This window comes from Pseudomonas sp. FG6 (assembly GCF_057809015.1).
In genome coordinates, this window is the sequence record NZ_JBMDJD010000014.1 from 1 (window position 1) to 115,089 (window position 115,089).

The following is a 115,089-nucleotide window of genomic DNA, read 5'->3' on the forward strand; positions in this document are numbered from 1 at the left end:
CGATCTGGCGAGCATTCTCGCCTAAATGGGTGTCCGGTTTCATTAGACCACTACAGTTTGATACTTTGCTTTTCCCGCCAAACCCTCCGATCCAGCGATCTTTGATCGCGCCGATCGGAGGGTTCACCCGCTTTTTTCGAGGCATCTCGTACCGTCATCCCATTCCCAATTTAATTCGCACCACGCCGTCGTCTACCCGTCAGTAATTGCACGTGATCGTGATCGTGATCGAGTGCAGTGCAGTGCAGTTCTAGTGTCAGAACGAATCTTGTCGTGGGGCTATGGTTAGAGAGGTGGCGACACCGGCGACACCGGCGACAACCCACGTCGGACGAGCTCTTAAGCGTGGCGACAAAAGTGGCGACAGTCGCCACTTTTTGCGCGCTTTGGCCGGGATGCTTGACCGCCTTTTCGAGTGGGTATAAAAATTGGCGCACGGATCGCTGTCGTTGACAGCACCAGCCCAGGTAGCCAGAACCTTTAAGGCTACGCCACTTGCGTGGTGGTTCTCCCAAAGTGCGATTAGCGTCCGGCGGCTCGCACGGTCACTACCCGAGAGTGATGGATGCCTACTCGACTTATCTGTCCATTGCGGCAGACGATGAACGTACCTCGCTGCGCTGCAGCAACCTCACCTTTCGGCACACTTCGCTGCGCCAGACTGCGCCCGTCTCTTTCTCATGGAAAGAGACGGGCGCTCATGCCACTGCTGCAAGCCACGTCGTACAAGGCATTGCCGCAATTCTCCTCGTGACAATCGGCCTGACAAATCCGATTCGTCGCCACCGGCAACGACACAGGCACCGGTGCCGCAGCCTATGGAAAGGCTGAACCTGACTGACAGTCAGGCATGCCCCAGGTGTCCACGTCTTTGCCTTCTCCCTCTCAGGATCTCTAGGTACCGAACTCGTCCGTCGGCACAGCCTCCGCCCGCCCGCATCTTCGGATGCGTCAAGGAGGCCAGATTCATGGGTTCATGCCCTCGCTCCCGGTCGTAAGGAGCCGTTCGTTCCGCGTCAGTGAACACCTCACAGGCCGCAGGGGCCTTGATCCCTGATAACACTCAACAACCGTGGCGGGACTACGTGAGGACAACCAGCAATGACCGAGGAGAGGGCCCATGCAGCAGTTAGATCCGAAGCTTGAACTACCACGACCGCCTCGACCGCTGATTGAGTCGAATCCCGTGGCCCAGCCTTATCCAGTCCAGGCACTGGGTGGGATTCTTGGGCCTGCGGTGGAGCGCATGGCCGAGGTCATCGGCGTGCCCCAGGCGCTGGCCGCGCAATCGGTGTTGGCTGCCTCGGCTCTGGCAACCCAAGGGCATGCGGGCTTACAGCTCGACGGGAGAAACTATCCTCTGTCGCTGTACCTGATCACAGTGGCCGCATCCGGTGATCGTAAGACGGCGGCAGACCGATGCGCATTGCTGCCAGCACGGCAATGGGAGCGTGAACAGTGGCAGCGCTACCGCGAAAAACTTGCCCGGTACCGTGCCGCACAGCGACAGGTGCAGCGTATCAATCCTGCCGATCCCGACCCCACAAACAGCGTACCGCTCGAAACGGATCCTTCGGCCCCTCGGCTGATTACCACGGACCCGACTATTGAGGCCTTGATCAAAGGGCTCTGTCATGACTTGCCGAGCATGGGTCTGTTCTGTGATGAGGGTGGGCAATTCCTCGGCAGCAGCACCATGAGTCGGGATAACCGTTTGAAAGCGGTCACGACCTTGTCGTCACTCTGGGACGGCAGTCCGATTGATCGCGCGCGCTCCATGGCCGGTGAAAGCCTGCGAGCCTATGATCGGCGCTTGAGCCTGCACCTGATGCTACAACCGTACTTGGCCATGCAGTTACTCACTGACCCGCTGCTGCAGGGGCAAGGCATTCTCGGTCGCTGCCTGATGACCTGGCCCACCAGCCTGGCTGGACAACGTAGCTATCAGGCTGTCGACTTGTCCAAAGATGCCGCCCTAAAGTGCTATCACCGCCGTCTTTCGGCGCTGTTTTATCAGCCTTGGTCACTGTCTCCTGATGGTGCTTTGCAGTTATCACCGCTAACCCTCAGTCCGTTATCCCGCCGTCGCTGGATTGATCTGCATGATGCCATCGAAGCCCAATTGGGTGAGTTTGGCGAGCTGGCCAGCGTACGGCCTAGCGGATCAAAGGCCGCCGATAACCTGCTCCGAATCGCCGGCATCCTGGCAGTAGTGGAGGAAAGCGGCATGGTGGAGGTCGATCATATCCAACGGGCCTCCGCTTTAGTCGGCTACTACCTCACCGAGATCCAGCGCCTGACCGAACAGGAACCGGTATGCCGGATAAAGGAGGAGGCGGACCGCCTGCTGCGCTGGCTACAGGTCAAGGATTGGAAGCGCTTCAGTATTCGAGAGCTGAATCGCAACGGTCCCCGCTTTGCCCGTAAAAGCAGCCGTCATGCCGCCAAGTTGCTGGTCGAGTTGATTGATCATCAGTGGCTGATCACCGACGGTCATACCTTCGAGGTACGCCATGTTCAATCTTGATGAAGCGCTGCGCAACCATCTGGCTCAGCGTCAAAAGGAGCCCAGCGCGCGATTTGTCGCCGCTACTGTCGCCATTTTGTCGCCACGCTCAAAGCCAGACAGGGCAAGGGTTGTCGCCGGTGTCGCCGCTGTCGTCACCACCTACAAAACTATTGCCTCGACGACAGCCATTATCCAATGGTTGGAAGAGGAGGGCGCGCATCTCTACGTCGCTGACAACACGCTGTGTTTTCGCCCGACTGATTGGGCTCAGCTCGCTATTGTGAGTGCGAACTGGCGAGCCCTTTTGCATGGCCTCACTGCAGTCGATCAGGAACAGAAAAGTGGCTCGGGTCGGTAAGCGAGGGGGGCGTAATTTTGGCTTCGGTCGCCAGCTTAGTTATGCCGGACCGCAAGCACTGAAGGATCTGTTTGGGGGCGGCCATTTCGCTACCGTCAAAGCCCATAGCGATCGCTGGCAAGCCTTCGTGAATTGGTGTCGATCCGAGGAAGGTCCGAGGCTCAACGACGCGCGGCAGATCGACCGTGACATCCTCATGCGGTACGCCACTTATGTGAGGGAGCAGGTTGATCAGGGCAGCGTCGGCATTGCCACCGCGCAGAACCGCCTGGCCAGCGTGAACCGAACGATGGCCGCGCTGCGCGGTGATCAGCACGTCAAAATCCCCAGTCCGAGCAAGGCGCTAGGCCTACAGCGTTCAAGCGTGCGTAGTGATGCACCGCAAGGCCAAGGCCGTGTGCAAGTCACGCTGATTGCGCAAGCGCTGTCGGAGCGTGAGCAATCGAGGGTGAGTGCCATTGTGGTCCTCGCCCGGGAGACTGGTATGCGCTTGCGTGAAGCGATCTTGGCAGACCTGCCACGGCTGCAACGAGAGGCTCATCGACAGGGCAAGATCAACATCCAAGATGGCACCAAAGGCGGTCGATCAGGCGCATCTGCGCCGCGTTGGATTACGGTCACGGATCAAGTCCGAGAGGCGCTGGACAAAGCCAGTGAGGTCTCACCCAGTGGCAGTCAGAATTTGTTGGAGCCCGATGAAAGCTACAAAGACTTTATACAAAAAGTCGTGCGGCCGGCACGGGTCCTCCTGCATGAGCAAGGTTTGAAAGGCTTTCATGAGCTGCGAGCGGCATACGCCTGTGAGCGCTATGAGCAACTGACCGGTTTTCCCGCACCCGTTAATGGTGGTCGTGTTCATCAAGAGGATCGAGAACTCGATCAGCGTGCACGACAGCAGATCAGTCACGAGTTGGGACATAACCGCATCGATGTGGTGAGTGCCTACATCGGAGGTCGTCGATGAAAAATCAGTTCGATATGGCATTGTTTCTGAGCCCGGTGCTCAACGGTGCGCATGCCACGCGGCAACGGCACATCAGGCAAGCGGAAAGGATGCACGAGGCGATTCGTGAGCGCTGGGGGTGCGCGACGCCCTGGTCCTGGAAGGAAAAGCACACCAAGTGGTTTCTGGAGCACTATCTGCGTTACTCAGCACCAGCGACCGTCTATTACTATGCGTTAACAACAGGGTTGATCCGCCGCAGAAAGGCGCAACTCGTGGTTGTCTGATAGACCCTTTTAAGCGTGAGCCCCTGAGTATGGGAATGCGGAGCCTTCCCATACTCAGGGGCTTGGCTGAAGAGGCGCAGGAATACCAGTGATTTAGCGACAGTCGTCGCTCCTTTCGCCCTGCTGCACGACACAGATTGTAGCTGGCGTTGCGTACTTTTGGATGCTCAGCGAATCGGTACGACGTTGCGGTCCCTGGTTTGATTGATGGCCGATGCCGACAGGCTGCCGGTGGCCGCCTTCTGGATATGTTCACTCCACCAAGCCATCATCGGACGCCGGCGTTCGATGTAATCCGTCCGGTTGTAGGCGCTACGAACTTCGTCCTTGTCGACATGCGCCAGTGCGACCTCAATCAGCTCCGGATCCCAGCCATGCTCATTCAGGATGGTGCTCGCCATCGAGCGCAAGCCGTGGCTGACTAGACGGTCCTGAAAGCCCATGCGCTTCAACGCCATGTTGGCGGTCTGGCTATTGGCATGGGTGCGGGGATTTCTATCTGAGGGGAACACATACTCTCTGTTACCGCTGAGTTGCTTTAGCGTCTCCAGTAACGAAAGTGCCTGATCGGTGAGAGGGATTGTATGCTGCCGACGCTTTTTCATGCGCTCTGGCGGAATGGTCCAAATGCGCTTGTCGAAGTCGATATCTGCCCATCGTGTGGTAGCTGCTTCGGCAGGGCGGGTCATCGTGTGCAGTTGCCATTCGATCAGGCAGCGGGTCGTGCGCTTGATGCTGGCGTTCGCGATTTCCATCATGAGCTCGGGAAGCTCCTCAGGTGGTAGCGCAGCCATGTTCTCTTTCTTGGGTTTCTTGAACACCGCCCGAATTCCATTGAGGGGGTTCGCAAATATCAGCCCGGAGTTGACCCCGTAGGTCATGATCTCGTTGAGTCGTTGACTCAATCGTTTCACGGTTTCGAGGCTTCCTTTGGCCTCGATTGGGCGAAGGATCTTGATAACCATCGGAGCAGTGATTTGAGAGAGCGGCGTTTTTTTCATACTTGGGAAAACATGAAGCGTCAGCGATCTCCAAATATCTTCGGCGTAGGCTTTGGTAACGGAGTCTTTCTTCAGCTCGAACCAGGCCGTGGCCACCTTCTCGAAAGTGTGTTCAGTCTCAGCAAGTTTGGCTTGTCTTACCTCATCACGCTGTATTTTGGGATCAATGCCCAAAGCGAGCAGCTCACGTGCCTCTGTCGCTTTCTTCCGGGCATTGGCCAGTGAGAGGTCGGGGTAGGGGCCGAGCGCCATATTGAGGCGGTTTCGGGTCAGCGGCTCGCGGTAATTGAAGTTCCAGATCATCGAGCCGCTAGCGCGTATCCGAAGCTGCAGACCATCGCCGTCGGTGAGGACGAAGTCTTTACCAGTGGCCTTTACCGCCTTGAGCTGGCGATCGGAGAGGCGGGTTGCATTAGTAGGCATGGGGCTACCTCCAGCACCGTTTTGGTATCCTGAAAATAGCACCGGGTAGCCTGGGATACCACCCGGGATACCAAAAGCGCTGGAACTCAAAAAGCCGCTGAAGACCGCAAAGGCGCTGGATGCCCCGTATTTTCTGGCTTTCAGGCACAAAAAAAGACGTCCGTGGACGTCTTTAGATGATGAAGTGGTGGAGCCGGGGGGATTTGAACCCCCGTCCGCCAGTACTCCGCTGTCGGTACTACATGCGTAGCCGTGTCTATTAAGTTAACCCTCAGCGACCCGACGGGCAGGGTGCTTTGGGCGAGTTGTGTAAGTTTTAGCCGCTTCGTCCACAACGTACTGCACGGCGATTCTGTTCTATATGACAATCACTTTGGGTTTACAGACATCCCCTGATGATTGCTGGACCCGAAGGTACCAGAAGGGAAGAGCTAAGGCTGCTTACGCAGCGAGAGCGTATTCCCCGTAGGTTTCGTCATTGGCAACTATAGGAAGTTGCAACAGTGGATTTACGAGTTCTGTTACCAACTCGGCATGCACCTAAAGTTTCGCAACCGGCGTCGAATCCTAAACGGCCCCGAACCTGACGCTTCGTGGATCTGTTGAAGCGGCAGGCATTTGCAGTGTACGCCAATCCGCGCCAGAGGCCAACCCGGAGGTTGGCCTGCTGCCGGTCAGGAGTTTTTACCGTCCTTGTTTAGCTTTTGGATTTCCTGAAGGGTTTGAGTGGTTTCGCTGATGCATTTTTCGGTGCCTTCCTTGGTGTTCAGGGCCTGATGGGACTTGGCCTGCTGGACGCTGGCTTGGACACGGGCTTGGAGATCAGGCGCCATTGTCTCGGTTTTGGAGTTGGCGATGGATTGCAGGTTGGCTTCGCATAGATCCTCCTGTCCGGCGGCAAACGATGGCGACGCCAGCATGGAGGCGGTAACGAACAGACCTAACAGTACAGAGCGCTTCATATGTCTCTCCTTGGACTGAGGCCCAGGCTGCGCCGGCCATCAGTACGGCTACCCACTGGGGAAGGTCCCGCGTTTGCGGGACTTGATCAGTGGACTGCGACCGTGCGCCAGGGTTCTATTTTTCTTCAGCTCGCCCTGGGTCGGGTCACCCGGTCGATCAGGTAGACCAGTCCGTGGTAGTCGATGGCGCCATGTTGTGTCAGGCCGATCTCACAGGTGCGGCTGGTGGAGATCCCTTCGCTGCAATGCTGTACCGCGTCCTTGAGGCTGCGTAGCGAGTGCGCGTTCAGTTCCGGGGTGGTGAAGCCTTTGTCACCGGCGAAACCGCAGCAATGGATGCCTTCGGGGATGACCACGTTTTTACTGCACTTGCGCGCAAGATCAATCAGCGCCTGGCTTTCGCCCAGGTGCTGGGTGCTGCAGGTGACGTGGACCGCGATGGGCGCTTCTTGAGGCGTGAAGTCGAGGCGGTCCATCAGGTGCGTGCGGATGAAACGCACCGGATCGTACAGGTCGAGCCGCACATCGCCCAAGTCCTGGACCAGCCGCAAGGTGCACGGGCTGGTGTCGCAGTAGATCGGGTCGAGCCCACCGCGACTGGCGTGCAGCAAAGCGCCGATCAGTTCCTGGCGCTTGTGTTCGGCTTGTTCGGCATAGCCTTTGGAGGCGAAGGGTTGGCCGCAGCAGAGGCTGTCCAGGTTGTCTGGAAAGACGACCTGGTAGCCGGCTTTTTCCAACAGGCTGCGGGTTTTTTCGTGCAGCGACGTCTGTTCCTTGTCTCCCGCTGCCGGGCCCATGACCCGCGACACACACGCCGCCAGGTACACCACCCGTGGACGCTCGTCCGCTACGGTGGGACTGAAGCGGATGGCTTTTTCCGGCTGGGGCATGGCGTTGGTCCACTGCGGAACCTGGCCTTTGGACAGTCGCGTCAGCGACGCCGAGAGTTTTGCCAGGCGCGGTGCGCCGAGCAACATGCGTGCGCCGTTGGCAACGTGCAGGGCGAAGCGGGCGCCTTGCAGTGTGGTGGCGAAATTTCCTTCAACCCAGTTGGCGGTTTTCGTCTTCGTGGCTTCGCGACCGCGCAGCTTTCTCACCAGGTCGCCGGTGTTGATGCCGACGGGGCAACGTTGTGCGCACAAGCCCGTGGCCGCGCAGGTATCGATGCCGTGGTATTGGTAGGCTTGCTCCAGTTCGGTGGTGTCGGTGCCGGCGCGCTTCTTCGCTTGGATATCGCGCCAGATCACGATGCGCTGGCGCGGGCTCAAGGTCAGGTCCTTGGAGGGACACACCGGCTCGCAGAAACCGCACTCGATGCACTTGTCCACGATCTCGTCGGCGGCCGGCAGCGGCTTGAGGTGCTTGAGGTGGATCTGCGGATCCTCGCTGAGCACCACGTCCGGGTTGAGGATGCCGTTGGGGTCGAGCAGGCGCTTGAGCTGCCACATCAACTGGTAGGCATCGCTGCCCCATTCCAGTTCGACGAAGGGTGCCATGTTGCGGCCGGTGCCGTGTTCGGCTTTGAGCGAGCCGCCGAACTCCACGGCCACCAACTGTGCCACGTCATCCATGAACGCCTGGTAGCGTGCGACTTCTTCGGTGCTGTTGAAGCCTTGGGTGAAGACAAAGTGCAGATTGCCTTCCAGTGCGTGTCCGAAAAGGATCGCTTCGTCGTAGGCGTGTTTGTCGAACAGCTCGATCAGGCGATTCACGCCGATGGCCAGTTGCTCCACCGGAAAGGTCACGTCTTCGATGATCACCGTGGTCCCGGTTTTGCGCACGGCGCCCACTGCCGGGAAGGTGTCTTTGCGGATGGCCCAGAGGCGGGCGTTTTCCCGCGGGTCTTCGGTGAAGTCGACCTGTTTTTCCACCGGGAAAGCGGCCAGCGAGGCCATGATCCGCGCCAGTTGTTCTTGCAGTAAAGAAGAAGAGGCCGCGCGGGATTCGATCAGCAGGGCACAGGCATTGATCGACAGATGCTGTACGAAATCCGGCATGCCCGGTTTGTCCTGCACCGAGCGCAGGCTGCGGCGGTCCAGCAGTTCCACGGCCGAGACGGGTTGGCTTTTCAGCACGGTGACGGCGTTGCAGCAGGTTTCCACGTCCGGGAAGACGATCAGGGCCGAAGCCTTGTTTGGGTGGTCGATGACGGTGTTGTAGGTCACCGCGCTGATGAAGCCCAGGGTGCCTTCGGAGCCCACCAGCAGGTGGCTCAAGATATCCACAGGCTCGTCGTAGTCCACCAGGGCGTTGAGTGACAAGCCGGTGGTATTTTTCAGACGGTACTTGTGGCGGATTCTGGCAGCTAGTTCGGTATTGGCGCGGGTCTCGCGACCCAGGGTGGCGAGGCGCTCCAGCAGTTCGCCGTGGCTGCTGCGAAAAGCGGCCACGCTGCGCTCGTCTTCGGTGTCCAGGCGAGTGCCGTCGGCCAGTACCAGGCGGATGCCGGCCAGGGTGTGGTAGGTGTTCTGCGCCGTGCCGCAGCACATGCCGCTGGCGTTGTTGGCGACGATACCGCCAATTTTGCAGGCATTGATCGATGCTGGATCCGGGCCGATCTTGCGCCCGAACGGTGCCAGCCAAGCGTTGGCCTGGGCGCCGATGACGCCGGGCTGCAAGCGAATCTGCGTGCCTTGCCCACGAATCTCGCGACCGTTCCAGTTATCCCCAAGCACAATCAGCACCGAATCGCTGATGGCTTGTCCGGACAGGCTGGTGCCAGCGGCGCGGAACGTGACCGGAACCTGGTCGCGTTGGGCCAGTTTCAGCAGGGCGATCACTTCGTCCTCGGACTCGACCCGTACCACCAGTTTCGGAATCAGCCGGTAGAAACTGGCGTCGGTGCCGAAGGCCAGGGTCGACACCGGGTCGTCGAAACGTCGCTTTTGCGGGATCAGGCGGTGTACGTCGTGCAGGAAAGAGGCTGGAAGGGTCATTGGTCCTCCAGAATCAACACCACCAAGTCTTTGGGGCCGTGGGCGCCATAGGCCAGGACTTGCTCGATGTCGGCGGTCTTCGACGGGCCGGACACCAGCAAGGCGTTGGTAGGCATGCCCTGGGCCCATTCGAATTCTTGCTGCACTTCATAGAAGTTGTCGCGGATCTGGCTGGCCTTGAGCAGGGCAAAATGCACCGGCGGCACCAGGCTCATCAGCCGGGGTTCTTCCCGGGTGGGCCAGAGGATCAGGCTGCCGGTGGCGGCAATGGCGCCCAGCGTCCCGGTCAGGCTGGCGGGCGTGTCATTGAACAGCTCGGCTTTCCATTCTTCTACCGGCCGGTCGTAGGCCTTAAGCGTTGGCAGATCAGGATTGTTCGCCCAGAACTGTGTGATTTTTTCCCCGTGCGCGGTGGTCGGGGCGATGAGCAGGCTGGGCAGCTGCCGGTCGCGCAGCAATTGCGCCAGCAGGGCTGGCCAACTTTCCTCGGTTGTCAGGTGGATTTCGGTGTGCACCGCTTCCATCAATTTGCGCAATTGCGCAATGCGTTGCTCGGGCGCGTAGCGGTAGGTTTTGGTCACCAGGTCGACATCGAAGTTGTCGGCAACAGGCGTGGTGCCGGTCAGGCTTTTACGCAGCTTGGCGAGGATATTGTGCTTGGCGCTCATCGGCGGTCTCCCTGCTGGTTCAGGTGTTCGCGAGCCAGGTCATGCAACGAGCGGGCGGCGGGTTTGGGGGCGCTGTGGTTCTGGGTCCAGGGGCCGACGTTGCTCGGTGTCAGGGCGCGCAGGCGCGTGGCGAAAAAACCGAACAGCCGGTACAGCCGTGGCGAGCTGTTGAGCCAGGCCCAGGCGTTCCAGATGAAACGTTCCTTGGGCGAGTACTTGCTGCCCTGACCGCGCATGACCTGATGGGGGCTGTCCGGCGCCTTGACGTTTTCTTCGCGCAAACGGCGCAGCAAGGTCGGGATCGGAATCTTCACCGGGCACACTTCGCCGCAGGCGCCGCACAGCGACGATGCGCTCGGGTGGTCCGGCACCTTGGCCAGGCCAACCAGGTGGGGGGTGATGATTTTTCCGATAGGCCCCGGGTATACCTCGCCGTAGGCATGACCGCCGATTCGGGTGTAGACCGGGCAATGATTCATGCAGGCGCCGCAGCGAATGCAGTTCAGCGTCTGGCGCAGTTCGCTGTCGGCAAAGGCCTGGCTGCGACCGTTGTCCAGCAGTACCAGGTGGACTTCCTGGGGGCCGTCCAGTTCTTCGGCCTTGCGCGGGCCGGAAATCATGTTGACGTAGGTGGTGATCGGCTGGCCGAGGGCCGAGCGGGTCAACAGCGAGAGCAGCGGCACGACGTCGCGCAGGTTCTCGACCACTTTTTCGATGCCGGTCACGGCGATGTGCACCGGTGGCACGGTGGTGGACATGCGCCCGTTGCCTTCGTTTTCCACCAGCAACAGCGTGCCGGTTTCGGCAACGGCGAAGTTGACGCCCGAAACGCCGACATCGGCCTCGAAGAATTTCTGCCGCAGCACCCGGCGACCGATCTGAATGAGTTGGTCGACGTCCTTGGTGTACTCCACGCCGAGTTTGTCGTGGAACAAGGACGCGACCTGACCGGCGTTCTTGTGGATCGCCGGCATAATGATGTGTGAAGGCTTCTCGTGGTCGAGCTGGACGATGTACTCCCCCATGTCGGACTCAAGACATTCAATGTCCCGACCCTCGAGGAAATGGTTCATCTCCATCTCTTCGCTGACCATCGATTTGCCCTTGATCACTTGCCGCGCCTCGTGAGCACGGATGATCGAAAGGACGATGCCATTGGCTTCGTCCACCGTTTCCGCCCAGTGCACTTTCACACCGTTGCGGGTCAGGTTGGTTTCAAGTTGCTCGAGCAGGTCGGGCAGCTTGGATAACGCACGGGCGCGGACAGCATTGCCCAGCATCCGTAGATGTTCTCTTTCGTGGGCATCGCTGAAGGACGCTGCCCGTTTGGTCATCAGCGAATCCATCGCTGTGCGAAAGTTGTTTCGCAGTTGTGTGTCGCCCAGTGCCTTGCGAGCCCTGGCGCGAAAATCTTCCTGCACCTCAACGGTGGGAATCAGCGTCGGCGTGCTCATGCCGCACCTCCGGTACGCTGCCAGAGGAAGCTCGCCAGGTGCTGGCCGCGCAGCGCCGCCTGCTGTTTTTCCAAGGCGCCGTTGATGTTCATCAGGCAGCCGCAATCGGCACTGACCACCTGGTGCGCGCCGGATTCCTTCAGCGCCCGGGTCTTGTCGGCCACCATCGCGCCGGAAATGTCCGGCATGCGAACGCTGAATGTCCCACCGAAACCACAGCATTCACTTTCGTGGCTGTGTTCGACGCGTTCCACATTGCTCAGCTGGGCCAACAGGGCACGGCCATGCAGGTGGGTATTCATTTCACGGCGTGCCGAACACGAAGTGTGCAGCGCGACTTTCACCGGCGTGCCGCTGTCGTTCAACTGCACCTTGCAGACAAACAACAGGAATTCGGCCAGCTCATAGGTCCGGGCCGCCAGGGCCTGGACCTGCTTGAGCGTGTCGGGCTCGTCCTTGAACAGGTCGGCATAATGCTCGCGCACCATGCCGGCGCAGGAGCCCGAAGGCACCACCACCGGATAATCGCCGGCAAACAAGGCCAGTTGCGCGCGCGCCACCGTCCGGGCCTGCTCGGTGTAGCCCGAGGTGTAGGCCGGTTGTCCGCAGCAACTTTGCCCTTGCGGATACTCCACCCGGATCCCTTCGCGTTCCAGCAGATGGATCGCGTCCATCCCGGCTTCGGGGTAGAACAAATCCACCACGCAGGTGCCGAACAGGTAGACCCGTTGCGGTTTCTCGCTGGGGTACTGCCGAGGCTCGGGCAATGGCGGGGCGACACGGGTCGCGTTCGGCACAGCGTTGTAAAAAAGCTCGCTCATCAGGCGTGTCTCCGGGTGGTCCCGGTTGTCCGTCCGCTGAGGCTGCTGAATATAGAGCTCAAATCTTTCAGCAGCCTTGCAGACCCGGTGATCAATAGCAGACGCCGAATCGGTATTCGGCGTCGGTTCTTTCGGTAGGGCGTGTAGTACTCAGTGCACCAGCATGCCGGTGAACCAATAGGCCTGGGCCAACGTGATCAGGCCGACAATCGTTGCAAAGAATAGGCTGTGTTTCAGGGTGAAACGGAACAGATCCGACTCCTTGCCCACCAGGCCGGTCGCGGCGCAGGCCACGGCGATAGACTGTGGCGAGATCATCTTGCCGGTCACGCCACCGCTGGTATTCGCCGCGACGAGCAGGGTGTCGTTGACACCGATCTGATGCGCAGTGGTGGATTGCAGGGAACTGAACAGTGCGTTGGACGACGTGTCGGAACCGGTCAGGAACACACCCAGCCAACCCAGGAACGGCGAGAAGAACGGGAAGGCGGCGCCCGTGCCGGCCAACACCAGGGCCATGGTCGAGGACATGCCCGAGTAGTTGGTGACGAAGGCGAACGCCAGCACCATGCCGATGGAGAGGATCGGCCAGCGCAGCTCAAAAAGCGTTTCCTTGAAAGTGGTCAGACCAGTTTTCAGGTTGATCTTCAGCACCAGCATGGAGATCAGTGCGGAGAAGAAAATCGCCGTGCCGGTGGCGGAAATCGGATCGAGCTTGAACACGGCCGGAATGGCAGTGGGGTTGATCACGATAGGGGCGACCTTGATCACCATCTGGTCCAGGTGCGGGATGGCGAAGTTGAACACCCAGCCGTACATCGAGCCGCCTGCGGCGAACATGGCCTTGAACGGTTTCAGGGTCCAGATTGTCACCAGTACGGTGAGGATCAGGAACGGCGACCAGGCCTTGAAAATTTCCCCCAGGCTGTAGGGCGAAGGCACGGTGGTGCGCGGTTGGCCGAAACCACCGGCGCTGGCGGTGACCGTTGTGTTGGCGGCGGCGCCGGCAATCTGCGCGCCTGCGGTGCGCTTGGGTTGCCAGATCTTCAGGAACAGCGTCAGCGAAATCAGGCTGGCGAGGGCCGAGGTGATGTCCGGCAGTTCCGGGCCGATGAAGTTGGAGGTGAAGTACTGGGTGATGGCGAAGCTCAAGCCTGCCACCAGTGCGGCCGGCCAGGTTTCGCGCACGCCGCGCAGGCCGTCCATCATGAACACCAGCCAGAATGGCACGAACAGCGACAGCAAGGGCAGTTGGCGGCCGGTCATGGCGCCGATCTTGACGGCGTCGATGCCGGTGACCTGGCCGGCGACGATGATCGGAATGCCCAGGGCGCCGAACGCCACCGGAGCGGTGTTGGCGATCAGGCACAGGCCGGCGGCGTACAGCGGGTTGAAGCCCAGGCCCACCAACAAGGCGGCGGTGATCGCCACGGGCGCACCGAAACCGGCGGCGCCTTCCAGGAACGCGCCAAAGCAGAAGCCAATCAACAGCACTTGGAGGCGTTGGTCATCGGTAATCGACAGCACCGAGCTGCGGATCACCTCGAACTGCCCGCTCTTGACCGTCAGTTTGTACAGGAACACCGCGGCAACGATGATCCAGGCGATGGGCCACAGGCCATATGCAAAGCCGTAACCGGCGGCGGCGAAGGCCATGTCTGCGGGCATGTGGAACGCGAAGATCGCCACGATGATCGCCAGGGCCAGCGTGATGCTGCCGGCCACATGCCCCTTGAGGCGAAACACCGCCAGGGCCAGGAAGAAAAATACGATGGGGATGACGGCCGCGAGTGCCGACAAGCCGAGGCTGCCGAGTGGGCTGTAGAGCTGTTGCCAGGTTTGCATAATGGGTGGGCCCCTAATTGTTGTTGGTCAGGCACTGTCAGCGAATTGGATAATTGGTAAGACCAATTTACAAGCGCTGTCGGCTAGGGTAAAAGCCTTGGTTGTCATGTGTCAATTTGCCGCCCTGAAACTTTCGTCGAATAAGCGGTGCAGATGGCATCTGATCTGTAGACCAAAACGGCTTTTGATGGGTGTGGACGAGGCTCGAATGGGCCAGAATAGACAGCCCGGCGAGCCGTCGGGATCGTGGAGAAAGGTGTTATGGGGTTTGATCAGATTCGTCAGCGCCGTTTGTCTGACGATATTGTCGAGCGGCTTGAAGGCATGATCCTGGAGGGCACGCTCAAGGCGGGCGAGCGATTGCCGGCCGAACGGACCCTGGCCGAGCAGTTCGGCGTGTCGCGCCCGTCGTTGCGCGAGGCCATCCAGAAGCTGACGGCCAAGGGGTTGCTGGCCAGTCGTCAGGGCGGCGGCAACTATGTGGTGGAATCGCTGGGCTCGACGTTCAGCGATCCTTTGTTGCAGCTGTTGGAAAGCAATCCCGAGGCGCAGCGTGACTTGCTGGAATTTCGCCATACCCTGGAAGCATCCTGTGCCTACTACGCGGCACTGCGGGCTACCGAGGTGGACCGCGAGCGGCTGACGTCAGCGTTCGAGGCGCTGCTCGATTGCTATTCGCGTCATGAAGAAGTGAGTCGGGCGGAAGAGGGCGCTGCGGACGCCAGCTTCCACCTGGCGATCGCCGAGGCCAGCCACAATGCGGTCTTGCTGCACACCATTCGCGGACTGTTCGATCTGCTCAAGCGCAACGTGGTGACCAACATCGGTGGCATGTACAAACAGCGCGGTGAAACCCGCGACATGCTGATCAGCCAGCATCGGGAGTTGTACCAGGCCATCATGGATGGGCAGGCGGAGCTGGCGCGGGAAGTGTCCAGCCGGCACATCCTGTATGTGCAGGAAGTGTTGGAGGAGGTGCGTCAGGAGGTGCAGCGGATGGCGCGGGCGGAGCGGCGCAAGGGGAGGTAATCAGTGGGTTCGAAGCGCTTGCAGACCCTGTGGGAGCGAGCCTGCTCGCGATGGCGTATCGTCAGTCGACATCGATGTTGACTGAACCACCGCAATCGCGAGCAGGCTCGCTCCCACATTGGATCTCGTGCGGGCTTACTCTTCCTTGCCCTTGTTGCGCACCGCGCGCTGCAATTCTCGACCGGCATCGCGTTCGCGCTCGGTGTCGCGCTTGTCGTATTCCTTCTTGCCCTTGCCTAGCGCGATCTCGCACTTGATCAAGTGCTTGCTCCAGTAGAAGGAGGTGCAGACGCAGGTGTAACCCTTCTGTTGCACGGCGGCGAAGAGCTTTTCCAGCTCGCGCTTGTTGAGCAGCAGCTTGCGGGTGCGCACCGGGTCGGCAATCACGTGGGTGCTGGCGGTCATCAGCGGCGTGATATGACTGCCCAGCAGCCAGGCTTCGCCGTCCTTGAGCAGCACGTAGCTGTCGACCAGTTGCGCCTTGCCGGCACGCAAGCTCTTTACTTCCCAGCCGGCCAGGACCATGCCAGCCTCGAAACGCTGTTCGATGAAGTAATCGTGTCGCGCCTTTTTATTTTGCGCGATGGTCCCTGTGGGGTGTTTCTTCTGTTTAGCCATAGGGGCGGCATTATAGGCAGTTGCGTGCGTGTCGGCTACGGTGAAGCTGTGTGCTTGAGCACGTTGAGTGAATCCCGGACAATGCGGCCTCTTTTTTGAACGCTTGGGCGTGATCACGATGTCGACAGACAAGGTTTCTGTCCACGGCAGTTGGGCTAGCCGCTGGGTCTTCATACTCGCCGCGACCGGTTCTGCCGTGGGGTTGGGTAGTATCTGGAAGTTTCCGTACATGGTAGGTGTCTACGGTGGCGGGGCCTTCGTATTGATGTTCCTGGCCTGCATCGCGCTGATCGGCGTGCCGGTGATGCTGGCCGAAACCCTCATCGGTCGTCGTGCCCGGCAAAGCCCGGCCAACGCCCTGAAGGTGCTGGCGCAGGAAGCGGGTCACTCCACCAAGTGGTCGTGGGGCGCTTTCGCCGGGATGATCACGGCGTTGCTGATCCTGTCTTTCTACAGCGTGGTCGGCGGTTGGTCGCTGGACTACATCATCGACATGGGGCGTGGCGATTTCCAAGGTGCGACGCCTGACCTCGTGGGGGCTTACTTTGGCGACGTGATTGCCGATCCCCTGCGGTTGATCCTCTGGCACACGGTCTTCATGCTGCTGTCCGCCGTGGTGATCGCCAAGGGCGTGGTCGCGGGGCTTGAGCGCAGCTTGCGCATCATGATGCCGCTGCTGTTCGTGATGATCCTGGTGCTGCTGGGCTACAGCATGACCACCGGGCATTTCATGGAAGGCCTGCATTTCATGTTCGACTTCCAGCCGGAAAAAGTCCTGGACGGCTTGCTGCCTGCCATGGGGCACGCGTTCTTTTCCCTGAGCGTGGGTGTCGGCTCGATCATGATCTACGGCGCCTACATGCCCAAGAATGCCTCGCTCACCCGGACTGTCGTCGGCGTCGCGCTGCTGGACACCTTCGTGTCACTGATGGCTGGCGTGGCATTGTTTCCGATTGTCTTTGCCGCAGGCTTGAACCCCAGCGAGGGCCCAGGGCTGATGTTCGTGAGCTTGCCATTCGCTTTCGGCAGCATGGCGTTCGGCCAGGTGATGGGCGTGGTGTTCTTCGTCCTGGTGGCGATTGCCGCCTGGAGCTCGGCCATTTCCCTGCTCGAGCCCATGGTGGCGTATCTGGTCGAGCGGACGCGGATCAGTCGCGCCTGGGTCACGTTCTGGCTGGCCTTTACCTGCTGGTTCGTTGGCCTGGGTACGGTGTTTTCCTTCAATATCTGGAAGGAAGCGAAGTTTTTCGTGAACGAAGGCGGACTGTTCCATCTCTACCAATGGGGGGCCACGGCAGGTCTGGATTTCTTCGGTGTGATTGATTTCTTCACCTCACGGATCATGCTGCCACTGGGTGGTTTGTGTTTCGTGGTGTTTGCAGGCTGGGTGATGGGGCGCGAAGCGGTGCGTGATGAGTTGTCGCTGCGCAGTCCCGTGGTGTTTGCCCTGAGCCTGTTCTTGATGCGCTACGTGGCGCCCATCGGCATTCTCGTAGTGTTTGCCGCCCAGCTGTGGAAGTGACGCTGACATGACGACTCATATTCAACGCTCGGCTCTGTTGCCTTACCCGGCGCAAGCGCTGTACGACCTGGTCAACGATGTGGCGAGTTATCCCGAGTTCTTGCCCTGGTGTTCTTCGGCTGAAGTGCTCGAGAGTTCGGACACCCAGATGCGCGCCAGGCTCAACGTCGCCAAGGGCGGGTTGAGCCAGCATTTCGTCACGCGCAATACCCTAGTGCCGGGGCAGTCCATCGAGATGAACCTGGAAGAGGGGCCTTTCAATCAGCTTCACGGTGTCTGGGTGTTCAAGCCGCTGGGCGAGAAGGCCTGCAAGATCAGCCTGGACTTGTCGTTCGACTACGCCGGCCCACTGGTGCGGGCGACGCTGGGGCCGTTGTTCAATCAGGCTGCCAATACCCTGGTCGACGCGTTTTGCCAGCGCGCCAAGCAGAATGCCGAGCTCAAGCGGTGATCGAGATAGAAGTGGTGTACGCCGGCGCTGAGCGCCAGTACCTGCGCGCATTCTCGGTGGCAGAAGGCACCTGCGTTCGCGCCGCGCTGCTGGCATCCGGCATCGCCGCCGAGTTTCCAGAGCTGGATCTGGCCACTTGCCCGGTGGGGATTTTCGGCAAGGTGGTGAGCGATCCGGACCAGCGCCAGGTGCAGGCGGCTGATCGGCTTGAGATCTATCGACCATTGTTGGCCGACCCGAAGGAAATTCGTCGCCTGCGCGCCGCCAAGGCCGCCCAGGCGCGCCAAGCGGACTCGTGATCTGGTGCTGAACCGCAGGCAATAAAAAACCCGGCATGCCGGGTTTTTTCATGTGTCGACTTATTGCGGTGAAGTGTCCAGCGGTTCTGGAGTCGGGACAGGTACGGTCTCGACCTTGTCCACGTCCTTCTGGATCTGGTCCAGCAACGAACCTGGCTTGGCCGGTTTTTCCGGTTTTGGCTGCTGGCCGTTCTGGGCGGGTTCGGTGACGGTGGTGCCGCTGTCCTTGCCCATGATGGCTTCGTCGCGGCTCACGCCGGGCATGAAGTCACCCGACAGGCTGACGAGCTGGTCGTTGGGGTTGAAGATCACGCTGATGCGTTCCTGCTGGCGTTCACCGCCGCCAGCCTGCAGGCTGTACAGGTAATCCCAGCGATCGGCATGGAATGTGTCAGACAACAGGGGGTTACCCATGATAAACCGTACTTGCCGACGGGTCATTCCCGGGCGCAACTGGTCTATCATGTCCTGCGTGACGACATTGCCCTGCTGGATGTCGATTTTGTAAACCCCGGGGAATGAACAACCGGCGAGTGCGAGCAGTCCCACGAAGGTGAAACTGGTTAGCAAGAGCTTGGTGTTTTGCATCGGTGGGCGACTTCCACTATCTTGGCTGGGACAACAGTAAACGCCGATCATACCCGCATTAAGAGAAGCTGCGAAGCAGCATCGCGAGAAAGCTGACCATGGTTGAAAATAGCGAACTACGCAAAGCCGGCCTCAAGGTGACCCTGCCACGGGTCAAGATTCTACAAATGCTCGACTCTGCCGAGCAACGCCACATGAGCGCCGAAGACGTCTACAAAGCGCTTATGGAAGCAGGTGAGGACGTTGGTCTGGCCACGGTTTACCGCGTCCTGACTCAATTCGAGGCAGCAGGTCTCGTGGCTCGTCACAATTTCGATGGCGGTCATGCGGTCTTTGAATTGGCTGACGGGGAGCACCATGACCACATGGTGGACGTGGAAACCCGTGAGGTTATCGAATTCATCAGTCCTGAAATCGAAAAGCTGCAAAAGGCAATTGCAGAGGAGTATGGCTTCGAGCTGATCGATCACCATCTCGTGTTGCATGTGCGCAAGCGCAAGTAAGCGCCTGCGTATGCATTAAAGGCTCAATGAAATAAGGCGACCCTCAGGTCGCCTTATTTTTGCCTGGTTGTTTCAGCTCTTGGCCGCCACGACCATTTTCTTCGCATGGGCCAAGGACTCCTTGGTGAGGTCGATCCCGCCCAGCATGCGTGCAACCTCTTCCACCCGCTCGTTCTTGTTGAGCTTGGACACGGCGGTGCGGGTGGCGTCCTCGCCTCGCACCTTGTGGACAAATAAATGCTGGTGACCCTGGGCGGCAACCTGGGGCAAGTGGGTAACGGTCAACACCTGACCGCGTTCCCCCAGTCGACGGAGCAACTGGCCGACGATCTCCGCGGTTGGCCCGCCAATGCCCACGTCCACTTCGTCGAACACCAGGGTCGGCACCCGTGAGGTTTGCGCGGTAATGACCTGGATGGCCAGGCTGATGCGCGACAGCTCGCCGCCGGAAGCGACTTTCGCCAGTGCCTTGAGCGGCTGTCCTGGGTTGGCGCTGACCAGCAGTTCCACCTGTTCCAGGCCATGGGGTTGCAGGTCGTCGCCGGCATTGGGGCGCAGTTCGATGGTGAAGCGGCCGCCGGGCATGCCCAGGCGCTGGATTTCCTGTTCCACGGCGCTGGCCAGGCCGGTGGCCGCTTGGCGGCGCAGTTCGCTGAGTTCGTTGGCCTTTTGCTGGTAGTGGCGGGCATAGGAGGCCAGCTCGTCTCCCAGGCGCTCGATGGATTCGTCGTTGGCGTTAAGGGTTTCCAGCTCTTCCAGCAGGCGTTGCTGGAGCTCGACGATGTCGGTGGGCTGGACGCGGTGTTTGCGAGCCAGCGTATAGATAGTGTCCAGGCGCTCTTCCAGGTATTGCAGGCGTGCCGGATCGGCATCGAAATGATCGAGAAACCGGTTCAGCTCGCCGACGGCTTCCTCGACCTGGATCTGCGCGCTGGTCAGCAGGTTGGTCGCTTCGCTCAGGGCGCCCACCGAATTGTTCACGCTGGAGAGTCGATTCAGGCTCGCCGTCAGGGCATTGAGCACGTTGCCCGAATCGCTCTCGCTGCACTGTTCGACCACTTGGCGGCAGATGCCCAGCAGGGTTTCGGCGTTGGTCAGGTTCTTGTGTTCCTGTTCCAGCTCTTCGAGTTCATGTTCGCCCAGGGCGAGGTTTTCCAGTTCTTCGAGCTGATAGCTGAGCAACTGATGGCGGGCACGTTGCTCGTCGCCGGAGTTGGAGAGCCGATCGAGTTCCTGTCGAGTCTGGCGCCAGCGCTGGGCGGCCAGTTGGACCTGGCGGGCCAGGTCCGTGGCGGCGGCGTATTCGTCGAGCAGGCGGCGATGGGTGTCGGTCTTGAGCAGGGATTGGTGTTCGTGCTGGCTGTGGATATCGATCAGCAGTTCGCCCAGGGCCTTGAGGTCTCCCAAAGGGCACGGCGCGCCGTTGATGTAGCCCCGTGAGCGGCCTTCGGCGGTGATGACCCGGCGCAGGATGCACAGGCCATCGGTGTCCAGGTCCCGCTCTGCCAGCCAGGCACTGGCTTCGGGGATATCGACCAGGTCGAAGGTCGCCAGGATATCGGCCTTGTCGGCGCCCGGGCGGACCACGCCACTGTCGGCGCGATCGCCCAGGGTCAGGCCCAGGGCGTCGAGCATGATCGACTTGCCCGCGCCGGTTTCACCGGTGATTACGCTCATGCCCCGATCGAGTTCGAGGTCGAGGTGTTCGACGATGGCGTAGTTATGTACGGACAGGTGCACCAGCATAAGGCCGCTCCCAGGCTTTAGGTCTGGTTATTTATACAGTGTTTTGTTTCGGCCTGACAATGCCCGGGCTTAGCTCTATTTGCTTGGGCGGATGAATTTCTTAGCACTGGGAGGAATGGTTATGCAGCTGTTTTTTGTAAGGTTAATTCGTCAGGTAGCCCTTGAAGCCGAAAAACCCGGCCCCATATACCGGGGCAGAAGCGCGAGTCGAGCTCGCGGACGAAGTTGAGAGGAGAAATCTATGGCTGACGAACAGACGCAGGATACGCAAAATCTAGACACCAACCAGGCTCCCCAGGATTCGGGTGAAGACCTGGCGGCACGTGTACAAGTGCTCGAAGAGCAACTGGCCGGTGCGCAGGATCAGGCGTTGCGTGTAGCAGCCGACCTGCAGAACGTCCGCCGTCGCGCCGAGCAGGATGTGGAAAAGGCTCACAAATTCGCCCTGGAGCGTTTCGCCGGCGACCTGCTGCCGATCATCGACAGCCTGGAGCGTGGCCTGGAGCTCTCCAGCCCGGACGACGAAAACATCCGTCCGATGCGTGAAGGCATCGAACTGACCCTGAAGATGTTCCAGGACACCCTCAAGCGTTATCAGCTTGAAACCCTGGACCCACACGGTGAACCGTTCAACGCCGAGCATCACCAGGCCATGGCGATGCAGGAAAGCACCGACGTCGAGCCAAACAGTGTCCTGAAGGTTTTCCAGAAGGGTTACCTGCTCAATGGTCGTCTGTTGCGCCCGGCCATGGTCGTGGTCAGCAAGACGCCCGCACCGGTTTCGCCTTCTATTGATGAGCAGGCTTGAAATCGGTCGCAGCGGCCCCATTTATAAGTCAAGCGTTTAAGTGCTACCGCAGTTAGCCACCACTGCTGCGGCAACAAAATCCAAGTTCCGGGAGAGTTAACATGGGCAAGATTATCGGTATCGACCTGGGGACCACTAACTCGTGCGTCTCCGTGCTGGAAAACGGCAAGGCCAAAGTGATTGAAAACGCTGAAGGCGCGCGCACCACGCCGTCGATCATCGCGTATGCCAACGATGGCGAGATTCTGGTTGGCCAGTCGGCCAAGCGTCAGGCAGTGACCAATCCGCATAACACCCTGTACGCGGTGAAGCGTCTGATCGGTCGCAAGTTCGACGAAGAAGTCGTACAGAAAGACATCAAGATGGTGCCTTACAAGATCGCCAAGGCTGACAACGGCGACGCCTGGGTTGAAGTGAACGGCCAGAAAATGGCACCGCCACAGATCTCGGCTGAAATCCTGAAGAAAATGAAGAAAACCGCCGAAGACTACCTCGGCGAAGCAGTGACTGAAGCGGTCATCACCGTTCCTGCGTACTTCAACGACAGCCAGCGCCAGGCGACCAAGGACGCCGGCCGTATCGCGGGCCTGGACGTCAAGCGCATCATCAACGAACCGACCGCAGCCGCTCTGGCCTACGGTATGGACAAGGCCAAGGGCGACCACACCGTGATCGTCTACGACCTGGGTGGCGGTACCTTCGACGTGTCCGTGATCGAGATCGCTGAAGTCGATGGCGAGCACCAGTTCGAAGTGTTGGCCACCAACGGTGACACCTTCCTCGGTGGTGAAGACTTTGACATCCGCCTGATCGACTACCTCGTCGACGAGTTCAAGAAAGAAAGCGGCATGAACCTCAAGGGTGACCCGCTGGCCATGCAGCGCCTGAAAGAAGCCGCTGAAAAAGCCAAGATCGAACTGTCCTCGAGCCAGTCGACCGACGTGAACCTGCCGTACATCACCGCAGACGCCACCGGTCCTAAGCACCTGAACGTGAAGATCTCCCGCGCCAAGCTCGAAGCGCTGGTGGAAGACCTGGTTCAGCGCACCATCGAACCTTGCCGCATCGCCATGAAAGACGCCGGTATCGACGTGGGTTCGATCAACGACGTGATCCTGGTCGGCGGTCAGACCCGTATGCCATTGGTGCAGAAGCTGGTCACCGATTTCTTCGGCAAGGAAGCACGCAAGGACGTGAACCCGGACGAAGCCGTCGCCATGGGTGCTGCCATCCAGGGTGCCGTTCTGGCCGGTGACGTGAAGGACGTTCTGCTGCTCGACGTCAGCCCGCTGACCCTGGGTATCGAAACCATGGGTGGCGTGATGACCGCGCTGATCGAGAAAAACACCACGATTCCTACCAAGAAATCCCAAGTGTTCTCGACGGCCGATGACAACCAGGGCGCCGTGACCATCCACGTGCTGCAAGGCGAGCGCAAGCAAGCTGCCCAGAACAAATCCCTGGGCAAGTTCGACTTGGCCGAGATTCCACCAGCGCCACGTGGCGTGCCACAAATCGAAGTGACCTTCGACATCGACGCCAACGGCATCCTGCACGTCGGCGCGAAAGACAAGGCCACTGGCAAGACCCAGTCGATCGTGATCAAGGCCAACTCCGGCCTGTCCGAGGAAGAAATTCAGCAGATGGTTCGCGATGCTGAAGTGAACGCCGAGGAAGATCGCAAGTTCGAAGAACTGGCTAGCGCTCGCAACCAGGGCGATGCCTTGGTGCACTCGACTCGCAAGATGATCGCTGATGCTGGCGATAAAGTGACTGCGGAAGAGAAAACCGCCATCGAAGCGGCCGTGGTTGCCCTGGAAGCTGCCGTCAAAGGCGACGACAAGGCGGCCATCGAGGCGAAGATCGAAGAGTTGTCCAAGGTCTCCGCGCCAGTGGCTCAGAAGATGTACGCCGAACAGGCCAAGCCTGCTGAAGGCGCGGCAGAGCAAGGCGAGTCGGCCGAAAAAGCCGACGACGTCGTCGATGCCGAGTTCGAAGAAGTCAAAGACCACAAGTAATCGCTTGTTGGTCGGCCGGTTGACTGCATTTGTGCGGTGACTGGTAGGATGTCGCCGCGCGGGAGCTTGCTCCCGCGTTGGCGTGTCTGGAACCAATGAATTTTTACAGCATGCGACAGTGCTCGGATGCTGGGCGGCGTGATCGGGAATGCTCCTGCTTCCCGAATGACAGGCGCCGCGTTTTGGCCGGGTCTCTGGCTGAAAAATCGAAGACCAGGATCGTTGAATCGGGTGAGTTGGGTCCGGGCCTGTATAGGGCTCAACGAGTTTGGCGAGGCTCAGGAGAGGTTTGCCGGACGTCCTATTAGAGTGCAAAGACTAATGGCAAAGCGTGACTTTTACGAAGTATTGGGTGTTGAGCGCGGGGCCAGCGAGGCAGAGCTGAAGAAGGCCTATCGTCGCCTGGCAATGAAGCATCACCCGGACCGTAATCCCGGCGATAAAGCGTCGGAAGAAATGTTCAAGGAGGCCAACGAGGCCTACGAAGTACTGTCCGATTCCAGCAAGCGTGCCGCCTACGACCAGTACGGTCATGCCGGGGTCGACCCGAGCATGGGTGGCGGTGGCGCCGGTTTTGGGGGTCAGAACTTCTCCGATATTTTCGGTGACGTGTTCAGCGATTTCTTTGGCGGCGGTCGTGGCGGTTCCCGTGGCGGCGCGCAGCGTGGCAGTGACCTGCGCTACACGCTGGAGCTGAACCTGGAAGAAGCGGTGCGCGGCACCACGGTCAATATCCGTGTCCCGACACTGGTCAATTGCAAACCGTGTGACGGCTCGGGCGCCAAGAAGGGTTCCTCGCCCGTGACCTGCCCAACCTGCGGCGGTATTGGTCAGGTTCGCATGCAGCAAGGTTTCTTCTCGGTGCAGCAGACCTGCCCGCGTTGCCATGGCCAGGGCAAGATCATTTCCGATCCGTGCGACTCCTGCCACGGCGAAGGACGTGTCGAAGAGTACAAGACGCTGTCGGTCAAGGTGCCGGCCGGTGTCGATACCGGTGATCGCATTCGTCTGTCGGGCGAAGGCGAGGCGGGCGCCCAGGGCGGTCCGACGGGCGACCTGTACGTGGTCATCAACGTGCGCGAGCACGCGATTTTCCAGCGAGATGGCAAGCATCTGTTCTGCGAAGTGCCGATCAGCTTCGTCGATGCGGCCTTGGGTGGCGAGCTTGAGATTCCGACCCTCGACGGTCGCGTCAAGCTGAAGATCCCTGAGGGTACGCAAACCGGCAAGCAGTTCCGGATTCGTGGCAAAGGCGTTGCGCCAGTGCGTGGCGGTGGTGCGGGCGACCTGATGTGCCGTGTTGCGGTGGAGACGCCGGTCAACCTGAGCCGGCGTCAGCGTGAGTTGCTGGAAGAGTTCCGCAGCTCGCTGGAAGGTGACAACAGCCATTCCCCGAAAACCACCGGTTGGTTCGAAGGCGTGAAGCGCTTCTTCGGCGACCTGTAAGGAGTTCTCATGCGACGTATAGCTGTGATGGGCGCTGCTGGGCGCATGGGCAAGGCGCTGGTCGAGGCGGTGCAGCTGCGCTCGCCGCTCTCCGGGCTGACGGCTGCCATCGTTCGGCCTGACAGCACGCTGGTCGGTGCCGATGCCGGCGAGTTGGCTTCGCTGGGGCGCATCGGGGTGCCGATGTCCGGTGGCCTGGAAAAAGTGCTCGACGAGTTCGACGTGCTGATCGACTTCACCCTGCCGGAAGTGATGCTGAAAAACCTCGCCATTTGCCGTAAGCACGGCAAGGCCATGGTCATCGGCACCACGGGGCTGGATACGGCGCAGAAACAACTGTTGGCCGAGGCGGGCAAGGATATTGCGATCGTGTTCGCGGCGAATTTCAGCGTGGGTGTGAACCTGTCGCTGAAGTTGCTGGAGATGACGGCGCGGGTCTTGGGCGATGACGCGGATATCGAAATCATCGAGGCGCATCACCGGCACAAGATCGACGCGCCGTCGGGCACGGCCTTGCGCATGGGCGAAGTGATTGCCGATACGTTAGGTCGCGATCTGCGGCAAGTGGCCGTTTTTGGGCGCGAGGGGCACACCGGTGCTCGCGAGCGAGACACTATCGGTTTTGCCACCGTGCGCGGTGGTGACGTGGTGGGCGATCACACCGTACTGTTCGCCACTGAAGGCGAGCGCCTGGAGATCACCCACAAGGCGTCCAGCCGGATGACCTTCGCCAAGGGCGCGGTACGTGCCGCACTGTGGCTGGAGGGGCGTGAGCCTGGTTTGTACGATATGCAGGACGTTCTCGACCTGCGTTGATGTCATTGAACGCGGGGTTCAGGTTATACTGCGCCCCGTTTTACACCGCTTCGCGACGGCCTGTCGCATTCTCCTGCCTTTAAGGCTCATTAGCGGTGGACCAAAAAAGCCTTTTTCTGTAAGCTACAGCTTTAGTGTGTCCACTAAAAGCGCGCAGAATAATTCAGTGAACAAGCGGGGTGACGTGTCCATACGTCACTCCGCTTTTTTACAACCTGCGATCGCCCTTTCAGGCTTTATTTACGGGAGGTCTTCTTGACTAAGCCAGCCATACTCGCCCTTGCTGATGGCAGCATTTTTCGCGGCGAAGCCATTGGAGCCGACGGTCAGACCGTTGGTGAGGTGGTGTTTAACACCGCAATGACCGGCTATCAGGAAATTCTTACCGATCCTTCCTACGCCCAGCAAATCGTTACCCTGACTTACCCACACATCGGCAACACCGGCACCACGCCGGAAGACGCCGAGTCTGACCGTGTCTGGTCCGCCGGCCTGGTCATCCGCGACCTGCCTCTGGTGGCGAGCAACTGGCGCAACACGATGTCCTTGTCCGATTACCTGAAAGCCAACAATGTCGTGGCGATCGCCGGTATCGATACCCGCCGCCTGACCCGCATCCTTCGGGAAAAAGGCGCGCAGAACGGCTGCATCATGGCCGGTGACAACATCTCCGAAGCCGCGGCCATCGCGGCGGCCCAGGGCTTCCCGGGTCTCAAGGGTATGGACCTGGCGAAAGTCGTCAGCACCAAGAAACAGTACGAATGGCGCTCCACCGTCTGGGACCTGAAAACCGACGCGCACGCGACGATCGAGGCTTCCGAGCTGCCGTACCACGTGGTTGCCTACGACTACGGCGTCAAGCTGAACATCTTGCGCATGCTGGTCGAGCGTGGTTGCCGCGTGACCGTGGTGCCGGCCCAGACCCCGGCTGCCGATGTCCTGGCCCTCAAGCCTGACGGTGTGTTCCTGTCCAACGGCCCGGGTGACCCGGAGCCTTGCGACTATGCCATCCAGGCGATCAAGGACGTGCTGGAAACCGAGATCCCGGTCTTCGGTATCTGCCTCGGTCACCAGCTGCTGGCCCTGGCCTCGGGTGCCAAGACCCTGAAAATGGGGCACGGTCACCACGGTGCCAACCACCCGGTGCAGGACCTGGATACCGGCGTGGTGATGATCACCAGCCAGAACCACGGCTTCGCGGTGGACGAAGCCACCCTGCCGGCCAACGTGCGTGCGATCCACAAATCGCTGTTCGACGGCACGCTGCAAGGCATCGAGCGTACCGACAAGAGCGCATTCAGCTTCCAGGGCCACCCTGAAGCGAGCCCGGGCCCGAATGACGTGGCTCCGCTGTTCGATCGTTTCATCAACGAGATGGCCAAGCGACGCTGACCGCGTGCAGCCCGAGGGCGGCCCCGTACGCGGCGGCCCCCGCGGGCGCTTCAAAGATTGTTCGACGGCCTAGCCGACTGACCTGCGGATTTGAGTGACAAACCCATGCCAAAACGTACAGACATAAAAAGCATCCTGATTCTCGGCGCTGGCCCGATCGTGATCGGCCAGGCCTGCGAATTCGACTACTCCGGCGCCCAGGCCTGCAAAGCCCTGCGCGAAGAGGGCTACCGCGTCATCCTGGTGAACTCCAACCCAGCCACCATCATGACTGACCCGGCCATGGCCGACGCCACCTACATCGAGCCGATCAAGTGGCAGACCGTTGCCAAGATCATCGAGAAAGAGCGTCCGGACGCGCTGTTGCCGACCATGGGTGGCCAGACCGCGCTCAACTGCGCCCTTGACCTGGAGCGCGAAGGCGTCCTGGAAAAATTCGGCGTGGAAATGATCGGCGCCAATGCCGACACCATCGACAAGGCCGAAGATCGCTCGCGTTTCGACAAGGCGATGAAAGCCATCGGCCTGGAATGCCCGCGCTCGGGTATCGCCCATAGCATGGAAGAGGCCAACGCGGTGCTGGAGCGCCTCGGCTTCCCATGCATCATCCGTCCGTCCTTCACCATGGGCGGCACCGGTGGTGGCATCGCCTACAACCGTGAAGAGTTCGAAGAAATCTGCGCCCGTGGCCTGGACTTGTCGCCGACCAAGGAACTGCTGATCGACGAATCCCTGATCGGCTGGAAAGAGTACGAAATGGAAGTTGTCCGCGACAAAAAGGACAACTGCATCATCGTCTGCTCCATCGAGAACTTCGACCCGATGGGCGTGCACACCGGCGACTCGATCACCGTCGCGCCGGCCCAGACCCTGACCGACAAGGAATACCAGATCCTGCGTAACGCCTCCCTGGCGGTACTGCGCGAGATCGGCGTGGAAACCGGCGGCTCCAACGTCCAGTTCGGCATCTGCCCGGACACCGGTCGCATGGTGGTCATCGAGATGAACCCGCGGGTATCCCGTTCGTCGGCGCTGGCCTCCAAGGCCACCGGCTTCCCGATTGCCAAGGTCGCTGCCAAGCTGGCCGTGGGCTACACCCTGGACGAACTGTCGAACGACATCACAGGCGGCAAGACCCCGGCGTCCTTCGAACCGTCCATCGACTACGTTGTCACCAAGCTGCCACGTTTTGCCTTCGAGAAATTCGCCAAGGCTGACGCTCGCCTGACTACCCAGATGAAGTCGGTCGGTGAAGTCATGGCCATCGGCCGGACTTTCCAGGAATCGCTGCAAAAGGCCCTTCGCGGCCTGGAAGTGGGCGTGTGTGGCCTGGATCCGAAGCTGGACCTGAACGACCCGGAAAGCATGAGCGTGCTCAAGCGCGAACTGACCGTCCCAGGCGCCGAGCGCATCTGGTACGTGGCTGACGCCTTCCGTGCCGGCATGACCGTCGAGCAGATCTTCGGCATGAACATGATCGACCCTTGGTTCCTGGTGCAGATCGAAGACCTGATCAAGGAAGAAGAGAGGGTCAAGACCCTGGGCATGTCCAGCATTGACCGTGACACGATGTTCCGCCTCAAGCGCAAGGGGTTCTCCGACCAGCGCCTGGCCAAGTTGATGGGTGTGACCGAGAAGAGCCTGCGCGCTCACCGTCACAAGCTGGAAGTGTTCCCGGTCTACAAGCGTGTCGATACCTGCGCGGCCGAGTTCGCCACCGACACTGCCTACCTGTACTCCACGTACGAAGAAGAGTGCGAAGCCGCGCCATCGACCCGCGACAAGATCATGATCCTGGGCGGCGGCCCTAACCGGATCGGCCAGGGCATCGAGTTCGACTACTGCTGCGTACACGCCGCACTGGCGCTGCGCGACGACGGGTACGAGACCATCATGGTCAACTGCAACCCGGAAACCGTATCGACCGACTACGACACCTCCGATCGCCTGTACTTCGAACCAGTGACCCTGGAAGACGTGCTGGAAATCGTTCGCGTCGAGAAGCCAAAAGGCGTGATCGTCCAATACGGCGGCCAGACCCCGCTGAAACTGGCGCGCGCCCTTGAAGCCGCCGGCGTGCCGATCATCGGTACCAGCCCGGATGCGATCGACCGCGCCGAAGACCGTGAGCGCTTCCAGCAGATGGTCGAACGCCTGAACCTGCGCCAGCCGCCGAACGCCACTGTGCGTAGCGAAGACGAAGCGGTGCGCGCTGCGGCCGGGATCGGCTACCCGCTGGTGGTGCGTCCGTCCTATGTACTGGGCGGCCGTGCGATGGAAATCGTTTACAAGGAAGACGAGCTCAAGCGCTACCTGCGCGAGGCGGTCCAGGTGTCCAACGACAGCCCGGTGCTGCTGGACCACTTCCTCAACTGCGCCATCGAGATGGACGTGGACGCGGTCTGCGACGGCAAGGACGTCGTGATCGGCGCGATCATGCAGCACATCGAGCAGGCGGGCGTTCACTCCGGTGACTCCGCTTGCTCGCTGCCGCCTTACTCGCTGCCGGGCCACATCCAGGACGAGATGCGCGAGCAGGTCAAGAAAATGGCCCTGGAACTGGGCGTTGTCGGCCTGATGAACGTGCAGTTGGCGCTCCAGGGCGAAGACATCTACGTCATCGAAGTCAACCCGCGCGCTTCCCGGACCGTGCCGTTCGTCTCCAAGTGCATCGGTGTTTCCCTGGCGATGATCGCGGCCCGTGTCATGGCCGGCAAGACCCTTGCCGAGCTGGGTTTCACCAAGGAAATCATCCCGAACTTCTACAGCGTGAAAGAGGCGGTCTTCCCGTTCGCCAAGTTCCCTGGCGTTGACCCGATCCTCGGCCCGGAAATGAAATCCACCGGTGAAGTGATGGGCGTGGGCGATACCTTCGGCGAAGCGTTCGCCAAGGCCCAGATGGGCGCCAGCGAAGTCCTGCCAACGGGCGGTACGGCGTTCATCAGCGTGCGTGATGACGACAAGCCGTTGGTTGCAGGCGTGGCCCGTGATCTGATCAACTTGGGCTTCGAAGTGGTTGCCACTGCCGGTACTGCCAGGCTGATCGAGGCCGCAGGCCTGAAAGTGCGCCGCGTGAACAAGGTGACCGAAGGGCGTCCGCACGTGGTCGACATGATCAAGAACGACGAAGTCACGCTGATCATCAACACCACCGAAGGTCGCCAGTCGATCGCTGACTCCTACTCCATTCGTCGCAATGCGCTGCAGCACAAGATCTATTGCACCACGACCATTGCTGCTGGCGAAGCGATCTGCGAAGCGCTCAAGTTCGGTCCGGAGAAGACCGTGCGTCGCTTGCAGGATCTACATGCAGGATTGAAGGCATGAGCATAACCAAGTACCCGATGACTGTTCAGGGAGCTCGCGCCCTGGAAGAAGAACACGCTCACCTGACCAAGGTCGAGCGTCCGCGCTTGAGCCAGGCGATCGGTGAGGCCCGTGAGCTGGGTGACCTCAAGGAAAACGCCGAATACCATGCCGCCCGCGAGGAGCAGGGCATGGTCGAGGCGCGTATTCGCGACATCGAAGGCCGCATGCAGAATGCGGTGGTCATCGATGTCACGACGATTCCCCACACTGGCAAGGTCATTTTCGGCACCACAGTGGAAATCGCCAACGTCGAGACGGATGAAAGCGTCACTTACCAGATCGTTGGTGAGGATGAGGCGGACATCAAGCTCGGAAAGATTTCCGTCGGCTCGCCTATCGCCCGCGCCTTGATTGCCAAGGAAGAGGGTGATGTGGTCGCGGTAAAGACGCCCGGTGGTGTCATCGAGTATGAGATTGTCGAAGTCCGTCACGTCTGAACGAAGGCGTCCGCTGCGTGCGGGCGCCATGATCTGGCAGCTTGCCCAGATGTTGTGGGTGGGCGGTGTCTGGCTGTTGCACATCGGTTTGCTGCCGGTGCTGGGGCGAGTCGGCCTGGCGCCGCTGCTGATCGATGAAATCGACGGCATGCTGACGGCGCTGCTGGTCGGTTTTTCGGCGGTGTGCGTGATGTTCCAGGCTTTGGTGCTGATTCAGGCCGAGGGCCTGGTCAGTCTATGGCACGACATCCGCGGGCAATTGCTGGTCATGTCGTTGTATGCGTGCGGGATGTATCTTGTCGTGCAGCTTGGCTGGCCGGACGCAGGCCAGTGGCTGGCCTTCAGTTACCTGGTGCTGGGTTTTTCCGGCTTGGTGCTGGTGTTGCAGCCGGTGCCCGGATGGAGCGGCAGGGTGTGCGAGGCACACCCTTGACCCTTTGGCATTACTTGAAGCGGTGGACGTTCGACAGTTGCTTGTTGACGCTGAAGTTCTTGCGATAAATCAGCGCCATCTTGCCGATGACTTGCACCAGGTCCGCCTTGCCGGTCTTGCACAGTTCTGCCACGGCAGCCAGGCGAGCTTCGCGATCGAGGATGTTGAGCTTGATCTTGATCAGCTCGTGATCGCTCAGGGCGCGTTCCAGCTCGGCCAGTACACCTTCAGTCAGACCGTTGTCAGCCACTGTCAGAACCGGTTTCAGGTGGTGGCCAATGGATTTGTATTGTTTCTTCTGCTCTTGAGTGAGCGGCATAATCTGACCCCTGCGTCTGATCTTGTAAAAAGCGGCGGCCAGTTTACCCGAGCGAGTCCGGGACCGCCCACTTAATCACGATCCGTTTTTATTTTAGAGGTGGCCTGTGGCCCGTTCCAAGACTAGCCAGAACTGGCTGAGAGAGCATTTCAACGATCCGTACGTCAAAATGGCGCAAAAGGATGGCTATCGCTCGCGTGCCAGCTATAAATTGCTGGAGCTGCAAGAAAAGGATCGCCTGATCCGCCCGGGCATGACGGTCATCGACCTCGGCGCAGCGCCGGGAGGGTGGTCACAGGTGGCCAGCCGTCTGATTGGCGGGCAGGGGCGATTGATCGCGTCCGACATCCTGGAAATGGACAGCATCCCCGATGTGACCTTCATCCAGGGCGACTTCACGGAAGACGCCGTGCTGGCAAAAATCCTGGAAGCCGTCGGAAATACGCAGGTTGACCTTGTGATTTCCGATATGGCCCCCAATATGAGTGGATTACCCGCTGTCGACATGCCTCGTGCGATGTTCCTCAGCGAGCTGGCCCTGGATCTGGCCGGGCGGGTGTTGCGTCCGGGCGGGGATTTCCTGATCAAGGTCTTCCAGGGCGAAGGCTTCGACGAGTACCACAAGGGCATGCGCAAATTGTTCGATAAGGTGCAGATGCGCAAGCCGTTGTCGTCTCGTGATCGCTCTCGCGAACAGTATCTGCTGGCGAGAGGCTTTCGCGGGGCTGAAGGCGCTGCAAGTGATGAGCGTCTTTGAGGGGTTGCGATAGTTTTTTTTGTATCGCATTGCAAAAGCCGCGGGACGAAAATCATGCGGTCACAGTTTCACATTGGGTTACAGACGGCGCCTGCCAGAGCCGTACGTAATGTAGTAAGTTAGGCCGGTGAATATCATGCGAAGCGCGCGCCAGTAGCGGAGCTTGCTTCAGAGGGTAGTTAATTGAACGACATGGCAAAGAATCTGATCCTGTGGTTGATCATCGCCGCTGTCCTTGTGACCGTGATGAACAACTTCTCCAGCCCTAACGAGCCGCAGACCCTCAACTATTCCGACTTCATCCAGCAGGTCAAGGATGGCAAGGTCGAGCGCGTAGCCGTTGATGGCTATGTGATTACCGGCAAGCGCACCGATGGTGACAACTTCAAGACCATTCGTCCGGCAATCCAGGACAACGGCCTGATTGGCGACCTGGTGGACAACCATGTCGTGGTCGAAGGCAAGCAACCCGAGCAGCAAAGCATCTGGACCCAGCTCCTGGTCGCCAGTTTCCCGATCCTGGTGATCATCGCGGTGTTCATGTTCTTCATGCGCCAGATGCAGGGTGGTGGCGGTGGCAAGGGCGGGCCGATGAGTTTTGGCAAGAGCAAGGCCCGGCTGCTCTCCGAAGACCAGGTCAAGACGACGCTGGCCGATGTGGCCGGTTGCGACGAAGCCAAGGAAGAAGTGGGCGAGCTGGTCGAGTTCCTCCGCGATCCGGGCAAGTTCCAGCGCCTGGGTGGTCGTATCCCGCGTGGCGTGCTGATGGTCGGCCCACCGGGTACCGGTAAGACCTTGCTGGCCAAGGCGATTGCCGGCGAAGCCAAGGTGCCGTTCTTCACGATTTCCGGTTCCGACTTCGTCGAGATGTTCGTCGGCGTGGGTGCCAGCCGTGTTCGTGACATGTTCGAACAAGCCAAGAAGCACGCGCCGTGCATTATCTTCATCGACGAAATCGACGCTGTCGGCCGCCATCGTGGCGCTGGCATGGGCGGTGGTCACGATGAGCGTGAGCAAACCCTCAACCAGTTGCTGGTCGAGATGGACGGTTTCGAAATGAACGACGGCATCATCGTGATTGCCGCGACCAACCGCCCGGACGTGCTTGACCCTGCGCTGTTGCGTCCAGGTCGTTTCGACCGTCAGGTCGTGGTCGGCTTGCCGGACATTCGCGGTCGCGAGCAGATCCTCAAGGTCCATATGCGCAAGGTGCCGATGGGGGACGATGTCGCCGCAGCAGTCATTGCGCGTGGTACACCGGGGTTCTCCGGTGCCGACCTGGCCAACCTGGTAAACGAAGCGTCGCTGTTCGCCGCCCGTTCCGGCAAGCGTGTCGTGGAGATGAAGGAGTTCGAACTGGCCAAGGACAAGATCATGATGGGCGCCGAGCGCAAATCCATGGTCATGTCGGAAAAGGAAAAGCAGAACACTGCGTACCATGAGGCGGGTCACGCCATCGTCGGTCGCGTGGTGCCTGAGCATGATCCTGTCTACAAGGTGTCGATCATTCCGCGTGGCCGTGCCCTTGGGGTGACCATGTTCCTGCCGGAAGAGGATCGCTACAGCCTGTCCAAGCGTGCGTTGATCAGCCAGATCTGCTCGCTGTACGGTGGTCGTATCGCTGAGGAAATGACCCTCGGGTTCGATGGTGTGACCACGGGGGCATCCAATGACATCATGCGGGCGAGTCAGATCGCGCGGAACATGGTGACTAAATGGGGCTTGTCCGAAAAGTTGGGGCCTCTGATGTATGCCGAAGAAGACACCGAGGTGTTCCTGGGGCGTGGTGGCGGTGGTCAGCATGCCAGCTTCTCCGGTGATACCGCCAAGCTGATCGATTCCGAAGTGCGCAGTATCATTGACCAGTGCTATGGCACGGCCAAGCAGATCCTCACCGACAATCGTGACAAGCTTGACGCCATGGCCGACGCGCTGATGAAGTACGAGACCATCGATGCCGAGCAGATCGACGACATCATGGCGGGGCGTCCGCCTCGTGAGCCTCGTGACTGGACAGGTGGCACCGGTACTTCGGGAACGCCGCCGGCCGTACAAGGTGAGCGTCCGGAGACACCGATCGGTGGTCCGGCGGCTGACGTATAAGGCTTGAAATGACTTCTGTTCAGTCCTCGACCCGGTTGCCTTGCGGCAACCGGGTTCTTGATTTGGCCCATACGCATGTCATGGGCATCCTCAATGTCACTCCCGACTCCTTTTCCGACGGTGGGCGCTTCAGCCAGCTCGATGCGGCATTGCGGCATGCCGAGGCAATGGTGGCTGCTGGGGCGACGCTGATCGATGTCGGTGGCGAATCGACCCGGCCCGGTGCGCGGGCAGTGTCGCCCACCGAGGAGTTGGAGCGCGTGGCGCCGATTGTCGAGCGCATACATCGCGAGCTGGATGTAATTATCTCGGTCGATACCTCCACTCCGGCGGTCATGCGCGAAAGTGCACGCCTGGGGGCGGGGCTGATCAACGATGTTCGTTCCCTGCAGCGCGATGGCGCACTCGACGCCGCGGCGGCTACAGGGTTGCCGGTGTGCCTGATGCATATGCTGGGTGAGCCTGGGAACATGCAGGATGCTCCCCAGTATCACGATGTCACCCGGGAGGTTGGCGAGTTCCTGGTGGAGCGTCTGGCCCAGTGCGCCGCAGCGGGTATCGCTGGCGAGCGGATTATTCTTGACCCCGGATTCGGCTTTGCCAAGACGTTGGCTCACAACCTCAGCCTGTTCAAGCACATGGAGGCGTTGCATGCCCTCGGACGCCCCTTGCTGGTAGGGGTTTCGCGTAAGAGCATGATAGGCAATGCCTTGGGGCGACCGGTAGGGGAGCGCCTGTATGGCGGTCTCGCGCTCGCGGCCCTGGCCATTACAAAGGGTGCGCGCATCTTGCGTGTGCACGATGTGGCCGAAACGATGGATGTTGTGCGGATGATCGCTGCTGTGGAATCAGCCGAATAAGAATGACGGAGCACTTATGAGCAAAAAATACTTTGGCACCGACGGTATCCGTGGTCGGGTCGGCGAATACCCCATTACCCCTGATTTCATGCTCAAGCTCGGCTGGGCCGCCGGCATGGCGTTCCGCAAGATGGGCGCCTGCAAGGTGCTGGTCGGCAAGGACACCCGCATTTCCGGCTACATGTTCGAATCGGCCCTTGAAGCGGGCCTGACGTCGGCGGGTGCCGACGTAATGCTGTTGGGACCGATGCCGACACCGGCCATTGCGTACCTGACGCGTACCTTCCAGGGGCAGGCGGGCATCGTGATCAGTGCCTCGCACAACCCTCACGATGACAACGGCATCAAGTTCTTCTCCGGCCAGGGCACCAAGCTGCCTGATGAAATCGAGCTGATGATCGAAGAGCTGCTGGATACGCCAATGACGGTGGTGGAATCGAGCAAGATCGGCAAAGTGTCGCGGATCAACGACGCATCGGGTCGCTACATTGAGTTCTGCAAAGGCAGCGTGCCGACCGGCACCAGCTTTTCCGGCCTGAAGATCGTCGTCGACTGCGCCCATGGTGCAACCTACAAGGTCGCGCCGAGTGTGTTTCGCGAGCTGGGGGCGGAGGTCGTGGTGCTTTCCGCCCAGCCCAACGGCCTGAACATCAACCACAACTGCGGTTCCACCCATACCGAGGCGCTGCAGGCTGCCGTGCTCGCCGAGCAGGCTGACCTGGGGATTGCCTTCGATGGTGACGGTGACCGGGTCCTGATGGTCGATCACACCGGTACGGTCGTCGACGGTGACGAATTGTTGTTCATCATTGCTCGCGACCTGCACGGTCGCGGCAAGTTGCAGGGCGGTGTCGTCGGTACGCTGATGAGCAACCTCGGGCTCGAGCTGGCGTTGGCGGATCTGGATATTCCCTTTGTGCGAGCCAACGTGGGTGACCGCTACGTGATCTCGGAGTTGCTGGAGCGCAATTGGGTGATCGGCGGTGAAAACTCCGGGCACATCGTGTGCTTCGACCACACCACCACCGGTGACGCCATCATTGCTGCCTTGCAAGTGCTGATGGCGCTCAAAGCGCGCAACGAAGGGCTGGCGCAGTCGCGCCAGGCATTGCGCAAATGCCCTCAGGTACTGATCAACGTGCGTTTCGGTGGCGGGGCGAGCCCGATCGAGCATGCCAAGGTCAAGGCGGCTAGCGAGCGTGTGACCCAGGCGATGGCGGGTCGTGGTCGCGTGCTGTTGCGCAAGTCCGGAACAGAGCCTCTGGTGCGTGTAATGGTCGAAGGCGAGGACGAAACACTGGTTCGCGGCTATGCCGAAGAGCTGGCAAAACTGGTTACTGAAGTTTCTGCCTGAATTCGGCTTGCCAGCCATGGAACGGTTGGGTAAGATCTGCGCCCACTTTGACCGACGAGGTACAGCATGCGTCGCCCTATGGTAGCTGGTAACTGGAAGATGCACGGTACCCGCGCCAGCGTCGCTGAGCTGATCAATGGCCTTCGTCATTTGGCCTTGCCAAGCGGTGTTGATGTCGCGGTATTCCCGCCTTGCTTGTATATCAATCAAGTGATTGATGGCTTGAGAGGCAAGTCGATTTCGGTCGGCGCGCAGAATTCCGCGATGGAGCCGATGCAGGGTGCATTGACGGGTGAGATTGCTCCGAGTCAGTTGGTGGATGCAGGTTGTTCCCTGGTCCTGGTTGGACACTCCGAGCGTCGCCTGATCATGGGCGAGCAGGACAAGACCTTGATCCGCAAGTTCGCTGCGGCTCAGGCTTGCGGTCTGATCCCGGTGTTGTGCGTAGGGGAAACCCTCGAGCAGCGCGAAGCCGGCAAGACCCTTGAGGTTGTCGGGCGTCAGCTGGGCAGCATCATCGAAGACCTGGGTGTCGGTGCTTTTGCCAAGGCCGTCATTGCTTATGAGCCGGTCTGGGCCATTGGCACCGGGCTGACTGCTTCGCCGCAACAGGCGCAGGATGTGCATGCAGCCATCCGGGCGCAGTTGGCGGCAGAGAATTCTGAAGTGGCACGAGGTGTGCGGCTTCTATACGGCGGCAGCGTGAAGGCGGCCAATGCGGCTGAGCTGTTCGGCATGCCGGATATCGATGGGGGGCTCATTGGTGGAGCGTCCCTGAATGCAGATGAATTCGGTGCGATTTGTCGCGCCGCGGGAAACTGAGAAAATGCTGGAAACAGTCGTAGTCGTTTTTCATCTGCTGGGTGCATTGGGTGTAGTTGCTCTCGTATTGCTTCAGCAGGGTAAAGGTGCGGATGCTGGCGCGTCTTTCGGTGCAGGTGCTTCAAATACTGTGTTCGGAAGCCAAGGTTCCTCTACCTTTCTTAGTAAGTTTACTGCTATACTTGCCGCCGGTTTCTTCATGACCAGCTTGGGGTTAGGTTACTTTGCTAAAGAGAAGGCTCACGAGCTGACTCAAGTAGGTTTGCCAAACCCAGCCGTTATGGAGGCGCCAAAGCAACAACCGGCTTCTGATGATGTCCCGGTGCTTCAAGAGCAAAAGTCGGCCAACCCGGCGACTGACGTACCTCCAGCTCAAGAGCAGAAGTAAGAAGGTTTCAAACGCTGTATTTGCCGAGGTGGTGGAATTGGTAGACACGCAACCTTGAGGTGGTTGTGCCCATAGGGTGTAGGGGTTCGAGTCCCCTTCTCGGTACCAATTATCAGGAAAGCCCGCGATTGCGGGCTTTCTTGTAGGTGGAAGGGTTACATTGACCCTATAAGGGATCGGTCGTATACTTCCGCCCCAGCTTTGTCGCGGGATGGAGCAGCCTGGTAGCTCGTCGGGCTCATAACCCGAAGGTCGTCGGTTCAAATCCGGCTCCCGCAACCAGTTTCAGGGCCCCTTCCAAGGGGCTTTTTGTTAGCTGGACACTTTACAACGCCGCTGTTCAGGCGGCGTTTCAGGGATGGGCGATTCGCCCATTTTTTTTTATTTGCACAGCATGCACAAACATGCACGAGGGGGTTCAGGTGTCGAGCAAGCTAGAACAGTTGCAGGCCTTGTTGGCCCCGGTGGTCGTGGCCCTGGGCTATGAATGCTGGGGTATTGAGTTTTCGGCTCAAGGTCGCCACTCATTGTTGCGCGTTTATATCGATAAGGAAGGCGGCGTGTTGGTGGACGATTGCGCCATCGTCAGCCGTCAGATCAGCGGTGTACTGGATGTTGAAGATCCAATCAGCACCGAATACACCCTTGAAGTTTCCTCGCCTGGCATGGAACGCCCACTGTTCACGCTTGAACAGTTTGCTTCGTTTGCCGGTGAACAAGTGAAGATCAAGCTGCGTTCTCCTTTCGAAGGACGACGCAACTTTCAAGGCCTTCTGCGCGGTGTAGAAGAGCAGGACGTCGTGGTGCAGGTAGATGACCATGAGTTCCTGTTGCCGATCGATATGATCGACAAGGCCAACATTATTCCCAGTTTTGACTGATACGTGCCAGATACTGCGGATCCCGCGGATCCAATGGCTTGCGAAAGGCGAGGCGTACGATGAGCAAAGAAGTACTGCTGGTTGTTGAGTCGGTATCCAATGAAAAGGGCGTACCGGCTCACGTTATTTTTGAAGCGCTGGAGCTGGCCCTGGCCACTGCTACCAAGAAGCGATTTGAAGACGAAGTTGACTTGCGTGTGGAGATCAATCGCCACACGGGGGCTTATGAGACTTTCCGTCGTTGGACAGTGGTCGAGGAGGCTGACCTGGACGATCCGGCCATCGAGACCTGGCCAAGCAAGGTTGCCCAGACGCATCCGGGCGCCAAGGTCGGCGATGTTGTCGAAGAGAAAATCGAGTCCATCGAATTCGGTCGTATCGCTGCGCAGACTGCCAAGCAGGTCATCGTGCAGAAAGTTCGCGAAGCCGAGCGCGCGCAAGTCGTTGACGCCTATCGCGAGCGCCTGGGGGAAATCATCTCCGGCACCGTGAAAAAAGTGACCCGCGACAATGTGATCGTTGACCTGGGCAACAACGCCGAGGCGTTGCTGGCACGTGAAGACATCATTTCCCGCGAGACTTTCCGGGTGGGCGTGCGACTGCGTGCGCTGCTCAAGGAGATCCGCACTGAAAACCGCGGCCCGCAGTTGATCCTGTCGCGTACCGCGCCGGAAATGCTGATCGAGTTGTTCCGCATCGAAGTGCCGGAAATCGCCGAGGGCCTGATTGAAGTCATGGCCGCCTCCCGTGATCCGGGCTCGCGTGCCAAGATCGCGGTCCGCTCCAAGGACAAGCGCATCGACCCGCAAGGCGCCTGCATCGGCATGCGTGGTTCGCGTGTCCAGGCCGTCTCCGGCGAGTTGGGCGGCGAGCGCGTGGACATCGTCCTGTGGGACGACAACCCGGCGCAGTTCGTGATCAATGCCATGTCGCCTGCTGAAGTGGCGGCAATTATCGTTGACGAAGATGCCCACGCCATGGACATCGCCGTTGGCGCGGACAATCTGGCTCAGGCCATCGGTCGCGGAGGCCAGAACGTGCGTCTGGCCAGCCAGTTGACAGGTTGGACCCTGAACGTGATGACCGAATCGGACATCCAGGCTAAGCAGCAAGCTGAAACCGGCGACATCCTGCGCAACTTCATCGAAGAGCTTGAAGTCGATGAAGAGCTGGCACAGGTGCTGGTGGATGAAGGCTTTACCAGCCTGGAAGAGATTGCCTACGTACCGGTGGAGGAGATGCTCAACATCGACGGCTTTGACGAGGATATCGTCAACGAGCTTCGCGCTCGGGCCAAGGATCGTTTGTTGACCAAGGCCATCGCTACTGAGGAAAAGCTGGCAGACGCCCATCCGGCCGACGACCTGCTCTCGCTTGAGGGCATGGACAAGGAATTGGCGATGGAACTGGCGGTGCGCGGCGTCATTACCCGCGAAGACCTGGCCGAGCAGTCTATTGACGACCTGCTCGACATCGACGGCATTGACGATGAGCGTGCCGGCAAGTTGATCATGGCCGCCCGAGCCCACTGGTTCGAGTAATTAGGCGCGGCCTGAGGAGAGAAATGCATGACGCAAGTCACGGTGAAACAACTGGCCGATGAGGTCAAAACACCGGTAGAGCGCCTGTTGCAGCAGATGCGTGAGGCAGGTCTGCCGCACACCGCCGCCGAGGAACATGTGACTGACAGTGAGAAGCAATCCCTGCTGACCCACTTGAAGAGCAGTCACAAGGTGAAAGTGGAAGAGCCACGCAAGATCACTCTGCAGCGTAAAACCACCAGCACCCTGCGTGTTGCTGGTAGCAAGAGCATCAGCGTTGAAGTCCGCAAGAAAAAAGTCTTCGTACAGCGCAGCCCGGAAGAAATCGAAGCCGAGCGCAAGCGTGAATTGGAAGAGCGCCGCGCAGTAGAGAATGCTGCCCGTCAAAAGGCTGAAGAAGAAGCCAAGCGTCGCGCCGAAGAAGAAGCGCGTCGCCAGCCTGCTGTCGCGCAACCCGCGCCGGTCGAGGCCGTCGCCGCACCTGCACCGGTTGTCGAGCCAGAGCGCGAAAGCGCCCCGGTCGTGGCACCCGCGCCGGCCCCGGTCGACGCTCGCAAGCGTGACGAGCAGCGTCGTCCAGACAAGCCGCGTGCCGACGACAACCGTCGTGGCGGTGGCGATGGCGAGCGCAAGAACGCGCCTCATCGTGCTACGGTCAAGGAAAAGGCGCCAGCACCGCGTGTTGCGCCACGTACTACCGATGAAGAAAGCGATGGTTTCCGTCGCGGTGGTCGCGGCAAGGCCAAGCTGAAAAAACGCAACGCCCACGGTTTCCAGAGCCCGACCGGCCCTGTCGTGCGTGAAGTGAAGATCGGCGAGACCATCACTGTGGGCGATCTGGCCCAGCAGATGTCGGTCAAGGCTGCCGAGATCATCAAGTTCATGTTCAAGCTGGGCACTCCAGCCACCATCAACCAGGTACTGGACCAGGAAACTGCCCAGCTGGTTGCTGAAGAACTGGGCCACAAAGTGACCCTGGTCAGCGACACCGCCCTGGAAGATTCCCTGGCCGAGTCGCTGAAGTTCGAAGGTGAAGCGGTTCCTCGTGCGCCAGTCGTGACCGTCATGGGTCACGTTGACCACGGTAAGACCTCGCTGCTCGACTACATCCGTCGTGCCAAGGTGGCGGCTGGCGAAGCCGGCGGTATCACCCAGCACATCGGTGCGTACCACGTTGAAACCGATCGTGGCATGGTTACCTTCCTCGACACCCCAGGTCACGCCGCGTTTACCGCCATGCGTGCCCGTGGTGCCAAGGCAACCGACATCGTGATCCTGGTGGTCGCGGCGGACGACGGCGTGATGCCGCAAACCGTCGAAGCCGTCCAGCACGCCCAGGCAGCTGGCGTTCCGCTGGTGGTCGCGGTGAACAAGATCGACAAGCCGGGTGCCGACCTCGATCGCATCCGTAGCGAATTGTCGGTTCACGGTGTGACTTCCGAAGATTGGGGTGGCGACACGCCATTCGTTCCGGTCTCGGCGAAGATGGGTACCGGCGTTGACGAACTGCTCGAAGCGGTCCTGTTGCAAGCCGAGGTCCTGGAATTGACCGCTACGCCTTCGGCCCCAGGCCGTGGTGTGGTCGTTGAATCGCGCCTCGACAAGGGCCGTGGCCCGGTTGCGACGGTCCTGGTTCAGGACGGTACGCTGCGTCAAGGCGACATGGTGCTGGTCGGCTCGAACTACGGCCGCGTGCGCGCCATGCTCGACGAGAACGGCAAGCCTATCAAGGAAGCAGGTCCTGCAATTCCGGTCGAGATCCTCGGCCTGGACGGCACCCCGGACGCTGGCGACGAGATGAGCGTTGTGGCCGACGAGAAGAAAGCCCGTGAAGTGGCTCTGTTCCGTCAAGGCAAGTTCCGCGAAGTCAAACTGGCTCGCGCTCACGCCGGCAAGCTGGAAAACATCTTCGAAAGCATGGGCCAGGAAGAGAAGAAGACGCTCAACATCGTCCTCAAATCCGACGTCCGTGGTTCGCTGGAAGCCTTGCAAGGCGCTCTGAACGGCCTGGGCAACGACGAAGTTCAAGTGCGTGTGGTCGGCGGCGGGGTCGGTGGTATCACTGAAAGCGACGCGAACCTGGCACTGGCCTCCAATGCAGTACTGTTCGGCTTCAACGTCCGTGCTGACTCCGGCGCTCGCAAGATCGTCGAGCAGGAAGGCCTGGACATGCGTTACTACAACGTGATCTACGACATCATCGAAGACGTCAAGAAAGCGTTGACCGGTATGTTGGGCAGCGACGTTCGCGAGAACATCCTGGGCGTGGCCGAAGTTCGCGACGTGTTCCGTTCGCCGAAGTTCGGCGCCATCGCAGGTTGCATGGTGATCGAAGGTGTCGTTCACCGTAACCGTCCGATCCGTGTACTGCGTGAAGACATCGTGATCTTCGAAGGCGAGCTGGAATCCCTGCGTCGCTTCAAGGATGACGCTTCCGAAGTCCGTGCCGGCATGGAATGCGGTATTGGCGTCAAGAGCTACAACGACGTCAAGGTCGGCGACAAGATCGAAGTCTTCGAGAAGGTCCAGGTTGCTCGCAGCCTCTGACTCGCGCACTTCAAGAGCTGCACGGGGTAGTCGCATGAACATGCGCTGCCGCGCGAGCGGACTCTAAACGCAACGCCCGGTCTGGCTTTTGCCAGGCCGGGCGTTTGCCGCTTTCAGACCTTGCGGGTTTCACCGTGGGGCAGTAACAGGTAACAAGACATGGCAAAAGAATACAGCCGTACCCAACGAATCGGCGATCAGATGCAGCGCGAGCTGGCCCAACTGATCCGTCGCGAAGTCAAAGACCCGCGCGTCGGCCTGGTCACCATTACCGCTGTGGAAGTCAGCCGTGACGTCGGTCACGCGAAGATTTTCATCACCGTGATGGGCCAGGACAGCGGCGAAGAAATCGCCCAGAGCATCAAGGTGCTCAACTCTGCTGCCGGCTTCCTGCGGATGCAACTGGCCCGGGAGATGAAACTGCGTAGCGTCCCGCAGTTGCACTTCCACTACGACGAAAGCGTTGCCCGGGGTGCACACCTGTCGGCGCTGATCGAGCGTGCCGTGGCTGAAGACAGTCAGCACGCGGCTGAACCCGAAGACACCAAGGAGTAATTCGGTGGCTCAGGTCAAACGTATCCGTCGTAACGTCAGCGGCATCATCCTGCTCGACAAGCCGTTGGGGTTCACCTCCAACGCGGCGTTGCAGAAAGTCCGCTGGTTGCTCAATGCCGAGAAGGCCGGGCACACCGGCAGCCTCGACCCGCTGGCCACTGGCGTACTGCCACTGTGTTTCGGCGAGGCGACCAAGTTCTCCCAATACCTGCTCGATTCCGACAAGGGTTACGAAACCCTGGCGCAACTGGGCAAGACCACCACCACGGCAGACGCCGAGGGCGAGGTTTTGCTGGAGCGCCCGGTGACCGTTGGTCAGGCAGATATCGAGGCAGTACTGCCAGGATTTCGCGGGCAAATCAGTCAGATACCGCCGATGTACTCCGCGCTCAAGCGTGATGGACAGCCGTTGTACAAGTTGGCGCGTGCGGGTGAAGTAGTGGAGCGTGAGCCGCGTTCTGTTACTATTGCGCGCTTGGAATTGCTGGCCTTCGACGGTAATACTGCGCGGCTGGCCGTGGATTGCAGCAAGGGCACCTATATCCGGACCCTGGTGGAGGATATCGGCGAGCGGCTCGGTTGCGGTGCCTACGTGGCAGAACTGCGCCGGACCCAGGCCGGGCCTTTCACGCTGGCCCAGACGGTCACGCTGGAAGAGCTGGAAGCGGCCCATGCCGAAGGTGGCAACGAAGCGATCGATCGTTTCCTGATGCCATCGGACAGCGGGCTGCAAGATTGGCCGCTGCTGCAGTTCTCGGAACACAGTGCGTTCTACTGGCTCAACGGCCAGCCGGTACGTGCCCCGGATGCGCCGAAGTTCGGCATGGTACGGGTACAGGATCACAACGGTCGTTTCATCGGTATCGGTGAAGTGAGCGAAGACGGGCGCATTGCGCCGCGTCGACTGATTCGGTCGGAATGACCGGAACCAGCCTGCGTAACAACAGGCTGGCGAGTGTGGCTGTTAACAGGCACGGTCACTACTCATTTATAGATACAGGGATTTGTCCCTGGCCTGTTGAAGCTGTTTTTTTGAAACAGTTTCCTGACTAAAAGGATTGCCTCATGGCTCTCGACGTTCAAGAAAAAGCTCAAATCGTAGCTGACTACCAGCAAGCTGTTGGTGACACTGGTTCGCCAGAAGTGCAAGTTGCACTGCTGACCGCCAACATCAACAAACTGCAAGGTCACTTCAAGGCCAACGGTAAAGATCACCACTCCCGTCGTGGTCTGATCCGCATGGTAAACCAGCGTCGTAAGCTGCTGGACTACCTGAAAGGCAAGGATCTGAGCCGTTACAGCGCTCTGATCGCTCGCCTGGGTCTGCGTCGCTAATCAGCGATTGCGCTAGAGGTTGGTGGTCTGTCGTACGTCAGTGGGTTTCCCGCTGGCGCATGGCAGGCTCCCAGCCTCAAGTTTTATCTGGATACACGTTTTACCCTGGACAGGCGTCGGGCCGATTCCCGTCATTGCCCAAGAATTTCGCAAGAAGACAAGTTCCCCAAGAGCCACAAAGAAGGTAGGACACCGTGAACCCGGTAATCAAGAAATTCCAGTTCGGTCAGTCGACCGTTACCCTCGAGACTGGCCGTATCGCCCGTCAGGCCTCCGGCGCAGTACTGGTCACCGTTGACGACGACGTCAGCGTGTTGGTGACCGTAGTGGGTGCCAAGCAAGCCGATCCAGGCAAGGGCTTCTTCCCTCTGTCCGTTCACTACCAGGAAAAGACTTACGCAGCTGGTAAGATCCCTGGCGGTTTCTTCAAGCGCGAAGGCCGTCCTTCCGAGAAAGAAACCCTGACTTCCCGACTGATCGACCGTCCGATCCGTCCGCTGTTCCCAGAAGGCTTCATGAACGAAGTGCAGGTTGTCTGCACCGTCGTTTCCACCAGCAAGAAGACCGATCCGGACATCGCTGCGATGATCGGTACCTCGGCTGCCCTGGCCATCTCCGGCATTCCTTTCGATGGCCCGATCGGTGCTGCACGCGTGGCATTCCACGAAAGCACCGGCTACCTGCTGAACCCGACCTACGAGCAACTGGCTGCCTCCAGCCTGGACATGGTCGTGGCCGGTACCGAAGAAGCCGTTCTGATGGTTGAATCGGAAGCCAAAGAGCTGACCGAAGACCAGATGCTGGGTGCCGTGCTGTTCGCCCACGACGAATTCCAGTCGGTCATCAAGGCTGTCAAAGAGCTGGCCGCCGAAGCCGCCAAGCCAACCTGGACCTGGGCTCCACAGCCAGAAGCCACCGCACTGCTGGGCGCGATCCGTGCCGAGTTCGGCGAAGCGATCTCCCAGGCCTACACCATCACCGTCAAGGCCGACCGTTACGCGCGCCTGGGTGAGCTGAAAGACCAAGTGGTTGCCAAGCTGTCCGGCGAAGAAGGCCAGCCGTCTGCTGCCGAAGTCAAAGCGGCTTTCGGTGAAATCGAATACCGCACCGTTCGCGAAAACATCGTCAACGGCAAGCCGCGTATCGACGGTCGCGACACCAAGACCGTACGTCCGCTGAACATCGAAGTCGGCGTTCTGCCAAAAACCCACGGTTCGGCCCTGTTCACCCGTGGCGAAACCCAGGCTCTGGTAGTCGCGACTCTGGGCACCGCCCGTGACGCACAGCTGCTGGACACCCTGGAAGGCGAGAAAAAAGACCCGTTCATGCTGCACTACAACTTCCCTCCGTTCTCGGTAGGCGAGTGTGGTCGCATGGGTGGCGCTGGTCGTCGCGAAATCGGTCACGGCCGTCTGGCCCGTCGTTCGGTTTCGGCCATGCTGCCTGCCGCTGACGTATTCCCTTACACCATCCGTGTGGTTTCGGAAATCACCGAATCCAACGGTTCGAGCTCGATGGCTTCCGTTTGCGGTGCTTCCCTGGCCCTGATGGACGCCGGTGTGCCGATGAAGGCGCCGGTTGCCGGTATCGCCATGGGTCTGGTTAAAGAAGGCGAGAAATTCGCCGTCCTGACCGACATCCTCGGTGACGAAGACCACCTGGGCGACATGGACTTCAAAGTGGCCGGTACCGCCAAGGGCGTCACCGCACTGCAGATGGACATCAAGATCAAGGGCATCACCGAAGAGATCATGGAAATCGCCCTGGGCCAAGCCCTGGAAGCGCGCCTGAACATCCTCGGCCAGATGAACCAGATCATCGGTCAGTCCCGTACCGAACTGTCGGCCAACGCTCCGACCATGATCGCGATGAAGATCGACACCGACAAGATCCGTGACGTCATCGGTAAAGGCGGCGCGACCATCCGTGCGATCTGCGAAGAAACCAAGGCTTCGATCGACATCGAAGACGACGGTTCGATCAAGATCTTCGGCGAAACCAAGGAAGCGGCAGAAGCGGCACGCCAACGCGTCCTGGGCATCACTGCCGAAGCCGAGATCGGCAAGATCTACGTCGGCAAGGTCGAGCGCATCGTCGACTTCGGCGCCTTCGTCAACATCCTGCCGGGCAAGGACGGTCTGGTTCACATCTCCATGTTGAGCGATGCTCGCGTCGAGAAAGTGACCGACATCCTGAAAGAAGGCCAGGAAGTGGAAGTGCTGGTACTGGACGTGGACAACCGCGGCCGTATCAAGCTGTCCATCAAGGACGTGGCAGCTGCCAAGGCATCGGGCGTTTAATCAGCCCTTCGCCTGACCGCTGAACAAGCAAACGCCCCGACTGGTTCGGGGCGTTTTGCTATGTGCTGAAAATCCCTTGTGCCGCAGGTTGCCTGTCCATGGGAGACGATGCTAGGTTTAGCCACCGCCCGTGTAGCTCAGTCGGTAGAGCAGCGCACTCGTAACGCGAAGGTCGCAGGTTCGATTCCTGTCTCGGGCACCATTCCCCTCGTTATTTCACCTTCCTGTTCAACTCCTCGACCGTACGCTTGAGCTGGTCGATGTCACGATCCTGATCGCTGAGTTCGCGTTTCAGGGACGAAATCTCGCTGTTGTTCGAACTTGAGCTGGAGCCGCTGTTGCGCTTGAGTTCTTCCACTTGCTTGGCCAAGTCGTTCAGATCGCTTTGTTGTTCCTTGATCGTGCGCTTGAGATCGTCGATCTCTCTGCTGCTGGAGGTGGAGCTGGACCCGCTGTTGCGCTTGAACTCTTCGATCTGGCGAGCCTGCTCGCTGAGGGTGCGTTTCTGGCTTTCCAGCTCGGCAGTGTTGTCCTTCACCGCTTTTGGCAGGTTCTCCAGGTCGCCCACGCTGATGTTGCTCTTGATGAGTATGTCCTTATCGAAGGAATTGCGAAGTCCGGGAATGTTGTCGGAGGGCAGCGACGTACCGGAGGAAACCTCGACGGCCGCTTGAGTGCCGCCGGCTAATGTCAGGCCGCCGAGTAGCAAGAGGGTGGTAGCAAGCCGGGTCGACGATCGTTTTGAAAAACTGCGCATCACTGGGGGTCCTTGTGAAGTGCCGATATGGCACATGGCTATGACTGGTTGTTTTAACCGATGTTCCCTGGTCCCTCGTTTCTATGGGCCGGATCTTTTGTGGAATAGATGTAAAGAACCATGTAAATCGCCGGTAAAACGTCCTATATTCTTTGCCTGCATGAGCATTGCCCAGCAGTTTTCAAATGATCCCCAGAATGGTCCTGAAGGCCAGGTAAACCGGGCTTCACACGGTTTCTTGCGTCAGAGAGATCCTTGATGATCCAGATCCATCTTCCATTCCCCAGATCAACGAGAACGCCATGACTGTTAAACCATTGTCCCAAGAAGCCAGACACGAAGAAGCACTGAAGAAGTACGTTCTGGATGCGCCGCAGTTGCTGGAAGAGATCAAGGACTTGTCCGCCGACGATCAGAAAGACCAGATCCAGTGGGCGTTCGAGGATGAGGCCGAAGCCCAGGGGCTGCAGCCTTGGGAGTTGACCCTCAAGTACACCAGCACACCTGAAGAGTTCGAGGCGCAGCGCCTTGCGTTGCACAAGGAAGCGGCCGAGGTGCTGGGTGTTGAATGGGAAGAATACTGCGAGATGAATAATCTGGTGGTTTGAAAAAACGCGGCACGATTGAACGCTGTGGCGAGGGAGCTTGCTCCCGCTGGGCTGCTCAGCAGCCCCAAAGACAGGGCCGCTTCGCGCTGGAGCGCCAGCCCGGCCCGGCGGGAGCAAGCTCCCTCGCCACGGTTTTATTCTTTTGGATGCTTGTCAGAGGCTCAAGCGCATCGACAGGTCCACCGCCTTCACATCCTTGGTCATCGCCCCGATTGAGATGTAGTCCACCCCGGTCTCGGCAATCGGGCGCAACGTGTTTTCGTTGATTCCGCCGCTGGCCTCCAGCTTCGCCTTGCCGCCGTTCAGGCGCACGGCTTCACGCATGTCGTCCAGGCTCAGTTCGTCGAGCATGATGATGTCGGCGCCGGCCGCCAGGGCTTGTTTCAATTCTTCCAGGCTTTCTACTTCGACTTCCACCGGTTTGCCCGGGGCGATCTTGTGGGCGGCGCAAATGGCCTGGGCGATGCCGCCGCAGGCGGCGATGTGGTTTTCCTTGATCAGGAACGCGTCGTACAGACCGATGCGGTGGTTATGGCAGCCGCCGCAGGTCACGGCGTACTTCTGGGCAAGTCGCAGCCCAGGCAGGGTCTTGCGCGTGTCCAGCAGCTTGACCTGGGTGTCGGCGACAAAATCCGCCAGGTAGCGTGCCCGGGTGGCAACGCCCGAGAGCATCTGCAAGAAGTTCAGCGCGCTGCGTTCGCCGGTCAACAGCGAGCGGGCCGGGCCTTCAAGATGAAACAGCGCCTGATCTGGGTTCGCCCGTTCGCCGTCGCGCACTTGCCAATGCACCGCGACGCGCGGGTCCAGTTGCCGGAACACGGCATCGACCCAGGCCGTACCGCTGATGACCGCCGCTTCGCGGGTGATGATGGTGGCCTTGGCCAGGCGTTCGGCGGGGATCAGTTGCGCGGTGATGTCGCCACTGCCGATGTCTTCGAGCAGCGCGCGGCGCACGTTGGCTTCGATTTCGGCGGTCAGATCGGCGAGACGTAGATTCGGCATGACAGGCTCCACAGACAAAGTGGGCCGATTATAGGGCCAGGCCGTGAGCGAACCCAAGGCGCGGGATGTCTACCGCAGGTATTGAAACGGTATTTGGTCGCCTCCTCGCAACGTTTGCGCATTTGTCCGGTCACTTATTGCGCTGGATTTCGAGTTGGATCACAGAGTCCGCTGGTGCGACGGGGTTGTTTTGCAGATAATCCGCCTTTCGATTGACGTCATGTCTTTGACGTCCAGCGCCGAAGAATGCCGTTACAGGAGGTCGGGATGCACAACGACGGGAATGTAGTGCCTTTACACAAGGTTTCTGCCGATCAGGCGATTCGCTCGCCCCTCGCCCGTCTGCCTGTGATTCTGCTTCAGGTCCGCGACAAGGCCGCCCAGCAGTTACGCCAGGGGTTGCAGGGGCTGTTCGATAATGCCGACGACACCCTGTTCGAAATGGCCGACCGGGCGCGTCACAATGTCGACCAGAACTTGTATTTCGAGGCGATGCGGGACCTGCGGCTCAAGCGCAAGAGCATCGAGCGCGAGTTCATCGAACAGTTTTTCGAGGCGTTTGTCAGTCTTGCCCAGTACGACCTGACCCACGCCACCCTGGCGCCCATCCTGGCGCAAGGTAGCCCGGCCCAGCGCGGCCATGACGACCTGGAGCGCCACCTGGCGGTGGAGGCCATGGTCACCCGGGTGCTCAGCCGTGAAGGCGGCGCCCTCGATCAATTGACGGTCCGGCTCAGTGCACTGCTGGCCCGGCCGCTGTCGAGCCAGCAAAATCCCCTGAGCCCGACGCTGCTGTGCGAAAGCTTCCTGCAGGCGGGGCGCAACCTGGGCGTGGGGATCAAGGTCAAGCTGATCCTGCTCAAGCTGTTCGAACGCTATGTGCTCAGCGAGTGCGACCAACTCTACGCCGAGGCCAATCAATTGCTGGCCGCCACTGGCATCCTGCCGGACCTCAAGGTGTCGCCGTCGCGGCGCGCATCGGATCGCGCCGAGGACCATCCCCGGCCCAAGAACGAGGCGGCGGCGAAGTCCCGGGCCGGTGAAGTCGACGACAGCGTGCAGGAAGTGTTCGCGGCGTTGCAGAAGTTGTTGCAACGGGTCCGTGGCAGCGTGGCGCCGACCCTGGAGGTCAGCGCGCCGGCCCAGCCGATCTCCACCGGTGATCTGTTGCGCCTGTTATCCCATTTGCAGCAATACGTGCCGGCACCGGCGGTTCAGGACGAGTTCGATCTGCGCAGCCAGCTCGAGCAACTGCTGACCCGGGTCAGTGTGCGCAGCGGCAAGTCCCGGGTGGTGGAAGGCGCGGACGAGGACGTGATCAACCTGATCTCGATGATGTTCGAGTTCATCCTCGACGACCATAACCTGCCGGACTCTTTCAAGGCGCTGATCGGCCGCTTGCAGATCCCGATGCTCAAGGTCGCGGTGCAAGACAAGAGCTTCTTCAGCCGAGGCAATCACCCGGCCCGCCGGCTGCTCAATGAAATTGCCGCGGCGGCCATGGGCTGTGGTGATTGCGATGATCATCAGCGCGACAGTCTTTACCAGCGCATCGAACAGGTGGTGCAGCGTTTGTTGAACGACTTCGTCGATGACCCGGCCATTTTCTCCGAGCTGCTGGCCGACTTCCTGGCATTCACCAGCGACGAGCGCCGCCGCAGCGAACTGCTCGAGCAGCGCATTCGGGATGCCGAGGAGGGGCGGGCCAAGGCTGAATGGGCGCGTCAGCGTGTCGAAGGGGCCTTGAATCAGCTCATGCTGGGCAAAGTGTTGCCGCTGGCGGTGGTTGAGTTCGTGCAGCAGGCCTGGAGTCAGGTGTTGCTGCTGACCTGCTTCAAGCACGGCGAGCGCTCAGCCGAGTGGCAGGCGGATGTCCTGACCCTTGAACAGTTGATCTGGAGCGTCCAGCCCCATGATGAGCCTGACGCGGGCGTGCGCTTGTTGGCGATGGTGCCGGAATTGCTCAAGGCGCTGCGCGATGGCCTGAGTCGCTCGGCGTTCGACCCGTTCGCCACCAGTGAGTTTTTCGCCGAGCTGGAGGTCTTGCACGTGCAGGCGCTCGAACGCATGGGCCAGGCGTCGGAGCAGGGCGAGTCGGCTGAGTCGCCGGTGATGGTCCGGGTGCGGGAAAAAATCTCACTGCGTGCGCCGCAGAAATCTACGGCGGACGCGTTGGTCGGCTTGCCGGCCGATGATGCGAGCTTGCGCCAGGTCGATCAGTTGCGACTGGGCAGTTGGGTCGAGTTCCAGGAGGACGAAGACAACCGCCTGCGCTGCAAGCTGGCGGCGATCATCGAATCCACCGGCAAGTATGTCTTCGTCAATCGCACCGGCCTGAAGGTTCAGGAGCACAGCCGTACCAGCCTGGCCCTGGAGTTTCGCCGGGGAGCGGCGCGCGTGTTGGACGATACGTTGTTGTTCGATCGGGCGTTGGAGTCGGTCCTGGGCAATCTGCGCCAGCTCAATCGCGGCAAGTGATCGTCTAGTGTCCTGTATCACGGCATACTGACGGCATCGACCGCTGTCATCGAAGGAACCTGTATGCAGTTGGACCCCGCGAGCGGTTGGTGCGATGGCGTGCGCCATTGCCCATCGCCCAACTTCAATGCGCGCCCCGAGGGCGAGATCTCCCTGCTGGTGATCCACAACATCAGCCTGCCGCCCGCGCAGTTCGCCACGGGCAAGGTGCAGGAGTTTTTCCAGAATCGCCTGGATGTCACGGAACATCCCTACTTTGCCGGCATTGCCGATCTGCGCGTGTCTGCGCATTTTCTGATCGAACGTGACGGTGCCGTTACCCAGTTTGTCTCCTGTCTGGACCGTGCCTGGCATGCGGGTGTCTCGTGTTTCGAGGGGCGGGAAACGTGTAACGATTTTTCCCTGGGCATCGAACTTGAAGGCACCGATGATCTGCCCTTCACTGACGCTCAGTACGTCGCGTTGGTGGACCTGACCCGGCAGTTGCAAGCGGTGTTCAGAGCGATCACGGTGCCGCGCATTTGCGGGCACAGCGATATCGCGCCGGGGCGCAAGACCGATCCGGGACCGGCATTCGACTGGGTTCGCTATCGTGCGGCCCTGACAGAAGGGGAAGGACAATGAGTTTTCTGGTTTTGCTGCTGGCCGTCTGGATCGAGAAGTTCTCGGCGTTGCGCCAGCGCGTCCAGCGCGACGGTGGCTGGCGGCACGAGCTGAACAGGCTGGAAGCAAGCCCGCGCTTGCTCAACCGGCCCTGGCTGGTGCTGCTGGTGATGATCCTGCTGCCCGCGGCACTGCTGGCGTTGCTGCTGTGGATGCTGGAGCCGGTAGCCTATGGTCTGCTGGCATTGCCGGTGCATCTGCTGGTGGTGATTTACAGCTTGGGCCGCGGTGATCTGCTGGCGGCCCTGGGACCCTTTCGCGACGCCTGGCGGCGGGAGGATCTGCAGGCAGCCGTCCATGTGGCCAAGCGCGACCTGGGCCTTGAAGCCGGCAACGGTGAGCAGTTGTTGGCGCGGGTTCAGGGGTATGTGCTGTGGCAGGCCTACCAGAGCTTTTTCGCGGTGATTTTCTGGTACTTCCTGCTGGGGCCGGTCGCGGCGCTGAGCTATCGACTGCTGGCGCTGGCGGCCGAGCATAGCCAGAACCCTGGCGTGGCCGAGCGGGCCGGGCAATTGCGCCATGCCTTTGACTGGGTGCCGGCGCGTCTGCTGGCGGCGAGTTTCGCCCTGGTGGGCAATTTCGTGGCCGTCAGCCGGATCATGTTGCATGAGCTGCTGAACTGGAACATCAGCGCCGCCCAACTGATCGATAAGGTCGGCCTTGTGGCGGGCGAAATACCCGAACCTGCGCCGGGTTCGGACGGCATCAACAGCCTGGATCGGCTCTGGGAACTGCTGCTGCGCGCGGCGGTGCTCTGGTATGCCGGGTTTGCGTTGTGGACGGTGTTGGCCTGATCAACGTAGCTGCAGGGTTGTAGCAAGACGCTTTTGTAGCGAGGGAGCTTGCTCCCGCTCGGCTGCGCAGCAGTCGCAAGACCGGACAAAGCGATCCTCCGGAAGAAACCCCGGGGCCTGCTTCAGGCCAGCGGGAGCAAGCTCCCTCGCCACGGTACGCGTTTCAGGACTACAGTCGTTAACCTTAAGTTACAAATCCTCCCGCCTTTTTAGGCTATACAGGGGCAGCGCCCGAATAGTGGCTTTCTGCTGTCTCTGCGCGCACTCATAAAAATAAGAACATTCCCGGGAGGCTTCCTTGTGAAGAGTTTGCTCTGGCCCGCTGTCGCGCTGATGAATCGCCTGAGCTTCGGCATGAAGTTCAGCCTGATCAGCGTGTTGTTCCTGTTGCCGATGCTGGTGACCAACTTCTTTCTGGTGCGCGATTCCTATCGGGAATGGCTGGGTACGCAAGTGGAGCTGCAAAGCCTCGACCTGCTGGGCAGCAGCCTGGCCCTGCGCCGGGATCTGGAAACCCTCAACAACCTGGTGCAGATCAACGCCAGCCTGGGTCAATCGGGCAAGGCCGGTGATGTCGAAGCGAAGATCGGGGTCCTTGAGCAACAAGTTCTCGCACGCCTGCAAGGCCTGCGCGCCGTGGCCGTCGAGCCTGAGCAGGCCATCGCTTTCGATGCCAAGCGTGATGAGCTGATGGCGGCCTTCAAGGCGCAGCAGGGCGAACGCTCGCTGCAAAGCAAAAGCGCCCTGATTGGCAAGTTGCTCAACCATGCGCAGATGTTCAGCCAGCTCATCGCCAGCCAGGCGGGACTGGGCCGCGACCATCAGGGGGATATCCGTCAGCTCAGTGAGCTGAGCATCGGCGTGACACCCAGGGTCACCCAGACCCTGGGCGAAGGGCGTGCGCTGGGGGCTTCGTCATTGGGGTTGGGGTTTCTCAATTCGGCGTCGAGTACCCGGTTCGACGAGTTGCTGGCCCAGATCGAAAAACTCCAGGGTGAATATGACTTGAAGCTGCAAGACGCCCTCGGCGCCAGCAAGGCTGCCGACCAGGCGTTGGCCGGGCTGGCCAATGACAGCAAGGGCACGCTCAAGAAGGCTTCGGAATTGATCGAGGAACACGTGGTGATGGCCGACACCCTCGATGCGCCCTGGCTGGGGTTCTATGAGCAGATCAGCGGCCTGATGGAACAGACTTACCGGCTCGACGACGCGACCTTGGGCTTTCTCGGCGCCCAGTTGCAGCAGCGCCTGGAGCAGAATCGCAGCCACATGGTGCTGCAAGCGATGGCGCTGGCCGCGGTGTTCCTGTTGATTGTCTACCTGTACGCCGGTTTCTACGCATCGACCCGTACCACGCTCCGGTATTTGGGGCGGATGATGGACAAGGTGGCGGCCGGCGACATGACGGTCAATTTCGTGGCCCGCAGCAAAGACGAACTGGGCGAACTGGGTGAGGTGTTCAACGGTACGGTGGCGAAGATCCATGACCTGATCGAGCAGGTCGGCCGCACCGTCGTCGAGGTCGAGCGCCAGGCCGGGCAGGTGGAAACGGTGTCGGCGCGCAGCAACCAGGCCGTGGCCGGGCAACGCAGCCAGATCGAACAGGTGGCCACGGCGATGAACCAGATGTCGGCGACGGCCCAGGAAGTGGCGCGCAGCGCCGCCGCGGCGGTGAGCAGCGCCCACAGCGTGAACGACGAGACGCTCAGCGGGCGAGGGTTGGTGGAGTCGCAGCAAGGCAGCATTGTCCGGTTGGCCGGCGAGATCGACCAGTCGGTGCAGGTGATCAATCAGCTGGCGAACGACAGCCAGGCCATCAGCCGTGTACTGGAAGTGATCAAGAGCATCGCCGAGCAAACCAACCTGCTGGCCCTCAACGCCGCCATCGAAGCGGCCCGGGCCGGTGAGCAGGGGCGCGGTTTCGCGGTGGTGGCCGATGAGGTCCGCACGCTGGCGAAGCGGACCCAGCAATCGACCGAGGAAATCGAAGCGATGATCACTCGGCTGCACGGCGGCGTGGGGGCGGCGGTCAGGGCAATGGGCACCAGCCATGAGATGGCCAGCGGCACGGTCGGCCAGGCGGAGAAGGTCCAGCAGGCGCTGGAGAATATTCTCGGTGCGGTCGGCATGATCGTCGATCAGAACCAGCAGATCGCCGCCGCTGTGGAGCAACAGACCGCCGTGGCCCACGACATCGATCAGAACATCGTCGAGATCAACCGCGCGGGCGAGCGCACGGCGCAAGGTGCGCACCAGACCGAAGACGCCAGCCGCGAACTGTCTGCCCAGGTGGTGCGGCTCAAGCAGTTGATCAATGCGTTTCGGGTGTGATTCCAGGCCCACCACAAACCCGCTCCCACATGTTTTTACCAGTTGAACAGTTGGCGGGCGTTGATGCTGCTGGCCTCGGCCAATCGCTCCGGGCTCACTGCCATGATCCCGGCCAGCGCCTCGCAGATCGCCGGCAGATGCGCCGGGCTGTTGCGCTGGCCGGGGAACATCGCCGGGGCCATGTCGGGTGAGTCGGTTTCCAGCACCACGGCGTCGAGTGGCAGTTTTGCCAGGACCCGGTGCATGCGCAGGGCCTGGGGCCACGTGGCGGCACCGCCCAGGCCGAGCTTGAAGCCAAGCTTGAGGTATTCGCGGGCCTCTTCATAACTGCCGGCGAAGGCGTGGATGATCCCCCCGCGCTTGAGGCCAATGCGCTTGAGGGTCGCGATCACGTCGGCGTGGCTGCGGCGCACGTGGATCAGCGCCGGCAGCTCGAACTCCGCCGCCAGTTGCAGTTGCGCCTCGAACAGCGCCTGCTGACGCTCGCGATCCAGGGTCTGGATGTAGTAATCCAGGCCGATTTCACCCACCGCGCACAGCTGCCGGTGCCCAGCCAGACGGTTCAGCCATTCGCGCAGTTGCACCAGGTCGTCGGGACGATGCTGGTCGAGGTACACCGGGTGCAGGCCCAGGGCGGCGTGCAGGTCGGGGTCGCTTTGCACCAGGTCCCAGACCCGTTGCCAGTTGTCCCGATACACCCCCAGCACCACCATCTGCCTTACCCCCAGGGCGCGGCTCGCTGCCAGCAGTGCCGGGCGATCTGCGTCGAAGTCCGGGAAGTCCAGGTGGGTGTGGGTGTCGATCAACGCCATGCTCGGGTCCTGGTCAATGCTCAGCCTTGGTGAATGCGCTGCTTGAACGTCCGCGCAATGGCTTGCACGCCCGGTTGGTAGTCACCGTTCTCGATGGCTGCCAGGGCCAGCTCCAAGGCCTTGTCGGCAATCAGCTGATGCTGTTGGGACATGGCGTTGACCGGCAGCGGCAGGAAGTCCAGCAATTGCGTGTCACCAAAGGTGCCCAGGCGCAGCGGGCGCGACTTGAGCGGGAAATCGTGCAGCGCGTCGAACACGCCTTGCAGCAGCACGTAGGAGGTGGTCACCAGCGCATCGGGCAGATGCCCCAGGCGAGTGAGCATTTCATTCATCAGTTGCCGGCCGCACTCACGGCTGAACGACTCCCCGTGTTCGATCAGCACCTGGCCTTCGAAACCGGCCAGGGCTTCGCGAAAGCCGGCGGTCCGTTCCTGGCTGATGCTCAGTTCGGGACGGGCATTGATCAGGGCGATTTGTCGGGGTTGGGTCTGGAGCAGGCTGCGGGTCAGTTGCAAACTGGCCTGGTGGTCGTCGCTGATCACCGAGCAGAAATGCGCAGGTTCCATCACCCGGTCGATGGCGATGATCGGAATGCCCTTGGCTTGCAGTTGCTGGTAGCTGTCGTCCCCGGTCGGCAGGCAACTGGCGACGATCAGGCCGTCGCAGCGCCGGGCCCGGAACAGCTGCAACAGTTGCCGTTCACTGTCGGGGGCGTCGTCGGAGCTGGCGATCAGCAACTGATAGCCCCGCGCGCGGGCACCTTGCTCCAACAGCTTGGCAATGCGTGCGTAACTGGGGTTTTCCAGGTCGGGCAAGATGAAGCCCAGCGTGCGGGTATGCCGACTGCGCAGCCCGGCGGCCTGGGGGTTTGGCGTAAAGCCATGCTCCTGGACCACCGCGCGCACCCGTTCGACGGTGGCGCTGCTGATGCGTTGCTGTTCGGCCTTGCCGTTGATGACGTAGCTGGCGGTGGTCACTGACACACCGGCCAGTTGGGCAATATCGCTGAGTTTCAACCCGGTTTCCCTTTGTTTTTTCGAGTTAGCCCGACAAATAGGGCCATCCTACCCGATTAAGAATGACCGTCGCTGTCTGAACGCGAACGACAAGTTGCACTTCAAGGATGAGAGATTATCGAGTAACGTGCCAATCTTTCTAGATTAAACGTTTCAGCAAGCGTATTTTCAAGGCTAGCAGGATTTTTGGCCCTTCTGCCGTGATCACGCCAAAAGTCATCCTGCAACGCTAAGCTGATTCATTCAAAACAATACCTGGCGCCAATTGGCCGCCAAAAAGGAGAAAGCATGCTCGAGCTCACTCTAGAGCAGATATCCATGGCTCAGACCGCTGTGGATAAAGACGCTGCACTGCAACTGCTCGCCGACAAACTGGTGGCCGATGGCTTGGTGGCTGAGGGTTACCTCGCCGGCTTGCAGGCTCGCGAAGCCCAGGGCTCGACCTTTCTTGGCCAAGGTATTGCCATCCCCCACGGCACCCCGCAGACCCGCGACCTGGTTCATTCGACCGGTGTGCGTCTGCTGCAATTCCCTGAGGGCGTGGATTGGGGTGATGGTCAGATCGTCTACCTGGCGATTGGTATCGCGGCCAAGTCCGACGAACACCTGCGCCTGCTGCAACTGCTGACCCGCGCCCTCGGCGAGACTGACCTGGGCCAGGCCCTGCGCCGTGCCGGTTCCGCCGAAGCGTTGCTGAAGCTGCTGCAAGGTGCGCCGCAGGAACTGGCCCTGGATGCGCAGATGATCGGCCTCGGTGTGTCGGCTGACGATTTCGAAGAATTGGTCTGGCGTGGCGCCCGTTTGTTGCGCCAGGCCGACTGCGTGAGCAACGGCTTTGCCGGGGTCTTGCAGCAAGTGGACGCGTTGCCCCTGGGCGATGGCTTGTGGTGGCTGCACAGCGAACAGACCGTCAAGCGTCCGGGCCTGGCCTTCGTCACCCCGGACAAACCGATTCGTTACCTGGGCCAGCCCCTCAGTGGCCTGTTTTGCCTGGCCAGCCTCGGCGAGGCGCACCAGGCCTTGCTGGAAAGGCTCTGTGCGCTGTTGATCGAAGGCCGTGGCCACGAACTGGGCCGCGCCACCAGCAGCCGCAAGGTGCTGGAAGTCTTGGGCGGCGAGCTGCCTGCCGACTGGCCCAGCGCACGCATCGGCCTGGCCAACGCCCATGGCCTGCATGCGCGTCCGGCGAAGATCCTCGCCCAGTTGGCGAAGAGTTTCGAAGGCGAGATCCGCGTGCGCATCGTCGATGGCCAGGACAGCGCCGTGTCGGTCAAGAGCCTGAGCAAGTTGCTCAGCCTCGGCGCCCGTCGCGGCCAAGTGCTGGAACTCATCGCCGAGCCGAGCATTGCCGCCGATGCGCTGCCGGCGTTGTTGGCGGCCATTGAAGAGGGCCTGGGCGAAGACGTCGAGCCGCTGCCGCCATCGAGCGCGCCGCAGGAAGCGGTCGTGGCCGAAGTTGCCGAGGTCGTGGTGGCGCCCGCACCGGGGAGCCTGGTCCAGGCCGTTCCCGCCGCGCCGGGCATTGCCATCGGCCCGGCCCATGTCCAGGTGCTGCAAGCCATCGACTATCCGCTGCGCGGTGAGTCGCCGGCCATCGAGCGCGAGCGTCTGCAAAATGCCCTGAACCAGGTGCGCCGCGACATCGAAGGCCTGGTCGAACGCGCCAAGGCCAAGGCCATCCGCGAAATCTTTATCACCCACCAGGAAATGCTCGACGATCCGGAGCTGAGCGACGAAGTCGACACTCGCCTGAAGCTGGGCGAGAGCGCACAAGCGGCGTGGATGGGCGTGATCGAAGCCGCCGCCAAAGAACAGGAAGCCTTGCAGGACGCCTTGCTCGCCGAACGTGCCGCCGACCTGCGCGACGTCGGTCGGCGGGTGCTGGCGCAACTGTGCGGCGTCCAGACCCCGAGCGAACCCGATCAGCCGTACATCCTGGTGATGGACGAAGTCGGTCCGTCCGATGTGGCGCGCCTCGACCCAAGTCGCGTGGCGGGGATTCTCACTGCCCGAGGCGGCGCCACCGCTCACAGCGCCATCGTTGCCCGGGCCTTGGGTATTCCAGCGCTGGTGGGCGCCGGTGCGGCGGTGTTGCTGCTGGCGCCGGGCACCTCGCTGTTGCTCGATGGCCAGCGCGGTCGCCTGCACGTGGACCCCGACGCCGCCACCTTGCAACGCGCCGCTGAAGAGCGTGACACCCGCGAGCAGCGTCTCAAGGTCGCTGCCGAGCAGCGTCATCAAGCGGCGCTGACCCGTGACGGTCATGCCGTGGAAGTGTTTGCCAACATTGGCGAGAGCGCCGGCGTCACGGGCGCGGTGGAGCAGGGCGCCGAAGGCATCGGCTTGTTGCGCACCGAACTGATCTTCATGGCCCATCCTCAGGCACCGGATGAAGCGACCCAGGAAGCCGAATACCGCAAGGTGCTCGATGGCCTGGCCGGGCGACCGCTGGTGGTGCGCACGCTGGATGTCGGTGGGGACAAACCGCTGCCGTATTGGCCGATCGCCAAAGAAGAAAACCCGTTCCTTGGCGTGCGCGGCATTCGCCTGACCTTGCAGCGTCCGCAGGTCATGGAAGCGCAACTGCGGGCCTTGTTGCGTTCGGCGGACAATCGACCGTTGCGGATCATGTTCCCGATGGTCGGCAGCGTCGAGGAATGGCGCCAGGCCCGGGACATGACCGAGCGCTTGCGCCGGGAAATCCCCGTGACGGACCTGCAACTGGGGATCATGATCGAAGTGCCGTCCGCCGCGTTGCTGGCACCGGTGCTCGCCAAGGAAGTCGACTTCTTCAGCGTCGGCACCAACGACCTGACCCAGTACACCCTGGCGATCGACCGGGGTCACCCGACCCTGTCGGCCCAGGCCGATGGCTTGCACCCGGCGGTGCTGCAACTGATCGACATCACCGTGCGCGCGGCCCATGCCCATGGCAAATGGGTCGGCGTGTGTGGCGAGCTGGCGGCCGATCCACTGGCGGTGCCGGTGCTGGTGGGCCTGGGCGTGGACGAACTGAGCGTTTCGGCCCGCAGCATTGCCGAGGTCAAGGCGCGGGTCCGCGAATTGAGCCTGGCGCAGGTACAAACCTTGGCCCAAGAGGCATTGGCCGTGGGCAGCGCCGACGACGTGCGCGCATTAGTGGAGGCCTTGTAATGGCTAGGATTCTTACCCTGACCCTCAACCCGGCGCTCGACCTCACGGTAGAGTTGGCGCGGCTGGAGCCGGGCCAGGTCAACCGCAGCGATGGCATGCACTGCCACGCCGCAGGCAAGGGCGTGAACGTGGCGCAGGTGTTGGCCGACCTCGGCCATACGCTGACGGTCAGCGGCTTTCTGGGCGAGGACAACGCCCAGGTGTTCGAGACCCTGTTCACCCAGCGTGGTTTTGTCGACGCTTTTATCCGCGTCCCTGGCGAAACCCGCAGCAACATCAAGCTGGCCGAGCAGGACGGGCGCATCACCGACCTCAACGGGCCGGGCCCGGTGGTCGATGAGGCTGCCCAGCAGGCCTTGCTGGAACGACTGGACAGCATCGCCCCCGGCCACGACGTGGTCGTGGTGGCGGGGAGCCTGCCCCGGGGCATCAGCCCGCAATGGTTGCAGGCGTTGATCGCGCGGTTGAAAAAACTCGGCTTGAAGGTCGCCCTCGACACCAGCGGCGAAGCCTTGCGCGTTGCGCTGGCGGCGGGGCCCTGGCTGATCAAGCCGAACACCGAGGAACTGACCGACGCCCTGGGTTGCGAGGTGGTGAGCGAGACGGCCCAGGCGCAAGCGGCGCAGCGCCTGCACGTCCAAGGCATCGAGCACGTGGTGATTTCCCACGGTGCCGACGGCGTGAACTGGTTCAGCGTCGGTTCGGCGCTGCATGCCTCGCCGCCCAAGGTCAGTGTCGCCAGTACCGTGGGCGCCGGGGATTCGTTGCTGGCGGGCATGCTGCATGGCCTGCTCAGCGCCGACACCCCGCAGCAGACCCTGCGCACCGCCACGGCCATCGCGGCCATGGCGGTCACGCAGATCGGTTTTGGCATCCACGACACCGCGTTGCTGGCGTCGCTTGAACAGGGCGTGCGCGTGCGCCCCCTGACAGAACAATAAGAGGGTTCGCAAGATGAAATTAGCCATTGTGACGGCCTGCCCGAACGGCATGGTCACCAGTGTGTTATGCGCCCGTCTGCTGGACGCGGCGGCCCAGCGCCAGGGTTGGAGCACCAGCGTCGAAGTCCATGACGCGGCCCATCCGGAACGCCAGTTGTCGACGGCCACCCTGGAGGCCGCCGAGTGGATCTTGCTGGTCGCCAGCGGCCCGCTGGACTTGTCGCGTTTCGTTGGCAAGCGCGTGTTCCGCAGCACCCCGGCCCAGGCCCTGCAAGACGTCGATTCGCTGCTGCGCCGTGGCACCGAAGAGGCCCAGGTGCTGCAGGCCGCGGATGTCGTCGCGGACGAACCTTCGGCGCAGCCCGGCGAACGCGCCCCGCGGCTGGTGGCTATCACCGCGTGCCCGACCGGCGTCGCCCACACCTTCATGGCCGCCGAAGCCTTGCAGCAGGCGGCGACGAAATTGGGTTATGAGCTGCGAGTGGAAACCCAGGGCTCGGTCGGTGCGCGCAATCCATTGAGCGCCGACGTCATCGCCGACGCTGATGTGGTGTTGCTGGCGACCGACATCGAAGTCGCCACCGAGCGTTTTGCCGGCAAGAAAATCTACCGTTGCGGCACTGGCATCGCTTTGAAACAGGCCGAAGCCACCCTGAAAAAAGCCTTGGCCGAGGGGCGTGAGGAAAGCGTGGCGAGCGGGGCGGCAAGCCCAGCCAAAGCGGAAAAAAGCGGGGCCTACAAGCACCTGCTGACGGGGGTGTCGTTCATGCTGCCCATGGTGGTGGCCGGTGGTTTGTTGATCGCCCTGTCGTTCGTGTTCGGCATCACCGCGTTCAAGGAGCCTGGCACGCTGGCGGCGGCGCTGATGCAGATTGGCGGCGACACGGCGTTCAAATTGATGGTGCCGTTGCTGGCCGGCTACATCGCTTATTCCATCGCCGACCGTCCGGGCCTGGCGCCGGGCATGATCGGCGGGATGCTGGCGAGCACCCTCGGTGCGGGCTTCATCGGCGGGATCATCGCCGGTTTCCTCGCCGGTTATGCAGCCAAGGCGATCAACCGCTACGCGCGCCTGCCCCAGAGCCTGGAAGCGCTCAAGCCGATCCTCATCATCCCGCTGCTGGCGAGCCTGTTCACCGGCCTGGTGATGATCTACGTGGTGGGCAAGCCGGTGGCGGGCATGCTCGAAGGCTTGACCCATTTCCTCGACAGCATGGGCACCACCAATGCGATTCTGCTGGGTGTGCTGCTGGGGGGGATGATGTGCGTCGATCTCGGCGGGCCGATCAACAAAGCGGCCTATGCCTTTTCGGTGGGGCTGTTGGCTTCCCAGAGTTACGCCCCGATGGCCGCGACCATGGCTGCCGGCATGGTCCCGCCGATTGGCCTGGGCATCGCCACCTTCATCGCCCGGCGCAAATTCGCCCAGACCGAACGTGAGGCCGGCAAGGCGGCGCTGGTGCTGGGGTTGTGCTTCATCTCCGAAGGGGCGATTCCGTTCGCCGCCAAGGACCCGCTGCGAGTGATCCCGGCCAGCATCGCCGGCGGTGCGCTGACCGGTGCATTGTCGATGTACTTCGGCTGCAAACTCATGGCGCCTCACGGCGGGTTGTTCGTGATGCTGATCCCCAACGCCATCAACCATGCGCTGTTGTACCTGCTGGCGATTGTCGCGGGCAGCCTGTTGACGGCCGTGGCGTATGCGCTGCTCAAGCGCTCGGAAACGGTGGAGATGGCGTTGGAGCCGGCCAAGGCGTGATCGCTTTTCTGTGAACACCAATGGCCCCCCTGTGGGAGCGAGCCTGCTCGCGATAGCAGTGCATCAGCAACAACCCTGTTGTCTGACACTCCGCAATCGCGAGCAGGCTCGCTCCCACAGGGAATGGGGTTGGCGGTCAATAGACATCCCGCCGATACCGCCCCTGCTCGATCAGCCGCTCCACTTCTGCCGCGCCCAGCACTTCGTTGAGCACCTGGTCCACCCCCGCGGCCATGCCCTGCAAGCTGCCGCAGATGTAGATCGCCGCGCCGTCGTCCAGCCATTGCTTGAGCAGTGGGGCGGCTTCGCGCAAGCGGTCCTGGACGTAGATCTTCTGATCCTGATCGCGGGAGAAGGCCAGGTCCAGGCGCTCCAGGTCGCCAGAGGTCACCCATTCCTGCAGCTCATCGCGGCAGTGGAAATCGTGTTCGCGATGACGCTCGCCAAACAGCAGCCAATTGCGCTGCATACCTTCGGCGATGCGGGCCTTGAGCAGGCTGCGCAGGCCGGCCAGGCCAGTGCCGTTGCCCAGCAGGATCATCGGTACACCCTGGCGTGGCAGATGGAAACCACTGTTGCGCCGCACCCGCAGGCTGATGGCGCTGCCCAGCGGTGCATGCTCGGTGAGCCAGCCGGAGCCGACACCCAGGCTGCCGTCGGGGTGACATTCCTGGCGCACGATCAGTTCGAGTACGCCATCGGCCGGAATCGAGGCAATGGAGTACTCACGCATCGCCAACGGTGCCAGCGCCTCCACCAGTGCCTGGGCATGCAGGCCCACCAGGTGTGCACGGTTCTGCGGCAACTGGCGGCTGGCCAATGCCTGCTCCAGGGTGTGCGGCAAGCCGTCGACCTGCACGCGCGCGTTGCCGCTAAGGCCCAGGCCGTCGAGGAAATGTTCGATGGCCCACAGGTCGTTGCGCGGCAGGACCTCCACCAGGTCACCGGCCAGCCAACTGCTCGGGCCGGGGGCGGAGAGACCCAGCAGGTACACGCCCGAACCGCTGCTGTCGGGGTTGAGCAAGGTGCGTTGGCCCAACGTCCAATGCTCGAAGGCGGGTGCCTGCCAGGTGTCGGTCGAGGGCTGGCCGGTCAGCTCGGCCAGTTGCTGTTGCCAGTGTCGCAACGCATAAGGGTCGCCGCTGTCGACTTCCACCGGGGCGAACAGGGTCTTGCCGCCGTGCTCGGCCAGCCAGGCGTGCAGGCGCCGGGCGAAGCCGCAGAAGTGTTGGTACTGCCGGTCGCCCAGGCCCAGTACGGCATAGCGCAGGTGCGCGAGGCTCAACGCCCGGCCCAGCACGTTGCGTTCGAAGCCCCGGGCGCTGTCCGGCCCTTCGCCGTCACCAAAGGTGCTGACGACGAATAACGCCTGAGTGCAGTCGTTCAAGTCTTGCTCGCTGAGGTCGGCCAAGGGTTGGACCTTCACCGGTAATCCACCGGCCTGGAGTTGGCCGGCGGTCTGCCAGGCCAGTTGCTCGGCGAAACCGCTCTGGCTGGCGAAACCGATCAGCCACGCCGGTGCATCGGTCGGGTTGGCGGACAGCACCTGGCGCGCCTGTCGGACCTGGCGTTTCTTGCAACGTCGGTCCAGGTACAGCAGCCAGCCGGTGATGAAGAACAGCGGCATGCTCAGCGCGGCGACGGTCACCAGGATCCGTCCGGCCAGGCCGAAATAGCTGCCCACGTGCAGCGCATAGACGCTGGTCAGCAACTGCGCCTTGAGGCTCTTGTCGCCGTAGCGGCTGTGCTGCTCGACCGTGCCGGTGGCCGGGTCGATGATGAGTTGATTCAGCGCCCGGTCGTGGGGCGAGTTCTTCAGCAGGTAGAACACCGTGGCGGGCTGGCCGGCCACCGGCGGCATGCGCACGTTATAAGACGACAGGTCTGGGCCGGCGGCGCTGTAGATGCTGCTCCACATGGCCCGATAGTCGGCCACCGGCGGCGGGCCGCTCGGCACCGGAGCGCGATTGCGTACCCGCTCCGCTTTCGGCGAGTCGGAGAGCAGGCGGGTCACGCCTTTGTTGTACCAGTCATAGGACCAGGTGAGCCCGGTCAGGGCGGCGAGCAGGTAGAACGCCAGGCACCACGTGCCGGCCACCGAATGCAGGTCCCAGTTGAAGCTGCGGCCCTTTTTCGCCCAGTCAAGGGTCAGCCATGCACGCCAGTTTTTCCATTGGCGCGGCCAGCGCAGGTACAGCCCGGAGAGGCAGAAGAACACCAGGATCAACGTGCACGCACCGGTGATCTGCCGGCCCACGTCATCGAGGGTCAGGACCCGGTGCAACTTGAGCACCACGTCGAAGAACGCCTGGCCCGTCACGTCGCCCATGAGTTGCGCGGTGTAGGGATTGAAATAGCGCATGGGGCCGCGCTTTTCCCCGGGAGGTGCGGCGAAAATCACCCGTGCGGCGTGCTCGCTGTCAGTCTCGACCCAGAGCATGGCGACGGTTTTGCCGGCGGTAGCCTCGATCTGCTCCACCAGTTCGGCGAGCGGCAAGACGCCGGTTGGTTGCTTCTCGACCATCAGCACCTGTGGGTTCAGTGCCCGCAGGATCTCGTCCTGGAACGAAACCGTCGCACCGGTAATGCCCATCAACGCCAGGACCAGCCCGGCACTGATGCCGAAAAACCAGTGCAACTGGAACAGGGTTTTCTTCAACACGTCACCCGCCTTGTTCATTCATGACTGTTCAACACGGCGTGCATTATGCCATTTGTTATCGAGAAGCATTCATGATAAGTGCAAAAAGTCCTGAGCCGTGGGACTCATGCGCAAGGGGCGAACCTGCTTGCGAGAGCGGCAGGGCCGTTACCGCGCTATCGATGGCCTGCTCGCATCGCGGACCGATGGGGACCGGTTCTTGTGGCGGCGTGTCATCTATGTTCCGTAAACCATTTCAATCAATGCGGAACAAGTTCGTCCGTGACATTGCATCATTTTCTAATATTTATGTTTTTTTCGGTCTTTGACTTCGTTTGCAGCAATACCCTAGTGTGCCGTGACTGCGATTTAATGAATTTTCAAATCACTTGAAGACACCATTGCAGTCACGGAATTGAATAGCCGCAGAATTAAATAGCTACAGAATTAAATAGCCACAGAATTAAATAACCACAGAATTAAATAACCACGTAATTAAAGGATTAATTATGAGTTTCAATGCACTCTGGGATGATGCGCTCCATGCTGCCTCGCCTGACGACATCACCCGATTTGCCCAGTTGGCGCCAAAGACACTGTCCAACGCTTCGGCCCCGGAACGGGAGGGCGAGTCCCGTGGCAAAGGGTTGTTGCTGACCAAGAAACAAATCATCGACCTGCGCAAATATGAAGCGGCTGCCCTGGCGCTGCCTTTTACCCTGGGCGATGTGAAGGATTATCTGAATTTTGGTGACGCAGCGGGCGGCGGCGTCGGGCTCAAGGCCGATGACTTCCTGAAGACCTTCAGTGCTACCCGACGTCATGCCCAGCGCTGGTCGCCGTTGCGTGAAGCCATCATGTTGACCGGCAGTCAGTTGAAACTGTTTGCCTCCAGCATGCTCACTTACGGCGAGGCCATGGAAGAGGTCTACGGGGAAGTCAGGACGGCCGTTCAACTTGATCAATATCAGGTCAATACACTGGAACAACTAAAAAGACTGGAACTGCAACTGGGCGATAAGTTCCTGGGAATTGAAGTGGATCCGGACGATGTCGATGATTTTGGCGCCTATCTTGAAAAGATCTTTAATCACGTCGAGAGGAATCTGAAGAGTGTCAGCGCGATCAAGGAAACGTTGGCGACGTTTGGTTACGATCTGCGCGTGTACATCCTGCCTGAGATCAAACTGCGCCTGGGTTTGATTGGTAGTAGTTCGTTGCCGGCCGACGTCAGCATCCTCAAGCAGCAGGTCGATGAGCGCGCCTTGCAAATCGACGAGAAGAACGCCGCCTATAAAGCCGCTGTGGAAAAGTCCATCGGTGCCGCGGCCGGGTTGAATCTCGTCGGCCTGGCCCTGGCGATTTATCTGGGCGTCGAAGCGGAAAACATTCGGGCCGAGAGGAATCGCCTGTACAAGGAGCAGGAAGAGGCGCTCGAAACACTCAGGGCCAGGAACCAGACCCTGGGTTCCCTGAGTCGGGTCAAACATGACCTGCAAGGGCTTGAGCTGGTGGCTGTCGATGCGGATATCGCTACGCAGAACCTGATGCACGTCTGGAATGTCATGCACCTCTACCTGCAAAGCTCCCAGGAAGCGGTGGCCGGGATTACCGACGCGTTGCGACTCCGGCAATTCATGGCGGCGTTCCGTGAAGTGGTCAAGCCGTGGAAGCAGATCGAGAGCGATGCGGATGCGTTGATCGCGGTGTTCAAGGAAGCCGACACCGAGTACGAGCGCAATTATGGCGTGCGTCCCCGTTTTGCCGGCTACACCGCATTGCGGGCAGGTTATCCCAATGTCGATCTCAATCTCATGGCCGAGAGCGGCGCGCGGGTACAAGAGTCTGCGGTCCAGGCCCTTACGCTCTTCACCCGATGGAACTACCTGCCAGCCTTGTATGAGCGGTTCAGTGCCCTGGCGAGCGACGTGCGCACCAGCGCCGATGTCTTGAGCCATGCGGCTCTGAGCACGAAGATCAAGCTCGAAGTCGAACTGGGGCGCCTGGAAAGGCTGGAGAAAGAGTGGGCGAATGAGGAGGATGAGCAGGAAATTGCCGACATCCAGGCCGACCGCGCCAAAGCGCTGGACAGTATCGGGACGCTGCTGGGGCAATCAACCCGTCGACTCTTCGGCCAACTGTCGGCCATCAATGCCACCTTCGATCGCCGCTTGACCCTGGGATTCATTGACGATCTTGAAAAAGACCAGCGCGCTGTCGAGGCCACCCTCGTGCAATTGAAACAGGAGCACGCCGAGGGCCAGGACAAACGCCGTGTGCTCACCGAGGCGCTCAATGCACTCAAACCCAGTGGCGTCGAGCAGATTGGCAACGATCTGCTGCTGACGGTGGACGAGATCACCAAGCTCGGTATCGCGCCGCCCCAGGTGCAGTTGGTCATGTTTGCTGTCGAGCAGCTGAAAAAGACCCTCGGACAAGTCGGCGAAGGGTTGCGCTTGCTCGACCTGTTGCGCCAGCGCGACAAGCTGGTGGCGGGCATCCAGGCCCTGGCGCGGGACATCGAGCTGAACGAGGCCGGGCTCGCCTCGCTCAAGGGCAAAGTCGAATTCCTCCAGGTCCTTCATGCCCTGGACGATGAGCGTCGACGCTACGTGGCTGAATATCAACGCGCGCTCACAGGTTTCCAGTTGTTTGCCGAGCAGGCGAAGACCGGCAGTCAAGCCGAGCTGGCGGAACATCGCGCCGGTTTCATCAGCCGGATACGGCAGTTCCTCGTGTTCCTGGAGCCGCTGTCGCTGCCCCTGGCACCTCGTTGAACCTCGACCAAAGGGCGATGGCGGTGAGCTGTCGATGAGTAGATGACACGACCGTCGGGATGGGCTGCGCCCCGTGCACGGCTGACCGACGGTCGTTCTGGTTTGGATGACCGGTCATGTCGGATTATTTACTGGACGCGAAGGACTTTGCGTCCTTGAGAGAATACATGAGTTTCCTGAGTGATCTTCCTGGCGCACTGGCGGAGATCAAGCGCTTTTCAGACGATTTCCAACGCTCGGGCCACGTACTGATGACCCCGCCCGATGCCCAGGCGCTGACGCGGGCCGCCATTGCCAATGAAGGGCGTTGGCGGGCGATTGCCATGGTCGTTCCGTCACTGAGCACCATGGGCCGCCAGTTGGTGGCGCAAACGGCCACGTTTCTCGCAGAGCTTGAACAAGTGGCGCAAGGCGCGACCGGCCCGGCGCGTCGCCAGCCCCTCGGGACGGTCGATCCGTTGCGCTTCACACCGATCAACGCAGGATCGCAAGGGACCAATCGTCCGCCTGATGTCCTGTACCTGATCAACAATCTCTGTTTGCGGCTGAATCAATGCGCGAAGGTCACTGCGCATTTCAAGTCCCTGATCGTTGAAGTTTCGCAGACGATCCACCGCATTTTCGTGCGTTTTATCGAGTCATTGGCATTGCGGCTGTGTGTCTGCGATGCCCCGGTCTCGAAGATCGAGGCGTACTACAGCCTGGGGCGCATCGCCTTGCCGAACATGCAGTACGACCCGGCGCAGCAGCATTCCCAGGCGCAACGTCGAGCAAAGGCCAATGAGCATCTGAAGGTGTTGAATGGGTTATACGCACGCGCCATCTCAGCCGGTAATAACTTTGCCGACTTCTGTCATCGCATGAATTATTTCCTGGTCTGTATGAAGGACGAGCTTCAATCCAACGATCAGCACTGCAGCCTCAGACGCGCCAGAAGTTCGATGGCCCAGCTGGCTTATCCGCTGGAAGAACTGAGCCAGATGGTAGATGCCCTGATCGACATGTCTGCCCGACTCAAGGCATGAAAAAAGCCCGTGACAGACGTCACGGGCTTTCGGGGTTACGCAGCCAGTGGCTTACACGTAATACGATTTCAGCGGCGGGAAGCCGTTGAATTCCACCGCGCTGTAGCTGGTGGTGTAGGCGCCGGTCGACAGCCAGTACAGGCGGTCACCGATGGCCAGGTTCAACGGCAGGCCGTACTTGTAGTTTTCGTACATGATGTCGGCGCTGTCGCAGGTCGGGCCGGCGATGACCACTTCTTCCATCTCGCCTTTCTTCTCGGTCCAGATCGGGAACTTGATGGCTTCGTCCATGGTTTCGATCAGGCCGGAGAACTTGCCCACGTCCGTGTACACCCAACGCTCGACCGCGGTACGGGATTTACGTGCAACCAGCACCACTTCGCTGACCAGGATACCGGCGTTGGCGATCAACGAACGGCCCGGCTCCAGGATGATTTCCGGCAGGTCGTCGCCGAAGTCTTCCTTGAGGAAACGGATGATTTCCTCGGCGTAGGTTTCCAGGCTGTTGGTACGGGTGATGTAGTTGGCCGGGAAGCCGCCACCCATGTTGATCAGCTTCAATTCGATGCCGTCTTCTTCCTTCAGGCGTTCGAAGATCACTTTGACCTTGGCGATCGCCGCGTCCCAGACGCTGATGTCGCGCTGTTGCGAACCGACGTGGAACGAGATGCCGTACGGCACCAGGCCCAGGTCACGGGCCAGGATCAGCAGGTCCATGGCCATGTCGGTCTGGCAGCCGAACTTGCGCGACAACGGCCAGTCGGCGGTGGTCGAGCCTTCGGTCAGGATGCGGACATAGACTTTCGAGCCCGGTGCGGCCTTGGCGATGTTGCGCAAGTCGGCTTCGGAGTCGGTGGCATACAGGCGCACGCCCTTCTCGTAGAAGTAGCGGATATCGCGGGATTTCTTGATGGTGTTGCCGTAGCTGATCTGGCCCGGGGTCACGCCGCGGCCCAGCACCTTGTCCAGCTCATAGATCGAGGCGATGTCGAAGTTCGAGCCTTTTTCCTTGAGCAGGTCAATGATTTCCACTGCCGGGTTGGCCTTGACGGCGTAGTACACCTTGGCGAATTCGAACCCGGCGCGCAGGTCGTCATAGGCCTGGGCGATCATCGCGGTGTCGATCACCACGAACGGGGTTTCCTGCTTGTCGGCGAACGCTTTCATTTTCTGGAAAGTTTCGCGCGCGAAATAGTCTTCGACCTGGATCGACATACTTGGGACTCCTACTGGCAAACATCAGGATCAATGGGTGTAAGGGGCGGTTAGCCCTCGTGAACGTCCTCCGTATCCCCACTTTGGTTCGCCTACTTCCCAAGGCATTGCCGCCGAAAGCAAAAAGGCCATCCAGGTCGTTTGAGAGCTACTGCGCTTGGCAATACTGCGTTGGGAAGAGGCTCGGAATGCTCATTTACAATCAGTAAATTCCGCTTCCTCGCCTCTTCCCGCCTTGTCTTGCCTGCGCTCGCTACGCTCTCAAACGACCTGAAATAGGATGCCCTTGGCCTTGCTGTCTCGTCGTCAGTACTTGAGCCGGATGGATCGTTTCCAGCATGGACGTTCGGCGCGAACTTTAGGGCGTGAGGGGCCTGAGATCAACTAAAAATGTCGCGTTTTTGCACACATCCGTCGTGCGGCCCACGACGGCTCATGATGTAACCGACCTGTGTGACGGATTGATGTTCCTTCGGATCTGTTTCGCTGCCGCACGCCAAGCCTTCCCACCTCGCCCTGGCGGGGAGCGATCACCTCGGCACGGGTGGTCCATGGGCGGTGTTTCGGGCTATACTCCCGGCCCTTTTTTGAATCACCTGCCAGGCGATTTCCCATGACCAAACAGGCCGCCGAAGTCGCGAAACGCCGCACTTTCGCCATTATTTCCCACCCCGATGCCGGTAAGACCACCATCACCGAAAAGCTCTTGCTGATGGGCAAGGCGATTGCGGTGGCCGGCACGGTGAAATCCCGCAAGTCCGACCGCCATGCCACTTCCGACTGGATGGAGATGGAAAAGCAGCGGGGTATTTCCATTACCACGTCGGTCATGCAGTTCCCGTATCGCGAGCACATGATCAACCTGCTCGACACCCCGGGCCACGAAGACTTCTCCGAAGACACCTACCGCACCCTGACGGCGGTCGACTCGGCGTTGATGGTCCTCGACGGTGGTAAAGGCGTCGAGCCACGGACCATCGCGCTGATGGACGTCTGCCGCCTGCGCGATACGCCGATCGTCAGCTTCATCAACAAACTCGACCGTGACATCCGCGACCCGATCGAACTGCTCGACGAGATCGAGGCCGTCCTGAAGATCAAGGCCGCGCCGATCACCTGGCCGATTGGTTGCTACCGTGACTTCAAGGGCGTGTACCACCTGGCCGACGACTACATCATCGTCTACACCGCCGGTCACGGCCATGAGCGCACCGAAACCAAGATCATCCAGAAGCTCGACTCTGACGAAGCTCGCGCGCACCTGGGCGACGAATACGAGCGTTTCATCGAGCAGTTGGAACTGGTGCAGGGCGCCTGCCATGAGTTCAACCAGCAGGAATTCATCGACGGCCAGATGACCCCGGTGTTCTTCGGGACCGCGTTGGGCAACTTCGGTGTGGACCATGTGCTCGACGCCGTGGTCGATTGGGCCCCGCGCCCGCTGCCGCGCGTGGCCAACGAGCGCACCGTGGAGCCGGTGGAAGAGAAGTTCTCAGGCTTCGTGTTCAAGATCCAGGCGAACATGGACCCCAAGCACCGCGACCGCATCGCCTTCATGCGCATCTGCTCGGGCAAATACGAAAAAGGCATGAAGATGCGCCACGTGCGCACCGGCAAGGACGTGCGCATCGGCGACGCCCTGACCTTCTTCTCCTCGGAACGCGAGCAACTGGAAGAAGCCTTTGCCGGTGACATCATCGGTTTGCACAACCACGGCACTATCCAGATCGGCGATACCTTCACCGAAGGCGAAGCGCTGGGCTTCACCGGCATCCCGCACTTCGCCCCGGAACTGTTCCGCCGCGTACGCCTGAAGGATCCGCTCAAGTCCAAGCAACTGCGCCAGGGCCTGCAACAGCTGGCCGAAGAAGGCGCGACCCAGGTGTTCTTCCCGGAGCGCAGCAACGACATCATCCTCGGCGCCGTCGGCGTGCTGCAGTTCGATGTGGTCGCCAGCCGCTTGAAAGAGGAATACAAGGTCGAATGCTCCTACGAGCCCATCACCGTGTACTCGGCCCGCTGGATCGAATGCAGCGACAAGAAGAAGCTTGAGGAATTCTCCAACAAGGCCGTGGAAAACCTCGCGCTGGACGGCGGCGGTCACCTGACCTACCTGGCCCCGACCCGGGTCAACCTGGCGTTGATGGAAGAGCGCTGGCCCGATGTGAAATTCCGCGCGACGCGTGAGCATCACTAAGCACTGAGCGTCAAACCCGAAAACCCCGCGCCGAAAGCCGCGGGGTTTTTTATGGCCCAGGCTTAAGCCTGGAGGGTTCCCCTGTGGGAGCAAAGCTTGCTCGCGATAGTGGTGGGTCAGTTCGCATCGCTATTGAATGGATCGCCGCCATCGCGGGCAAGCCTTGCTCCCACATAGGACTTCGGGCGTTAGTCGTTTTGGAGATAACCCTTATTCGAAACCAATCTGTCCGCCCCGGGCAATTCTGTCGGTCCCACAGCGTCCTATCTGGTGAACCGGCCTGTTCAGAACTAGATTTTCCTTAGCGCCATCAGGCCCCGGCTTCATCCGGAACACAAAAGGAATCGGCTATGAACATGTTTCTACGCGTACTGTTGTTGATAAAACTGGTGGTGATGCTATCGCTCGGCTCATCCATGGCGTGGGCGCAATGCAATGGGCAGGAGGAACACGCATCGAGTGGGCAAGGGGTGCAAGGCGAGTTGATGCTGGCGGCAGCGGATACGGATTCGGACGAAGAGGATGACACCGACTCGCATCCGGACGAGCCGGACGACGGCTCACCTCCTGATGATGAAGAGGAAGGCGATAGCCAGACGTAGATTTCAAGCAAAGAAAAACCCCTCCAGCTCACACTGATATTCAGTGGTGGCTGGAGGGGTTTTTCTTTTCCTGACGCTATCCCTGTGGCGAGGGAGCTTGCTCCCGCTGGGCCGCGCAGCGGACCTTCTTTTGGGCCTGCTGCGCAGGCCAGCGGGAGCAAGCTCCCTCGCCACAAGTGCTTTATGCCATAAGTGCTTTGCTGCCTTTTGCCTTACGCCGCGCCGTCGAGGAATTGCTCGGCGTAGTGGCACGCTACCAGCCGATTATCGAGCGCACGCAAGGCCGGTTCTTCGGTCTTGCAGCGCTCGGTCGCGTACGGGCAGCGCTTGTGGAAGGCGCAGCCGGGCGGTGGGTTGAGCGGGTTGGGCAATTCGCCGACGATCTTGATCTTCGGCTTGTTCGGGTCCGGGTGAATGGTCGGGGTGGCCGACAGCAGCGCCTGGGTGTACGGGTGCAGCGGACGGCTGTAGATCGCCTCGTTGGGGCCCATTTCCACCGGGCGGCCGAGGTACATCACCATCACATCGTCAGCGACGTGTTGCACCACCGCCAGGTTGTGGGAAATGAACACGTAGGCGGTGTTGAACTCCTGCTGCAGGTCCATGAACAGGTTCAGCACCTGGGCCTGGATCGACACGTCCAGCGCCGAGGTCGGTTCGTCTGCCACCAGCACCTTGGGTTGCAGCATCATGGCGCGGGCCAGGGCGATGCGCTGGCGCTGGCCGCCGGAGAACATGTGCGGATAGCGCTGGTAATGCTCGGGGCGCAGGCCCACCTGCTTCATCATTGCCTGGACTTTCTCGCGCCGCTCGGCAGCCGACAGGCTGGTGTTGATCAACAACGGCTCGGCCAGTTGATCGCCGATTTTCTGCCGCGGGTTGAGGGACGCATACGGGCTCTGGAAGACCATCTGCACGTCTTTACGCAGTTGCTTGCGTTCGGCCTTGTTGGCGCCGGAGACTTCCTGGCCGGCGATTTTCAAGGAGCCCGAAGAGGGTTCTTCGATCAGCGTCAGGGCCCGGGCGAGGGTGGATTTGCCGCAACCGGATTCGCCCACCACGGCCAGGGTCTTGCCGGCTTCGAGTTCGAACGACACACCGTTGAGGGCGCGCACCGTGGCGTGGCCCTTGAACATGCCGCGGGACACTTCGTAATGACGGGTCAGGTCACGGGCGGTAAGTACGACGGCCATCACGCCACCTCCTGGTTCAACGGGTAGAAGCAGCGGGCGAGGCTGTTGGATTTCGGATCGAGGGCCGGCCGTTGCTGGCGGCAGTTGTCTTGCACGTAGGGGCAGCGCGGCGACAACAGGCAGCCTTGCGGACGGTCGTAGCGACCGGGCACGATGCCGGGCAAGGTCGCCAGGCGCTCGGCGCCCATGCTGTGCTCCGGAATCGCCGCCAGCAGGGCTTCGCTGTACGGGTGCGCGGGAATGTCGAACAACTGCGGCACCTGGCCCACTTCCACCGCCTGGCCGGCGTACATCACGCACACGCGCTGGGCGGTTTCAGCCACCACCGCGAGGTCGTGGGTGATCAGCACCAGGCCCATGTCCTGCTCTTTTTGCAGGGCCAGCAGCAGGTCCATGATCTGCGCCTGGATGGTCACGTCCAGTGCGGTGGTCGGTTCGTCGGCGATCAGCAGTTTCGGCTCGCCGGCAATTGCCATGGCAATCGCCACGCGTTGGCTCATGCCGCCGGACAGCTGGTGCGGGTAGGCGTTCATGCGGCTGGCGGCGCCGGGGATCTCGACTTTTTCCAGCAGTTCGATGGCGCGCTTGCGGGCGGCCTTGCCGGACATCTTCAGGTGCAGGCGCAGCACTTCCTCGATCTGGAAGCCCACGGTGTAGCTGGGGTTGAGCGCGGTCATCGGGTCCTGGAAGACCATCGCCAGGTCCTTGCCGACGATCTGTCGGCGCTGGCGGGCGCTCAGCTTGAGCATGTTCTTGCCATCGAAGTTCAGCGCGTCGGCGGTGACGATGCCGGGGTGCTCGATCAGGCCCATCAGCGCCATCATGGTCACGGATTTACCCGAGCCCGATTCGCCGACGATGGCCAGTACTTCGCCTTTTTCCACGCTCAGGTCCAGGCCGTCGACCACCGGCACGGCGGTGGCGTCGCCGAAGCGGACGTTGAGATTCTTGATTTCTAGCAGTGACATGGGAATCTCCTCAGGCGGCATTCTTGAGTTTCGGGTCCAGCGCATCGCGCAGCCCGTCGCCCATCAGGTTGATTGCCAGCACGCTGAGCAAAATAGTCAAACCAGGCAGGCTCACCACCCACCAGGCGCGTTCGATGTAGTCGCGGGCCGAGGCCAGCATGGTGCCCCACTCAGGCGTTGGCGGCTGCACGCCCAGGCCGAGGAAGCCCAGGGCGGCGGCGTCGAGGATCGCCGAGGAAAAGCTCAAGGTCGCCTGCACGATCAGCGGCGCCATGCAGTTGGGCAGCACGGTGATGAACATCAGGCGCGGCAGGCCGGCACCGGCCAGGCGGGCGGCGGTCACGTAGTCGCGGTTCAGTTCGCCCATCACGGCGGCGCGGGTCAGGCGCACGTAGGACGGCAGCGACACGATGGCGATGGCGATCACGGTGTTGATCAGGCCTGGGCCGAGGATGGCGACGATCGCCACGGCCAGCAGCAGCGAAGGCAGGGCCAGCATGATGTCCATCAGGCGCATGATGGTCGGACCCAGGATTCGCGGGAAGAACCCGGCGAACAGCCCCAGCAGGATGCCCGGGATCAGCGACATCACCACCGACGACAAGCCGATCAGCAGCGACAGGCGCGAACCCTGGATCAACCGCGAAAGCAGGTCGCGGCCCAGTTCGTCGGTACCCAGCAGGAACTGGAGCTGTCCACCTTCCAGCCAGGCCGGCGGCGTCAGCAGGAAGTCACGGTATTGCTCGCTCGGGTCGTGAGGGGCGACCCACGGTGCGAAGATCGCGCAAAACACCACCAGGACCATGAACAGCAGCCCGGCCACGGCGCCCTTGTTGCGGGAAAACGCCTGCCAGAATTCTTTGTACGGGGACGGGTACAGCAGGCTTTGATCGACTGCTACCGAAGGAGTTGGAGTACTCATGGATTTGATCTCAGCGCTGATGACGGATGCGTGGGTTGGCAAAGCCGTAGAGGATGTCCACGACGAAGTTGACCAAAATCACCAGGCAGGCGATTAACAGGATGCCGTTCTGCACCACGGGATAATCCCGGGCGCCGATAGCTTCGATCAACCACTTGCCGATGCCCGGCCAGGAGAAGATCGTTTCGGTCAGCACCGCGCCGGCCAGCAGCGTGCCGACTTGCAGGCCGACCACGGTCAGCACCGGGATCAGCGCGTTGCGCAGACCGTGCACGAACACCACCCGCGCAGGCGACAGGCCCTTGGCCTTGGCGGTGCGGATGTAGTCCTCGCGCAGCACTTCGAGCATCGAGGAACGGGTCATGCGGGCGATCACCGCCAGCGGGATGGTGCCCAGCACGATGGCCGGCAGGATCAGGTGGTGCAGCGCATCGAGGAAGGCGCCCGGCTCATCGGACAGCAGGGTATCGATCAGCATGAAGCCGGTTTTCGGCTCGATGTCGTAAAGCAGGTCGAGCCGCCCCGACACCGGGGTCCAGCCCAGGGACACCGAGAAGAACATGATCAGGATCAGGCCCCACCAGAAGATCGGCATCGAATAACCGGCGAGGGAGATGCCCATCACCCCATGGTCGAACAGGGACCCTCGCTTGAGTGCCGCGATCACCCCGGCCAACAGGCCCAGGACACCGGCGAACAACAGGGCGGCCATGGACAGTTCCAGGGTCGCGGGAAACAGGGAACTGAACTCGGTCCATACACTTTCACGGGTACGCAGCGATTCGCCGAGATCACCGTGGGCCAGTTTGCCGACGTAGTCCAGGTACTGGGCATACAGCGGTTTATTGAGGCCAAGGCGTTCCATTGCCTGAGCATGCATTTCGGGATCGACCCGACGTTCGCCCATCATCACTTCCACGGGGTCGCCGGGGATCATGCGAATCAACGCGAAGGTCAGCAAGGTGATGCCGAAGAACGTGGGGATCAACAATCCCAGTCGGCGGGCAATAAAACTAAACATCTTCAGGTGTACCTCATCAGCCGGTTAGGCGTGCCCGGCCTCTCTCAGGGTCAAGAGCGGCCGGGCGTTTTCTTATCTACTTCACCTGGGTGGTGGCGAAGTTGTTGGTGGTGAGCGGGCTGATTACATAGCCCTCTACGTTGTTGCGCATTGCCGTGAACATGCGAGTGTGGGCCATGCTGATCCACGGTTGGTCCTGGTTGAAAAGCACCTGGGCCTGTTCATAGAGCTTGATGCGCTCCTGCGGGTTCACTGTGGCGCGGGCCTGGTCGATCAGCGCCTGGAACTTCTCGTTGCACCAGCGCGCGTAGTTTTCGCCGTTCTTGGCGGCCTCGCAACTGAGCATAGGCGTCAGGAAGTTGTCCGGGTCGCCGTTATCGCCCGCCCATCCGGCGGAGACCATATCGTGCTCGCCGTTCTTCGCGCGCTTGAGCATTTCGCCCCATTCCATCACGCGGATGTCGACCTTGATCCCGACCTTCGCCAAGTCGGCCTGCATCATCTGCGCACCGAGCATCGGGTTGGGGTTGGTTGGGCCGCCGCCGTTGCGGGTGAACAGGGTGAACACGGTGCCTTCCGGCACGCCGGCTTCCTTGAGCAACTGGCGGGCCTTGTCCAGGTCGCGGGTCGGGTTCTTCAGGTCATGGTTGAAGCCCAGCAGCGTCGGCGGGTAGGGGTTGACCGCGACGGTGGCGTTGCCCTTGCCGAACAGCGCGTTGACGTAGGCTTCCTTGTCGAAGGCCAGGTCGATGGCTTTGCGCACCCGCACGTCGCTCATGTACTTATGGCTGGTGTTCAGGGCCGTGTAGGAAACGGTCATCGCGTCCAGCTCGGTGACCTTCAGGTTCGGATCTTTCTTGATGCTCGGGATATCGTCGGGTTTGGGGTACAGGGCGATCTGGCACTCGTTGGTCTTGAGCTTTTGCATGCGCACGTTGTTGTCGGTAGCGATGGCCAATACCAGCGCATCGGCCGGTGGCTTGCCGCGGAAGTAGTCCGGGTTGGCCTTGAAGCGTACCTGGGCATCCTTGTTGTAGCGCTGGAAGACGAACGGCCCGGTGCCCACCGGCTTGCTGTTGAGGTCGCCGGCCTTGCCGGCCTTGAGCAACTGGTCAGCGTATTCGGCCGGGTAGATCGAGGAGAAGGCCATGGCGATGTCGGCCAGAAACGGCGCTTCGCGGCGGGTCAGGGTGAACTTGACCGTGTGCTCGTCGACTTTCTCGACGTTCTTGAGCAGTTCCTTGAAGCCCATGCTTTCAAAGTACGGGAAACCCACGCTCGACAGTTTGTGCCATGGATGATTCGGGTCCAGCTGGCGCTGGAAGCTCCAGACCACGTCGTCGGCGTTCATGTCGCGGGTCGGCTTGAAGTAGTCGGTAGTGTGGAACTTGACACCCTTGCGCAGGTGGAAGGTGTACGTCAGGCCATCGTCACTGATGTCCCAGGATTCGGCCAGGGCCGGAATCACCTCGGTGGTGCCGGGCTTGAAGTCGGCCAGGCGATTGAAAATGGTTTCCGCCACGGCATCGGCGGTGACTGCAGTCGTGTACTGGACCATGTCGAAGCCTTCCGGGCTGGCTTCTGTGCAAACCACCAAGGGCTTGGCGCTGGCGCCAACGGCGACACTCAGCAACGCGGCGGCGATGGCAGCGCGTAGGGGAGTCATGTTCATCGTCAATCCTCTGCAATCGGTTAAATGGCAAAAGACCGGACGGGCGACCTCGTGAGTCGACCGCCCGGTGGGAGTTTAGAGAATGTTGAACGGGATGGTGGTGACCAGGCGGAATTCGTTGATGCTGCCGTCGGCCTGATTGCGGCTGGAGCGATGCTCGGTGTAGGTGGCGCGGATCGCCGTGGCCTTCAGAGGACCGCTCTGTACGGCGTAGGAAGCGCCGACGCCGGTTTCATAGTGGTTCTCGTCATCCATGCCACGGACGTCATAAGCGGTGCCGGTGTAGTGGGTGCCGTCGATGCCCCAGCCGCGAGCGCGGTAGACGTTGAACTTCAGGCCAGGCACGCCGTACTCGGCCATGTTGATGCCGTAGGCGATCTGGAAGGATTTCTCGTTCGGGCCGTTGAAGTCCGACAACAGGGAGTTGGCCAGGTAGATACCGTTGGTTTCGTGCAGGTAGTCGAAGTATTCGTTGCCGTTCACTTCCTGGTACGAGAAGGTCAGGCTGTGTGCCTGGTGGGCCAGGCCCAGCGACAGGGAGTAGGTGTCGTTGTCGATTTCACCCATCTCTTTTTTGCCTTCGTCCACGGTCTTGTAGTAGTTCAGGCCGGTGGTCAGCGCCAGCACCGAAGCGTCGCCCAGTTCGTGGGTGGCGCCGAAGTAGTACTGGTTCCAGAAGTCTTCGACCTTGGAGGCATACAGGCTGGTCTTCAGGCTCTTGAGCGGCTGGTAGTTCAGGCCGGCGACGCTGACTTTGTCGGTCTCGGCATTGTTGTTGGTGTACTCGGAGCGGAATTTCGACAGGCTCTGTTCGGTACGTGGCGATACACGGTCAAACACACCGGCGTCGAACGACAGGTTGTTGAACTCTTCGCTGTGCAGGCTCACACCTTCGAAGCTCGACGGCAGCGCACGGTTGCCGATGACATCGACGATAGGGGTGCTGAAGTTTTGACGTCCGGCGGTCAGCGTGGTGTTGGAAATCCGTGCCTTGACGTTGGCCAGGCCCAGTTTGCTCCATTGGTCCACGGCGTCGCCGTTGTTTTCGGCCAGCGTCCGGTTACCGCCGTTGGCGATGTCTTTGCGGCTGCGGTCCAGAACCACTGCGTTGTACGCCGCAACTTCGGTGCTAAAGCCTACGGTGCCTTGGGTGAAGCCCGAGGTGTAGTTGAGGATGGTGCCCTGGACCCAGTTGATACGACGATCGGTGGGGAGCGTCTCGCCGTGTTTCTGATAGCTGAAACTGCCCCGCTTGCGCAGCTCGTTGGCGTACCAGTTGCGAGTGGTGCCCGACAGGCTCTGGCCGTCGAGAAAACCCTTGGCTTCGGATTGCGCTTGGGTGCTCGCCAGTTCGGTCGGAACGAAATCCTGGCTCTGGGATTCTGCAAAGGCCGTCGCGGTGATGCTGCTGATGGCCAAGGCCAGTATCGCGGTGCTGCTCAATTTCATGGGTAACGCTCCTTTTCTTTCTTTTTTTTTGCCGGTCTTTTTTGGTGATACGGCTATGGTTTTTACAACTCATTCCCAGCTTGCAAACGTTTGCATGAGGCCTGATCGGCGAATTCAGGCAAAACGCCTGCGTGAGGACTCCAAAGGAGTCCTCGCTGCATGGCTAAGCGGTTATGGGTTCAGGCTGACGCCCGAGAACACGTTGCGACCGAAGGGGCTGACTTTGAACCCTTCTACTTTGGCACTCAGCGGCTGGTTGACCGTCGAGTGGGCAACAGGGGTGATCGGCACTTGCTGCTTGAGCAACTGCTGGGCCTGTTTGTAGAGCGCGGTGCGCTGGTCGCGGTCGGTGACGACCTTGGCCTGCTTGATCAGCTTGTCGTAATCCGGGTCACACCACATGGAGTAGTTGTTGCCGCCAATGGCGTCGCAGCTGTACAGCGTGCCCAGCCAGTTGTCCGGGTCACCGTTGTCGCCGGTCCAGCCGATCAGGCTGATGTCGTGCTCACCGTTCTTGGTGCGCTTGATGTACTCGCCCCACTCGTAGCTGACGATCTTCACCTTCAGGCCGATCTTCGCCCAGTCGGCCTGGAGCATTTCGGCCATCAGCTTGGCGTTGGGGTTGTACGGGCGTTGCACGGGCATGGCCCAGAGGGTGATTTCGGTGCCTTCCTTGACCCCGGCGGCCTTGAGCAGCGCCTTGGCTTTTTCCGGGTTGTAGGGCGTGTCCTTGATGGTGTCGTCGTAGGACCACTGGGTCGGCGGCATGGCGTTGACCGCCAACTGCCCGGCGCCCTGGTACACGGCGTTGAGAATGCCTTGCTTGTTCACCGCCATGTCCAGCGCCTGGCGTACTTCGACCTGGTCGAACGGCTTGTGGCGGGTGTTGTAGGCAATGTAGCCAAGGTTGAAACCGGGCGTCTCGATCAGTTGCAGCTTACTGTCGTCCTTCAATGCCGGCACGTCGGCGGGACGTGGATGCAGGGTCACCTGGCACTCGTTGGCCTTGAGCTTCTGCACCCGCACCGAGGCGTCGGTATTGATGGAGAAGATCAGGTTGTTCAGCTTGACCCGTTCCGGCGCCCAGTACTGTTTGTTGGCGACGTAGCGGATGTTGGAGTCTTTCTGGTAACTCTTGAATTCGAACGGCCCGGTGCCGATTGGCTTCTGGTTGATGTCGCTCGGCTTGCCGCTCTTGAGCAACTGCTCGGCGTATTCGGCCGACAGGATCGCGGCAAAACTCATGGCGATGTTCTGGATGAACGCGGCGTCCACCTTGTTCAGCGTCATGACCACCGTCAGCGGGTCGGTCTTCTCCACCTTGGCGATGTTCTTGTTCAGGCTCATGCCGTTGAAGTACGGGAACTCGGTGGGGTAGGCCTTACGGAACGGGTGCTGCGGATCGAGCATGCGGTTGAAGGTGAACAACACGTCGTCGGCATTGAAATCCCGGGTCGGCGTGAAGTAGTCGGTGGTATGAAATTTCACGCCTTCGCGCAGGTGAAAGGTGTACGTCAAGCCATCTTCGGAAATGTCCCACTTGGTCGCCAGTCCCGGTACGACGTTAGTCGCGCCTTTTTCGAACTCGGCCAGGCGGTTGTACAGCGGTTCGGCGGCGTCGTTGTCGGTGGCCGTGGTGTACTGCGCGGTGTCGAAACCGGCCGGGCTGCCTTCGGAACAAAACACCAGGCTGCCAGCGGCGGCCTGGGTCACGGACGTCGCGGCCAACAGGCCGGTGCCCAGCAAAGCGGAAAAAACCAAGGTATGGCGCATGACGCTCCCTCTCTTGTTCGGGGTGTTTTAACAGTGAACCGGTGTCCGTCCGGGACAGCTCCGGGCCACTGAGCTCATTCCATTGCGTAGCGATGCCGCAGGGCAGGCAAGCCGTCCTGGTCCCGACGGTATGAGCCGTGAGCCAAGCGGTAAATGCGTAACGCCTGAAAAACTTGTGGGAAAAGGCGATACGTCCTAAACCAACTGCTGTGGTACGCAGTGCTTTTGGAGGTAGGCGATTTCCTGGAGTCTTGGCTTAAAGCAACGGTGTGCCGAGGGAGCAAGCTCCCTCGGCACAGGTCACCTTATTTGCTGACGCTGACGCCGTAGAAGGAGTTCAAGCCGAATGGGCTGATCTTGAAATCCTGCACGTTGGCGCGCATGGGTTGATACACCGTCGAGTGAGCGATAGGTGTCATGGGCACGGCATCCTTGAGGACGTGTTGTGCCTGTTTATACAGTTCGGTGCGCTTGGACTGGTCGGAGGTGCGCTTGGCTTGCTTGACCAGATCGTCGAATTTCTTGTCGCACCACTTGGAGAAGTTGTTGCCGGCCAGCGAGTCGCAGCCGAACAGCACGTTGAGCCAGTTGTCCGGGTCACCGTTGTCACCGCTCCAGCCGATGATCATCGCCTGGTTCTCGCCACCTTTGGAACGCTTGATGTACTCGCCCCACTCGTAGCTGACGATGTTCACGTTCAGGCCGATCTTCTTCCAGTCGGACTGCAGCATCTCGGCCATCAGCTTGGCGTTCGGGTTGTACGGACGCTGGACAGGCATCGCCCACAGGGTGATGTTGGTGCCTTCCTTGACGCCGGCTTCCTTGAGCAGCGCCTTGGCTTTCTCAGGGTCGTACTTGGCGTCCTTGATGGTGGTGTCGTAGGACCATTGGGTCGGCGGCATGGCGTTGACGGCCAACTGGCCGGCGCCCTGGTAGACCGAGTCGATGATCTGCGGCTTGTTGACCGCCATGTCCAGCGCCTGGCGGACCTTGAGGTTGGCCAGCACGTTCGGCTCGTTGCTGCCCTTGACCTTGTCCATCACGTTGTAGGCGATGTAGCCCAGGTTGAAGCCCGCCTGGTCAGGCATCTTCAGGTCCTTGTCTTCCTTCAGCGCCTTGAGGTCGGCCGGACGAGGGAAGAGGGTGATCTGACACTCGTTTTTCTTCAGTTTCTGGATGCGGACCGACGGGTCGGTGGTGATGGCGAAGATCAGGTTGTCGATCTTCACATCTTCAGGCTTCCAGTAGTCCTTGTTGCCGGTGTAGCGGATGTTGGAGTCTTTCTGGTAGCTCTTGAACACGAACGGACCAGTGCCCACAGGCTTCTGGTTGATGTCGCTGGCCTTGCCTTCCTTGAGCAGCTGCGCGGCGTACTCGGCGGACTGGATCGAGGCGAAGCTCATGGCCATGTTCTGGATGAACGCGGCGTCGACATCCTTGAGGGTGAACTTGACGGTGTGGTCGTCGACTTTCTCGACCTTGGTGATGTTGGTGTCCATCCCCATGTCGGTGAAGTACGGGAATTCGGTCGGGTAGGCCTTACGGAACGGGTCATCCTTGCTGATCATGCGATTGAAGGTGAACAGCACGTCGTCGGCGTTGAATTCGCGGGTTGGCTTGAAGTACGGGGTGGTGTGGAACTTGACGCCTTCACGCAGGTGGAAGGTGTAGCTCAGGCCGTCTTCGGAGATGTCCCACTTCGTCGCCAAGCCAGGAATCACAGCGGTGCCGCCGCGTTCGAACTGGGTCAGGCGGTTGAACATGGTTTCTGCAGAGGCGTCGAAGTCGGTTCCGGTGGTGTACTGACCAGGGTCAAAACCGGCCGGACTCCCTTCGGAGCAGAACACCAGGTTAGTCGCAGCGGAAGCGAAGGGTGCGCTGGCCAATAAGCCTGCGCCGACTAAAAACGGAATGACCGCGTGTTTAAGCATGTTGGCCTCATGATTTGTTGTCATTTTTGGATTTGAGGGCGACCTCGTGAGTCGTCCTGCGGATACTTATGCAGGCCCCATACCCAATGCAAGATCCTGAACGGCCACAAGTCTGAAACAGTGGCACGAACGTACCTTAATGTCGCATCTGTGTAACTTCTGACGCAGTTGATCGTTTGCGTGTGTTTTTTAGGGGCAAGTTGTGCGCTTTTTCGGTGCGTATAGGGGGTGTATTGCACTGGGAGGGTGCGGGTTTTGCTTCTTCAAACCCGCAGGGTAGAGGGGGTTCGTGGTGGGATAGGGGGGCGATTGAGATGCCTGTTTATCGGTCGGGCGTTGCACCGTCATCGTTCACGGTTTGGGGGTTGCACTGGGTGATACTCTCGCGTGGCTATTTCTCCCGGCCGTATTCCGATCTAACTGTGGACAACTGTGGGAGCGGGCTTGCTCGCGAAGGCTCACTATCCGTGGCGAGGGAGCTTGCTCCCGCTGGTCTGCGCAGCAGACCCCAAACCTGACACCTCGGTGTGCCAGATGATTGGAGTCGCTGTTTTTAGGGCCGCTGCGCAGCCCAGCGGGAGCAAGCTCCCTCTCCACGGGTTTAGTTGTTGGCCGTGGGGGAGTGCGCATCCTTCAAGACGGTAGGAACGATCGGCTTGCTTGTGACGAAACATCCGACAAGCTTTTAAGGTTGTGCCTCGGAAATGCGCTCTCTAACCTTTTGCTTGTCGCTGCCATTCAGCGGCCGGGCGTGAGAAACCCGAATAATAGGCATCCAACCTCTATACCTGCATAATTGCCGGCAGCTTATCCGTTGCCTGTAGATGCGTTATGGCGGCTGTGTGCGGGCAGACTTCGGTCTGGCCGGGTACCTATTCTCGGATTTCTCACCCCTGCACATAGCTGCCACCCCTTTGCCGAGTGAGAAACGGCGAGTGATGGCCCACATCACTGAATAGGTACAAATAAATGGATAAGTCAGTCCCCGATCCACCCTTCAACAGAACCAACCCCCTTTCCGGCTTCGATTCCGTCGAAGACCTGCTCAGAGACCGAGCCGCCGCCGAGCGCGCACTCAATCATTACCTCAACCCGAAACCTTCAGAACCAAGCACCGATCAGCGCATCGACAGCCTGTTCTCAGTCACCGCCAAAGCCGACGCCGATACGCTGCTGACCAGCACCTGCGAAACCCTGGCCTCGGTAAAAGCCATGGCCGAGGACCTCGCGTTCGAGGTGGACGGTACGCGGCGCAGTGTGGCACTGGGGATTCATCAGTTGGTGGAGTTGTGCCAGTTGCTGGTGGATAAGGCACTGGATCAGGTGCAAGCGTCGACCAGTCCGACTGAGGTGTAGGCAGGGTGGTCCAACTGATGGTTGGACCCCAGCCTGTGAGCGGGGGGGCTTGCTCCCTCGTCATTTTGTACAGGTCCGAGTTGTTGGGTGCATGGTTGACTGTTGTACAGAACGTTGTACTATGCGCGAACTCAACCGTCACCGTTTTTGCTGGATGGTTGAGGGGGCACCGAGGTTTCGCCAGGTGTCAGATAACCTTGATTTCCCGCTTACGAGCATGGATTTCAAGTACTCCGCGACTCAGCGGAGGAGACAAGTGCCCCGCTTCGATTCTGCGGGAAACTCTCAAATCACCAGGACGGTCCTGGTTTCGCCTGAGCTGGCCTCAGGAGGGAATTAGACGATGCATGTAATAACTTTCAGCCAGGCTCGTGCCGGCCTGAAGCAGACGATGGACGATGTATGCCGAGATCATGAGCCCACGGTCATTACCCGTCAGCGTGGTGATCATGTCGTAATCCTCTCATTGGAGGACTACAACTCAATGGCCGAGACGATGTATCTGTTGGGTACAGAGTCGAATGCCACGCGCTTACGCCGTTCTGTTGCGCTGCACAAAGCCGGGAAGGTCTTTGCCAAGGAGCTCCCTTTAAATGTCGGCAAAACAGAAACAGAAGAACAAAGCTAACGCCCGCGAGAACGTGGTTGTTGCATTCGTGCCAGACGGTTGGGAAGACTACCAATACTGGGACGCAAACGATCCAGGCAAACATGCGACGGTGAACGAGCTTATCGAGGCATGCCTTCGCGACCCATTCAAGGGAATCGGTCGACCCGAACCGTTGAAAGGTGATTTAACAGGCTATTGGTCACGCCGTATCGACAAAGAACATCGCTTTGTCTATGCCTATGAAAATGACACGCTGACAGTCATTTCATGCCGCTTCCACTACACGAAGTAACGCCCGACAAAAAGCCCGCAGTTGCGGGCTTTTGTATTTGTGGTGTGATCCACCACCTGTCCCTGTGGGAGCGAGCTTGCTCCGGGCGGCGATCCGACGATGGCGTCGCGTCAGTCGACGTCCATGCTGCTGAACCACCGCCAGCGGGAGCAAGCTCCCTCGCCACAGGGTGTTTCGTCGTCTTATTGCATCAACACCTCAATCGCCCCATCCGCCGTCATGCTCACCTTGCTGGTGCCCGCTTCCACGTCAGGCGTGACGGATTCGGCGTCCATGGACGCGCCTTTCATCATCATCGGGGCGCGCATGAAGGGTTGTGGGTAGCCATTGGCGTTGAGGTTCAGGCTGACGATCTTGTAACCCTTGCCGCCCAGGGCTTCGGTGGCCAGTTGGGCGCGGGCCTTGAAGGCGTTGACGGCGTCCTTGAGCAGGGCGTCTTCGCTGGTCTGGCGGGTGGCGGTGGAGATGGCAAAGTCCATGCCGCCCATTTTCATGTCGGCCAGCAATTCGCCGGTGAGTTTTGACAGGGCGGCGAAGTCGGCGCTTTCCAGGCGCAGTTCGGCGCGCTCGCGCCAGCCGGTGATTTTCCCGCCCTTGTTGTCGTAGATCGGGTAGCTGTTACGGCTGCCCTGGCGCAGGTCGATGCCCTTGACTTGCTTGGCCTGGCCGATGGCTTTGTTCAGCGTGGTGCTGACGGCGGCGGTGAGCTTGGCCGGGTCGGTGTTCTGTTCCTCGGTGTAGAGGGTGACGATCATCAGGTCGCGGGCCACTTCCTGGCTGGCTTCGGCGCGTAGGGAAACCTGGTTGTAATGAAGTTCATCGGCGGCCAGCGCCGGCAAGCTGGCGACAGTGCCGAGGCTGAGGGCGAGCAGGGCGGCGTGGCGACGGAACGTGTGCATGAAAAGCTCCTTGGAAGGTGCGCAGGGTTGAGGTCCGGTCTGCGTGAACGGTAAGACTCTAGCTTTTTGGATCCGGTTCGCACAGTTACAACTTCTATACAGGTCCTGCCCGGTGATGGACTTTTGTGGCGAGGGAGCTCGCTCCCGCTGGGCCGCGTAGCGGACCGTCTTTCTGGGCCTGCTGTGCAGGCCAGCGGGAGCAAGCTCCCTCGCCACAGGGGGATGTATGGAGTTCAGCGGCTGTGGCGCTTTGCCGCATATCTGTCAGCGCCACCCGTGCCTTGGTTATACTCCGTGCGATTCGCCTGGAGCGCTCATCAGGAGAGCTCATGCTCATCCCTTTGCAAATGACTTCTGCCTCTCGCCAAAACCTCTGGCGCCTGACATTCATCCGCATTCTGGTCCTGGCCGCCCAGGCCGGCTCGGTGGGGCTGGCCTATCGCTTCGACCTGTTGCCATTGCCCTGGCTGCAACTGGCGATCACCCTGGCGTGTTCCACGGTGCTGTGCGCGCTGACGGCGATTCGGTTGAACACCTCGTGGCCGGTGACCGAGCTGGAGTACGCCCTGCAACTGGCCGGCGACCTGTTTATCCACAGCGCACTGTTGTATTTCTCCGGTGGCTCCACCAACCCCTTCGTCTCTTATTACCTGGTGCCGCTGACTATCGCCGCCGTGACCTTGCCCTGGCGCTTTTCGTTGATTCTTTCGGGCATTGCCCTGGCGCTGTATACCTTGCTGCTGGTGCGCTTCTATCCTTTGGAAACGTTCCCCATCGCCCGGGAAAACCTGCAAATCTACGGCATGTGGTTGAGTTTCGCCCTGGCTGCGGCCGTCATTACGTTCTTCGCCGCGCGCATGGCCGAAGAGTTGCGCCGCCAGGAAGAGCTGCGGGCCATTCGCCGCGAAGAAGGCCTGCGCGACGAGCAACTGCTGGCCGTGGCCACCCAGGCCGCCGGCGCGGCTCATGAGTTGGGCACGCCGCTGGCGACCATGAGCGTGCTGCTCAAGGAGATGTGCCGGGACCATTCCGACCCGGCGCTGCAAGAGGATCTCAGCGTGTTGCAGGATCAGGTCAAGCTCTGCAAGGAGACCCTGCAATACCTGGTGCGTGCGGCCGAGGCCAACCGTCGGCTGGCCATCGACATGCAGGACGTCACTGACTGGCTCAACGAGGCCTTGAGCCGCTGGCACTTGATGCGTCCTGAAGCCAGTTATCGCCTGCGGCGCCTCGGCCAGGGCCCGGTGCCGCGCATGGCACCGCCGCCGGACCTGACCCAGGCGCTGTTGAACCTGTTGAACAACGCCGCCGATGCTTGCCCCGAAGGCATGGAGGTGACGCTGGACTGGACTGCCTTCGATTTGACCATCAGCATTCGAGACCACGGCGCGGGTGTGCCGCTGGCAATCGCCGAACAAATCGGCAAACCTTTCTATACCACCAAGGGCAAAGGCTTGGGCCTGGGCCTGTTTTTGAGCAAAGCCAGCGTGACACGCGCCGGCGGCTCGGTGAAACTCTACCCCCATGAGAGCGGTGGCACGCTTACCGAGCTGCGCCTGCCCCATGCCGACCGAGGAAACGAACATGAGTGACGAGATCCAAGTCGACGGCGAAGAGCTGCCGCACCTGTTGCTGGTAGATGACGATGCCACTTTCACCCGCGTCATGGCCCGGGCCATGTCCCGTCGTGGGTTCCGGGTCAGCACCGCCGGTTCCGCCGAGGAGGGCCTGGCCATCGCCCAGGCCGACCTGCCGGACTATGCGGCCCTGGACCTGAAAATGGACGGCGATTCGGGCCTGGTGCTGTTGCCCAAGTTGCTGGAGCTGGACCCAGAGATGCGCGTGGTGATCCTCACTGGCTATTCGAGCATCGCCACGGCCGTCGAGGCCATCAAGCGCGGTGCCTGCAATTACCTGTGCAAGCCCGCCGACGCCGATGACGTGCTGGCGGCGCTGTTGTCCGAGCACGCCGACCTCGACACCCTGGTGCCGGAAAACCCCATGTCGGTGGATCGCCTGCAATGGGAGCACATCCAGCGGGTGCTGACCGAACACGAAGGCAACATCTCCGCCACGGCCCGCGCCCTGGGCATGCATCGGCGGACCTTGCAGCGCAAATTGCAGAAGCGTCCCGTGCGTCGCTGAACCTGCGCTGAACGGATGTTGTCCACCCCCTCGCGACACATCGGGCCGTTGCTCTATGATCGGCCCGAATCCTTCTCTTTATTGAGCTTTAACCATGAATCAGAACGCTGAATATTCCGCGGTCAATGACGCAGTGCGCGGGCAGTTTTTCCGCCGTGTCTGGCAAATGACCACGCCATACTGGCGCAGTGAGGAGAAGGGCAAGGCCTGGACACTGTTGATCGCCGTCATCGCGCTGTCGCTGTTCAGCGTGGCGATCTCGGTGTGGATCAACAGTTGGTACAAGGATTTCTACAACGCCCTGCAAGAGAAGGACAGCGCGGCGTTCTGGCAGTTGATCCTGTATTTCTGCGGCATCGCGGCGGTGGCGATCCTCGGCGCGGTCTATCGGCTGTACCTTACGCAGATGCTGACCATTCGCTGGCGGGCCTGGCTCACCGAGCAGCATTTTGCCCGCTGGCTCAATGACAAGAACTACTACCGGCTGGAGCAGGGCGGCTACACCGACAACCCGGACCAGCGGATCTCCGAAGACCTCAACAGCTTCACCACCAACACCCTGAGCCTGGGCTTGGGGCTGCTGCGTACCGTGGTCAGCCTGGTGTCGTTCTCGATCATTTTGTGGGGCGTGTCAGGCAGCATCGAAGTGTTCGGCTACACCATCCCTGGCTACATGTTCTGGTGCGCGCTGGTGTACGCGGCCGTGGGCAGCTGGCTGACGCACCTGATCGGCCGTCGCCTGATCGGTCTGAACAACAACCAGCAACGCTTCGAAGCCGACCTGCGTTTCTCCATGGTGCGGGTGCGCGAGAACGCCGAGAGCATTGCGTTGTACAACGGCGAGCCCAACGAGAACCGTCGCCTGAGCGATCGGTTCGGCCTGGTCTGGCATAACTTCTGGGACATCATGCGGGTGTCCAAGCGCTTGACCTTCTTCACCTCCGGTTATGGTCAGATCGCGATCATTTTCCCGTTCATCGTCGCCGCGCCGCGCTATTTCGCCGGCAAGATCCAACTGGGCGAGCTCATGCAGATCAACTCGGCGTTCGGCAACGTGCAGGAGAACTTCAGCTGGTTCATCAGCGCCTATGCCGACCTCGCCGCGTGGCGTGCCACCTGTGATCGTCTGCTGAGTTTCCGCCAGGCCATGAGCGACAACGAACAGCGCGCGCCGGCCATCGATGTGCAAGCGCAGGGCAACGCGTTGAAGGTGCGCCACCTGGGGTTGGACCTGGCCGATGGGCGTCACCTGCTGAGCAACGCTGACATGACCGTGGAACCGGGCGAGCGGGTGATGCTCAGCGGCCGTTCCGGCAGCGGCAAGTCCACGCTGCTGCGCGCCATGGGGCATTTGTGGCCTGCCGGGCATGGTCGGATTCTGTTGCCGGCGGCGCGTTATCTGTTCCTGCCGCAAAAGCCTTACCTGCCCATCGGCACCCTGCGCGACGCGTTGAGTTATCCACAGCCGGGCGCCACGTACCCGCAGGAGCGTTATGCACAGGTGTTGGAAACCTGCCGCCTGCCGCACCTGGTGACGCGATTGGATGAAGCCAACCACTGGCAGCGGATGCTTTCTCCCGGTGAGCAACAGCGCCTGGCCTTCGCTCGTGCCATGCTCTACGCGCCACATTGGTTGTACATGGACGAAGCCACGTCGGCGATGGACGAAGAAGACGAAGCGACCCTGTACCAGGCGTTGATCGACCAGCTGCCAGGCCTGAGCATCGTCAGCGTGGGTCACCGAAGCAGTTTGAAACGTTTCCATCCGCGACATGTGCGTATTGAAAATGGCCAACTGCTGGAGCGCACCGTGACCGCCTGAACCCTGCAAAACCTGTGGGAGCGGGCTTGCTCGCGATGAAGGCGATTCGGTTCAACTGCCAGACCCGGGTATCAGCCCCCACGGTGATCGTACAACCACGTTGCGCTATGATGTTGCCATTCAGCCGCTTGCCGAGACACAGACACATGGAAAACCCGATCGACGTACCCCGCCTTCCCCGCAAGCGCCGCAGCCTGGCGCAGGAGCTGGTGACGGTGCTGACCGAGCAGATTCGCGATGGGTTGCTCAAACGCGGCGATAAATTGCCCACCGAGTCGGCGATCATGGAGGCCCATGGCGTCAGCCGCACGGTGGTGCGCGAGGCGATTTCCCGCTTGCAGGCGGCCGGCCAGGTGGAAACCCGCCATGGCATCGGCACCTTCGTGCTGGACACGCCGAGCCCGAGCGGTTTTCGCATCGACCCGGCCACGGTGGTCACCTTGCGTGACGTGTTGGCGATCCTGGAGTTGCGCATCAGCCTGGAGGTGGAATCCGCTGGCCTGGCCGCACAGCGCCGCAGCGACGAACAACTGGCGACGATGCGCGCCGCTCTCGACGCCTTGAAGGAAAGCGCCGCCCACGCCAGCGACGCGGTGGCCTCGGACTTCGCCTTCCACCTGGAAATCGCCCTGTCCACCGGCAACCGTTATTTCACCGACATCATGACTCACCTGGGCACCAGCATCATCCCGCGTACCCGGCTGAACTCGGCGCGCCTGGCCCACGACGACCAACAGCACTACATGGACCGCCTGAGTCGCGAGCACGAGGAAATCTACGAAGCCATCGCCCGCCAGGACTCCGACGCGGCCCGCGCGGCCATGCGATTGCACCTGACCAACAGCCGTGAGCGGCTGCGCCAGGCCCATGAAGAGGCGCAGGCGCAGGGCTAGAAGGGCTGGCCCCACCGCTGTGGGAGCAAAGCTTGCTCGCGACAGCGGTGGGCCTGTCCCTGTGTTAGGGATTGATGGACCGCCATCGCGAGCAAGCTTTGCTCCCACAGGTCTGAACCCAGATAACCCGTATAACCTGTGGCGAGGGAGCAAGCTCCCTCGCCACAGGGGAATGCTGTCAGGCTGTAGATCTGGGTGCCTGCCTGACAAATCGCAGGCGCGCAGTCCTACGCCTTGATCCGCAACATCTGCGCCTCGGATGTATCGGGATCCCAGCCGCTTTCGTAGCTGACCTGGTAACGAAGCTCAACCAGTTGGCCGCTGAACGCTATCAAGTCGGCGTTGGTTAGCGTCACTGTCACATCCTTGCGTGGCGTACCTTCCTCTCCCTCGGTCAGACGTGTAAACGCACCTACCTGGGTGGGAGGCGTCGAGCCGACGCCCAGCGTCAGTTGGGCGTTCGAGTACGGTTTGAACGCTGTATCCGGAATCTTCACGGTTAACGTCGTTGTCTTTGACAGGCTGATCGCGGCTTCCCCTGTGGCTGGAAAATCCTTGAGCATGGGCTTCGCATACGTCGTCATGATGTTGCTCCCGGTGAGGCGGCCCTGATCGTCGCGTACGGGCGACTCACTTAAAAGATCAGAAAAGGGACTGCGGCCGGGCGTGGCACGGCCATGCCAGGGTTATGCCTGCTTCCCAGGACTGCGCCTACTGGCAGAGTCGACAGTGGCGATGAGCGGTCCAGGCGCTCGGCCGACCAGTTTCATCGATTCTCCAATCCTGCTCAAAAGCCCGATTTATAAAGCTTGCAGACAAATGTCCAAGCCCCGCCACCCGCCAAGAGACGAAATACAGTTGACGTTCATATTTTAAGTTGTACGATGACCTACAACTTCACGTGAAGCTCAACCGTTTCCTACAACACATCATTTGCGTCCAGGGTGTTCGAATAATGAATCCACAAGAACTGAAGTCCATCCTCTCGTCTGGCCTGCTGTCGTTCCCGGTCACCGATTTCACTGCCAACGGCGATTTCAACCGCGACAGCTACATCAAGCGCCTTGAGTGGCTGGCCCCGTATGGCGCCTCTGCACTGTTCGCAGCGGGCGGCACCGGTGAATTCTTCTCCCTGGCTGCCAGTGAGTATTCGCAAGTCATCAAGACCGCTGTCGATACCTGCGCTTCCAGCGTGCCAATCCTTGCCGGTGTCGGCGGTGCAACCCGCCAGGCCATCGAATACGCTCAAGAAGCCGAGCGCCTGGGCGCCAAGGGCCTGTTGCTGCTGCCGCACTACCTGACCGAAGCCAGCCAGGACGGCGTGGCGGCCCACGTTGAAGCCGTGTGCAAATCGGTGAAGATCGGCGTGGTGGTGTACAACCGCAACGTCTGCCGCCTGAACGCCACTCAACTGGAACAACTGGCCGAGCGTTGCCCGAACCTGATCGGCTACAAGGATGGCCTGGGCGATATCGAGCTGATGGTGTCGATCCGTCGTCGCCTCGGCGAGCGCTTCAGCTACCTGGGCGGCCTGCCGACCGCAGAAGTCTACGCCGCGGCCTACAAGGCCCTGGGCGTGCCGGTCTACTCCTCGGCGGTGTTCAACTTCATCCCGAAAACCGCGATGGATTTCTACCACGCCATTGCCCGCGACGATCACGCCACCGTTGGCAAGATCATCGACGACTTCTTCCTGCCGTACCTGGACATCCGCAACCGCAAGGCCGGTTACGCGGTGAGCATCGTTAAGGCCGGTGCCAAGATCGTTGGCTATGACGCAGGTCCCGTGCGCACGCCGCTGACTGACCTGCTGCCAGCCGAGTACGAAGCCCTGGCCGCGTTGATCGACAAGCAGGGCAAGCAGTAACAGACCCGACAAGGCCGCTGAGCAATCAGCGGCTTTTTGCGTTGGTCGTTCCTACGCTTGGCGTGGGAATGCCGCCAGAACCAGACAGGCTTTTTGTAAGGAGGAGCATTCGTGGCAGATTCAAAGCGTTTCGATAACTACATCAACGGTCAGTGGGTGGCCGGTGCTGACTACTGCACCAACATCAACCCGTCTGATTTGTCCGATGTCATCGGTGAATACGCCAAGGCTGACGCAGCGCAAGTCAATACCGCCATCGAAGCCGCCCGTGCCGCGTTCCCGGCCTGGTCGACCTCGGGCATCCAGGCCCGTCATGATGCGCTGGACAAAGTCGGCAGCGAGATCCTCGCCCGTCGCGAAGAGCTCGGCCAACTGCTGGCACGGGAAGAGGGCAAGACCTTGCCCGAAGCCATTGGCGAAGTGACCCGCGCCGGTAACATCTTCAAGTTTTTCGCCGGTGAATGCCTGCGCCTGTCGGGCGATTACGTGCCGTCGGTGCGTCCGGGCGTCAACGTAGAAGTGACCCGTGAAGCCCTTGGTGTGGTCGGCCTGATCACCCCGTGGAACTTCCCGATTGCGATTCCTGCGTGGAAAATCGCCCCGGCCCTGGCCTACGGCAACTGCGTGGTGATCAAGCCCGCCGAACTTGTGCCGGGCTGTGCCTGGGCCGTGGCCGAGATCATTTCCCGTGCCGGTTTCCCGGCCGGCGTGTTCAACCTGGTCATGGGCAGCGGCCGTGTGGTCGGCGACGTGCTGGTCAACAGCCCGAAAGTCGACGGCATCAGCTTCACCGGTTCCGTGGGCGTGGGTCGGCAGATCGCCGTCAGCTGCGTCTCGCGCCAAGCCAAGGTGCAATTGGAAATGGGCGGCAAGAACCCGCAGATCATCCTCGACGACGCCGACCTCAAACAGGCGGTCGAATTGGCGGTGCAGAGCGCGTTCTACTCCACGGGCCAGCGTTGCACGGCATCGAGCCGGCTGATCGTCACCGCCGGCATCCACGACAAGTTCGTCGCGGCGATGGCCGAGCGCATGCAGTCGATCAAGGTCGGCCATGCGTTGAAGGCCGGCACCGATATCGGCCCGGTCGTTTCCGAAGCCCAGCTCAACCAGGACTTGAAGTACATCGACATCGGCCAGAGCGAAGGTGCGCGGCTGGTCAGCGGTGGCGGCCTGGTGACGTGCGACACCGAAGGTTATTTCCTGGCGCCGACCTTGTTCAGCGACAGCGAAGCCTCGATGCGCATCAGCCGCGAGGAGATTTTCGGCCCGGTGGCCAACGTCGTGCGCGTGGCCGACTACGAGGCCGCACTGGCAATGGCCAACGACACCGAGTTCGGTCTGTCGGCGGGTATCGCCACCACCTCGTTGAAGTACGCCAACCACTTCAAGCGCCATTCCCAGGCGGGCATGGTGATGGTCAACCTGCCGACCGCCGGCGTGGATTACCACGTGCCGTTTGGCGGGCGCAAAGGCTCGTCCTATGGTTCGCGTGAGCAGGGTCGCTACGCGCAAGAGTTCTACACCGTGGTGAAGACCACTTACATCGGATCGTAACTGCAACACCGGCGGGGCCGGTTATCCAGCCCCGTCGTACAATCTGCTGACCCGCATAAAAATAAATAGTGGGAGTACCGTTACATGCAAGCGACCAAGCCGACTCACGTCCGCTATTTGATCCTGCTCATGCTGTTTTTGGTGACAACGATCAACTACGCCGACCGCGCCACCATCGCCATCGCAGGCTCCAGCCTGCAAAAAGACCTCGGCATCGATGCCGTGACCCTCGGTTACATCTTCTCCGCCTTCGGCTGGGCCTACGTGGCCGGGCAGATTCCCGGCGGCTGGCTGCTCGACCGTTTCGGGTCGAAAAAAATCTATGCCCTGAGCATCTTCACCTGGTCGCTGTTCACCGTGCTGCAAGGCTATGTCGGTGAATTCGGCATGTCCACGGCCGTGGTCGCGCTGTTCATGCTGCGCTTTCTGGTCGGGCTGGCCGAAGCGCCGTCCTTCCCGGGCAACGCGCGCATCGTTGCTGCCTGGTTCCCCACCGCAGAGCGCGGCACCGCCTCGGCGATCTTCAACTCGGCGCAGTACTTTGCCACCGTGTTGTTCGCACCGCTGATGGGCTGGATCGTCTACCGCTTCGGCTGGCAGCACGTGTTCGTCGTGATGGGCGTGATCGGCATCGTGTTCTCGCTGATCTGGCTGAAAGTGATCTACAGCCCGCGCCAGCACCCGATGATCAACGAGGCCGAGTTCAATCACATCGCCGCCAACGGCGCGATGGTCGACATGGACCAGGACAAGGGCAAGGAAAAGAAAGCAGACGGTCCGAAGTGGGATTACATCCGCCAACTGCTGACCAACCGCATGATGCTCGGCGTCTACCTGGGCCAGTACTGCATCAACGGCATCACTTACTTCTTCCTGACGTGGTTCCCGGTGTACCTGGTGCAAGAGCGCGGCATGACCATCCTCAAGGCGGGTTTCATCGCGTCCTTGCCGGCGATCTGCGGTTTCATCGGCGGCGTCCTCGGCGGGGTGATTTCCGACTACCTGCTGCGCAAGGGCCACTCGCTGACTTTCGCCCGCAAGGCGCCGATCATCGGTGGCTTGCTGGTGTCCAGCAGCATCGTGGCTTGCAACTACGTCGACATCGAATGGATGGTGGTGGGCTTCATGGCCCTGGCCTTCTTCGGTAAAGGCGTCGGCGCACTGGGCTGGGCGGTGGTGTCCGACACCTCGCCAAAACAGATCGCCGGTTTGAGCGGTGGCCTGTTCAACACCTTCGGCAACCTGGCGTCGATCACCACGCCTATCGTCATCGGCTACATCATCAGTGCCACCGGTTCGTTCAAGTGGGCGTTGGTGTTTGTCGGTTGCAACGCACTGGTGGCGGTGTTCAGCTACCTGGTCATCGTCGGGCCGATCAAGCGTGTCGTGCTCAAGGAACCAACGGCCAAGGATGCCGGCATCTCCAGTCTGTCCGAAGCGAAATCCTGAAGGAGCGGCGTCAATGCAATTGATTGAACATGCCGATTCGCCCCGCTACATCCGCTTGCACGAGCGCGATAACGTGGTGATCGTTGTCAACGACCAGGGCGTACCGGCCGGGACCGAATTCCCGGACGGCCTGGTCACCGTGGACTTCGTGCCACAGAGCCACAAGGTCACCCTGCAGGACATTCCCGAGGGGGGCGAGGTGATTCGCTACGGCCAGGTCATCGGCTATGCGCTGCAACCGATCCGTCGTGGCAGTTGGGTCAAGGAAGACCAACTGCGCATGCCCACCGCACCGCCGCTGGATAGCTTGCCGCTGTCCACTGACGTGCCAGCGGCCGATGCGCCGCTGGAGGGCTACACTTTCGAAGGCTACCGCAACGCCGACGGGACTGTCGGCACGCGCAATATCCTGGGTATCACCACCACGGTGCAGTGCGTGACCGGCGTGCTGGACCATGCGGTCAAGCGCATCAAGGACGAATTGCTGCCCAAGTACCCGAACGTCGATGACGTGGTGGCGCTGACCCACAGCTACGGCTGCGGCGTGGCGATCACCGCCACTGACGCCTATATTCCGATCCGCACCGTGCGCAACCTGGCGCGCAACCCGAACCTGGGCGGTGAAGCCCTGGTGATCAGCCTGGGCTGCGAGAAATTGCAGGCCGGGCAGGTGATGCATGAAGGCGACAGCTCGGTGGACCTCAGCGAGCCGTGGTTGTATCGCTTGCAGGACGCCAGCCACGGTTTCACCGAAATGATCGAGCAGATCATGGAACTGGCCGAGACCCGCTTGAAGAAACTCGACCAGCGCCGTCGCGAAACCGTACCGGCCTCGGAGTTGATCCTGGGCATGCAGTGCGGCGGCAGTGACGCGTTTTCCGGCATCACCGCCAACCCGGCCCTGGGCTATGCCTCGGACCTGTTGTTGCGCGCGGGGGCGACGGTGATGTTCTCCGAAGTCACCGAAGTGCGCGACGCGATCTACCTGCTGACTTCCCGGGCGCAGACTCCGGAAGTCGCCCAGGAGCTGGTGCGCGAGATGGACTGGTACGACCGTTACCTGGCCAAGGGCGAGGCCGATCGCAGCGCCAACACCACGCCGGGCAACAAGAAGGGCGGTTTGTCGAACATCGTCGAAAAATCCCTGGGTTCGATCGTCAAGTCGGGCAGCAGCGCGATCAACGGCGTGCTCGGCCCGGGCGAGCGCTTCAAGCACAAGGGCCTGATCTTCTGCGCCACGCCGGCCAGCGATTTCGTCTGCGGCACGCTGCAACTGGCGGCGGGGATGAACCTGCACGTGTTCACCACCGGTCGCGGCACGCCGTACGGCCTGGCGATGGCGCCGGTGGTGAAGGTCTCGACCCGCACCGAACTGGCCCAGCGCTGGCCGGACCTGATCGACATCGACGCCGGGCGGATCGCCACCGGGCGTGCGTCCATCGAGGAGTTGGGTTGGGAACTGTTCCACTACTACCTGGACGTGGCCAGCGGCAAGAAGCAGACCTGGGCCGAGCGACACAAGCTGCACAACGACATTACGCTGTTCAACCCGGCGCCGATTACCTGATCCCACAAACGCCAAATGCCCCTGTGGGTGCGGTGAGTGTGGATCTGAGTCCAGCAAAGCCTCCAGTGGGAATGCCCCCTGTGGCGAGGGAGCTTGCTCCCGCTGGCTTGCGAAGCAAGCCCAAAGCTGGCGACTGCTTCGCAGCCGAGCGGGAGCAAGCTCCCTCGCCACGGTTGATGTGAGTCCTATGGGAGCGAGCTCGCGATGATGCTCTACCAGACGCCAGTGCCGTGGGTGGCTTATCATTAGCCACCTAACGACATCCTCCCTCTGAAGGTCCCCGGCATGCTGGCCATTTTCCTCGAAACCCTGAACATCACCGCGCCGGTGTTTGCCATGTTGTTCCTAGGGGTGTTGCTCAAGCGCATCGGCTGGATCAACGACAATTTCATCCACACAGCCTCGTCCCTGGTGTTCAACGTCACCATGCCGGCGCTGTTGTTCCTGGGCATCCTGCATGCCGACCTGCACGCGGCGTTGCAGCCCGCCCTGCTGATCTATTTCGCCGTCGCCACCCTGGTGAGTTTCGCCATGGCCTGGGGCTGGGCGATCTGGCGTTGCCCGCGCCAGGACCGTGGCATCTACACCCAGGGCGCGTTTCGCGGCAATAACGGCGTCATTGGCCTGGCACTGGCGGCGAGCATGTACGGTGACTACGGGATCTCCCTGGGGGCGATCCTCGCCGCGCTGGTGATCCTGTTCTACAACACCCTGTCGACCATCGTGCTGGCGGTCTACAGCCCAGTGATCAAGTCCGATCCATGGAGCATCTGCAAGAGCGTGATCAGCAACCCGCTGATTATCAGTGTCATCAGCGCGGCCCCCTTCGCCTATTGGCAGATCGGCCTGCCGACCTGGCTCGAGACCTCGGGCAAGTACCTGGCGCAGATGACCTTGCCCCTGGCGCTGATCTGCATCGGCGGCACGCTGTCGCTGGTGGCCTTGCGCAAGAGCGGCAAGATGGCCTTGAGTTCGAGCCTGGTGAAAATGGTCGGCCTGCCACTGCTGACCACCCTGGGCGCCTGGCTCTGGGGTTTTCGCGGGGCGGAGTTGGGGATCCTGTTCCTGTACTTCGGCAGCCCGACGGCGGCGGCCAGCTTCGTCATGGCCCGGGCGGCGGAGGGCAACCATGAACTGGCGGCGGCGATCATCGTCATCACCACCTTGATGGCGGCGATTACCACCAACCTGGGGATTTTCGTGTTGCAGTGGGGTGGGTGGATCTAGGGTCTGTACGAAAAGTCTTGAGACGAAGGTCAGGCAAGGCGAAAACAGCCGAGGAAGCGGAGTGTACTGGAGTACATGAGCATTCCGAGGCTGTTTTCAACGCAGCATGAACGAGTATCAAGCCTTTTCGTACAGAGCCTAGGTCTGAGGTTGTGGTGTTCTTCAGGTCCTCTTCGCGAGCAAGCCCGCTTCCACAGGGTTCTTTGGTGAACTCAAAATCTGCATTCACCTCACATCCCCTGTGGGAGCGAGCCTGCTCGCGATAGCGATCTAACGGTCACTCAGGTTTCTGATAACTGTCGATCACTTCCTGCGCTGCCCGAAACGCATCGATCGCCGCCGGCACGCCCGCGTACACCGCGCAATGCAGCAACGCCTCGCGAATCTCTTCCACGGTGCAGCCGTTGTTCAGCGCGCCACGCACGTGGCCCTTGAGTTCCTGTGGGCATTTGAGGGCGGTGAGGGCGGCGAGGGTGATCAGGCTGCGGGTCTTGAGCGGCAGGCCCTCGCGGCTCCAGACGCTGCCCCACGCATGTTCGTTGACGAAGTCCTGCAACGGCTGGGTGAATTCGGTGGCGTTGCCCAGGGCGCGGTCGACGAAGGCGTCGCCCATTACCTGGCGACGCATGTCCAGGCCGGTCTTCGGTGTGTCGGTCATGGCAAATCCCTCTTGTGGTGTTGGCGGCGCCAGGCGCGCACGGAGGTGAACAACAAGAACGTGAGCAACACCGGCAGCACATAGAACAGCATCAAGCGTTCCAGCTGGCCGGCCAGCGGCATGCCGGTGGTGAACGACATCACGTGCAGTCCATAGGCCACGTACAAGCCCAGCAACGCCAGGCCTTCGGCACGGGTGACGCGGTAGCCGGAATAGAACACCGGCAGGCACAGCACCGCTACGCCGAGCATCACCGGCAAGTCGAAGTCCAGTGCGTTGGGCGAAACCGAGAGCGGCGTCGGCGCGGCGAGGGCGGTGACGCCGAGCACCCCCAGCAGATTGAACAGGTTGCTGCCGATCACGTTGCCCACGGCGATGTCCCGCTGGCCACGCAGGGCGGCGATCAGCGAGGTGGCGAGCTCGGGCAACGAGGTGCTGACCGCGACGATGGTCAGGCCGATAATGCGCTCCGAAAGGCCCAGGTCCATGGCCACTTCCACCGCCGCACCCAACAGCAGGTGCCCGGCAAAAATCAGCATGGCCAGGCCCAGCACGATCATCGACAGGCTCTTGGGCCAGGACGCCCGAGCCCCTTCGATCGCCACCGCGTGCGGACGACCGGAGTGGCGTGACTGGCGCAGCAGCAAGCCCAGGTACACCGCCAGGGCGATCAGCAGCCACACCCCGTCGAGTCGCGTCAGTTCTTCGTTCCAGGCCAGCACGAACACCAGCAGGCTGGCGCCGATCATCAGCGGGATGTCCAGGCGCACCAATTGGCGCGAGACACGCAACGGAATGATCAGCGCCGACAGCCCGAGGGTGACGAGGATGTTGAAGATGCTGCTGCCGATCACGCTGCCCACGGCGATGTCGGCGTTTTGCGTCAGGGTTGCCTGCAGGCTGACGGCCATTTGCGGTGCGCTGCTGCCCAAGGCGACGACGCTCAGGCCGATGATCAATGGCCGCACCTGCAAGCGCGCCGCCAGGCCCACGGCGGCACGCACCAGCAGCTCGGCACCGGCGATCAGCAACAGCAGGCCGCCGGACAGTTCGATCAGGCTGAGCAGTGGTAGGGCGCTGAGGAGGGGAATGGCGGGCGCTCCGTCTATCAGTCGTCGAGGGCTTGCACACGTACCCGGGCGGTGCCGCTGCGCAACATGCCCAGTTGTTCGGCCGCTTCGCGGGATACGTCGATCAAGCGACCACGAGTATAGGGGCCGCGGTCGTTGATGCGGACCACGACACTGTCGTTGTTGCCCAGGTTGGTGATCTTTACCCGTGTGCCGAACGGCAACTGGCGATGGGCCGCGGTCAGGCTGTGCTGGTCGAAGCGCTCGCCACTGGCGGTGCGCTTGCCGTGGTGCTTGGCACCGTAATATGAGGCGATGCCGGTCTGGTCATAGCCGTGTGAGTCGACCGTCCCGCTCTGGCTGGCGCAACCGGCCAGCAGGGACAGCAGGGCGCAGGCGCCGAGGAGACGCTTCATGTAGGGTTTTCCAACTACAGATATGGGAGCTCGCCAGTAGAAGCTAAGCCAGTAGGGGCTAAGCCTGTGGGAGCAAAGCTTGCTCGCGATGAACGATAACGCGGTCCACTGACGGATCGAGGCGTCTTCATCGCGAGCAAGCTTTGCTCCCACAGGCTCGCTCCCACAGGGAATTGAGCCAGATTCAAAGACTGGCTCCATGGCCATCAGCCCTCGAGCTTGCTTTTGAGCAGTTCGTTGACCTGTTGCGGGTTGGCCTTGCCCTTGGAGGCTTTCATGGCCTGGCCGACGAAGAAGCCGAACATCTTGCCGCGCTTGGCTTCGTCTGCCGCGCGGTACTGCTCGACCTGCTCGGCGTTGGCCGCGAGCATTTCATCGAGCACGGCGCTGATCGCGCCCGTGTCGGTGACCTGCTTCAAGCCGCGCTTCTCGATGATCTCGTCGGCGCTGCCTTCGCCATTGGCCATGGCTTCGAAGACCATCTTGGCGATCTTGCCGGAGATGGTGTTGTCCTTGATCCGCAACAGCATGCCGCCCAACTGCTCGGCAGAGACCGGCGACTCGTCGATTTCCAGGCCCTGCTTGTTCAACAGGCTGCCCAGCTCGACCATGACCCAGTTGGCCGCCAGCTTGGCGTCGCCGCCGATGCTCACGACTTTCTCGAAGTAGTCGGCCTGTTCGCGGCTGGTGGCCAGGACGTTGGCGTCATAGCTCGACAGCCCGAATTGCGCCTGGAAGCGTTCGCGTTTCTGCGGTGGCAATTCCGGCAGGGTAGCGCGCACGTCATTGAGGAACGAGTCCTCGATGACCACCGGCAGCAGGTCTGGGTCGGGGAAGTAACGGTAGTCGTTGGCTTCTTCCTTGCTGCGCATCGGACGGGTCTCGTCCTTGTTCGGGTCGTACAGGCGGGTCTGCTGGATGACCTTGCCACCGTCCTCGATCAGTTCGATCTGGCGCTGGATCTCGCTGTTGATCGCCTTCTCGATGAAGCGGAACGAGTTGACGTTCTTGATCTCGCAGCGGGTGCCGAATTCGGCCTGGCCTTTCGGGCGGATCGACACGTTGCAGTCGCAGCGCAGCGAACCTTCGGCCATGTTGCCGTCGCAGATGCCCAGGTAGCGCACCAATGCGTGGATTGCCTTGACGTAGGCCACGGCTTCCTTGGCGCTGCGCATGTCCGGCTCGGAAACGATTTCCAGCAGCGGCGTGCCGGCACGGTTCAGGTCGATGCCGGTGGCACCGTTGAATTCTTCGTGCAGGCTCTTGCCGGCGTCTTCTTCCAGGTGCGCACGGGTGATGCCGACGCGCTTGACCGTGCCGTCTTCCAGGGCGATGTCCAGGTGGCCCTTGCCGACGATCGGCAGTTCCATCTGGCTGATCTGGTAGCCCTTGGGCAGGTCCGGGTAGAAGTAGTTCTTGCGGGCGAACACGTTGTGCTGGCCGATCTCGGCGTCGATCGCCAGGCCAAACATCACCGCCATGCGCACCGCTTCGGCGTTGAGCACCGGCAACACGCCGGGCATACCCAGGTCGACCAGGCTGGCCTGGGTGTTGGGCTCGGAACCGAAGGTGGTGGAGCTACCGGAAAAGATTTTCGACCGGGTGGTGAGCTGGGTATGAATCTCCAGCCCGATCACGACTTCCCATTGCATGTGTTTCTCCTCAGAAGCCGGTTGGGGTGCGGGTGTGCCAGTCGGTATTGAGCTGGTACTGGTGCGCCACGTTGAGCAGGCGGCCTTCCTGGAAATACGGCGCGAGCAACTGCACGCCCACCGGCAGGCCATCGACGAAACCGGCCGGCATGGACAGGCCCGGCAAGCCGGCGAGGTTGGCGGTGATGGTGTAGACGTCTTCCAGGTACTCGGCGACCGGGTCACTGTTCTTGGCGCCGAGTTTCCAGGCTGGGTTCGGCGTGGTCGGGCCGAGGATGATGTCGACCTCGTTGAAGGCAGCCATGAAGTCGTTCTTCACCAGGCGGCGGATCTTCTGCGCCTTGAGGTAATAAGCGTCGTAGTAGCCGGCGGACAGCGCGTAGGCACCGACCATGATCCGGCGCTGCACTTCGGCGCCGAAGCCTTCGCCACGGGAGCGCTTGTACAGGTCCACGAGGTTTTCCGGGTTTTCGCAGCGGTAGCCGAAGCGCACGCCGTCGAAGCGCGACAGGTTCGAGGACGCTTCTGCCGGGGCGATCACGTAGTACGCGGGAATGGCGTGCTGCATGTTCGGCAGGCTGATTTCCTTGATGATCGCGCCGAGTTTTTCCAGCTCTTTAACGCTGTTGTGGACCAGCTCGGCGATGCGCGGGTCGAGACCGGCGCTGAAGTACTCCTTCGGCACGCCAATGCGCAGGCCTTGCAGCGAACCGTTGAGGCTGGCGCTGTAGTCCGGCACTGGCTCATCGATGCAGGTGGAGTCGTTCGGGTCGAAGCCGGCCATGCCTTGCAGCAGGATCGCGCAGTCTTCGGCGGTGCGGGCCAGCGGGCCCCCTTGGTCGAGGCTGGAGGCGTAGGCGATCATGCCCCAGCGCGACACGCGACCGTAGGTCGGCTTCAGGCCCGTGAGGTTGGTGAACGCCGCCGGCTGGCGAATCGAACCGCCAGTGTCGGTCGCGGTGGCGGCCGGCAACAGGCGCGCGGCCACGGCAGCCGCCGAACCGCCGGACGAACCGCCCGGTACGTGTTCCAGGTTCCACGGGTTCTTCACCGCGCCGTAGTAGCTCGACTCGTTGGCCGAGCCCATGGCGAATTCGTCCATGTTGGTCTTGCCCAGGGTCACGGTGCCGGCGGCGGCCAGCTTGGCGACCACGGTGGCGTCATAGGGGGCCTTGAAGTTGTCGAGCATCTTCGAGCCGCAGCTGGTGCGGATGCCCTGGGTGCAGAACAGGTCCTTGTGGGCAATCGGTGCGCCGAGCAGGGCGCCGCTCTCACCATTGGCACGACGGGTGTCGGCGGCCTTGGCCTGGCCCAGGGCCAGTTCTTCGGTGAGGCTGATGAAGCTGTTGAGCTGCGGGTCGAGCTGGGCGATGCGCGCCAGCAGAACCTTGGTCAGCTCTTCGGAGGAAAATTTCTTGTCGGCGAGTCCGCGGGCGATCTCGGCCAGGGTCATGTGATGCATGAGAGGCTCTTTCCCTTTAGTCGATGACTTTCGGAACCAGGTACAGGCCGTTTTCGACCGACGGTGCGATGGACTGGTAGGCCTCGCGATGATTGGACTCGGTCACGACGTCGGCGCGCAGGCGCTGGCTGGCTTCCAGAGGGTGGGCCAGCGGTTCGATACCGTCGGTATTGACCGCCTGCATCTCGTCGACCAGGCCCAGGATGCTGTTCAGGGCAGCGGTGATGTGTGGAAGATCGGCTTCATTGAGGCCCACGCAGGCCAGATGAGCGATTTTTTCCACGTCGGAGCGTTCAAGCGCCATGGGATTCTCCAGCGGAAAACAAAACGGACGCAGTCTGTCCGTGAGTTGGATTATCGGAACACTACCGCCTTTTTACGGTCCTACGGCCGCAATTGTAGGGTTTGGTGCACAGAAAAGCGGCCAATTTACCATATTGGCGCCTTGCCCAAAATCCCTGTCGTTGTTAGAGTTTGCCGCACTTTTTTACCCACGCGTTGCCTAGGGTCCCTTTCCCATGTTCAAGAAACTGCGTGGCATGTTTTCCAGCGATCTTTCCATCGACCTGGGCACTGCCAACACACTTATTTACGTGCGCGAGCGCGGTATCGTCCTGAATGAACCCTCGGTCGTGGCTATCCGCACCCACGGCAACCAGAAGAGTGTCGTGGCCGTCGGTACGGAAGCCAAGCGCATGCTGGGCCGTACACCGGGCAACATCGCCGCCATTCGCCCGATGAAAGACGGCGTGATCGCCGACTTCAGCGTCTGCGAAAAGATGCTGCAGTACTTCATCAACAAGGTTCACGAAAACAGCTTCCTGCAGCCCAGCCCTCGTGTGCTGATCTGCGTTCCATGCAAATCCACCCAGGTGGAGCGTCGCGCCATCCGTGAATCGGCCCTCGGTGCCGGTGCCCGCGAAGTGTTCCTGATCGAAGAGCCCATGGCCGCTGCCATCGGTGCCGGCCTGCCGGTAGAGGAAGCCCGCGGTTCGATGGTCGTCGATATCGGTGGTGGTACCACTGAAATCGCACTGATCTCCCTCAATGGCGTGGTCTATGCCGAATCCGTGCGTGTGGGCGGCGACCGTTTCGACGAAGCGATCATCACCTACGTGCGCCGCAACTACGGCAGCCTGATCGGCGAATCCACCGCCGAGCGCATCAAGCAGGAAATCGGCACGGCCTACCCGGGCGGTGAAGTGCGCGAAGTCGACGTTCGCGGTCGTAACCTGGCCGAAGGCGTTCCACGTGCGTTCACCCTCAACTCCAACGAAGTGCTCGAAGCCCTGCAAGAGTCGTTGGCGACCATCGTCCAGGCGGTCAAGAGCGCCCTGGAGCAGTCGCCGCCGGAACTGGCGTCGGACATCGCCGAGCGCGGCCTGGTGCTGACCGGTGGTGGCGCGCTGCTGCGTGACCTCGACAAGCTGCTGGCCCAGGAAACCGGGCTGCCGGTGATCGTTGCCGAGGACCCGCTGACCTGCGTTGCCCGTGGCGGTGGCCGTGCATTGGAAATGATGGACAAGCACACCATGGACCTGCTCTCCAGCGAATAAGTCTGTCGAGTCCATGTTGTTCGCTCCCGGGCAGCACTTTGCAGTGCTGCCCGTTGGCGTTTATCTTCTGTCATTCGTATCCAGGCCGGTTTGATACCGTATGAATAAAGAGAACATTTGCCTGGGAGGAGCGGCTTATTAAACCGCTTTTCGCCAAGGGCCCCTCACTGGGTGTGCGCCTGCTGGTGCTGGCCGTGCTATCGGTCGCGCTGATGGTGGTCGATGCCCGCTTCACGCTGCTCAAACCCGTGCGCAGCCAGATGTCGCTGGTATTGATGGAAGCCTACTGGATCACCGACCTGCCGCAACGGTTGTGGCAAGGTGTGGCCAGTCAATTTGGCAGCCGGACCGAACTGGTCGCCGAAAACGAAAAACTCAAGACCGAAAACCTGCTGTTGCAGGGGCGCATGCAGAAGCTGGCGGCCCTCACCGAGCAGAACGTGCGGTTGCGCGAGTTGCTCAATTCTTCTGCGCTGGTCAACGAAAAGGTCGAAGTGGCCGAGTTGATCGGCATGGACCCGAATCCTTTCACCCACCGTATCCTGATCAACAAGGGTGAGCGCGACGGCGTGGTCCTCGGCCAGCCGGTGCTCGACGCCCGCGGCCTGATGGGGCAGGTGGTGGAGCTGATGCCCTACACTTCCCGCGTATTGCTGCTGACCGACACCACCCACAGCATCCCGGTGCAGGTCAACCGCAACGGCCTGCGCGCGATTGCCAGCGGCACCGGTAACCCGGAACGCCTGGAACTGCGGCACGTGGCCGACACCGCCGACATCAAGGAAGGCGACCTGCTGGTCAGCTCCGGCCTCGGTCAACGCTTCCCGGCCGGTTATCCGGTGGCCACGGTCAAGGAAGTCATCCATGACTCGGGCCAGCCATTTGCCATCGTGCGCGCGGTGCCGACGGCTGCGCTGAACCGCAGTCGCTACCTACTGCTGGTGTTCAGCGACAACCGCACACCCGAGGAGCGCGCCAACGACGCTGCAGCCGCCCAGGAAGCGCAGGATCGACAAGGCGCCGAATCGACCACCGCTCCGGCGACCGCGGCCCCTGTCCCGGCCATCGTGCCCAAGCCTCAAGCGCCGGCACCGGCCACGCCAGCGCCGGTCACACCGGCTGCAACGCCTGCCCGCTCGGCCACCCATGCCCCGGCCACCCAGCATGCCCGGCCCGCCGCCAAGCCACCGGCCGCTACGCCGCCTGCCGCGCCCGCCAACAGGGGAGAACGAGAAGAATGAGCACCACGCACTCCGGTAACGGCTGGATGGTCTGGCTGACCTTTGCCCTCGGCCTGCTGCTGAGCGTTTCGCCGCTGCCGCAGTTCATGGAGATCCTGCGGCCGTTGTGGCTGGCCTTGCTCCTGGCTTTCTGGGCGCTGGCCCTGCCACACAAGGTCGGCATGGTCACCGCCTGGTGCCTGGGGCTGGCCGAGGACGTGCTCTACGGCACGTTGCTGGGACAGAACGCGCTGATCCTGACGCTCATCACCTTCCTGGTGCTGTCGCTGCAGCAACGCTTGCGGATGTTCCCGATGTGGCAGCAAAGCCTGGTGATCCTGGTGATCTTCGGTTTGGCGCAGTTGGTGCAGTTGTGGCTCAGCGCGCTGACCGGCAACCGTCAGCCGACCCTGGCGCTGGTACTGCCGGCCTTGGTCAGCGCCTTGCTCTGGCCCTGGATCAGCTTCGGTTTGCGCGGCCTGCGCCTGCGATTCAAAATCAACTGATTGGCCCAGGATATCTACACTTTTTTTTGATGACTTACACCCTGTGGCGAGGGAGCTTGCTCCCGCTCGGTTGCGTAGCGACCGTAAAAAATCAGGGCCGCTGCGCAGCCCAGCGGGAGCAAGCTCCCTCGCCACAAAAGCTGTTTGCGTTTGGAAGCCCGTGCTTTGAGAGGGAGATGTCTTGATGAAGCCGCTTTACCTCGCCTCAGGCTCGCCGCGTCGGCGTGAATTGCTCACCCAGATCGGCGTGCCGTTCACCACCGTCAGCGCGGACATCGACGAAACACCTCTGGATCATGAAACCCCATCGGCCTATGTCGAGCGCCTGGCGCGTGGCAAGGCCGAGGCCGGGCGTCGCGCCTTGAGCGCCGACCTGCCGGCTTGCGTGCTCGGCGCCGACACGGCCGTGGTGCTCGAGGGGCGGATTCTCGGCAAGCCGCTGGACCAGGCCGACTCCCTGGCGATGCTCTTGGCGCTCTCGGGACGCGATCACGAAGTGCTCACCGCCATCGCCCTTCTGGACGGCCAGCGTTGCGAGTCTCGCGTGGTCCGCAGCCGGGTGCGTTTTCGTGGGATTACCGAACAGGAGGCGCTGGCCTACTGGGCCAGCGGTGAACCCCGGGACAAGGCGGGTGGCTATGGCATCCAAGGGCTTGGGGCGGTGTTCGTCGCCGGGCTTGAAGGCAGTTATTCGGCCGTGGTCGGCTTGCCGCTGTGCGAAACCGCGCAACTGCTGGGCCATTTCGGCATACCCTGTTGGCAAACCTTGAGCGCGCCGAGCGCCGTCTGACAGATGCGGCCATAATCGTGAACATGCCTGAACGAGACCCTGCCATGAGTGAAGAGATCCTGATCAACATCACGCCGATGGAATCGCGCGTGGCGGTGGTCGAAAACGGTGTGCTGCAAGAAGTGCATGTGGAGCGCACGCAAAAGCGCGGCATCGTGGGCAATATCTACAAGGGCAAGGTGGTGCGGGTCTTGCCGGGCATGCAGGCGGCGTTCGTCGATATCGGCCTGGATCGCGCAGCATTCATCCATGCGTCGGAAATTTCCATGCGCGAGGGGCCGGCTGTGGAGAGCATCGGCGCCTTGGTCCACGAAGGGCAGAGCCTGGTGGTGCAGGTCACCAAGGACCCCATCGGCTCCAAGGGCGCGCGGCTGACCACGCAATTGTCGATCCCGTCGCGCTACCTGGTGTACATGCCGCGTACCGCCCATGTCGGTATATCGCTGAAGATCGAGGACGAAGCCGAGCGCGAGCGCCTCAAGCAGGTGGTCAGCGACTGCGTGGAAAAAGAAGGCATCAAGGAGGCCGGAGGCTTCATCCTGCGCACCGCCGCCGAAGGGGCTGGCGCCGATGAAATCCTCATGGACATCCGTTACCTGCGCAGGCTCTGGGACCAGATCGCCGCGCAGATCAAGACCATCGCCACCCCCAGCGTCATCTACGAAGACCTGGGCCTGGCGCTGCGCACGCTGCGCGACCTGGTCAGCCCCAAGATCGAGAAGATCCGCATCGACTCGCGGGAAACCTTCCAGAAAACCACGCAGTTCGTGGCCGAGCTGATGCCGGAAATCGCCGACCGCCTGGAGCATTACCCCGGCGAACGACCGATTTTCGATTTGTACGGTGTCGAGGACGAGATCCAGAAAGCCCTTGAGCGCAAGGTGCCGCTCAAGTCCGGTGGCTACCTGGTGGTCGATCCTGCCGAAGCCATGAGCACCATCGACGTCAACACCGGCGCGTTCGTGGGGCACCGCAACCTGGAAGAAACCATCTTCAAGACCAACCTGGAGGCGGCCACGGCCATTGCCCGCCAGCTGCGCCTGCGCAACCTGGGCGGGATCATCATCATCGACTTCATCGACATGGAAGATGAAGAGCATCAGCGCCAGGTGCTGCGAACCCTGGAAAAACAACTGGAGCGCGATCACGCCAAGACCAACATCATCGGGATTACCGAGCTGGGCCTGGTGCAAATGACCCGCAAGCGCACGCGCGAAAGCCTTGAGCAGGTGCTGTGCGAGCCGTGCACCAGTTGCCAGGGCCGGGGCAAGCTCAAGACCCCGGAAACCGTGTGTTACGAAATCTTCCGGGAAATTCTCCGGGAAGCGCGCGCCTACCAGGCCACCGGCTATAGAGTGTTGGCGAACCAGAAAGTGGTGGATCGCCTGCTCGATGAAGAGTCAGGCAACGTCGCGGAGCTGGAGGCCTTTATTGGCCGGACGATTCGCTTCCAGGTGGAAACCATGTACTCCCAGGAACAATACGACGTGGTGTTGCTCTGAAGGGCTGGGAAGCGGCAGGCCCCGCGTATTTGAAAGCCTTGGCCAGGGGAGCCCACTGACATGGAGCGTCTGACACGCTTTTTCGCGACGCTGACCCGTTGGGGGTTGGGCCTGTGCGCGCTGTTGCTGGTGCTGCTGGCACTGTATGTCAGCCTGGGCCGCGAGCTGGTCCCGCTGGTGGCCGAATACCGCGCCGAGGTCGAGACCCAGGCTACGCAAGCGTTGGGCCTGCCGGTGCACATCGGCAGCCTGGACGGTAGCTGGAGCGGCCTGGCGCCCGTGCTGGCGGCACGCGACGTGGTGGTCGGCGACGACGTCAATGCGCTGCACCTGGATCAGGTGCGGGCCGTGCCTGACCTTTGGCAAAGCCTGCTGGCGCGCCAGGTGCGCATTGCTCACCTGGAACTCAGCGGCTTGAAGGTCAGCGTCAAGGAGGGCGCCGATGGCAAGTGGGCCCTGGAAGGCCTGCCGGTGCAGGGAGACCAGCCGCTTGACCCGCAACAATTGTTCGATCGCATGCAAATGGTTGCCAAGCTGTCATTGCTCGATAGCCAGGTCACCTTGCAACCGCAGGATCAATCGCCGCTGACCCTGACCTACGTTGGCCTGAGCCTGCGCACCGGTGTCACGCGCCAGCGCCTGGACGCCCGCCTGACATTGCCAGACGGCCAGCCCGTGGCGCTGAACCTGCGCACCCGCATCCGCGCCAGCGACTGGCAGAACGGCGAGGCCGAGGTTTACGTGAGCCTGCCGCAGAGCGATTGGTCCAAATGGCTGCCGAAACGCCTGACCCAGCAGTGGCATTTCTCCCAGCTCAAGGCCGGCGGCGAATTCTGGTTCAGTTGGGGCCAAGGCGCGCTGCAAAGCGCGGCCATGCGTCTGAACGCACCGCAACTCCAAGGGGCCTACGCCGAGCGCAAACCGGTGCAGATCCATAACCTGGCGCTCAACGGCTACTACCAGCGCAGCAGCGAAGGGTTCACCGCAACGTTCGACTCCCTGGCGATGAGCCTTGGGGAAACCCGCTGGGAGTCACGTCTGCAACTGCAACAGAGCAACGCCACCGACAAGGCCGAAGAGCGTTGGCATCTGCAGGCCGATCGCCTCGACCTGACACCGATCACACCGTTACTCAATGCCTTGGCGCCGCTGCCAGAGGGCGTCGCGACGGCCATCGATCGACTCAAGTTCACCGGCGCCCTGCGTAACGTCCTGCTGGACTACCGGCCGCAAAACAGCGGTGATCAGAAAGTCAGTTTTGCCACCAACCTGGACACGCTGGGCTTCGATGCCTATCACGGTGCCCCGGCGGCGCGTAACGTTTCCGGCAGCCTGAGTGGCGACCTGGGTGGCGGTGAATTGCGCATGGACAGCAAGGATTTCTCCCTGCACCTGGACCCGATCTTCGCCAAGCCCTGGCAATATTTGCAGGCCAACGCTCGCTTGACCTGGAAGCTGGACCAACAAGGCTTCACCCTGATCGCGCCGTACCTGAAGGTGCTGGGCGAAGAGGGGCGGATTGCCGGCGATTTCCTGATCCGCCTGCATTTCGACCACAACCAGGAAGACTACATGGACCTGCGCGTCGGCCTGGTGGACGGCGACGGGCGCTACACCGCCAAGTACCTGCCGGCGGTCCTCAGCCCGGCGCTGGATGAGTGGTTGCGCACGGCCATCGTCAAGGGCGCGGTGGACCAGGGCTTTTTCCAGTATCAAGGTTCGTTGAACCACGGTGCCGAGGACGCGGCGCGCAGCATCAGCCTGTTCTTCAAGGTGCATGACGCCGAACTGGCGTTCCAGCCCGGCTGGCCTTCGGTCGGCAAGGTCAGCGGCGATGTCTTCGTCGAAGACAGCGGTGTGCGCATCTTCGCCAGCCAGGGCCAATTGCTTGATACGCAGGTCAAGGACGTCTCGGTGAATATCCCCCACGTCCCCAGTGGCGAGAGTTCCCACCTGTTGCTCGACGGCGGCTTTGTCGGCGGACTGGGCGATGGATTGAAAATCCTCCAGACGGCACCGATCGGTACGGCCCAGACCTTCGCCGGGTGGGAAGGCGAGGGTGGCCTGCAGGGCAGCGTCAAGCTCGATATCCCGTTGGTCAAAGGCGAACAGCCGAAGATCCTCGTGGACTTCGCCACCGACAAGGCGCGGCTCAAGCTGAGCGAGCCGGTACTGGAGCTGACCCAACTCAAGGGTGACTTCCGTTTTGACAGCGGCAAGGGCTTGAGCGGCAAAGGCATCACGGCCCAAGTATTCGAGCGGCCCGTGACGGCGCAGATTTTTGCCGAGGGTCGTGCCGGCGCACTCAACACGCGTGTCACCGCCTCCGGGCGAGTAGAGGCCAAGAAGCTCGCCGATTGGCTGAACGTCACCCAGCCGCTGCCGGTGTCCGGCGTTTTGCCGTACCAGTTGCAGGTGATCCTCGATGGCGCCGACAGCCAGTTGTCGGTCAGCTCCAGCCTGAAGGGGCTGGCGGTGGACCTGCCCGCACCTTTCGGCATGACCGCCGAGGCCGGGCGTGACACGGTGTTTCGCATGACCCTGCAAGGGCCGGAGCGCCGCTACTGGGTCGATTATGGCGACCTCGCCAGCTTCACGTACGCGGCGCCGAGCGGCAAGGTCGCCGAGGGGCGCGGAGAACTGTTGCTGGGTGCAGGTGATGCGGTGCTGCCAGGGGCCAAGGGGCTGCGCTTGCGCGGCGCGCTGTCTGAGCTGGACGTCAGCCCCTGGCAGGCCCTGGTCAGCAAGTACGCCGGCCAGGATCCGGGCGGCAGCGCCAGGCAATTGCTCAACAGCGTCAACCTGACCGTCGGCAAGCTCACCGCCCTGGGCACGACCCTGGAGCGCGCCTCGGTGCAACTGGACCGCAAGCCGGACGCGTGGGCGTTGCGGCTCGACAGCCAGCAGGCCAAGGGCAATGTCAGCCTGCCGGACGCCCAGGCCGCCCCGATCGGCATCAAGTTGGACTACGTACGCCTGCCGGCAGCGGACCCGACCGTGCAAGCGGACGAAAACGCCCCGGACCCGTTGGCCTCGGTGGACCCGACCAAGATCCCGGCCATGGATATCGCCATCGACCAGTTGTTCCAGGGACCTGATCTTATCGGTGCGTGGTCTTTGAAAGTGCGTCCGACCGCCAAGGGCATCGCGCTGAACAACCTGGACATGGGCCTCAAGGGCATGGTGTTGAACGGCAGCGGCGGTTGGGAAGGCGCGCCCGGTTCCACCAGCAGTTGGTACAAAGGTCGTATCGCCGGCAAGAACCTGGGCGACGTGCTCAAGGGCTGGGGATTCGCCCCCAGCGTGACCAGCCAGGAGTTCCGCATGGATGTCGACGGGCGCTGGCCCGGTTCGCCGGCGTGGGTGGCCACCAAGCGGTTTTCCGGCAGCCTGGATGCGTCGCTGAGCAAAGGCCAGTTCGTTGAGGTC

The 115,089-nt window shown here is 61.1% G+C and carries 93 protein-coding genes, 3 tRNA genes, 1 other RNA gene and 1 pseudogene (1 of these 98 only partly in view); 64 read left to right on the forward strand and 34 right to left on the reverse strand.

What is annotated here, in order from left to right; genetic code table 11:
* The first annotated feature begins 1,120 nt into the window (after positions 1-1,120).
* The 4 genes from ACODSJ_RS11230 to ACODSJ_RS11245 are packed head-to-tail and all read left to right on the forward strand — an operon-like array spanning position 1,121 to position 4,097.
* A complete protein-coding gene (locus ACODSJ_RS11230; RefSeq protein ID WP_489101791.1) occupies positions 1,121-2,527 on the forward strand; it encodes a YfjI family protein in 1,407 nt (468 codons plus the stop codon).
* Positions 2,514-2,867 (forward strand): hypothetical protein, encoded by a 354-nt coding sequence (locus ACODSJ_RS11235; protein WP_489101792.1) that lies wholly within the window; start codon positions 2,514-2,516, stop codon positions 2,865-2,867. The genes ACODSJ_RS11230 and ACODSJ_RS11235 overlap by 14 nt, the downstream gene beginning before the upstream one ends.
* On the forward strand, positions 2,851-3,831 hold the full coding sequence (locus tag ACODSJ_RS11240; protein ID WP_489101885.1) for an integrase domain-containing protein: 981 nt from the start codon (positions 2,851-2,853) through the stop codon (positions 3,829-3,831). Before ACODSJ_RS11235 ends, ACODSJ_RS11240 begins: the two co-directional genes overlap by 17 nt.
* Positions 3,828-4,097, forward strand: coding sequence for a hypothetical protein (locus ACODSJ_RS11245; protein ID WP_489101793.1), 270 nt, complete (start codon positions 3,828-3,830; stop codon positions 4,095-4,097). The genes ACODSJ_RS11240 and ACODSJ_RS11245 overlap by 4 nt, the downstream gene beginning before the upstream one ends.
* 167 nt (positions 4,098-4,264) lie before the next feature.
* Here ACODSJ_RS11245 and ACODSJ_RS11250 read toward each other — a convergent pair whose 3' ends face one another.
* The 8 genes from ACODSJ_RS11250 to ACODSJ_RS11285 all read right to left on the reverse strand — a co-directional run bounded on the left by ACODSJ_RS11250 (position 4,265) and on the right by ACODSJ_RS11285 (position 14,207).
* Positions 4,265-5,521 carry an integrase domain-containing protein gene (locus tag ACODSJ_RS11250; RefSeq protein WP_489101794.1) on the reverse strand — a complete coding sequence of 419 codons (1,257 nt, stop codon included), beginning with the start codon at positions 5,519-5,521 and terminating at the stop codon, positions 4,265-4,267.
* A gap of 185 nt (positions 5,522-5,706) precedes the next feature.
* Positions 5,707-6,100: a transfer-messenger RNA gene (gene ssrA, locus ACODSJ_RS11255) on the reverse strand.
* A gap of 95 nt (positions 6,101-6,195) precedes the next feature.
* The gene (locus ACODSJ_RS11260) at positions 6,196-6,483 is read right to left on the reverse strand and encodes a hypothetical protein (protein WP_489101795.1); all 288 of its coding nucleotides are present in this window, start codon (positions 6,481-6,483) and stop codon (positions 6,196-6,198) included.
* A gap of 125 nt (positions 6,484-6,608) precedes the next feature.
* Positions 6,609-9,419 carry an FAD-binding and (Fe-S)-binding domain-containing protein gene (locus ACODSJ_RS11265; protein WP_489101796.1) on the reverse strand — a complete coding sequence of 937 codons (2,811 nt, stop codon included), beginning with the start codon at positions 9,417-9,419 and terminating at the stop codon, positions 6,609-6,611.
* Positions 9,416-10,087 (reverse strand): LutC/YkgG family protein, encoded by a 672-nt coding sequence (locus tag ACODSJ_RS11270; RefSeq protein WP_489101797.1) that lies wholly within the window; start codon positions 10,085-10,087, stop codon positions 9,416-9,418. Before ACODSJ_RS11270 ends, ACODSJ_RS11265 begins: the two co-directional genes overlap by 4 nt.
* Positions 10,084-11,541, reverse strand: a complete 1,458-nt coding sequence (locus tag ACODSJ_RS11275; RefSeq protein WP_489101798.1) for a LutB/LldF family L-lactate oxidation iron-sulfur protein — start codon at positions 11,539-11,541, stop codon at positions 10,084-10,086. The genes ACODSJ_RS11270 and ACODSJ_RS11275 overlap by 4 nt, the downstream gene beginning before the upstream one ends.
* The gene (locus tag ACODSJ_RS11280) at positions 11,538-12,362 is read right to left on the reverse strand and encodes a (Fe-S)-binding protein (protein ID WP_260959853.1); all 825 of its coding nucleotides are present in this window, start codon (positions 12,360-12,362) and stop codon (positions 11,538-11,540) included. The genes ACODSJ_RS11275 and ACODSJ_RS11280 overlap by 4 nt, the downstream gene beginning before the upstream one ends.
* 150 nt (positions 12,363-12,512) lie before the next feature.
* Positions 12,513-14,207 carry a lactate permease LctP family transporter gene (locus ACODSJ_RS11285; RefSeq protein ID WP_489101799.1) on the reverse strand — a complete coding sequence of 565 codons (1,695 nt, stop codon included), beginning with the start codon at positions 14,205-14,207 and terminating at the stop codon, positions 12,513-12,515.
* Positions 14,208-14,468: 261 nt separating this feature from the next.
* On the opposite strand from ACODSJ_RS11285, the gene ACODSJ_RS11290 reads away from it, so the two are divergent.
* A complete protein-coding gene (locus ACODSJ_RS11290; protein WP_489101800.1) occupies positions 14,469-15,236 on the forward strand; it encodes a GntR family transcriptional regulator in 768 nt (255 codons plus the stop codon).
* Positions 15,237-15,371: 135 nt separating this feature from the next.
* Here ACODSJ_RS11290 and smpB read toward each other — a convergent pair whose 3' ends face one another.
* Complete coding sequence (gene smpB / locus ACODSJ_RS11295; protein WP_489101801.1) at positions 15,372-15,854, reverse strand: SsrA-binding protein SmpB; 483 nt, start codon at positions 15,852-15,854, stop codon at positions 15,372-15,374.
* A gap of 118 nt (positions 15,855-15,972) precedes the next feature.
* Here smpB and ACODSJ_RS11300 point away from each other — a divergent pair, with 118 nt between their 5' ends.
* Genes ACODSJ_RS11300 through ACODSJ_RS11310 form a run of 3 tightly spaced genes read left to right on the forward strand, consistent with a single transcriptional unit; the run spans position 15,973 to position 18,126 of the window.
* Complete coding sequence (locus ACODSJ_RS11300; protein ID WP_489101802.1) at positions 15,973-17,376, forward strand: sodium-dependent transporter; 1,404 nt, start codon at positions 15,973-15,975, stop codon at positions 17,374-17,376.
* Between the two features lie 7 nt (positions 17,377-17,383).
* Positions 17,384-17,827: a type II toxin-antitoxin system RatA family toxin gene (locus ACODSJ_RS11305; protein WP_489101803.1), complete on the forward strand. Its 444-nt coding sequence runs from the start codon at positions 17,384-17,386 to the stop codon at positions 17,825-17,827.
* The gene (locus tag ACODSJ_RS11310) at positions 17,824-18,126 is read left to right on the forward strand and encodes an RnfH family protein (RefSeq protein ID WP_489101804.1); all 303 of its coding nucleotides are present in this window, start codon (positions 17,824-17,826) and stop codon (positions 18,124-18,126) included. The genes ACODSJ_RS11305 and ACODSJ_RS11310 overlap by 4 nt, the downstream gene beginning before the upstream one ends.
* Before the next feature lie 60 nt (positions 18,127-18,186).
* Here ACODSJ_RS11310 and ACODSJ_RS11315 read toward each other — a convergent pair whose 3' ends face one another.
* Positions 18,187-18,714 (reverse strand): outer membrane protein assembly factor BamE, encoded by a 528-nt coding sequence (locus ACODSJ_RS11315; RefSeq protein ID WP_489101805.1) that lies wholly within the window; start codon positions 18,712-18,714, stop codon positions 18,187-18,189.
* A gap of 98 nt (positions 18,715-18,812) precedes the next feature.
* Between ACODSJ_RS11315 and fur the strand changes: the two genes are divergently transcribed.
* A complete protein-coding gene (gene fur / locus ACODSJ_RS11320) occupies positions 18,813-19,217 on the forward strand; it encodes a ferric iron uptake transcriptional regulator (protein ID WP_024779961.1) in 405 nt (134 codons plus the stop codon).
* A 72-nt stretch (positions 19,218-19,289) separates the two neighbouring features.
* Here fur and recN read toward each other — a convergent pair whose 3' ends face one another.
* Positions 19,290-20,963: a DNA repair protein RecN gene (recN, locus tag ACODSJ_RS11325; RefSeq protein WP_489101806.1), complete on the reverse strand. Its 1,674-nt coding sequence runs from the start codon at positions 20,961-20,963 to the stop codon at positions 19,290-19,292.
* A gap of 241 nt (positions 20,964-21,204) precedes the next feature.
* Here recN and grpE point away from each other — a divergent pair, with 241 nt between their 5' ends.
* The 8 genes from grpE to ACODSJ_RS11365 all read left to right on the forward strand — a co-directional run bounded on the left by grpE (position 21,205) and on the right by ACODSJ_RS11365 (position 31,682).
* Positions 21,205-21,771 carry a nucleotide exchange factor GrpE gene (gene grpE, locus ACODSJ_RS11330; RefSeq protein ID WP_489101807.1) on the forward strand — a complete coding sequence of 189 codons (567 nt, stop codon included), beginning with the start codon at positions 21,205-21,207 and terminating at the stop codon, positions 21,769-21,771.
* 101 nt (positions 21,772-21,872) lie between these two features.
* Entirely contained in the window at positions 21,873-23,789 is a 1,917-nt protein-coding gene (dnaK, locus tag ACODSJ_RS11335) for a molecular chaperone DnaK (protein ID WP_489101808.1), read from the forward strand.
* A gap of 321 nt (positions 23,790-24,110) precedes the next feature.
* Positions 24,111-25,235, forward strand: a complete 1,125-nt coding sequence (gene dnaJ / locus ACODSJ_RS11340; RefSeq protein WP_489101809.1) for a molecular chaperone DnaJ — start codon at positions 24,111-24,113, stop codon at positions 25,233-25,235.
* A gap of 9 nt (positions 25,236-25,244) precedes the next feature.
* Complete coding sequence (gene dapB / locus ACODSJ_RS11345; protein WP_489101810.1) at positions 25,245-26,051, forward strand: 4-hydroxy-tetrahydrodipicolinate reductase; 807 nt, start codon at positions 25,245-25,247, stop codon at positions 26,049-26,051.
* Positions 26,052-26,306: 255 nt separating this feature from the next.
* Positions 26,307-27,443: a glutamine-hydrolyzing carbamoyl-phosphate synthase small subunit gene (gene carA / locus ACODSJ_RS11350; RefSeq protein WP_489101811.1), complete on the forward strand. Its 1,137-nt coding sequence runs from the start codon at positions 26,307-26,309 to the stop codon at positions 27,441-27,443.
* 105 nt (positions 27,444-27,548) lie between these two features.
* The gene (gene carB / locus ACODSJ_RS11355) at positions 27,549-30,770 is read left to right on the forward strand and encodes a carbamoyl-phosphate synthase large subunit (protein WP_489101812.1); all 3,222 of its coding nucleotides are present in this window, start codon (positions 27,549-27,551) and stop codon (positions 30,768-30,770) included.
* Positions 30,771-30,772: 2 nt separating this feature from the next.
* Positions 30,773-31,249 (forward strand): transcription elongation factor GreA, encoded by a 477-nt coding sequence (gene greA / locus ACODSJ_RS11360; RefSeq protein ID WP_489101886.1) that lies wholly within the window; start codon positions 30,773-30,775, stop codon positions 31,247-31,249.
* 28 nt (positions 31,250-31,277) lie between these two features.
* Positions 31,278-31,682 carry an MFS transporter gene (locus tag ACODSJ_RS11365; protein WP_489101813.1) on the forward strand — a complete coding sequence of 135 codons (405 nt, stop codon included), beginning with the start codon at positions 31,278-31,280 and terminating at the stop codon, positions 31,680-31,682.
* Between the two features lie 10 nt (positions 31,683-31,692).
* On the opposite strand, the gene ACODSJ_RS11370 is transcribed toward ACODSJ_RS11365, so the two are convergent.
* Positions 31,693-32,001 (reverse strand): YhbY family RNA-binding protein, encoded by a 309-nt coding sequence (locus ACODSJ_RS11370; RefSeq protein ID WP_003197704.1) that lies wholly within the window; start codon positions 31,999-32,001, stop codon positions 31,693-31,695.
* A gap of 106 nt (positions 32,002-32,107) precedes the next feature.
* On the opposite strand from ACODSJ_RS11370, the gene rlmE reads away from it, so the two are divergent.
* From rlmE to ACODSJ_RS11450, 16 genes are all read left to right on the forward strand, one after another.
* Complete coding sequence (rlmE, locus tag ACODSJ_RS11375) at positions 32,108-32,758, forward strand: 23S rRNA (uridine(2552)-2'-O)-methyltransferase RlmE (protein WP_489101814.1); 651 nt, start codon at positions 32,108-32,110, stop codon at positions 32,756-32,758.
* Positions 32,759-32,950: 192 nt separating this feature from the next.
* The gene (gene ftsH, locus ACODSJ_RS11380) at positions 32,951-34,861 is read left to right on the forward strand and encodes an ATP-dependent zinc metalloprotease FtsH (protein WP_489101815.1); all 1,911 of its coding nucleotides are present in this window, start codon (positions 32,951-32,953) and stop codon (positions 34,859-34,861) included.
* An 8-nt stretch (positions 34,862-34,869) separates the two neighbouring features.
* Positions 34,870-35,721 carry a dihydropteroate synthase gene (gene folP / locus ACODSJ_RS11385; RefSeq protein WP_489101816.1) on the forward strand — a complete coding sequence of 284 codons (852 nt, stop codon included), beginning with the start codon at positions 34,870-34,872 and terminating at the stop codon, positions 35,719-35,721.
* Positions 35,722-35,737: 16 nt separating this feature from the next.
* Complete coding sequence (glmM, locus tag ACODSJ_RS11390; RefSeq protein ID WP_489101817.1) at positions 35,738-37,075, forward strand: phosphoglucosamine mutase; 1,338 nt, start codon at positions 35,738-35,740, stop codon at positions 37,073-37,075.
* A gap of 66 nt (positions 37,076-37,141) precedes the next feature.
* Entirely contained in the window at positions 37,142-37,897 is a 756-nt protein-coding gene (tpiA, locus tag ACODSJ_RS11395) for a triose-phosphate isomerase (RefSeq protein ID WP_489101818.1), read from the forward strand.
* Between the two features lie 4 nt (positions 37,898-37,901).
* Positions 37,902-38,285: a preprotein translocase subunit SecG gene (secG, locus tag ACODSJ_RS11400; protein ID WP_489101887.1), complete on the forward strand. Its 384-nt coding sequence runs from the start codon at positions 37,902-37,904 to the stop codon at positions 38,283-38,285.
* A gap of 22 nt (positions 38,286-38,307) precedes the next feature.
* A tRNA-Leu gene (locus ACODSJ_RS11405) sits at positions 38,308-38,393 on the forward strand.
* Positions 38,394-38,490: 97 nt separating this feature from the next.
* A tRNA-Met gene (locus ACODSJ_RS11410) sits at positions 38,491-38,567 on the forward strand.
* Positions 38,568-38,707: 140 nt separating this feature from the next.
* Positions 38,708-39,166 carry a ribosome maturation factor RimP gene (gene rimP / locus ACODSJ_RS11415; protein ID WP_053153211.1) on the forward strand — a complete coding sequence of 153 codons (459 nt, stop codon included), beginning with the start codon at positions 38,708-38,710 and terminating at the stop codon, positions 39,164-39,166.
* Positions 39,167-39,225: 59 nt separating this feature from the next.
* On the forward strand, positions 39,226-40,707 hold the full coding sequence (nusA, locus tag ACODSJ_RS11420; RefSeq protein ID WP_489101819.1) for a transcription termination factor NusA: 1,482 nt from the start codon (positions 39,226-39,228) through the stop codon (positions 40,705-40,707).
* A 27-nt stretch (positions 40,708-40,734) separates the two neighbouring features.
* Positions 40,735-43,254 carry a translation initiation factor IF-2 gene (gene infB, locus ACODSJ_RS11425; protein ID WP_489101820.1) on the forward strand — a complete coding sequence of 840 codons (2,520 nt, stop codon included), beginning with the start codon at positions 40,735-40,737 and terminating at the stop codon, positions 43,252-43,254.
* A 159-nt stretch (positions 43,255-43,413) separates the two neighbouring features.
* On the forward strand, positions 43,414-43,809 hold the full coding sequence (gene rbfA / locus ACODSJ_RS11430) for a 30S ribosome-binding factor RbfA (RefSeq protein ID WP_260960327.1): 396 nt from the start codon (positions 43,414-43,416) through the stop codon (positions 43,807-43,809).
* Positions 43,810-43,813: 4 nt separating this feature from the next.
* A complete protein-coding gene (truB, locus tag ACODSJ_RS11435; protein ID WP_489101821.1) occupies positions 43,814-44,731 on the forward strand; it encodes a tRNA pseudouridine(55) synthase TruB in 918 nt (305 codons plus the stop codon).
* Positions 44,732-44,874: 143 nt separating this feature from the next.
* Positions 44,875-45,144: a 30S ribosomal protein S15 gene (rpsO, locus tag ACODSJ_RS11440; RefSeq protein ID WP_085698397.1), complete on the forward strand. Its 270-nt coding sequence runs from the start codon at positions 44,875-44,877 to the stop codon at positions 45,142-45,144.
* Between the two features lie 194 nt (positions 45,145-45,338).
* Positions 45,339-47,444 carry a polyribonucleotide nucleotidyltransferase gene (gene pnp, locus ACODSJ_RS11445; RefSeq protein ID WP_489101822.1) on the forward strand — a complete coding sequence of 702 codons (2,106 nt, stop codon included), beginning with the start codon at positions 45,339-45,341 and terminating at the stop codon, positions 47,442-47,444.
* Positions 47,445-47,570: 126 nt separating this feature from the next.
* Positions 47,571-47,646 (forward strand) — tRNA-Thr (locus ACODSJ_RS11450).
* A gap of 9 nt (positions 47,647-47,655) precedes the next feature.
* Here the strand turns inward: ACODSJ_RS11450 and ACODSJ_RS11455 are convergent.
* On the reverse strand, positions 47,656-48,201 hold the full coding sequence (locus ACODSJ_RS11455) for a hypothetical protein (protein WP_489101888.1): 546 nt from the start codon (positions 48,199-48,201) through the stop codon (positions 47,656-47,658).
* A gap of 302 nt (positions 48,202-48,503) precedes the next feature.
* Between ACODSJ_RS11455 and ACODSJ_RS11460 the strand changes: the two genes are divergently transcribed.
* A complete protein-coding gene (locus tag ACODSJ_RS11460; RefSeq protein ID WP_489101823.1) occupies positions 48,504-48,809 on the forward strand; it encodes a DUF6388 family protein in 306 nt (101 codons plus the stop codon).
* A 153-nt stretch (positions 48,810-48,962) separates the two neighbouring features.
* Here ACODSJ_RS11460 and nadC read toward each other — a convergent pair whose 3' ends face one another.
* A complete protein-coding gene (nadC, locus tag ACODSJ_RS11465; RefSeq protein ID WP_489101824.1) occupies positions 48,963-49,811 on the reverse strand; it encodes a carboxylating nicotinate-nucleotide diphosphorylase in 849 nt (282 codons plus the stop codon).
* Positions 49,812-50,078: 267 nt separating this feature from the next.
* Between nadC and ACODSJ_RS11470 the strand changes: the two genes are divergently transcribed.
* From ACODSJ_RS11470 to ACODSJ_RS11490, 5 genes and pseudogenes are all read left to right on the forward strand, one after another.
* Positions 50,079-52,289 carry a DUF1631 domain-containing protein gene (locus ACODSJ_RS11470; protein ID WP_489101825.1) on the forward strand — a complete coding sequence of 737 codons (2,211 nt, stop codon included), beginning with the start codon at positions 50,079-50,081 and terminating at the stop codon, positions 52,287-52,289.
* 63 nt (positions 52,290-52,352) lie between these two features.
* Complete coding sequence (ampD, locus tag ACODSJ_RS11475; protein WP_489101826.1) at positions 52,353-52,913, forward strand: 1,6-anhydro-N-acetylmuramyl-L-alanine amidase AmpD; 561 nt, start codon at positions 52,353-52,355, stop codon at positions 52,911-52,913.
* Positions 52,910-53,746, forward strand: a complete 837-nt coding sequence (gene ampE / locus ACODSJ_RS11480) for a regulatory signaling modulator protein AmpE (protein ID WP_489101827.1) — start codon at positions 52,910-52,912, stop codon at positions 53,744-53,746. The genes ampD and ampE overlap by 4 nt, the downstream gene beginning before the upstream one ends.
* 1,284 nt (positions 53,747-55,030) lie before the next feature.
* Positions 55,031-55,219 (forward strand): annotated as a pseudogene (locus ACODSJ_RS11485) (HAMP domain-containing protein); the annotation flags it as partial.
* 153 nt (positions 55,220-55,372) lie between these two features.
* The gene (locus tag ACODSJ_RS11490) at positions 55,373-56,077 is read left to right on the forward strand and encodes a methyl-accepting chemotaxis protein (RefSeq protein ID WP_489101889.1); all 705 of its coding nucleotides are present in this window, start codon (positions 55,373-55,375) and stop codon (positions 56,075-56,077) included.
* A 35-nt stretch (positions 56,078-56,112) separates the two neighbouring features.
* Here the strand turns inward: ACODSJ_RS11490 and ACODSJ_RS11495 are convergent, their stop codons facing one another.
* A complete protein-coding gene (locus tag ACODSJ_RS11495; RefSeq protein ID WP_489101828.1) occupies positions 56,113-56,889 on the reverse strand; it encodes a TatD family hydrolase in 777 nt (258 codons plus the stop codon).
* Between the two features lie 20 nt (positions 56,890-56,909).
* A complete protein-coding gene (gene cra, locus ACODSJ_RS11500) occupies positions 56,910-57,905 on the reverse strand; it encodes a catabolite repressor/activator (RefSeq protein WP_489101829.1) in 996 nt (331 codons plus the stop codon).
* 288 nt (positions 57,906-58,193) lie between these two features.
* Between cra and ptsP the strand changes: the two genes are divergently transcribed.
* The 3 genes from ptsP to ACODSJ_RS11515 are packed head-to-tail and all read left to right on the forward strand — an operon-like array spanning position 58,194 to position 63,758.
* Positions 58,194-61,058 carry a phosphoenolpyruvate--protein phosphotransferase gene (gene ptsP, locus ACODSJ_RS11505; RefSeq protein WP_489101830.1) on the forward strand — a complete coding sequence of 955 codons (2,865 nt, stop codon included), beginning with the start codon at positions 58,194-58,196 and terminating at the stop codon, positions 61,056-61,058.
* Positions 61,058-61,999, forward strand: coding sequence for a 1-phosphofructokinase (gene pfkB / locus ACODSJ_RS11510; protein WP_489101831.1), 942 nt, complete (start codon positions 61,058-61,060; stop codon positions 61,997-61,999). The genes ptsP and pfkB overlap by 1 nt, the downstream gene beginning before the upstream one ends.
* Positions 62,000-62,012: 13 nt before the next feature.
* Positions 62,013-63,758, forward strand: a complete 1,746-nt coding sequence (locus ACODSJ_RS11515; protein ID WP_489101832.1) for a PTS fructose-like transporter subunit IIB — start codon at positions 62,013-62,015, stop codon at positions 63,756-63,758.
* A gap of 136 nt (positions 63,759-63,894) precedes the next feature.
* Here ACODSJ_RS11515 and ACODSJ_RS11520 read toward each other — a convergent pair whose 3' ends face one another.
* On the reverse strand, positions 63,895-66,420 hold the full coding sequence (locus tag ACODSJ_RS11520; RefSeq protein WP_489101890.1) for a PepSY domain-containing protein: 2,526 nt from the start codon (positions 66,418-66,420) through the stop codon (positions 63,895-63,897).
* Between the two features lie 488 nt (positions 66,421-66,908).
* On the opposite strand from ACODSJ_RS11520, the gene ACODSJ_RS11525 reads away from it, so the two are divergent.
* Positions 66,909-69,176, forward strand: coding sequence for an alpha-xenorhabdolysin family binary toxin subunit A (locus tag ACODSJ_RS11525; protein WP_489101833.1), 2,268 nt, complete (start codon positions 66,909-66,911; stop codon positions 69,174-69,176).
* A gap of 167 nt (positions 69,177-69,343) precedes the next feature.
* Positions 69,344-70,201 carry a hypothetical protein gene (locus ACODSJ_RS11530; protein ID WP_489101834.1) on the forward strand — a complete coding sequence of 286 codons (858 nt, stop codon included), beginning with the start codon at positions 69,344-69,346 and terminating at the stop codon, positions 70,199-70,201.
* 51 nt (positions 70,202-70,252) lie between these two features.
* On the opposite strand, the gene ACODSJ_RS11535 is transcribed toward ACODSJ_RS11530, so the two are convergent.
* Positions 70,253-71,416 (reverse strand): type III PLP-dependent enzyme, encoded by a 1,164-nt coding sequence (locus ACODSJ_RS11535; protein ID WP_489101835.1) that lies wholly within the window; start codon positions 71,414-71,416, stop codon positions 70,253-70,255.
* 613 nt (positions 71,417-72,029) lie between these two features.
* Here ACODSJ_RS11535 and ACODSJ_RS11540 point away from each other — a divergent pair.
* Complete coding sequence (locus ACODSJ_RS11540) at positions 72,030-73,613, forward strand: peptide chain release factor 3 (protein ID WP_489101836.1); 1,584 nt, start codon at positions 72,030-72,032, stop codon at positions 73,611-73,613.
* Between the two features lie 350 nt (positions 73,614-73,963).
* Positions 73,964-74,215 carry a hypothetical protein gene (locus ACODSJ_RS11545; RefSeq protein WP_489101837.1) on the forward strand — a complete coding sequence of 84 codons (252 nt, stop codon included), beginning with the start codon at positions 73,964-73,966 and terminating at the stop codon, positions 74,213-74,215.
* Positions 74,216-74,427: 212 nt separating this feature from the next.
* On the opposite strand, the gene ACODSJ_RS11550 is transcribed toward ACODSJ_RS11545, so the two are convergent.
* The 8 genes from ACODSJ_RS11550 to ACODSJ_RS11585 all read right to left on the reverse strand — a co-directional run bounded on the left by ACODSJ_RS11550 (position 74,428) and on the right by ACODSJ_RS11585 (position 85,144).
* On the reverse strand, positions 74,428-75,408 hold the full coding sequence (locus tag ACODSJ_RS11550; protein ID WP_489101838.1) for a peptide ABC transporter ATP-binding protein: 981 nt from the start codon (positions 75,406-75,408) through the stop codon (positions 74,428-74,430).
* On the reverse strand, positions 75,408-76,376 hold the full coding sequence (locus ACODSJ_RS11555) for an ABC transporter ATP-binding protein (protein ID WP_489101839.1): 969 nt from the start codon (positions 76,374-76,376) through the stop codon (positions 75,408-75,410). The genes ACODSJ_RS11550 and ACODSJ_RS11555 overlap by 1 nt, the downstream gene beginning before the upstream one ends.
* 10 nt (positions 76,377-76,386) lie before the next feature.
* Complete coding sequence (locus ACODSJ_RS11560) at positions 76,387-77,298, reverse strand: ABC transporter permease subunit (protein WP_489101840.1); 912 nt, start codon at positions 77,296-77,298, stop codon at positions 76,387-76,389.
* A gap of 10 nt (positions 77,299-77,308) precedes the next feature.
* Positions 77,309-78,319, reverse strand: coding sequence for an ABC transporter permease subunit (locus ACODSJ_RS11565; protein ID WP_489101841.1), 1,011 nt, complete (start codon positions 78,317-78,319; stop codon positions 77,309-77,311).
* 76 nt (positions 78,320-78,395) lie between these two features.
* A complete protein-coding gene (locus ACODSJ_RS11570) occupies positions 78,396-79,991 on the reverse strand; it encodes an ABC transporter substrate-binding protein (protein ID WP_489101842.1) in 1,596 nt (531 codons plus the stop codon).
* A 75-nt stretch (positions 79,992-80,066) separates the two neighbouring features.
* Positions 80,067-81,440: an OprD family porin gene (locus tag ACODSJ_RS11575; protein ID WP_489101843.1), complete on the reverse strand. Its 1,374-nt coding sequence runs from the start codon at positions 81,438-81,440 to the stop codon at positions 80,067-80,069.
* A gap of 171 nt (positions 81,441-81,611) precedes the next feature.
* Positions 81,612-83,213, reverse strand: a complete 1,602-nt coding sequence (locus ACODSJ_RS11580) for an ABC transporter substrate-binding protein (protein WP_489101844.1) — start codon at positions 83,211-83,213, stop codon at positions 81,612-81,614.
* Positions 83,214-83,518: 305 nt separating this feature from the next.
* The gene (locus ACODSJ_RS11585) at positions 83,519-85,144 is read right to left on the reverse strand and encodes an ABC transporter substrate-binding protein (protein ID WP_489101845.1); all 1,626 of its coding nucleotides are present in this window, start codon (positions 85,142-85,144) and stop codon (positions 83,519-83,521) included.
* Between the two features lie 969 nt (positions 85,145-86,113).
* Between ACODSJ_RS11585 and ACODSJ_RS11590 the strand changes: the two genes are divergently transcribed.
* The 3 genes from ACODSJ_RS11590 (at position 86,114) to ACODSJ_RS11600 (ending at position 87,402) form a co-directional block, all read left to right on the forward strand.
* Positions 86,114-86,500 (forward strand): DUF6124 family protein, encoded by a 387-nt coding sequence (locus ACODSJ_RS11590; protein ID WP_489101846.1) that lies wholly within the window; start codon positions 86,114-86,116, stop codon positions 86,498-86,500.
* A 343-nt stretch (positions 86,501-86,843) separates the two neighbouring features.
* Entirely contained in the window at positions 86,844-87,128 is a 285-nt protein-coding gene (locus ACODSJ_RS11595; protein WP_489101847.1) for a type II toxin-antitoxin system Phd/YefM family antitoxin, read from the forward strand.
* A complete protein-coding gene (locus ACODSJ_RS11600) occupies positions 87,094-87,402 on the forward strand; it encodes a Txe/YoeB family addiction module toxin (protein WP_489101848.1) in 309 nt (102 codons plus the stop codon). Before ACODSJ_RS11595 ends, ACODSJ_RS11600 begins: the two co-directional genes overlap by 35 nt.
* Positions 87,403-87,584: 182 nt before the next feature.
* Here ACODSJ_RS11600 and ACODSJ_RS11605 read toward each other — a convergent pair whose 3' ends face one another.
* Complete coding sequence (locus ACODSJ_RS11605) at positions 87,585-88,301, reverse strand: SIMPL domain-containing protein (RefSeq protein WP_489101849.1); 717 nt, start codon at positions 88,299-88,301, stop codon at positions 87,585-87,587.
* A gap of 329 nt (positions 88,302-88,630) precedes the next feature.
* Here ACODSJ_RS11605 and ACODSJ_RS11610 point away from each other — a divergent pair, with 329 nt between their 5' ends.
* The 4 genes from ACODSJ_RS11610 (at position 88,631) to ACODSJ_RS11625 (ending at position 93,161) form a co-directional block, all read left to right on the forward strand.
* Entirely contained in the window at positions 88,631-89,893 is a 1,263-nt protein-coding gene (locus ACODSJ_RS11610) for an ATP-binding protein (RefSeq protein WP_489101850.1), read from the forward strand.
* The gene (locus tag ACODSJ_RS11615; protein ID WP_025211826.1) at positions 89,886-90,446 is read left to right on the forward strand and encodes a response regulator transcription factor; all 561 of its coding nucleotides are present in this window, start codon (positions 89,886-89,888) and stop codon (positions 90,444-90,446) included. The genes ACODSJ_RS11610 and ACODSJ_RS11615 overlap by 8 nt, the downstream gene beginning before the upstream one ends.
* A 94-nt stretch (positions 90,447-90,540) precedes the next feature.
* Positions 90,541-92,268, forward strand: a complete 1,728-nt coding sequence (locus ACODSJ_RS11620; RefSeq protein WP_489101851.1) for an ABC transporter ATP-binding protein/permease — start codon at positions 90,541-90,543, stop codon at positions 92,266-92,268.
* 146 nt (positions 92,269-92,414) lie between these two features.
* A complete protein-coding gene (locus ACODSJ_RS11625) occupies positions 92,415-93,161 on the forward strand; it encodes a FadR/GntR family transcriptional regulator (RefSeq protein ID WP_214999428.1) in 747 nt (248 codons plus the stop codon).
* Between the two features lie 227 nt (positions 93,162-93,388).
* Here the strand turns inward: ACODSJ_RS11625 and ACODSJ_RS11630 are convergent, their stop codons facing one another.
* Positions 93,389-93,745 carry a hypothetical protein gene (locus ACODSJ_RS11630; RefSeq protein WP_489101852.1) on the reverse strand — a complete coding sequence of 119 codons (357 nt, stop codon included), beginning with the start codon at positions 93,743-93,745 and terminating at the stop codon, positions 93,389-93,391.
* Between the two features lie 371 nt (positions 93,746-94,116).
* Here ACODSJ_RS11630 and kdgD point away from each other — a divergent pair, with 371 nt between their 5' ends.
* The 5 genes from kdgD (at position 94,117) to ACODSJ_RS11655 (ending at position 100,828) form a co-directional block, all read left to right on the forward strand.
* On the forward strand, positions 94,117-95,028 hold the full coding sequence (gene kdgD / locus ACODSJ_RS11635) for a 5-dehydro-4-deoxyglucarate dehydratase (RefSeq protein WP_489101853.1): 912 nt from the start codon (positions 94,117-94,119) through the stop codon (positions 95,026-95,028).
* 111 nt (positions 95,029-95,139) lie between these two features.
* The gene (locus ACODSJ_RS11640; protein ID WP_489101854.1) at positions 95,140-96,585 is read left to right on the forward strand and encodes an aldehyde dehydrogenase family protein; all 1,446 of its coding nucleotides are present in this window, start codon (positions 95,140-95,142) and stop codon (positions 96,583-96,585) included.
* A gap of 84 nt (positions 96,586-96,669) precedes the next feature.
* Positions 96,670-98,034 (forward strand): MFS transporter, encoded by a 1,365-nt coding sequence (locus ACODSJ_RS11645; protein ID WP_489101855.1) that lies wholly within the window; start codon positions 96,670-96,672, stop codon positions 98,032-98,034.
* Between the two features lie 13 nt (positions 98,035-98,047).
* Positions 98,048-99,601, forward strand: coding sequence for a galactarate dehydratase (gene garD / locus ACODSJ_RS11650; protein WP_489101856.1), 1,554 nt, complete (start codon positions 98,048-98,050; stop codon positions 99,599-99,601).
* Between the two features lie 285 nt (positions 99,602-99,886).
* Positions 99,887-100,828 (forward strand): AEC family transporter, encoded by a 942-nt coding sequence (locus ACODSJ_RS11655; protein WP_489101857.1) that lies wholly within the window; start codon positions 99,887-99,889, stop codon positions 100,826-100,828.
* Positions 100,829-101,105: 277 nt separating this feature from the next.
* Here the strand turns inward: ACODSJ_RS11655 and ACODSJ_RS11660 are convergent, their stop codons facing one another.
* The 6 genes from ACODSJ_RS11660 to gatC all read right to left on the reverse strand — a co-directional run bounded on the left by ACODSJ_RS11660 (position 101,106) and on the right by gatC (position 106,390).
* A complete protein-coding gene (locus ACODSJ_RS11660; RefSeq protein WP_003177973.1) occupies positions 101,106-101,486 on the reverse strand; it encodes a carboxymuconolactone decarboxylase family protein in 381 nt (126 codons plus the stop codon).
* A complete protein-coding gene (locus ACODSJ_RS11665) occupies positions 101,483-102,544 on the reverse strand; it encodes a calcium/sodium antiporter (protein WP_489101891.1) in 1,062 nt (353 codons plus the stop codon). The genes ACODSJ_RS11660 and ACODSJ_RS11665 overlap by 4 nt, the downstream gene beginning before the upstream one ends.
* Positions 102,545-102,594: 50 nt before the next feature.
* Entirely contained in the window at positions 102,595-102,972 is a 378-nt protein-coding gene (locus ACODSJ_RS11670) for a septal ring lytic transglycosylase RlpA family protein (RefSeq protein ID WP_489101858.1), read from the reverse strand.
* Between the two features lie 206 nt (positions 102,973-103,178).
* On the reverse strand, positions 103,179-104,624 hold the full coding sequence (gatB, locus tag ACODSJ_RS11675; protein ID WP_489101859.1) for an Asp-tRNA(Asn)/Glu-tRNA(Gln) amidotransferase subunit GatB: 1,446 nt from the start codon (positions 104,622-104,624) through the stop codon (positions 103,179-103,181).
* Positions 104,625-104,634: 10 nt separating this feature from the next.
* On the reverse strand, positions 104,635-106,086 hold the full coding sequence (gene gatA / locus ACODSJ_RS11680; RefSeq protein WP_489101860.1) for an Asp-tRNA(Asn)/Glu-tRNA(Gln) amidotransferase subunit GatA: 1,452 nt from the start codon (positions 106,084-106,086) through the stop codon (positions 104,635-104,637).
* Positions 106,087-106,102: 16 nt separating this feature from the next.
* Entirely contained in the window at positions 106,103-106,390 is a 288-nt protein-coding gene (gene gatC, locus ACODSJ_RS11685) for an Asp-tRNA(Asn)/Glu-tRNA(Gln) amidotransferase subunit GatC (protein ID WP_489101861.1), read from the reverse strand.
* Positions 106,391-106,604: 214 nt separating this feature from the next.
* On the opposite strand from gatC, the gene mreB reads away from it, so the two are divergent.
* The 6 genes from mreB to ACODSJ_RS11715 all read left to right on the forward strand — a co-directional run.
* The gene (gene mreB / locus ACODSJ_RS11690; protein ID WP_002555108.1) at positions 106,605-107,642 is read left to right on the forward strand and encodes a rod shape-determining protein MreB; all 1,038 of its coding nucleotides are present in this window, start codon (positions 106,605-106,607) and stop codon (positions 107,640-107,642) included.
* A gap of 137 nt (positions 107,643-107,779) precedes the next feature.
* A complete protein-coding gene (mreC, locus tag ACODSJ_RS11695; protein WP_489101892.1) occupies positions 107,780-108,883 on the forward strand; it encodes a rod shape-determining protein MreC in 1,104 nt (367 codons plus the stop codon).
* Complete coding sequence (gene mreD, locus ACODSJ_RS11700) at positions 108,880-109,368, forward strand: rod shape-determining protein MreD (RefSeq protein WP_489101862.1); 489 nt, start codon at positions 108,880-108,882, stop codon at positions 109,366-109,368. Before mreC ends, mreD begins: the two co-directional genes overlap by 4 nt.
* A gap of 184 nt (positions 109,369-109,552) precedes the next feature.
* Complete coding sequence (locus ACODSJ_RS11705) at positions 109,553-110,158, forward strand: Maf family protein (RefSeq protein ID WP_489101863.1); 606 nt, start codon at positions 109,553-109,555, stop codon at positions 110,156-110,158.
* A 44-nt stretch (positions 110,159-110,202) separates the two neighbouring features.
* Positions 110,203-111,660 carry a ribonuclease G gene (gene rng, locus ACODSJ_RS11710; protein WP_489101864.1) on the forward strand — a complete coding sequence of 486 codons (1,458 nt, stop codon included), beginning with the start codon at positions 110,203-110,205 and terminating at the stop codon, positions 111,658-111,660.
* 60 nt (positions 111,661-111,720) lie between these two features.
* Positions 111,721-115,089, forward strand: partial view of a YhdP family protein gene (locus ACODSJ_RS11715; protein ID WP_489101865.1) — the 5' portion only. Its footprint extends 435 nt past the window's final position; the window shows 3,369 of its 3,804 coding nt (coding positions 1-3,369); it begins with the start codon at positions 111,721-111,723; its stop codon lies beyond the right edge, outside the window.

What these genes read in the sequence shown, in the direction of transcription:
- rng (WP_489101864.1), top strand. Translation starts at nt 110,203, where the DNA reads ATGAGTGAAGAGATCCTGATCAACATCACGCCGATGGAATCGCGCGTG.
- gatB (WP_489101859.1), bottom strand. Translation starts at nt 104,624, where the DNA reads ATGCAATGGGAAGTCGTGATCGGGCTGGAGATTCATACCCAGCTCACC.
- rpsO (WP_085698397.1), top strand. Translation starts at nt 44,875, where the DNA reads ATGGCTCTCGACGTTCAAGAAAAAGCTCAAATCGTAGCTGACTACCAG.
- ACODSJ_RS11235 (WP_489101792.1), top strand. Translation starts at nt 2,514, where the DNA reads ATGTTCAATCTTGATGAAGCGCTGCGCAACCATCTGGCTCAGCGTCAA.
- ACODSJ_RS11530 (WP_489101834.1), top strand. Translation starts at nt 69,344, where the DNA reads ATGAGTTTCCTGAGTGATCTTCCTGGCGCACTGGCGGAGATCAAGCGC.
- ACODSJ_RS11495 (WP_489101828.1), bottom strand. Translation starts at nt 56,889, where the DNA reads ATGGCGTTGATCGACACCCACACCCACCTGGACTTCCCGGACTTCGAC.
- grpE (WP_489101807.1), top strand. Translation starts at nt 21,205, where the DNA reads ATGGCTGACGAACAGACGCAGGATACGCAAAATCTAGACACCAACCAG.
- ACODSJ_RS11245 (WP_489101793.1), top strand. Translation starts at nt 3,828, where the DNA reads ATGAAAAATCAGTTCGATATGGCATTGTTTCTGAGCCCGGTGCTCAAC.
- dnaK (WP_489101808.1), top strand. Translation starts at nt 21,873, where the DNA reads ATGGGCAAGATTATCGGTATCGACCTGGGGACCACTAACTCGTGCGTC.
- ACODSJ_RS11365 (WP_489101813.1), top strand. Translation starts at nt 31,278, where the DNA reads ATGATCTGGCAGCTTGCCCAGATGTTGTGGGTGGGCGGTGTCTGGCTG.
- ACODSJ_RS11600 (WP_489101848.1), top strand. Translation starts at nt 87,094, where the DNA reads ATGTCGGCAAAACAGAAACAGAAGAACAAAGCTAACGCCCGCGAGAAC.
- ACODSJ_RS11570 (WP_489101842.1), bottom strand. Translation starts at nt 79,991, where the DNA reads ATGAACATGACTCCCCTACGCGCTGCCATCGCCGCCGCGTTGCTGAGT.
- rbfA (WP_260960327.1), top strand. Translation starts at nt 43,414, where the DNA reads ATGGCAAAAGAATACAGCCGTACCCAACGAATCGGCGATCAGATGCAG.
- mreD (WP_489101862.1), top strand. Translation starts at nt 108,880, where the DNA reads ATGAGCACCACGCACTCCGGTAACGGCTGGATGGTCTGGCTGACCTTT.
- ptsP (WP_489101830.1), top strand. Translation starts at nt 58,194, where the DNA reads ATGCTCGAGCTCACTCTAGAGCAGATATCCATGGCTCAGACCGCTGTG.
- mreB (WP_002555108.1), top strand. Translation starts at nt 106,605, where the DNA reads ATGTTCAAGAAACTGCGTGGCATGTTTTCCAGCGATCTTTCCATCGAC.
- gatA (WP_489101860.1), bottom strand. Translation starts at nt 106,086, where the DNA reads ATGCATCACATGACCCTGGCCGAGATCGCCCGCGGACTCGCCGACAAG.
- ACODSJ_RS11535 (WP_489101835.1), bottom strand. Translation starts at nt 71,416, where the DNA reads ATGTCGATCCAGGTCGAAGACTATTTCGCGCGCGAAACTTTCCAGAAA.
- ACODSJ_RS11515 (WP_489101832.1), top strand. Translation starts at nt 62,013, where the DNA reads ATGAAATTAGCCATTGTGACGGCCTGCCCGAACGGCATGGTCACCAGT.
- ACODSJ_RS11555 (WP_489101839.1), bottom strand. Translation starts at nt 76,376, where the DNA reads ATGTCACTGCTAGAAATCAAGAATCTCAACGTCCGCTTCGGCGACGCC.
- folP (WP_489101816.1), top strand. Translation starts at nt 34,870, where the DNA reads ATGACTTCTGTTCAGTCCTCGACCCGGTTGCCTTGCGGCAACCGGGTT.
- ACODSJ_RS11545 (WP_489101837.1), top strand. Translation starts at nt 73,964, where the DNA reads ATGAACATGTTTCTACGCGTACTGTTGTTGATAAAACTGGTGGTGATG.
- ACODSJ_RS11230 (WP_489101791.1), top strand. Translation starts at nt 1,121, where the DNA reads ATGCAGCAGTTAGATCCGAAGCTTGAACTACCACGACCGCCTCGACCG.
- ACODSJ_RS11605 (WP_489101849.1), bottom strand. Translation starts at nt 88,301, where the DNA reads ATGCACACGTTCCGTCGCCACGCCGCCCTGCTCGCCCTCAGCCTCGGC.
- ACODSJ_RS11305 (WP_489101803.1), top strand. Translation starts at nt 17,384, where the DNA reads ATGACGACTCATATTCAACGCTCGGCTCTGTTGCCTTACCCGGCGCAA.
- ACODSJ_RS11625 (WP_214999428.1), top strand. Translation starts at nt 92,415, where the DNA reads ATGGAAAACCCGATCGACGTACCCCGCCTTCCCCGCAAGCGCCGCAGC.
- infB (WP_489101820.1), top strand. Translation starts at nt 40,735, where the DNA reads ATGACGCAAGTCACGGTGAAACAACTGGCCGATGAGGTCAAAACACCG.
- ampE (WP_489101827.1), top strand. Translation starts at nt 52,910, where the DNA reads ATGAGTTTTCTGGTTTTGCTGCTGGCCGTCTGGATCGAGAAGTTCTCG.
- pfkB (WP_489101831.1), top strand. Translation starts at nt 61,058, where the DNA reads ATGGCTAGGATTCTTACCCTGACCCTCAACCCGGCGCTCGACCTCACG.
- ACODSJ_RS11565 (WP_489101841.1), bottom strand. Translation starts at nt 78,319, where the DNA reads ATGTTTAGTTTTATTGCCCGCCGACTGGGATTGTTGATCCCCACGTTC.
- ACODSJ_RS11315 (WP_489101805.1), bottom strand. Translation starts at nt 18,714, where the DNA reads ATGCAAAACACCAAGCTCTTGCTAACCAGTTTCACCTTCGTGGGACTG.
- ftsH (WP_489101815.1), top strand. Translation starts at nt 32,951, where the DNA reads ATGGCAAAGAATCTGATCCTGTGGTTGATCATCGCCGCTGTCCTTGTG.
- tpiA (WP_489101818.1), top strand. Translation starts at nt 37,142, where the DNA reads ATGCGTCGCCCTATGGTAGCTGGTAACTGGAAGATGCACGGTACCCGC.
- ACODSJ_RS11285 (WP_489101799.1), bottom strand. Translation starts at nt 14,207, where the DNA reads ATGCAAACCTGGCAACAGCTCTACAGCCCACTCGGCAGCCTCGGCTTG.
- ACODSJ_RS11290 (WP_489101800.1), top strand. Translation starts at nt 14,469, where the DNA reads ATGGGGTTTGATCAGATTCGTCAGCGCCGTTTGTCTGACGATATTGTC.
- ACODSJ_RS11250 (WP_489101794.1), bottom strand. Translation starts at nt 5,521, where the DNA reads ATGCCTACTAATGCAACCCGCCTCTCCGATCGCCAGCTCAAGGCGGTA.
- ACODSJ_RS11660 (WP_003177973.1), bottom strand. Translation starts at nt 101,486, where the DNA reads ATGACCGACACACCGAAGACCGGCCTGGACATGCGTCGCCAGGTAATG.
- ACODSJ_RS11670 (WP_489101858.1), bottom strand. Translation starts at nt 102,972, where the DNA reads ATGAAGCGTCTCCTCGGCGCCTGCGCCCTGCTGTCCCTGCTGGCCGGT.
- ACODSJ_RS11260 (WP_489101795.1), bottom strand. Translation starts at nt 6,483, where the DNA reads ATGAAGCGCTCTGTACTGTTAGGTCTGTTCGTTACCGCCTCCATGCTG.
- ACODSJ_RS11560 (WP_489101840.1), bottom strand. Translation starts at nt 77,298, where the DNA reads ATGAGTACTCCAACTCCTTCGGTAGCAGTCGATCAAAGCCTGCTGTAC.
- ACODSJ_RS11645 (WP_489101855.1), top strand. Translation starts at nt 96,670, where the DNA reads ATGCAAGCGACCAAGCCGACTCACGTCCGCTATTTGATCCTGCTCATG.
- ACODSJ_RS11595 (WP_489101847.1), top strand. Translation starts at nt 86,844, where the DNA reads ATGCATGTAATAACTTTCAGCCAGGCTCGTGCCGGCCTGAAGCAGACG.
- ACODSJ_RS11615 (WP_025211826.1), top strand. Translation starts at nt 89,886, where the DNA reads ATGAGTGACGAGATCCAAGTCGACGGCGAAGAGCTGCCGCACCTGTTG.
- dnaJ (WP_489101809.1), top strand. Translation starts at nt 24,111, where the DNA reads ATGGCAAAGCGTGACTTTTACGAAGTATTGGGTGTTGAGCGCGGGGCC.
- ACODSJ_RS11620 (WP_489101851.1), top strand. Translation starts at nt 90,541, where the DNA reads ATGAATCAGAACGCTGAATATTCCGCGGTCAATGACGCAGTGCGCGGG.
- ACODSJ_RS11630 (WP_489101852.1), bottom strand. Translation starts at nt 93,745, where the DNA reads ATGACGACGTATGCGAAGCCCATGCTCAAGGATTTTCCAGCCACAGGG.
- gatC (WP_489101861.1), bottom strand. Translation starts at nt 106,390, where the DNA reads ATGGCGCTTGAACGCTCCGACGTGGAAAAAATCGCTCATCTGGCCTGC.
- recN (WP_489101806.1), bottom strand. Translation starts at nt 20,963, where the DNA reads ATGCTGGTGCACCTGTCCGTACATAACTACGCCATCGTCGAACACCTC.
- dapB (WP_489101810.1), top strand. Translation starts at nt 25,245, where the DNA reads ATGCGACGTATAGCTGTGATGGGCGCTGCTGGGCGCATGGGCAAGGCG.
- ACODSJ_RS11460 (WP_489101823.1), top strand. Translation starts at nt 48,504, where the DNA reads ATGACTGTTAAACCATTGTCCCAAGAAGCCAGACACGAAGAAGCACTG.
- ampD (WP_489101826.1), top strand. Translation starts at nt 52,353, where the DNA reads ATGCAGTTGGACCCCGCGAGCGGTTGGTGCGATGGCGTGCGCCATTGC.
- ACODSJ_RS11580 (WP_489101844.1), bottom strand. Translation starts at nt 83,213, where the DNA reads ATGCGCCATACCTTGGTTTTTTCCGCTTTGCTGGGCACCGGCCTGTTG.
- ACODSJ_RS11575 (WP_489101843.1), bottom strand. Translation starts at nt 81,440, where the DNA reads ATGAAATTGAGCAGCACCGCGATACTGGCCTTGGCCATCAGCAGCATC.
- ACODSJ_RS11265 (WP_489101796.1), bottom strand. Translation starts at nt 9,419, where the DNA reads ATGACCCTTCCAGCCTCTTTCCTGCACGACGTACACCGCCTGATCCCG.
- ACODSJ_RS11270 (WP_489101797.1), bottom strand. Translation starts at nt 10,087, where the DNA reads ATGAGCGCCAAGCACAATATCCTCGCCAAGCTGCGTAAAAGCCTGACC.
- ACODSJ_RS11540 (WP_489101836.1), top strand. Translation starts at nt 72,030, where the DNA reads ATGACCAAACAGGCCGCCGAAGTCGCGAAACGCCGCACTTTCGCCATT.
- ACODSJ_RS11585 (WP_489101845.1), bottom strand. Translation starts at nt 85,144, where the DNA reads ATGCTTAAACACGCGGTCATTCCGTTTTTAGTCGGCGCAGGCTTATTG.
- ACODSJ_RS11275 (WP_489101798.1), bottom strand. Translation starts at nt 11,541, where the DNA reads ATGAGCACGCCGACGCTGATTCCCACCGTTGAGGTGCAGGAAGATTTT.
- ACODSJ_RS11550 (WP_489101838.1), bottom strand. Translation starts at nt 75,408, where the DNA reads ATGGCCGTCGTACTTACCGCCCGTGACCTGACCCGTCATTACGAAGTG.
- ACODSJ_RS11590 (WP_489101846.1), top strand. Translation starts at nt 86,114, where the DNA reads ATGGATAAGTCAGTCCCCGATCCACCCTTCAACAGAACCAACCCCCTT.
- ACODSJ_RS11705 (WP_489101863.1), top strand. Translation starts at nt 109,553, where the DNA reads ATGAAGCCGCTTTACCTCGCCTCAGGCTCGCCGCGTCGGCGTGAATTG.
- ACODSJ_RS11280 (WP_260959853.1), bottom strand. Translation starts at nt 12,362, where the DNA reads ATGAGCGAGCTTTTTTACAACGCTGTGCCGAACGCGACCCGTGTCGCC.
- glmM (WP_489101817.1), top strand. Translation starts at nt 35,738, where the DNA reads ATGAGCAAAAAATACTTTGGCACCGACGGTATCCGTGGTCGGGTCGGC.
- carB (WP_489101812.1), top strand. Translation starts at nt 27,549, where the DNA reads ATGCCAAAACGTACAGACATAAAAAGCATCCTGATTCTCGGCGCTGGC.
- ACODSJ_RS11455 (WP_489101888.1), bottom strand. Translation starts at nt 48,201, where the DNA reads ATGCGCAGTTTTTCAAAACGATCGTCGACCCGGCTTGCTACCACCCTC.
- ACODSJ_RS11610 (WP_489101850.1), top strand. Translation starts at nt 88,631, where the DNA reads ATGCTCATCCCTTTGCAAATGACTTCTGCCTCTCGCCAAAACCTCTGG.
- nadC (WP_489101824.1), bottom strand. Translation starts at nt 49,811, where the DNA reads ATGCCGAATCTACGTCTCGCCGATCTGACCGCCGAAATCGAAGCCAAC.
- ACODSJ_RS11525 (WP_489101833.1), top strand. Translation starts at nt 66,909, where the DNA reads ATGAGTTTCAATGCACTCTGGGATGATGCGCTCCATGCTGCCTCGCCT.
- garD (WP_489101856.1), top strand. Translation starts at nt 98,048, where the DNA reads ATGCAATTGATTGAACATGCCGATTCGCCCCGCTACATCCGCTTGCAC.
- smpB (WP_489101801.1), bottom strand. Translation starts at nt 15,854, where the DNA reads ATGGCTAAACAGAAGAAACACCCCACAGGGACCATCGCGCAAAATAAA.
- ACODSJ_RS11655 (WP_489101857.1), top strand. Translation starts at nt 99,887, where the DNA reads ATGCTGGCCATTTTCCTCGAAACCCTGAACATCACCGCGCCGGTGTTT.
- fur (WP_024779961.1), top strand. Translation starts at nt 18,813, where the DNA reads ATGGTTGAAAATAGCGAACTACGCAAAGCCGGCCTCAAGGTGACCCTG.
- kdgD (WP_489101853.1), top strand. Translation starts at nt 94,117, where the DNA reads ATGAATCCACAAGAACTGAAGTCCATCCTCTCGTCTGGCCTGCTGTCG.
- ACODSJ_RS11370 (WP_003197704.1), bottom strand. Translation starts at nt 32,001, where the DNA reads ATGCCGCTCACTCAAGAGCAGAAGAAACAATACAAATCCATTGGCCAC.
- secG (WP_489101887.1), top strand. Translation starts at nt 37,902, where the DNA reads ATGCTGGAAACAGTCGTAGTCGTTTTTCATCTGCTGGGTGCATTGGGT.
- ACODSJ_RS11490 (WP_489101889.1), top strand. Translation starts at nt 55,373, where the DNA reads ATGTCGGCGACGGCCCAGGAAGTGGCGCGCAGCGCCGCCGCGGCGGTG.
- nusA (WP_489101819.1), top strand. Translation starts at nt 39,226, where the DNA reads ATGAGCAAAGAAGTACTGCTGGTTGTTGAGTCGGTATCCAATGAAAAG.
- ACODSJ_RS11300 (WP_489101802.1), top strand. Translation starts at nt 15,973, where the DNA reads ATGTCGACAGACAAGGTTTCTGTCCACGGCAGTTGGGCTAGCCGCTGG.
- ACODSJ_RS11470 (WP_489101825.1), top strand. Translation starts at nt 50,079, where the DNA reads ATGCACAACGACGGGAATGTAGTGCCTTTACACAAGGTTTCTGCCGAT.